This is a genomic window from Pseudomonas sp. FG1, assembly GCF_034313875.1.
Lineage (GTDB): Bacteria > Pseudomonadota > Gammaproteobacteria > Pseudomonadales > Pseudomonadaceae > Aquipseudomonas > Aquipseudomonas veronii.
The window spans coordinates 2461285-2576627 of the sequence record NZ_JAVIWP010000001.1; the positions used below are offsets into that span (position 1 = coordinate 2461285).

79 protein-coding genes and 3 pseudogenes (2 of these 82 only partly in view) are annotated in these 115343 nt (G+C 62.3%); 36 read left to right on the forward strand and 46 right to left on the reverse strand.

The window, feature by feature from the left end:
• Positions 1-947, forward strand: the 3' portion of a protein-coding gene (locus RGV59_RS11375; RefSeq protein WP_026139746.1) for an ABC transporter substrate-binding protein. The gene continues 226 nt to the left of window position 1, outside the view; only the last 947 of its 1173 coding nucleotides appear in the window; its start codon lies off the left edge, out of view; it ends in the stop codon at positions 945-947.
• Between the two features lie 62 nt (positions 948-1009).
• Here the strand turns inward: RGV59_RS11375 and RGV59_RS11380 are convergent, their stop codons facing one another.
• Entirely contained in the window at positions 1010-3421 is a 2412-nt protein-coding gene (locus RGV59_RS11380) for a glucose/quinate/shikimate family membrane-bound PQQ-dependent dehydrogenase (protein WP_126586209.1), read from the reverse strand.
• Positions 3422-4255: 834 nt separating this feature from the next.
• The gene (locus RGV59_RS11385) at positions 4256-6274 is read right to left on the reverse strand and encodes a TonB-dependent receptor (protein WP_046384575.1); all 2019 of its coding nucleotides are present in this window, start codon (positions 6272-6274) and stop codon (positions 4256-4258) included.
• A 210-nt stretch (positions 6275-6484) separates the two neighbouring features.
• On the opposite strand from RGV59_RS11385, the gene RGV59_RS11390 reads away from it, so the two are divergent.
• Both RGV59_RS11390 and RGV59_RS11395 read left to right on the forward strand, forming a co-directional pair.
• Positions 6485-6718: a VF530 family DNA-binding protein gene (locus RGV59_RS11390; RefSeq protein WP_010212838.1), complete on the forward strand. Its 234-nt coding sequence runs from the start codon at positions 6485-6487 to the stop codon at positions 6716-6718.
• A gap of 4 nt (positions 6719-6722) precedes the next feature.
• Positions 6723-7346 (forward strand): Pr6Pr family membrane protein, encoded by a 624-nt coding sequence (locus tag RGV59_RS11395; protein ID WP_079442924.1) that lies wholly within the window; start codon positions 6723-6725, stop codon positions 7344-7346.
• A gap of 1 nt (position 7347) precedes the next feature.
• Here RGV59_RS11395 and RGV59_RS11400 read toward each other — a convergent pair whose 3' ends face one another.
• Positions 7348-8115, reverse strand: a complete 768-nt coding sequence (locus RGV59_RS11400) for a siderophore-interacting protein (RefSeq protein ID WP_126586211.1) — start codon at positions 8113-8115, stop codon at positions 7348-7350.
• Positions 8112-8681, reverse strand: coding sequence for a PadR family transcriptional regulator (locus RGV59_RS11405; RefSeq protein ID WP_017844567.1), 570 nt, complete (start codon positions 8679-8681; stop codon positions 8112-8114). Before RGV59_RS11405 ends, RGV59_RS11400 begins: the two co-directional genes overlap by 4 nt.
• Before the next feature lie 157 nt (positions 8682-8838).
• On the opposite strand from RGV59_RS11405, the gene RGV59_RS11410 reads away from it, so the two are divergent.
• The 7 genes from RGV59_RS11410 (at position 8839) to RGV59_RS11440 (ending at position 20698) form a co-directional block, all read left to right on the forward strand.
• A complete protein-coding gene (locus RGV59_RS11410) occupies positions 8839-9405 on the forward strand; it encodes a hypothetical protein (protein WP_141122993.1) in 567 nt (188 codons plus the stop codon).
• Entirely contained in the window at positions 9390-14549 is a 5160-nt protein-coding gene (locus RGV59_RS11415) for a membrane-targeted effector domain-containing toxin (RefSeq protein ID WP_322246948.1), read from the forward strand. The genes RGV59_RS11410 and RGV59_RS11415 overlap by 16 nt, the downstream gene beginning before the upstream one ends.
• Before the next feature lie 441 nt (positions 14550-14990).
• The gene (locus RGV59_RS11420) at positions 14991-15482 is read left to right on the forward strand and encodes a CS1 type fimbrial major subunit (protein ID WP_017844569.1); all 492 of its coding nucleotides are present in this window, start codon (positions 14991-14993) and stop codon (positions 15480-15482) included.
• Between the two features lie 114 nt (positions 15483-15596).
• Entirely contained in the window at positions 15597-18116 is a 2520-nt protein-coding gene (locus RGV59_RS11425; RefSeq protein WP_126586153.1) for a TcfC E-set like domain-containing protein, read from the forward strand.
• Positions 18117-18234: 118 nt separating this feature from the next.
• The gene (locus RGV59_RS11430) at positions 18235-18975 is read left to right on the forward strand and encodes a molecular chaperone (protein ID WP_126586151.1); all 741 of its coding nucleotides are present in this window, start codon (positions 18235-18237) and stop codon (positions 18973-18975) included.
• The gene (locus RGV59_RS11435) at positions 18972-19442 is read left to right on the forward strand and encodes a CS1 type fimbrial major subunit (protein WP_126586149.1); all 471 of its coding nucleotides are present in this window, start codon (positions 18972-18974) and stop codon (positions 19440-19442) included. Before RGV59_RS11430 ends, RGV59_RS11435 begins: the two co-directional genes overlap by 4 nt.
• A 41-nt stretch (positions 19443-19483) precedes the next feature.
• The gene (locus RGV59_RS11440) at positions 19484-20698 is read left to right on the forward strand and encodes a hypothetical protein (RefSeq protein ID WP_017844574.1); all 1215 of its coding nucleotides are present in this window, start codon (positions 19484-19486) and stop codon (positions 20696-20698) included.
• 45 nt (positions 20699-20743) lie between these two features.
• Here the strand turns inward: RGV59_RS11440 and RGV59_RS11445 are convergent, their stop codons facing one another.
• The 3 genes from RGV59_RS11445 to RGV59_RS11455 all read right to left on the reverse strand — a co-directional run bounded on the left by RGV59_RS11445 (position 20744) and on the right by RGV59_RS11455 (position 34281).
• A complete protein-coding gene (locus RGV59_RS11445) occupies positions 20744-25822 on the reverse strand; it encodes an NEL-type E3 ubiquitin ligase domain-containing protein (protein WP_126586147.1) in 5079 nt (1692 codons plus the stop codon).
• A gap of 82 nt (positions 25823-25904) precedes the next feature.
• Positions 25905-29006 (reverse strand): transglycosylase domain-containing protein, encoded by a 3102-nt coding sequence (locus tag RGV59_RS11450; RefSeq protein ID WP_046485821.1) that lies wholly within the window; start codon positions 29004-29006, stop codon positions 25905-25907.
• 73 nt (positions 29007-29079) lie between these two features.
• Complete coding sequence (locus RGV59_RS11455; RefSeq protein ID WP_126586145.1) at positions 29080-34281, reverse strand: hypothetical protein; 5202 nt, start codon at positions 34279-34281, stop codon at positions 29080-29082.
• A 481-nt stretch (positions 34282-34762) separates the two neighbouring features.
• On the opposite strand from RGV59_RS11455, the gene RGV59_RS11460 reads away from it, so the two are divergent.
• Positions 34763-36181 (forward strand): amino acid permease, encoded by a 1419-nt coding sequence (locus tag RGV59_RS11460; protein ID WP_046485818.1) that lies wholly within the window; start codon positions 34763-34765, stop codon positions 36179-36181.
• 45 nt (positions 36182-36226) lie between these two features.
• Here RGV59_RS11460 and RGV59_RS11465 read toward each other — a convergent pair whose 3' ends face one another.
• From RGV59_RS11465 to RGV59_RS11485, 5 genes are all read right to left on the reverse strand, one after another.
• Positions 36227-39418, reverse strand: coding sequence for an NEL-type E3 ubiquitin ligase domain-containing protein (locus tag RGV59_RS11465; protein ID WP_322246949.1), 3192 nt, complete (start codon positions 39416-39418; stop codon positions 36227-36229).
• On the reverse strand, positions 39322-42747 hold the full coding sequence (locus tag RGV59_RS11470) for a DUF6543 domain-containing protein (RefSeq protein WP_322246950.1): 3426 nt from the start codon (positions 42745-42747) through the stop codon (positions 39322-39324). The genes RGV59_RS11465 and RGV59_RS11470 overlap by 97 nt, the downstream gene beginning before the upstream one ends.
• 62 nt (positions 42748-42809) lie before the next feature.
• A complete protein-coding gene (locus RGV59_RS11475; RefSeq protein WP_126586141.1) occupies positions 42810-43958 on the reverse strand; it encodes an OpgC family protein in 1149 nt (382 codons plus the stop codon).
• Between the two features lie 266 nt (positions 43959-44224).
• Entirely contained in the window at positions 44225-44509 is a 285-nt protein-coding gene (locus RGV59_RS11480; RefSeq protein WP_017844581.1) for a putative quinol monooxygenase, read from the reverse strand.
• A 12-nt stretch (positions 44510-44521) separates the two neighbouring features.
• Entirely contained in the window at positions 44522-46141 is a 1620-nt protein-coding gene (locus tag RGV59_RS11485; protein ID WP_017844582.1) for an FMN-binding glutamate synthase family protein, read from the reverse strand.
• Positions 46142-46444: 303 nt separating this feature from the next.
• Between RGV59_RS11485 and RGV59_RS11490 the strand changes: the two are divergent.
• Together RGV59_RS11490 and RGV59_RS11495 are read left to right on the forward strand one after the other, a co-directional pair.
• Positions 46445-46612: pseudogene (locus RGV59_RS11490) on the forward strand (type II toxin-antitoxin system RelE/ParE family toxin); the annotation flags it as partial.
• A 3-nt stretch (positions 46613-46615) separates the two neighbouring features.
• A pseudogene (locus tag RGV59_RS11495) lies at positions 46616-46684 on the forward strand (addiction module antidote protein, HigA family); the annotation flags it as partial.
• Positions 46685-46720: 36 nt separating this feature from the next.
• Here the strand turns inward: RGV59_RS11495 and RGV59_RS11500 are convergent.
• Genes RGV59_RS11500 through RGV59_RS11515 form a run of 4 tightly spaced genes read right to left on the reverse strand, consistent with a single transcriptional unit; the run spans position 46721 to position 52818 of the window.
• On the reverse strand, positions 46721-48112 hold the full coding sequence (locus RGV59_RS11500) for an ATP-binding protein (protein ID WP_046485811.1): 1392 nt from the start codon (positions 48110-48112) through the stop codon (positions 46721-46723).
• A complete protein-coding gene (locus RGV59_RS11505; RefSeq protein ID WP_126586139.1) occupies positions 48109-49923 on the reverse strand; it encodes a DAHL domain-containing protein in 1815 nt (604 codons plus the stop codon). Before RGV59_RS11505 ends, RGV59_RS11500 begins: the two co-directional genes overlap by 4 nt.
• A 10-nt stretch (positions 49924-49933) precedes the next feature.
• Complete coding sequence (locus tag RGV59_RS11510) at positions 49934-50920, reverse strand: cytochrome-c peroxidase (RefSeq protein WP_046485807.1); 987 nt, start codon at positions 50918-50920, stop codon at positions 49934-49936.
• A 23-nt stretch (positions 50921-50943) separates the two neighbouring features.
• A complete protein-coding gene (locus RGV59_RS11515) occupies positions 50944-52818 on the reverse strand; it encodes a putative bifunctional diguanylate cyclase/phosphodiesterase (RefSeq protein ID WP_126586137.1) in 1875 nt (624 codons plus the stop codon).
• 257 nt (positions 52819-53075) lie between these two features.
• Here RGV59_RS11515 and RGV59_RS11520 point away from each other — a divergent pair, with 257 nt between their 5' ends.
• Together RGV59_RS11520 and RGV59_RS11525 are read left to right on the forward strand one after the other, a co-directional pair.
• Positions 53076-54422 carry an HD domain-containing phosphohydrolase gene (locus RGV59_RS11520; protein ID WP_046384557.1) on the forward strand — a complete coding sequence of 449 codons (1347 nt, stop codon included), beginning with the start codon at positions 53076-53078 and terminating at the stop codon, positions 54420-54422.
• 48 nt (positions 54423-54470) lie between these two features.
• Entirely contained in the window at positions 54471-54884 is a 414-nt protein-coding gene (locus RGV59_RS11525; protein ID WP_017844589.1) for an NUDIX hydrolase, read from the forward strand.
• 31 nt (positions 54885-54915) lie between these two features.
• On the opposite strand, the gene metR is transcribed toward RGV59_RS11525, so the two are convergent.
• Positions 54916-55833: a transcriptional regulator MetR gene (gene metR, locus RGV59_RS11530; protein WP_017844590.1), complete on the reverse strand. Its 918-nt coding sequence runs from the start codon at positions 55831-55833 to the stop codon at positions 54916-54918.
• A 289-nt stretch (positions 55834-56122) separates the two neighbouring features.
• On the opposite strand from metR, the gene RGV59_RS11535 reads away from it, so the two are divergent.
• On the forward strand, positions 56123-61057 hold the full coding sequence (locus tag RGV59_RS11535; protein WP_260473886.1) for a dermonecrotic toxin domain-containing protein: 4935 nt from the start codon (positions 56123-56125) through the stop codon (positions 61055-61057).
• A gap of 36 nt (positions 61058-61093) precedes the next feature.
• Here RGV59_RS11535 and RGV59_RS11540 read toward each other — a convergent pair whose 3' ends face one another.
• A complete protein-coding gene (locus tag RGV59_RS11540) occupies positions 61094-66745 on the reverse strand; it encodes a dermonecrotic toxin domain-containing protein (RefSeq protein ID WP_126586135.1) in 5652 nt (1883 codons plus the stop codon).
• Between the two features lie 207 nt (positions 66746-66952).
• On the opposite strand from RGV59_RS11540, the gene RGV59_RS11545 reads away from it, so the two are divergent.
• From RGV59_RS11545 to RGV59_RS11565, 5 genes are all read left to right on the forward strand, one after another.
• The gene (locus RGV59_RS11545) at positions 66953-67972 is read left to right on the forward strand and encodes an alpha/beta fold hydrolase (RefSeq protein WP_046485800.1); all 1020 of its coding nucleotides are present in this window, start codon (positions 66953-66955) and stop codon (positions 67970-67972) included.
• 55 nt (positions 67973-68027) lie between these two features.
• Positions 68028-68681 (forward strand): DsbA family oxidoreductase, encoded by a 654-nt coding sequence (locus RGV59_RS11550; RefSeq protein WP_057004339.1) that lies wholly within the window; start codon positions 68028-68030, stop codon positions 68679-68681.
• 123 nt (positions 68682-68804) lie between these two features.
• Complete coding sequence (locus tag RGV59_RS11555; RefSeq protein WP_017844595.1) at positions 68805-69725, forward strand: arginase; 921 nt, start codon at positions 68805-68807, stop codon at positions 69723-69725.
• Complete coding sequence (locus tag RGV59_RS11560; protein WP_017844596.1) at positions 69722-70102, forward strand: transporter; 381 nt, start codon at positions 69722-69724, stop codon at positions 70100-70102. The genes RGV59_RS11555 and RGV59_RS11560 overlap by 4 nt, the downstream gene beginning before the upstream one ends.
• Positions 70099-70503, forward strand: coding sequence for an EamA family transporter (locus tag RGV59_RS11565; RefSeq protein WP_126586133.1), 405 nt, complete (start codon positions 70099-70101; stop codon positions 70501-70503). The genes RGV59_RS11560 and RGV59_RS11565 overlap by 4 nt, the downstream gene beginning before the upstream one ends.
• A 132-nt stretch (positions 70504-70635) precedes the next feature.
• On the opposite strand, the gene RGV59_RS11570 is transcribed toward RGV59_RS11565, so the two are convergent.
• Positions 70636-71406, reverse strand: a complete 771-nt coding sequence (locus tag RGV59_RS11570; protein WP_046485797.1) for a MipA/OmpV family protein — start codon at positions 71404-71406, stop codon at positions 70636-70638.
• A gap of 230 nt (positions 71407-71636) precedes the next feature.
• On the opposite strand from RGV59_RS11570, the gene RGV59_RS11575 reads away from it, so the two are divergent.
• The 6 genes from RGV59_RS11575 to RGV59_RS11600 all read left to right on the forward strand — a co-directional run bounded on the left by RGV59_RS11575 (position 71637) and on the right by RGV59_RS11600 (position 79004).
• A complete protein-coding gene (locus RGV59_RS11575) occupies positions 71637-72350 on the forward strand; it encodes an MtnX-like HAD-IB family phosphatase (protein WP_017844599.1) in 714 nt (237 codons plus the stop codon).
• Positions 72343-73737, forward strand: coding sequence for an aspartate aminotransferase family protein (locus RGV59_RS11580; protein WP_017844600.1), 1395 nt, complete (start codon positions 72343-72345; stop codon positions 73735-73737). The genes RGV59_RS11575 and RGV59_RS11580 overlap by 8 nt, the downstream gene beginning before the upstream one ends.
• Positions 73734-74645, forward strand: a complete 912-nt coding sequence (locus tag RGV59_RS11585) for an alpha/beta hydrolase (protein ID WP_126586131.1) — start codon at positions 73734-73736, stop codon at positions 74643-74645. Before RGV59_RS11580 ends, RGV59_RS11585 begins: the two co-directional genes overlap by 4 nt.
• 78 nt (positions 74646-74723) lie before the next feature.
• Positions 74724-75848, forward strand: a complete 1125-nt coding sequence (locus RGV59_RS11590; RefSeq protein WP_017844602.1) for a GNAT family N-acetyltransferase — start codon at positions 74724-74726, stop codon at positions 75846-75848.
• Positions 75848-77617: a HAMP domain-containing sensor histidine kinase gene (locus tag RGV59_RS11595; protein WP_126586129.1), complete on the forward strand. Its 1770-nt coding sequence runs from the start codon at positions 75848-75850 to the stop codon at positions 77615-77617. The genes RGV59_RS11590 and RGV59_RS11595 overlap by 1 nt, the downstream gene beginning before the upstream one ends.
• A complete protein-coding gene (locus RGV59_RS11600; protein WP_104903839.1) occupies positions 77607-79004 on the forward strand; it encodes a sigma-54-dependent transcriptional regulator in 1398 nt (465 codons plus the stop codon). The genes RGV59_RS11595 and RGV59_RS11600 overlap by 11 nt, the downstream gene beginning before the upstream one ends.
• Positions 79005-79134: 130 nt before the next feature.
• On the opposite strand, the gene RGV59_RS11605 is transcribed toward RGV59_RS11600, so the two are convergent.
• From RGV59_RS11605 to RGV59_RS11655, 11 genes are all read right to left on the reverse strand, one after another.
• Positions 79135-79464, reverse strand: coding sequence for a GlpM family protein (locus RGV59_RS11605; RefSeq protein ID WP_162231505.1), 330 nt, complete (start codon positions 79462-79464; stop codon positions 79135-79137).
• Positions 79465-79483: 19 nt separating this feature from the next.
• Entirely contained in the window at positions 79484-80824 is a 1341-nt protein-coding gene (locus RGV59_RS11610; RefSeq protein ID WP_017844606.1) for a sigma-54-dependent transcriptional regulator, read from the reverse strand.
• A complete protein-coding gene (locus RGV59_RS11615; RefSeq protein ID WP_017844607.1) occupies positions 80821-82722 on the reverse strand; it encodes a sensor histidine kinase in 1902 nt (633 codons plus the stop codon). The genes RGV59_RS11610 and RGV59_RS11615 overlap by 4 nt, the downstream gene beginning before the upstream one ends.
• Positions 82723-82881: 159 nt before the next feature.
• Entirely contained in the window at positions 82882-83616 is a 735-nt protein-coding gene (locus RGV59_RS11620; RefSeq protein WP_017844608.1) for an amino acid ABC transporter ATP-binding protein, read from the reverse strand.
• Complete coding sequence (locus RGV59_RS11625) at positions 83613-84284, reverse strand: ABC transporter permease subunit (RefSeq protein WP_017844609.1); 672 nt, start codon at positions 84282-84284, stop codon at positions 83613-83615. The genes RGV59_RS11620 and RGV59_RS11625 overlap by 4 nt, the downstream gene beginning before the upstream one ends.
• Positions 84284-85030 (reverse strand): amino acid ABC transporter permease, encoded by a 747-nt coding sequence (locus tag RGV59_RS11630; RefSeq protein ID WP_017844610.1) that lies wholly within the window; start codon positions 85028-85030, stop codon positions 84284-84286. Before RGV59_RS11630 ends, RGV59_RS11625 begins: the two co-directional genes overlap by 1 nt.
• Before the next feature lie 194 nt (positions 85031-85224).
• On the reverse strand, positions 85225-86151 hold the full coding sequence (locus RGV59_RS11635) for a glutamate/aspartate ABC transporter substrate-binding protein (protein WP_017844611.1): 927 nt from the start codon (positions 86149-86151) through the stop codon (positions 85225-85227).
• 315 nt (positions 86152-86466) lie between these two features.
• Positions 86467-88005, reverse strand: coding sequence for a glycerol-3-phosphate dehydrogenase (gene glpD / locus RGV59_RS11640; protein WP_126586127.1), 1539 nt, complete (start codon positions 88003-88005; stop codon positions 86467-86469).
• Between the two features lie 275 nt (positions 88006-88280).
• Positions 88281-89036 carry a DeoR/GlpR family transcriptional regulator gene (locus tag RGV59_RS11645; protein WP_017844613.1) on the reverse strand — a complete coding sequence of 252 codons (756 nt, stop codon included), beginning with the start codon at positions 89034-89036 and terminating at the stop codon, positions 88281-88283.
• Between the two features lie 95 nt (positions 89037-89131).
• On the reverse strand, positions 89132-90637 hold the full coding sequence (glpK, locus tag RGV59_RS11650; RefSeq protein WP_017844614.1) for a glycerol kinase GlpK: 1506 nt from the start codon (positions 90635-90637) through the stop codon (positions 89132-89134).
• A 79-nt stretch (positions 90638-90716) separates the two neighbouring features.
• Positions 90717-91571: an MIP/aquaporin family protein gene (locus RGV59_RS11655; protein ID WP_102617513.1), complete on the reverse strand. Its 855-nt coding sequence runs from the start codon at positions 91569-91571 to the stop codon at positions 90717-90719.
• A 327-nt stretch (positions 91572-91898) separates the two neighbouring features.
• On the opposite strand from RGV59_RS11655, the gene ybaK reads away from it, so the two are divergent.
• Positions 91899-92369, forward strand: a complete 471-nt coding sequence (gene ybaK / locus RGV59_RS11660; protein ID WP_017844616.1) for a Cys-tRNA(Pro) deacylase — start codon at positions 91899-91901, stop codon at positions 92367-92369.
• 24 nt (positions 92370-92393) lie between these two features.
• Here ybaK and RGV59_RS11665 read toward each other — a convergent pair whose 3' ends face one another.
• Together RGV59_RS11665 and argF are read right to left on the reverse strand one after the other, a co-directional pair.
• Positions 92394-93503 (reverse strand): ABC transporter ATP-binding protein, encoded by a 1110-nt coding sequence (locus RGV59_RS11665; protein ID WP_017844617.1) that lies wholly within the window; start codon positions 93501-93503, stop codon positions 92394-92396.
• A complete protein-coding gene (gene argF / locus RGV59_RS11670) occupies positions 93500-94420 on the reverse strand; it encodes an ornithine carbamoyltransferase (RefSeq protein ID WP_026139754.1) in 921 nt (306 codons plus the stop codon). Before argF ends, RGV59_RS11665 begins: the two co-directional genes overlap by 4 nt.
• A gap of 432 nt (positions 94421-94852) precedes the next feature.
• On the opposite strand from argF, the gene RGV59_RS11675 reads away from it, so the two are divergent.
• Complete coding sequence (locus RGV59_RS11675) at positions 94853-96961, forward strand: molybdopterin oxidoreductase family protein (protein WP_126586125.1); 2109 nt, start codon at positions 94853-94855, stop codon at positions 96959-96961.
• Between the two features lie 86 nt (positions 96962-97047).
• Positions 97048-97386: a Grx4 family monothiol glutaredoxin gene (grxD, locus tag RGV59_RS11680; protein ID WP_017844620.1), complete on the forward strand. Its 339-nt coding sequence runs from the start codon at positions 97048-97050 to the stop codon at positions 97384-97386.
• Positions 97387-97557: 171 nt separating this feature from the next.
• On the opposite strand, the gene bfr is transcribed toward grxD, so the two are convergent.
• Together bfr and RGV59_RS11695 are read right to left on the reverse strand one after the other, a co-directional pair.
• The gene (gene bfr / locus RGV59_RS11690; protein WP_017844621.1) at positions 97558-98028 is read right to left on the reverse strand and encodes a bacterioferritin; all 471 of its coding nucleotides are present in this window, start codon (positions 98026-98028) and stop codon (positions 97558-97560) included.
• A 201-nt stretch (positions 98029-98229) separates the two neighbouring features.
• A complete protein-coding gene (locus RGV59_RS11695) occupies positions 98230-98448 on the reverse strand; it encodes a bacterioferritin-associated ferredoxin (protein ID WP_026139755.1) in 219 nt (72 codons plus the stop codon).
• Between the two features lie 245 nt (positions 98449-98693).
• Here RGV59_RS11695 and RGV59_RS11700 point away from each other — a divergent pair, with 245 nt between their 5' ends.
• Both RGV59_RS11700 and RGV59_RS11705 read left to right on the forward strand, forming a co-directional pair.
• Entirely contained in the window at positions 98694-99296 is a 603-nt protein-coding gene (locus tag RGV59_RS11700; RefSeq protein WP_017844622.1) for a peroxiredoxin, read from the forward strand.
• 116 nt (positions 99297-99412) lie between these two features.
• Positions 99413-100438 carry an IS110 family transposase gene (locus RGV59_RS11705; protein ID WP_102618991.1) on the forward strand — a complete coding sequence of 342 codons (1026 nt, stop codon included), beginning with the start codon at positions 99413-99415 and terminating at the stop codon, positions 100436-100438.
• A gap of 279 nt (positions 100439-100717) precedes the next feature.
• On the opposite strand, the gene rnt is transcribed toward RGV59_RS11705, so the two are convergent.
• The gene (rnt, locus tag RGV59_RS11710) at positions 100718-101389 is read right to left on the reverse strand and encodes a ribonuclease T (RefSeq protein ID WP_017844623.1); all 672 of its coding nucleotides are present in this window, start codon (positions 101387-101389) and stop codon (positions 100718-100720) included.
• Positions 101386-102432, reverse strand: a complete 1047-nt coding sequence (gene pyrC / locus RGV59_RS11715) for a dihydroorotase (RefSeq protein ID WP_017844624.1) — start codon at positions 102430-102432, stop codon at positions 101386-101388. The genes rnt and pyrC overlap by 4 nt, the downstream gene beginning before the upstream one ends.
• A gap of 156 nt (positions 102433-102588) precedes the next feature.
• Between pyrC and RGV59_RS11720 the strand changes: the two genes are divergently transcribed.
• From RGV59_RS11720 to RGV59_RS11730, 3 genes are all read left to right on the forward strand, one after another.
• Entirely contained in the window at positions 102589-103497 is a 909-nt protein-coding gene (locus tag RGV59_RS11720) for a flagellar protein MotY (protein ID WP_017844625.1), read from the forward strand.
• 129 nt (positions 103498-103626) lie between these two features.
• Positions 103627-104844 (forward strand): argininosuccinate synthase, encoded by a 1218-nt coding sequence (locus RGV59_RS11725; RefSeq protein ID WP_017844626.1) that lies wholly within the window; start codon positions 103627-103629, stop codon positions 104842-104844.
• A gap of 613 nt (positions 104845-105457) precedes the next feature.
• Positions 105458-106090 (forward strand): response regulator transcription factor, encoded by a 633-nt coding sequence (locus RGV59_RS11730; RefSeq protein WP_017844627.1) that lies wholly within the window; start codon positions 105458-105460, stop codon positions 106088-106090.
• Positions 106091-106177: 87 nt separating this feature from the next.
• Here RGV59_RS11730 and RGV59_RS11735 read toward each other — a convergent pair whose 3' ends face one another.
• The 8 genes and pseudogenes from RGV59_RS11735 to metG form a co-directional block, all read right to left on the reverse strand.
• Positions 106178-106357: a PA3496 family putative envelope integrity protein gene (locus RGV59_RS11735; protein ID WP_017844628.1), complete on the reverse strand. Its 180-nt coding sequence runs from the start codon at positions 106355-106357 to the stop codon at positions 106178-106180.
• 107 nt (positions 106358-106464) lie between these two features.
• Complete coding sequence (gene nth / locus RGV59_RS11740) at positions 106465-107103, reverse strand: endonuclease III (RefSeq protein WP_017844629.1); 639 nt, start codon at positions 107101-107103, stop codon at positions 106465-106467.
• 25 nt (positions 107104-107128) lie between these two features.
• Positions 107129-107623, reverse strand: coding sequence for an Rnf-Nqr domain containing protein (locus RGV59_RS11745; protein ID WP_017844630.1), 495 nt, complete (start codon positions 107621-107623; stop codon positions 107129-107131).
• On the reverse strand, positions 107616-108200 hold the full coding sequence (locus tag RGV59_RS11750) for an RnfABCDGE type electron transport complex subunit G (RefSeq protein WP_126586123.1): 585 nt from the start codon (positions 108198-108200) through the stop codon (positions 107616-107618). Before RGV59_RS11750 ends, RGV59_RS11745 begins: the two co-directional genes overlap by 8 nt.
• Positions 108197-109156 (reverse strand): RnfABCDGE type electron transport complex subunit D, encoded by a 960-nt coding sequence (locus tag RGV59_RS11755; RefSeq protein WP_126586121.1) that lies wholly within the window; start codon positions 109154-109156, stop codon positions 108197-108199. Before RGV59_RS11755 ends, RGV59_RS11750 begins: the two co-directional genes overlap by 4 nt.
• Before the next feature lie 556 nt (positions 109157-109712).
• A pseudogene (rsxB, locus tag RGV59_RS31695) lies at positions 109713-110084 on the reverse strand (electron transport complex subunit RsxB); the annotation flags it as partial.
• Between the two features lie 17 nt (positions 110085-110101).
• Positions 110102-110674: an Rnf-Nqr domain containing protein gene (locus tag RGV59_RS11765; RefSeq protein ID WP_126586117.1), complete on the reverse strand. Its 573-nt coding sequence runs from the start codon at positions 110672-110674 to the stop codon at positions 110102-110104.
• Between the two features lie 103 nt (positions 110675-110777).
• On the reverse strand, positions 110778-112829 hold the full coding sequence (metG, locus tag RGV59_RS11770) for a methionine--tRNA ligase (protein WP_017844635.1): 2052 nt from the start codon (positions 112827-112829) through the stop codon (positions 110778-110780).
• A 171-nt stretch (positions 112830-113000) separates the two neighbouring features.
• Here metG and apbC point away from each other — a divergent pair, with 171 nt between their 5' ends.
• Positions 113001-114095 (forward strand): iron-sulfur cluster carrier protein ApbC, encoded by a 1095-nt coding sequence (apbC, locus tag RGV59_RS11775; protein WP_046384535.1) that lies wholly within the window; start codon positions 113001-113003, stop codon positions 114093-114095.
• 498 nt (positions 114096-114593) lie between these two features.
• On the opposite strand, the gene fdxA is transcribed toward apbC, so the two are convergent.
• Positions 114594-114917 (reverse strand): ferredoxin FdxA, encoded by a 324-nt coding sequence (fdxA, locus tag RGV59_RS11780; protein ID WP_003222178.1) that lies wholly within the window; start codon positions 114915-114917, stop codon positions 114594-114596.
• 142 nt (positions 114918-115059) lie between these two features.
• Positions 115060-115343, reverse strand: partial view of a DNA mismatch repair protein MutS gene (mutS, locus tag RGV59_RS11785; protein WP_026139756.1) — the end only. Its footprint extends 2308 nt past the window's final position; 284 of the gene's 2592 nt are visible here — the last part of the coding sequence; its start codon lies beyond the right edge, outside the window; it ends in the stop codon at positions 115060-115062.

Genomic DNA, 115343 nt, shown 5'->3' on the forward strand with positions numbered 1-115343 from the left:
GTATCGCCTTGTGGCATGAGATCAACGACCTGCCCAAGCGCGGTCGCCTGTCGCCCAGCGACCGCCTGGGCAGTGGCAGCGTGCCCAGCGAGCGGTTGTTTGTGCAGCACGATGGCAGCCTCGGCAGCACGGTCACCGAACGCATCAGCATGTTGCCGCTGACCCACAACGCCGACAGCTTCGCCTACCGCCCCGAGCGCCTGCCCGAGGCGTTCAGCCGCAGCAACGAAAGCTGGGGCTGGCTGCTCGACCCGCTGTTGCGCGCGCGCACCGCGCTGCAAAGTGACGCGGCCATCGGCGCGCTCGATGCCGCGTTGGCGGTGCAGGGCGCCGGGCTGGCGAGGTTCAGGGACATCGGCAACATGAGCATCGAAGAGATCGACGTGCTCGCCGATATCCTGGTGCGCAAGCAGAAGGAAGGGCACTTCGCGGCGTTCTGGTCCGACGATGAAGAAGCCGCGCAATTGATGCTCAGCCCGAACATCGATATCCAGAGCCTGTGGTCGCCGACCCTGATGCGCCTGCATCGCGCCGGGGTGAAGTACCGCCTGGCAGTGCCGCGTGAAGGCTATCGCGCCTGGTTCGGCGGCCTGTCGTTGTCGCGCCATGCCCAGGGCCCGGTGCTCGACGCGGCTTATGCGTACCTCAATTGGTGGTTGTCCGGCTGGCCGGGCGCGGTGATGGCACGCCAGGGTTACTACATCGGCAACCCGGCACGCAGCCGCGATCACTTGACCAGCGCCGAATGGGACTACTGGTACGCCGGCAAGCCCGCGCGCGAAGAGTTACCGGGCAGCGACGGCCTGCCGCTGATCGATATCGGCGAAGTGCGCGACGGCGGCTCCTATGAACAGCGCATGGGGCATATCGCGGTGTGGAACTCGGTGATGGATGAACACAACTACCTGGTGCGGCGCTGGGGGGATTTCATGCGCGCGCGAGGCTGATGCCAACCAAAAAAGGCGGCTACCTGTGAGGGTAGCCGCCTTTGTTTTGCTGCAGGGTTTGCTTAATCCGGCAGTTTGAACGCCATCACATAGTCACCCTGCTTGGTGCCCAGGGAGCCGTGACCGCCGGCCACGACCAGCACGTATTGCTTGCCGTCCTTGCCGGTGTAGGTCATCGGTGTGGTTTGCGCACCGGCTGGCAGGCGACCTTCCCACAGTTGCTTGCCGTTTTTCACGTCATAGGCACGCAGGTACTGGTCGAGGGTGCCGCTGAGGAAGGACACGCCACCGGCCGTGGTGAAAGTGCCGCCCAGGCTAGGCACGCCCATGGTCAGCGGGACCGGAACTGGCGAGCTGTCGCGCACGGTGCCGTTCTTGTGCATCCAGATGGTTTTGTGGGTGGTCAGGTCGACCGCCGCCACATAACCCCACGCCGGCGCCTGGCACGGCAGGCCCATCGGCGACAGCATCGCTTCGAGGATCACGCCGTAGGGCGCGCCTTTGTTCGGCTGCACGCCTTGGGTTTCGCTGATGCGCGGGCCTTGCTTGGCAATGTCGGCGGCCGGGATCAGTTTCGATTTGAACGCCATGTAGCTCGGGTTCACGAACGCGATCTGGCGCACCGGGTCGACGGAAATGCCACCCCAGTCGAACACGCCGAAGTTACCCGGATAAACGATGGAACCTTGCAGCGACGGCGGGGTGAACGCACCGTCGTAGCGCATGGATTTGAAATCGATGCGGCACAGCATCTGGTCGAACGGGGTCACGCCCCACATGTCGCGCTCTTTGAGCGGCGGTGGCATGAAGTTCAGATCAGACTTCGGTTGCGTCGGCGCGGTGTGATCGCCCGCGACTGCGCCTTGCGGCACGGCCACTTCGTGGATCGGCACCACCGGTTGGCCGGTGGCGCGGTCCAGCACGTAGATGCTGCCTTGTTTGGTCGACGCCATCACCGCTTGTTTCACGCCGGCTTCGGTCTTGATGTCGATCAGCGAAGGCTGGCCGCCCACGTCCATGTCCCACAGGTCATGGTGGGTGAACTGGAAGGTCCACTTCACGTGGCCGCTGTCGATGTCCAGGGCGGTCAGGCCGGCGCTGTATTTTTCCGAGTCTTCGGTACGGTCGCCGCCGTATTGGTCGGGCATCTGGTTGCCCATCGGCAGGTAGAGCATGCCGAGTTTTTCATCCACAGAGAACATGGACCACATGTTCGGCGAGTTGCGGGTGTAGGTCTTGCCTTCGGTCAACGGGGTGGTGTCGTCCGGGTTGCCGCTGTCCCAGTTCCACACCAGCTTGCCGGTGTGGACGTCGAACGCGCGGATCACGCCGCTGGGCTCGTCGGTGGAGACGTTATCGGTGACGTGACCGCCGATCACCACCAGGTTTTTGGTCACCGCCGGTGGCGAAGTGGAGTAGTAACCGCCTGGGGCGAAGCTGCCGATATTGGCACGCAGGTCGACCTGGCCTTTGTCGCCGAAGTCTTCGCACATCTTGCCGGTGTCGGCGTTCAGGGCGATCAGGCGGGTGTCGGCGGTCGGCACGAAGATGCGTTTCGGGCAGGCGTTCGGCGCGGCAGCCGGGCTGGCGCTGCCGGTCGGGCTCTGTTCGGAGGCGTAGGCGGCGTCATCGTGATACGACACGCCACGGCAGGTCATGTGCGCCCAACCCTTGAAGTTTGCGGCACCTTCGGTGCTGATCTTCGGGTCGAAACGCCAGATTTCCTTGCCGGTATCCGGGTCCAGGGCAATCACCTGGCTGTGCGGGGTACACACGTAGAGCATGCCGTTGACTTTCAGCGGGGTATTTTCCGCGGTGGTCTCGCCCGGGTCGTTCGGGCCTGGGATGTCGCCGGTGCGGTAGGTCCACGCTGGAACCAGTTTGTGGGCGTTTTCCGGGGTGATCTGCGCCAGGGGCGAGTAGCGATCGCCGTAGGCCGAACGGCCGTAGGAATTCCAGTCGCCATCGGCCTGGGTCGGCGCGGCGCTGGCCATGCCCGGTACTGCGTCGCGGTCCAGTTGGCCTTTGATTTCACCCGGGTGGGTGAATTGGCTGGCCACGGCGGCAGCGCCGGCCAGGACCACGGCCACGCTCAGCGCGCCGGTGCCCAGCGGTGCCGATTGGCCACGCAGCAACGGACGGCGAAACCATGGGAGCAGCATGACGATGCCCAGGGCGAACAGCAGTGCCAGGCGCGGTACCAACTGCCACCAGTCCAGGCCGACTTCCCACAGTGCCCACACGGTGCTGGCGAACAGTACCAGTGCGTATAGGCCCAGCGCGGCGCGGCGGGTGGCCAGCAGCAGAAGGCCGGTCAGGGTGATGCCGATGCCGGCCAGCAGGTAGTACAGCGACCCGCCGAGCAGGCTCAGCTTGATACCGCCGGCCAGTAAGGCCAGGCCCATGATCAGCAGCAAGACGCCTAGCAGCCTGGGCAGTAGGCGGCTTGGGCTTGAGGCACCATCAGTGCTCATAGTGTGTTTCTCCGTGACGTTGGAATTATGTGTCCCCGTGTGTCTTCACTGTAGATGACGATTTGGCACGGGCTTGGTTCAGCGTGAGTCGGTTTTTCCTGGGGATAGCGGGGGGTATCCACAGGGGGGTGATTTATTTTTAGGCGCGGCCGGGTGTGAGACAGCGCTGTCTTTGTGGCGAGGGGTGTTCGGTAGGTTGGGGTTGACCGAGAGTGAATCGTTTCAGGTTATTGCCGCCAAGGATAATGCGGTGGGGCGTTGAGAGAAAGTGAAAATCGCAAGATGCATTATTTCGGATTTGGTAACAGTGACAGAATGTCGCTGTGGGATGAGGGGGTGGGGTTGTTGTTAGGGGGCTGGTGGATGGCCTTGGGGGAGGGGGCATATCCGTTTCTTCGGTAACGGCGGCTATGGGTTCCGCCCTTACGGCGGGTCACTTTGGAAAAGCCCCAAAGTAACCAAAGGGCTCTTGCCCCACCACTCGGCACCTCGCCTAGGCTCGGTGTGCCCGAACGCAGGCTTGAATCCGTGGGCCGCCGTCATGGGCCATCCCTGGCCCAGGACGGCTAACCCGGCGTCCTGCCGGGTTACCCACGGATTCAAGCCTGCGTTCGGCCAGCGTGGTTTAACGGGGCGCCTCAGATCAAGATCAAGAGCCTCGCTTCGCATTGTGGAGTGCTTTGGATCAAAAGCGGATCAAGAGCCTCGCTTCGCATTGTGGAGTGCTTTGGATCAAAAGCGGATCAAGAGCCTCGCTTTGCATTGTGGGGTGCTTTGGATCAAAAGCAGGTCAAGAGCCTCGCTTCGCATTGTTGGGCGGTTCTTTTTGGGGCGTTAGAAGGTGGTGCGCAGGCCCACTTGTACGCTTCTGCCTGCTGCCGGGGCGATGTCGCGCAGGATCGAGCTGGCATAGCGCACGGTTTGGTTGGTCAGGTTTTCGCCATTGACGAATGCCAGCCACTGGCTGCCGCCGACGTTGAAGCGATAGCCGGCGCTGGCGCCCAGTGTGGTGTAGCCGTCGGTGCCGCTTTCGTTGGAGGGCACACGGCCTTGTCCGGCGGCGTGTTCGATGTCGATGCGCGCTTGCCAGCGGTCCAGTTCCCACAGCAAGCCGCTGTTCAGGCGCAGCGGTGCGATGCGCGGCAGGGCTTCGCCGGTGTCGAGGTTGGTGGCGCGGGTGTAGTCGCCCGACAGTTCCAGTGCGAACTTGCCGTAGGCGCCTTCGCCGAGCTTCCAGTGATCCTGGGCTTCAAAGCCGGCGAAACGGGCGCGCACTCCCGAGTATTCGTATTCGGGGATGCCGCCGGCGTCTTCTTCACCTTCGTCGTTCAATGTGCGACCTGTGCCCAGCAGGCCGATGTAGTTGGAGAAACGGCTGTAGAACACGCCGAAGCTGCCCTTGTGCGTGCCGTTGTCAAAGCGCAGTGCGAGGTCGCTGGATACGGCTTTTTCTTTCTTCAGGTTGGCGTTGCCCAACTCGTAGGTGCCGGTGGCGACGTGAGCGCCGTTGGCGTACAGCTCGTAGAAGGTCGGCGCGCGTTCGGTGTAGCCCAGGGTTGCGGCCAGCGACCAGATCGGCGTGAGGGTGTACACCGCGCCGGACGACAGGCTGCCGGCGGTGAAGTCGTTGGTCTTGTCGGCATTGGCGAAGCGCGCGTTGCCTTTGCTGTCCGGGTCGACGCTGGTGTGCTCCAGGCGCCCGCCGAGGCTGAGTTTCAGGCGCTCGGTGGCCTGCATTTCTTCGAGGATGAACAGCGCGCCGGCGTTGGTGTCGGTCTGCGGCACGAAGGCTTCTTCGCCGAGGGCCGAGAACTCGTTGCGGGTCACTTGTGCGCCGACCACGCCGTCGAACGGGCCGAGCGGCTGGTGGCGCGCTTCAACCCGGGCTTCATAGCCTTTGTTCTTGAAGATCGTGCCGGTTTCGCCGCCTTCGATTTCGCGGTGCTCGTAGTCGGTGTAGCCGGCGTCGAGTTTCACCGAGGTGAACGGGCCCTGCAGGTTGCGCACCTCGGAGGCAAACGCGTAGTGGTCCTGCTTCATGCGGATCCGCACAGCCTGTTCGGCGGGTGAGCCGTAGTTGCTGTCGTAGGTGCTGTAGGACAGCCCGGCATAACCGTCGTCCCAGGTGTAGGAACCGCCCAGCGCACCGCCGTCCTGGCGCCCGTCGCTGTTGCCCAGGCGGCCGTTTTTGCCGGGGCCGTCTTCGGCTTCCGGGGCGTGGCGGCTGCGGGCTTGGCCCGGGATTTTGAGGTCGTTGAATTCCCGTGCATTCGCGTCCAGGTGCAGGGCGAAGGTGCCGTTGCCGGCTTCGAGTTTGCCCGCGCTGCTGCGCGTGGTGTCGGCGCCGCCGTAGCGTAATTCGCCGGCGCCGTGGATGCCTTCGATGGCTTCGGTGGGGATGCGATTGTCGAAGGTGTTGACCACCCCGCCGATGGCGCTGCCGCCGTACAACAGGGCCGCCGGGCCGCGCACGATTTCGATGCGGTCGACGTTGACCGGGTCCAGCGGCACGGCGTGGTCGTAGGACAGCGACGACGCATCCAGCGCGCCCACACCGTTGCGCAGCAGGCGAATGCGGTCGCCATCCTGGCCGCGGATGATCGGTCGGCTGGCGCCCGGGCCGAAGTAGGACGACGACACGCCCGGTTGTTTGTTCAGGGTTTCGCCGAGGCTGCCTTTTTGCTGCAGGGTCAGCTCATCGCCTTCCAGCACGGTGGTCGGCGAAGCCAGTTGCGCGCTGCCCAGGGGGTTGGCGGTGATGACTTGGGGTTGCAGTTCCAGCGCATGGGCTTCGGAGCAGATCAGCAGGGCGGCGGCGAGGGGCGACAAGCGCCAGGCAGAGGAGAGGGACATCGGACATTCCTTGGCAAACGACAAAAAGAGAAGGCGGCAAACGGTAACGAACAGCTTACGGTTGATAATTATCGTTACAATATAACATCTCTTTTTATCCTGAAAAGGGCAACTTTTCCCCAGGGGCTATATTCAATGCGGTGCTTCCACCTGTTCGCCCCGTCGGCTAAGGTGCGCGGCTGTATTTCCTCTTTTTGCAAAAGGCCTGGCATGACCGCGACAAGCAACGACCCGCTTCACGGCGTGACTCTGCAACACGTCCTCACCACCCTGGTGGAACACTACGAATGGAGCGGTCTGGCCGAGCGCATCGATGTCCGCTGTTTCAAGAGCGACCCGAGCATCAAGTCGAGCCTGACGTTCCTGCGCAAAACCCCGTGGGCGCGGGAGAAAGTCGAAGGGCTGTACGTGAAACTGATGCGTACCAAACGCCCGTTGGACTGAGCCCATGAAACGCTGTGTGACGGCGGCGGCCCTGGCCGGTTGGGTGGGGTTGGCGATTCAGCAATACCTGATTTTCTATTCGCGCTGGTCGACGGGCGCCAGCCTGTTGGGCGGGCTGGTCAACTTCTTCAGCTTCTTCACCGTGTTGACCAACACCCTGGTGGTGGTGGTGCTGAGCTACGCCGTGGTTGATCGTGATTCAGCGGCGAAGCGGTTTTTCCTGGCGCCCAGGGTCAGCAGCGCGATTGCCGTCAGCATCGTGCTGGTGAGCCTGGCCTATAACCTGTTGCTGCGGCACCTGTGGCAGCCCGAAGGGTTCCAGTTCATCGCCGACGAATTGCTGCACGACGTGATGCCGCTGCTGTTTGTCGTCTACTGGTGGCGCTGTGTGCCCAAGGGCACGTTGCAGTGCAAACACATTGGCCTGTGGGTGTTGTACCCGTTGGTGTACTTCGCCTATGTGCTGCTGCGCGGGGATTTGCTCGGGCAATACCAGTACCCGTTTTTCGACGTCGGCACCCTCGGTTATCCACAGGTGTTCGTGAATGCCGGGGGGATCCTGGCGGGGTTCGTGCTGATTGCTCTGGCGGTGGTGGGGTTGGATAAAAGCATCAAACCCCACGGATGACTCACGCTTCCTCACTGCCCTCGGCGCGCCAGTAGCCGACGGCCTTGAGGAACGCTTCATCGACCTTGTGCGTATCCAGCAGCACCCGGCGCACCTGGCGCGACAGCTTGGTTTCCATCGCGACGAAGGTGTACAGCGCACCGCTCGGCAGCGTCAGTGCGCGCACGGTGTCGAGCAGGTCGGCCTGGCCGCGCACCACCCAAATCACTTCTACCTCGGCCGCGCTTTGCAGTGCTTGCCGTTCCGCCGCATCGGCGATTTCGATCACCGCCAGCACCGTGCGCCCGGCCGGCAGTTCTTCGAGGCGGCGGGCGATGGCGGGCAGGGCGGTTTCGTCGCCGATCAGCAGGTAGCTGTCGAAGATGTCCGGCACGATCATCGAGCCCCGTGGGCCGCCGATGTACAGGTGCTGGCCGACTTGAGCCTGCTCGGCCCAGGTGGAGGCGGGGCCGTCGCCGTGCAGCACGAAGTCGATGTCCAACTCGCCGAGGTTCAGGTCGAAACGCCGTGGCGTGTAGTCGCGCATGGCCGGCTGCGGGCCATCGCCCTTGATGCTGAAGGTCGGGCTTTGCAGCGCGGCTTGCTCGGCGGCGTTCTGCGGGAACATCAGCTTGATGTGATCGTCACTGCCCAGGCTGACAAACCCCGCCAGTTCGGGGCCGCCGAGGGTGATGCGGCGCATGCGCGGGGTGATATCGACCACCCGCAGCACGTCGAGGCGACGGCGTTTGATCTCGTGGCTGACGCGATGGATGACGGGCGTATTCATTGATTTTCCCCCTGGACAGCTTGAACGGCCGGGCCGTCGACGATGGCTTGTGCGGTGCTGTTGAGCAGCGTGGCGACCCGCGCGATTTCTTCGGCGCTCCAGCGTCCGTGGTGCAGTTGCAAGGCATGACGCAGGTTATGCACCGCCTCGTGGATTTCGGGCGGGCGATCATGGCCGCGCAGCGAGCGTTTGCTCACGTCGATACGCATTCGCACGCCTTCCAGTGCAATCGCCTGCTCACTTAAAGAAAGACGACCGGCGTCGGTGATGGTGTAGCGCTTTTTTCCGCCTTCGGCATCGCCGCTGATCAATTCGCTTTCTTCAAGGAAGGTCAGGGTCGGGTAGATCACACCGGGGCTGGGGCTGTAGGCGCCGTCGAACAGGCCTTCGATCTGGCGGATCAGGTCGTAGCCGTGGCACGGCTGCTCGGCGATCAGCGCCAGCAACAGCAACTTCAGGTCGCCGGGGGCGAACACGCGTGGGCCGCGACCGCCGCGTTCACGGCCGGGGCGTTTTTCGAAGCCGTCGCGGCCGTCGCCGTGGGAATGGGGATGATGCTCTCTCATTTTGGGTCTCTCCGTTTTGGTTAAGATATAACTTAAGATATATCTTTAGACTGTTCAAGATCAGTCGACCAACGGTCGCGGCCTACTTAACTACCACCGTCCCGCGTGATGCGCCCAGCATGCTGATGGCTCTTCCCATGTGCATGGAGCCAGTGCGATGAGCACATTGATTTCTCCCCCTTACTCGCCAACCTCCTTGGAAATACGCGGTTATCTGCATCAGATCGGTCACCAGTTGCTCGAAACCGACACCCCATTACTGTCCAAGCGGCCGCTCCCCGTCGAGTTACAACAGCTTGAAAAACTCAACCAGACGCTCACGGCGCACGCGCGCGCTCACTTCGACCGCTGTCGTGCGCTGTATGCCGATGTGGCGCAGGCCGACCTGCAAAGTGACGAGGGCAAGCAACGGCTGGCGACGCTCAAGCGCGACCTCACGGCGCACTTGCAGAAACTGGACGAAACCGGGGTGTTGGGCGGCCAAAGCCTGCGCACGTTCATGGCCAACGACGCCGGCCTAGTCGCGTTGGAACTCGAAGCCAGGCTCAACATCCAGGACTCTCTGCTGCATCGTGAAGAGGCCCGCCTGGTGCAGAACCTGGGGCTCGGGCCGAGCTTTCGACCGGGCATCTATGCGCTGACGTTCAGCTATCGAGCCCAGACGATCGAGTTCGCCGGGGCCTTTGTGTTGACCGAAAAAACACCCCCGTGGTCGCGCAGCTGACCCCGGCCGACGATGCCGGCTACGTCGTGCTGTTCACGCCGGCCCGCGGCTTCGAGTCGTTCAGCTCGCTGGCCGAGATGAACCGCCGACTGCGCGAGACGATGGCGGTCGGCGGCTGGCGCAAGGAGTTCATGCGCCTGCTGCCGCGCCGGTACTGGGGGCTGTCCGTCATGGGCGTCTGGCCGTTGCAGCTGGTCCCCATCAACAGCGAACCGCTGTGCGAACACACCTACGACGCCAGGCTGGCCAAACGCGCGCTGGATATCGATTGGGCCTTGAGCCTGGACGCCAACCCCGACCATAGCGCCCGGCAGCTGCTTGCCGAGCTGGACGACGCGATTCGCGCGGCCTTGCCCGACCTCAGCCCGCGCCTGGAATTGCGCGCCCAGCGCCTGCTCGACCGTTGCCTGGAGCACAGCGCCCCGGCCTGGTATCGCAACGCGCCGAGCCACCAGCGCGAGGCCCTGGCGCGGCAGCTGAGCGAGTACGACGAGGCCCGCCAAGCCCTGCTGAACCTGTTCGGCCATGCCGCCTCGCCGCAGGCCCTGGCGCGCTATCAGTTGCTCGAACAACTGGCCGCTGACCTGGAAATCACCGACCTGGACCCCGACCGCCTGCAAGTCCGCACGCGCCGCAGTGTGGCCAGGGTCGGCGCCTACGAGCAGAAACACAACCTGACCGCGCTGGCGCTGCGCGGCCTGCACACCGGCGACGAACTGCCCGGCTCGGCGTTTTTGCTCAATACCACCCTCACGTATGCCGACGCGCCACTGCCCGAGCGCTATCAAGACCTGACCCCGGCCTATCTGGTCAGCCTGCTCGACAGCCTCAAACCGCGTGCGGAGTTTGAGGCCGTGCGCCGCGAGTACTACGCCAAGCCGCAGATCCACGCCGCCATCGAACAGATGCTCGACCGCCGCATCAATGCCCTGGCCTACACGGCCACGCTGCAAAACCACATCACCGAGGCCGACTATCAACGCGTTACCCGCCTGCGTCGCGGCACCGACGCGCAACTGCACGCGAGCAGCGTTGCGCTCAATGGCTGTGTGCTCAAGGACTTCTGGCTGCTGCGCGAGCGCGACGAGCAGGGCGCGATCCAGCGCTTGCTGCTGTGTACCCCCGAAGCGCCGCAGGCCCAGCAGTTTCATGGGTTCGACACGGAAACCGGCTGCCAGGCGCATATCCTCGGCTGGTGCGCGGACGAAACCATGCGCGCTTATCTGCTGGGGCAAGTCGCCCTCAAGTCCCATGCGGGTCTGGAAACGTTCATGGCTGGCCTGGGCTTCATTCCGGCGCGCCAGGAATATCGCCACGTCACCTTCAGCCAGGCGGCCGACCACGCCGATTGCCTCAAGGCCCTGCGCGCCCAACTGCTGGAGGTGCAGACCGACGATTACCACTGGGGCACCCCGATGTGGTACCGGGCCGCCACCGAGGCCCAGCGTCGACAACTGACTCAACTGGCGGAAAACGCCGAAGGCGCGGCGAACACCTATGCGCAAAACCCGTTATCCGACGCCCGCTTCATCAGCTTCGAGCGCTTCCTGCATGCCCAGGCCAAGACGCAGCTCAACGCCCTGCTGGGGCGCCAGCGGCAAAACGATGTCGACCCCGATACGGTGTGGGTGCATTACCCCAAAGACTTCCCGGCGTTGACGCGCCCGGCGTCGGTGTCCTACACCCGCCTGTATCGCGATGGTTATGAGGATTCGCTGGGGTTTCTCGATGCCAGGTTCGACACCGTCGCCACCTTCATGGGCCCGGCCGGAGTCGACCTGAGCAAGCTCACGCCGCGCAACGTCGCGCTTTCGGTGCGTGGCGTATGGATCGGCCAGCGCTACGCCGATGAAGTCCAGGCCAAACTGCAAAACCCGGCCAGCCCCGGTTATGCCCTGCGCCGCGACGCAACGCTGGCGATCAACCAGTTGCAGTTGCACAGCGCGGCGCTCGAATCGCGCCTCAAAGGCCATATCGCCCAGGTCGATCTGGATTGGTTTGAACGCGCCATCAAGAGCCTGGACGACACCTCGGTCGAGACGCGCAGCACCTACAACGTGCATCGCCTGATGATCGACGGCGACTGGGTGATCGACACCTTGCTGTTCAGCCACGGCGCGAATCCGGTGTTGCTCTATACACCGCAGGCGCCGGACGGCGTGTTCTTGCGCGAAGCCCGGCTGTTCAACTACCTGCTGAAAAAAAACGACGGCATGCTCGATTACTTCAGCGCCCGCGTCGGTGTGCAGTCCCGGGTGCGCGTGCGGCGTTTTCTGCAAACCGCCCAGGCCGGCCTGCCCGCAGACCTCAACAGCACCGACCTGAGCCTGGCGCGCTACGACGCGATCGAGCGCGTGCCGCCCGTGCTCGACCTGCGTCACCTGCTGCACGACATGAAGCTGCAACGCAAGATCGATGACGTTGCCGCCACCACGGTCAATCGCAGCGACATGATCATGGGCCTGGTCTGGAGTTGCCTCGAACCGCTTATCGCCATTGCGACCGCACCGTTCCCGGTGTTGAGCCTGAGCCTGGGCCTGCTGCTGGCGCTCAAGGACGGCATGCTGGCCCTGCACGCCTACAACCAGGGCGACACCGATGCGGCGCTGCAACACTTCGTCGGCTACCTGAGCAACAGCCTCGGCGCGGTGTTCACCGACCTGCGCCCGGCACTCAAGTCCATCGGCCCGCTGCTCCGGCCGATGCGCCACCTCATGCGCCCAGCAGCGCCGCGCCAGGCCATGGCGTTGATCCAGCAACTGCAGCCGCCGAGCCCCGCGCTCGCCGGTATGCAGGCGGTGTGGTTCGAGGGCCGGCCGTTGTGGGCGGGCAAAACCCCCGATGCCCTGGGCCGCTATCTGCTGTTTCGCCAGGACCCGGTGAGCGGCAAACTCGTGTCGACCGCCCGCCTGGTCAACCAGAACGCCAAGGGCCGCTGGGTGCGCTCGGGCCTCACCGGCGGGGCGCCGAAACGCCCCGCGCCAAGCCCCCACGCGTTGCAGCGCTATGAAGTTCCGCCGGAGCTGGCCAAGGACTACGAAAGCGTTCTGAGCGTGGAGTTTCGCAACACCTCCAGCGTCGATGAGTTGTTGGGCGAGGGTACCCGCGACAGCCTGCTGACCTATGAAATGGCCCCGCTCCAGGCCCCTTATCTGCACGCCTACCTGCAGTTGCGCGGCGATGCCGACACGTTCTTCGCCCAGCTCAATCCCATCGTCCCCAGGGCCGATGTACTGGCCTTCGAAGCCAGCGCGAGCCATCGGCACATCCTGGAAAGCGCCTTCAAGGAAAACCCCGGCTTGGTGGTGGGCGCCGTGCCTGGCTCGCTCGCCGCCAAACAGCTGCTGATCGACAATATGCACACCCTCTACGAGCAGGGCGTGCGGCGCCTGTACATCGAGTACCTGCCGGCGGACCTGTTCCGGGGCAAACTGGACAAGTTCAACGCCGGCGGCAGCTACCGGCACATCAGCGAGTACCTGAAAAAAGTCGAGACAGCCCTGGGGATCGCCAACGACTCGCCGCATTCCTATCGCGCCCTGATCCTTGCGGCGCGCCGGCAAAACATCGCCGTCTGTGGGCTGGACGCGTCTACCGGCTACGAGGTGGACAAAGCCTTCAACCTGAAAAACGGTGCGCTGGTCAGCCCTCGGCCCAACGCCCAGCGAAACTTCTACTCCCACACGCTGATCGAGGCCGACCTCGGCGCAAAACCCGGCGAAGGGTGGGTCGCCCTGGTCGACAGCCGCCGTCTCAACACGCACACCCAGACCCCGGGCCTGGCCGACCTGCAAAAGACCCTGAGTGTGCGCGTCGAAGACGTCGCCCCCGGCCAACCGGTGGGCATCTGGAACGATACGCCCGGCGCGATCGTCGACGACCCGGCGGCCAAAGCCGACTTCAAGCTGACCCTGCAAACCGCCTACACGGCGCCCCCGGCATTCGTCACCGCGCCTGGCCGCGCAAACGCGTACAGCGAGTTCGACATCGACTCGCGGTTCGTCCCCGAGCTGCATGAAATGGGCAAAGGCGCGCATGCGTTCGACACCCGTTATGGGTCGCTCAACCCGAAAATCGCCGCTGCCGAAAGCGCCTTCCGCAAGACCCGCGAGCGCCTGAACACAGCGGCGCAGGCGTTCTTCAAAACCCCTGAACTGCCCCCCAGGCCGACGTTGCCGGACCTGCCGGCGAACACCACGCCCGCCGACTTTATCGCGCAAAGCTACCAACACGCTCGGGGGCTGATTGTCTGCGAGAGCCACGTCGAGCAATCGAGCAAGGCGCTGCTGATCGATCAGATGAAGGCGCTCAAGCAGCAAGGCGTCAAAACCCTGTACATGGAGCACCTGTTCACCGACCTGCACCAGGCCGACCTGGATACCTTCCAGCGCACGGGCGTATTGCCCCCAGCGCTCAAAGACCGCCTGTGGACCCTCGACCGGGGCCACATGCCCGAGTACCGCGGGCCGCACACCTACACCAGCGTCGTGGAAGTGGCGGGCAAACACGGCCTGCGCATCCGCGCATTGGATTGCGTATCGAGCTACCACACCAAGGGCATGAGCGCGCCGCAGACGTCGCGCATTGCGATGTTCAACTTCTTTGCCGGCGAGGTCATCCGTCTAGACCAGGCTGCCGAGGGCGCGCACAAGTGGGTGGCGCACATGGGCAATGCCCATGTGCATTCGGTCGAAGGGATTGCGGGGGTGGCCCAGACGCAAGGGGCGATCAGCCTGCGGCTCTCAGATGTACCGGCGGGCACGGCCAGCGAGCTGCGCTCAGGGCTGCAATGGACCGTCGCCTACGGATCGTCGTTGTACCCCAACCGGCTGACGGCGATCCGCAGCGACTTCACCCTGGCTGTCGGCGTCCCTGGCATGCGTCCTCCTCGCGCCTATGTTCCCGCCGATCGTTCACGCTTGATGCGACCGGGGCAGTTCATGGTCGAGCAGCTTTCACCCCATGAAGTGAATCTGGTGCATCACTCGCGCAGCGGCGAGATCCTTTCCACGCCGGTGCAGATCGACGATCAAGGCCGCTTCTTCATCGAGCGCTGGGCAGAACTGAAGGACGAGCGGTTCAGCGCGTTCGAACGGCTGCTCTCGGCCCTCGATCAGGTGGTGAAACTCACCCACGTCCAGTAAACCTGACCCCCCTTGCTGGCGCGGGCAGGGGGGGAAGTCCAGATCCTACGTCAATAACAGCGTCGTCAATCTAGGCGGTGGCCGTTGAAGGCGTAGAGTGATGCCCTCGTGTAGTTCCGATACTACAGATATGAAGTTGTGCGTTAAGTGTCTCCTGATAACTGTACTGCTTTTATTGAATTATCTGTATGTCATTAACGTCTTACAGTCGTTTTTTTAAAAATCGTATTTATTGCATTTCTTCCTCCAGCGTAATGGCCTATTGGCCTGCATGTTTCTCGGAGCTTGCCTGCTTACTTTTAAAGCGCATTGGTCGAATATTTCCCGGCGTTGAATGTTCAGCCAAACAATGAACATTGCGCCGCGCTGTTAGTTGGAAGTGAGTCTTGACTTGCTTTTTAGTTAACCGCCTTCCTTTAAATGACTACTAGGTATTCAAGCATGATCAAGAAGTTTGCTGTTCTGCTCCCGCTGGCTGTTGCGGTATTGGGTTCTTCGGCTGCCATGGCCGCCAACGATGCAAGCACCACGATCAACATCAAGGCCGACATCCCTACCAAGCAGTTCCACGCCCAGCCCCTGGACCCCAACTTCGGTCGCGACGAAATCATGACCTACAACACCGTGACCGGCGAACTGAGCACGCTGTCCTCGATGTTCACCCTGAAAAACACCGGTGGCTCGATCGACGCCTACCTGCAGGACGGCCCGGCGGCGCTCACCAACGGCACGGACTCGATCCCGCTGACCATCACCCTGGGCACCGTGGCCCTGACCGGTAGCCCGCAAGAAGTGGCCGCCGACGCAGAGTCCAACCCCGGCCTGCAAAAGCTGATGACCATCAAGGCCGCCAAACCGGCGGACACCCAGACCGGTCTCTACACCAGCGTCGCCACCGTGATCTTCGACAACGTGCCGCGCACCGCTTTCTAAGCACCCGGCACGCGATAAGGCCGCGCCTTATCGATCACACCCACCGCCCGCAGGTTGTGTTCGCCTGCGGTCGGTTTCCAGATGGTTTGCAGTTCGCCATAGAGTATTAAGTTCATGTTCCCGATGAAACCCATCGCGGCGGCGCTGGCCCTGCTTGCCTGTTCGGCTGCCTGGGCGACGGCTGATAACAGTTATACGCCACGCAGTTTACTGGCTCAGGCGAAAGGTTTGCCGAGCGAATTCGAAGAGCATTTTTTTGATGTGCCCCTGGCCGTGCGTATCGAACGCGACGAAGTCTTTCTGGGCGAGGCGATGGTGATACTTTCGCGCGATGACCGCCTCACGCTGCTGGACTTTACCGATATCAGCGACAGCCCGATACAACCCGCTGAACGCGATACCTGGAGCGACTACCTGCAACAAGGCGCGGCCCTGGGAAGTTGCACGCAAACCTGCCCGGAGAAGATGTTGGCGGTGCATTACAACCTGGAAAACTCGCTGGTCTCGATCCTCACGGAGAACGCCGAGCACGACACCGATCATCAACGTTATTACCACCAGCCCCAGGACGGCAGCACGGGCTTGATTGTCAGCAACCAGTTGAACCTCAACGGCGGCCAAGCGCAGGAACTCGGCGGACGTTTCGGGGTTGAAGCCAGCAGCAGCCTGGGGAACTGGAGCCATGCGCTCAACCTGCAACTGGCACGCCTCGGCGGGCCGGACACCCAGCTTTATCACGCACTGTATTCGCTGTACGCCCAGCGCGAATTCGAAGGCCAGTTCCTGCGCCTGGGCTATTTCACGCCCACCTCCGAGGGGCTCAATCGCCAGCCGCGCGCGTTCGGCGCCGCGCCGGATATCGCCGTGGGTGTGATGCTCGGCAGTTCCGACAGCCTGGCCATCAACAACCCCAAGCCCAGCGTGTACCCGATCTACGTCACCTCCAACCGCCAGGGCTCGGTGGAGATTTATCGCAACGGTCTGCTGATCAACACCCAGGCGGTGGCCGCCGGTTTGCAGAGCATCGATACGCGGCCGTTGCCCGGTGGCATTTATGAAGTGGAAGTGCGCCTGGTCGAGGACGGCCAGGTCACCGCCACCACCCAGGAGTTGGTGTACAAGCCCAACAACTGGCGCAACCATGACGAGCGCTGGCGCTACAACGTGTTCGCCGGCCGCGAAAGCACCTTGTTCAACAACTGGGAGCAACGCGACAAAGGCGACATGACCGCCGGCGCTTCGCTCAATTACCTGCTGCACCCGCGCGTGATCGTCGGCTTGTCCGGGCGCCAGGTGCAGGAGCGCATGCAATACGGCGCTTCCATCGACTGGACGCTGGCGACCCAGGCGAGCCTGTACGCCAACGTCTACCAGACCCAGGACCACGGCACCGGCATGGACGTGCAAGGCCTCTACAGTTATGGCGCCGGCAGCGTGATCGCCAGCCACAACCGCAGTTGGCTGGACACCCGCAACACCTACGACACGCTGCCCGACGGCACGCGGCTGCGCACCTGGCAAACCTTCGTCGGCCAGACCAGTACCTCGTCGCTGTCGATCAACCACCGCCTGATCAACCAGCATTCGCTCAATGCACGCCTGTCCCACAGCCAGGGCAACGTCGAGGGCGTCGGCCTGGACCTGGGTTGGAGCAAACACGACCGGTTGTTCGGCAGCGATGCCAATTGGCGCCTGTCGCTGTTCGACCGCCCCGCCAGCCGCAGCACCGGCGACCGGCGCAACCGTGGCGTCGACCTGACCCTCAACCTGGCCCTCGGTGGGCCGGGCGAGCAGTGGTCGGGCAGCATCGGCTCGCGCACCTCGCGCGACGGCAAACGTGACAACAATGGCTCGCTGACCTACCGCAAAGACCTCAGCGGCCATGTGCTGCAGAACGTCTCGGCCACCGTGCTGACCGACACCTATGGCGTCGGCCTGTCCGGCATGACCAGCTTCCACGGCGACATGCTCGCAGGCGATGCGTTTGCCCAGCGCTCCTCCTTCAACGGCAACCTCACCGGCGGCCTCAACCTGCACAGCACCTTCGCCGTCGGCGGCCAGAAGGTGGCCCTGACCAGCCAGTACCACGGCGACGGCGCGGGCATGATCGTCGATGTGGAAACCGACCTCGACGACATCACCCTGCGCGCCGACGACCTCAGCGGTGGCAGCACCGCGCTGCGGCCGGGGCGCAACTTCGTGCCGCTCACTGCCTACCGAACCGGCTCGGTGGCGTTCGACTTCGACGGCAACCACCCGCCGGCGGCGAACATCCAGCCGCCGCGCAGCGCCTACCACATCAACAAGGGCGGGGTGGACTACCGCAAGATCCGCGTGATGAAAACCGTCACCGTGCTCGGTCGCCTGCTCGACCCGCAGGGCCGCCCGCTCAAGGGCCATCACGTGATCAACCATGCCAGCCGTGGCGTCAGCGAGGTCGACGGGTTCTTCTCGATGGAAATGAACGCCGGCTCGCCCACCCTGGAAGTGCGCCGGGGCAACCAGTTGCTCTGTCAGTTCCGCCTCGACCCGAGCAAGGCCCGCAGTGAAAACGATGTGCTGATGATCGGCGACCTGCGTTGCACGCCGGATACCTTGGCCGATGGCGCATTCGAGCGCCCGACGTCGGGGTGATTCACACAGGGTGTAAGCCATGAACATCGATACGGATAGGCCTGTTCGGGCGCGGGTATTTGCGCTTCGCAAGTCGAGTGGGTTGGCTTCAGGCCAACCGTTAATGAGGTGTAAAGCAATGAAAGTATTAGCCGCAATCCTGGGCGTGTGGATGGTTTCCCTGGGGGTCCAGGCGGGCCCGAATATCAACGTCGGCGTGGTCTATGACTACCTGGACGGCAGCAAGAGCAGCTACCTCAAACGCATCTTCAACGGCGGCACCAGCACCGCGTTCGTCAAGGTCGAGATCCTCGAAATCGTCTACGACGCCAGCGGCGTGCCCCAGGAAATTCCCGTGCAATCCCAGGCTGACGCCCGCGCCCGCGATGGCCTGATGGCCAGCCCCGCGCGCCTGATCGTGCCGGCCAACGGCATGCAGGGCACGCGCTTGCTGTACATGGGCGAGCGCGCCAGCGAGCGTTACTTCCGGGTGCGCTACATCCCGGTGGTGCCGGAAAAAGAGGACGCGTTTGCCCTGTCCGAAGAAGAGCGTGAGGAATATCAAAAGACTCTGCAGGCCGGCGTCAGCGTGCTGGCCGGCTATGGCACGGTGTTTTTCGTGCGCCCCAAGGACACCCGCTACGACACCCGCATCAACGATGGCGCCACTCGCTATGAACTGCGCAACAACGGCAACAGCGTGATCGTGGTCGACGAGTTCAAGAACTGTGTGGCCGGCAAGCCGACCGATTGCCATCCGACCACCAAGAACCACGTGCTGCCGGGGCGTGCCTTTACCTTCGATAAACAAACCGGGCGCCACTACACCTTCAAGCTGGTGGAAGGCGACACGCAGAAGAATCAAGAGGTGAAAGGATGAGCCGCTGGGCCGTGTTGGCGCTGTTGAGCGCGCTCAGCTTCAGCGCCCTGGCCGCCCGCGAGGAGGCGGTGTTCCAGGTGTCGGTCAAAGTCCCCACCAGTGACTTCTATGTATTGCCGCTCAACCCCGGCTTTCTGGAGCGTGAGCAAACCCTGAGCTGGAACCCGGTGACTGAAACCCTGAGTGCGCTGCGCGAGCCTTTCGATGTGAAAAACGTGTTGGGCGCGGTGGACGCTTACCTCGCCTATGAGCCGGTGCTGTTCAACGGCCGCGACAACATTACGCTCACCGTCACCTTCAATCAGCAGGTGCTGGGGCTCGACGCCATGCGCGTGGTGCCGGAAGCCGAGGCCCGTGTCGGCAAACGGGTGCTGCTGGAAATTGCCGCGCAGAAGCCTGAGGACGGTTACCTCCCCGGCCAGTACTTCGGCAACGTGCAGATCATTTTCGATGCGTTGCGCCCATGAACCGGGGGCCACGCTTGAGTTTTTTCAGAACGAGTGAACCCATGCAAATCAAAAACAAGGTGTTGGGGCTGTGGTTGGCCGGGCTGCTGGTGGGGCTGCCCGCCGACGTAACGGCGGCCACCGTGGACATCCTGGCCTCGTTCCGGCCGGACCCCAGCCAGCCGGCGCGCAACGTGTTCAAAAACCACACGCCGCCGGGTAACAGCTATTGCACCTGGGCGCCGCAGTACTGCAACGAGACGCGCTACAGCATCGGTCTTCCGATCGATTTTCGGATGAGCGCGCCGATCGTGCCGGGTGGAGACGATCGCAATCATCTGTTGTTTCATGCGCCGACCGAACGCAGAAACATCACCGTCGTGCATGACGAAACGGGAGAGGCCGAAACCCTTCAGTTCCGGATCAGTGGCATTGGCATGGTGTTCCGGTGGCTGCGGCAGGACCCCACTGTGCGTTGGGAACACGATTATCCACCGCCACCGTGTCAATCCAGCGGGGTGAGTGTCGGCAACCAATGGCTTTTCGCGTTCACCTGGTTTTTGCCGGAAGGTGTCAGGGGGTGTGCGCAAAGAGCCGCCAGCCATATCCCCGCCGAGACATTTTGGTTCGATGGCCTCGGTTTCACCTACGAATTGGTCACGCCCGACCCCCTGGGGATGAGGGCCGGGACCTACCGCGGGCAGGTGACGTACAGCGTCGGGCCGCACAAGGACTTCGACCTGGGCAACGTGATGTTACCCAACGATGAGCAGATCACCCTCAATTTCATTCTTTCGGTCGATCACATCCTCAAGGTCGAGATCCCGCCGGGCGGTGAGCGCGTCGAGTTGCTGCCCCAGGGTGGCTGGCAAGGCTGGTTGAGCCAGGGGCGCAAACCGACGCGGCTGTTCAGGGACCAGACCTTCAACTTCTATTCCACCGCGCGCTTCAGGATCGGCATGGAATGCCAGTACGTCGAGGCGGCAGACAACACCTGCCGGATCCGTGACGCCAGGTCGGGGCGCTCGGTGCCGTTGCAGGTCGGCGTGACCATGCCCCACGGCATCGTCGACCCCGAAGGTCAGCCGGTCCAGCGCCGTCCACTGCGGCTGGACGGCAGCGGCACGCACCTGTTGCTGTCGACGATGTTCGTCGACCGCAAGCCTGGCACCCTGCATTTCGAAGTGGCGCGCGACGATGTGGAGACGATGTTGCAGCCCGGTGAGTCCGGCACCTATGAAGGGAACGTCACAGTGATCTGGGATTCGGAGGTGTGACCCGCAGGGGTTGCAGGCGCGGGCATGCGCGCGCCTGCAGTGCCCTCATGTGTCGGACAACGGCGCCCGGTTACGCTGTTGAGCGGCGTTTTTCAGGGCTGTGCGGGTCAGGTCGCGCATCCAGTCCTTCTCCTTGTAGCCCAGGTCGTTGAGCAGGCGGTTGTAGAGCGCGTCGCTGATCGGCGTGTCGCTGAGCACGAGGTTTTCGGCCGTGTCCAGTTCTTCCGCCAGGGCCTTGAGCTGCTCGGCGAGCCGGGCTTTTTGCTGCGGCTCCTGTTCTTCGCGCCATTGCGCCTGCAGGGTTTGCAGGTCGTCCAGGCGGTAGAACTTGTGCGTGTACTCGGTGAGATTCTGTTGATAGCGGTTGTCGTAGGTTTCCTGCAGGAAGGTCTCCCAATACGGCTCGAGCAGCATCTGGTTGACCAGGCCGTCGCCCTGGCCCATTTCCCTTACCGTGGTGTACGCCTGCTGGATGCGGTCCGGGCTGACATTGGCGGTGTCGCGGTAGAGCATGTGGTCCGACAGCCAGGGCAAATCCAGCCTGTTGGCCAGGGCGGTCTGGTAGGCCAGGTGGATATCCACTTCGTCCACCGCGCCGGCCTCGCCGTCCACCAGCTCGGAGCGCAGGCGCTGGCCTTCGCCACCGGCGTCGATGGGCCGCAGGCGCCGGGCGACGTCCGCCTGGGCCACCAGATTCAGGTGCTTGAGGCGCGCCGCGCCCTTGGCCAGGGTCACCAGTCGGCCTTCGAGTTCAGCCAGTGACGCGGAAAAGCGCCGGGCTTCGCTGGCCATGACCTCGATCCCCATCTCATTGAAAATCTGCGCGCCGCCGTCGCCGCACAAACCGGGGAAGCTCGACAGCTTGAACAAGCGCTCGCGCAGGGCGCTGTCGGCGTGGGTGGCGTTGATCAAGCGCCATACCCGTTGCGTCAGCTCCGCTTGGTTGCGGGCGTAGCGCTGCTGGTCCTGGGGGGTCTCGAAAAACTCGGGCGGCTCAAGCAGCTTGATGACTTCGAAAAAGCCCTGGGAGCCGTGTTCGTCTTCGACGGCGTCCCACAGCTGCTCGCGGACAAGCCGGGTGTTGGCGTCGACGCCTTCCAGCCAGGGATCGCTGCTGCCCTGGGGCTCATAGGTGCGATACGGGTCCAGCCCGGCCTCGTTGCGGTAGCGTTCGTACAGAGTGCGCTGATCGTCGTTCAGCGTGTTGCGGTCCAGGCGGGTGCGCGCCACGGTGCGCGCAGCCGTGGGTTCCGGCGTCAGGGTGGGCAGGGCGCGGATCGGGTTGCCGCTCAGGTTCAGGTCGAACGCATCGTTCCTGGGGTGGGCAAACAGGCCGCGGGGCCATTGGCCGATCTGTGTGTGGCTGAGGTCGAGGCGGCGCAGGTTGGGCATGCGCGTGATGTCCGGCGCGAGGCTGAGCGGGTTGTGGCTGAGGATCAGGACTTGCAGGCGGCGCAGGTTGCGCAGGCGCGTCACGTCTTCGGGGAACAGGGCCATGCGGTTGCTCGCGAGGTTGAGGTTGCGCAGCAAACGCATCGCGCCAAGCTCGACCGGCAGGCTGGTCAGGTGGTTGTCGCTCAGGTCCAGGGAGTGCAGCGCCGGGAAGTGCTTGAGCAAGCCGCAATGGGTTTGCCCGACGCTGCTCTGGCTCAGGTCCAGGAACGTCACATGTTCAAAGTTGACGGTCAGCGCGGGCAGCGATTCGGGTAGCGGCATGCCGTTCAGGTCCACGCGCGCGCCGTGTTGGGTGCGGCCCCAATCGTCGGTGTATTCGGCGTAGCGGTCGGCCCAGGTCTGTTCGAGGAGCAGCGCCAGGCGTTTGCGGCTGGCCAGTTGTTGACGCTCCTGGACGCTGCCTTTGGGGTGATGGGTGGGCGATTGTTTCCAGGTCTGCAATTGGCTGTGCAGGGTTTGTTTCTCCAGGGTCAGGTCGTTCAGAGTGGTGCCCAGTTGGTCGGTGGGGATCGCCTCGATAAAGCGGCTCAGCCGTTGCTCGCTGAGGCTCGGAAACAAGCGTTGCAAGACCTCCCTGGCAAACGTCGCCGGGTGATCGGCAGGCGCGGCGCGGCAGCGGCTGAGCAGCGGGCCGCCGAGCAACTGTTGGGTGTGCCGCTCCATCACCCGGTGAGTCGCCGGCTCAGCAAGGAGCGTGCGGCGCTCGGCCAAGGGTTCCAGGGCGGTCATCAGCCAGCGCCGCAGGTCTGCACCTTCGCCGGGGCGGTAACCCAGCCCGCTGTGCGACGCGGCGGGCAGGCTCGACAACACGGCTTCGTACAGATTGGCCGGGCGGTGCAACGGTTGGCCGGCACCGTCATAGACCGCATAACCGAGGCTGTTGTGGACCAACACCCGGCGAGTGGTGGCAGTGTCCGGGCCGGCCTGGCTGCGCAGGGGGCCGGTGACGGCGCCGTTGCGGATTTCAAGGTGCAGGTCGCTGAGCACGTCGGCGTGCAATTGCAGGGTCTTGAGCACCAGGGTTTCCGTGGCCGGGCTGGGCGACGCCGGTGGATAGAAGCCTTCGTAGGCGCGTGCCGCCTCGGCGGCCACGTGCAGCTCGTCGGCCAGGTTGCGCAGACGCAACGGCCCGCGCCGGTGCGCGGCCAGGGCCTGGCGTTCGGCGGGGCGGGCGGTGTCGAGCAGGCGGCGGGCCAGGCTCAGGTCGAGGTCGGGATGGTCGTGGCGCAGGCTGATAATGCTGGGGTCGTCGCTCTCTTCACGGGCGCGGTAGACCGCCGGGGCGATGTCGCGGCTCTGGCTCAATACGTAGTCGGCCAGTTGCTCGCGCAACGCGTGTACCCGCTGCGACTTCGGCACCTCGGCGCCCAGCAGGCGGGTGATTGCCGCTTCATCGAGAAAGCCCAGCACCCGTTCCGGCAAGTGCCCGGACAGCACTTCGCCGAGGCTGATGCGCAAGGTGTCGGCGGCGCTGGCTTGCGCAGCGCCATAGCGGTGCGAGCTGCCGCTCAGGTCGGGCTTGAGGAACACTTGCAGTGCTTTGTTCCGGGGCCAACCGTCGAGTTCGGTGACCATCTGCTCGAACCAGTCCGAACTCGGGTCGGCGCTCAAAGCCTGCCCGGCGCGGATTTTTTCGCTGGCCACCTGGATGGCGTCGGCCGCTTCGAGCCGTTTGAGGCCGGCATCGAGCAACGGCGGCAGTGTTTCGTTGTACTCGTACATGCGGCGTAGGGCGCCGTCTTCGGTGGCGCTGGCGACTCTTAGCTGTTCCAGCTGCGTGTCACTGAACGGTTGCACCCGATGCCCGAGACGTCGCAGCAACTGCGCACGCTCCCAGGTGCGCGGGCGTTCGCCCTCGTGGGTCGCCGCGCCGTCGCCATTCAATTGCAGGCGCGGGCGGTAGGCGTCCGGACGTTCGGGGTGGACCACGCGGTGCGCGTCGCTGAGCGGGTCGTATTGCACCTCCAGGTGATGGTCGCCCAGGGCCAGCAGGGTTTTGCCGTCATGCTGATGCAGGCCCGCGGGCGACGGTATCGAATCGGCGGGGATCGGGGTTTTCCGGGCGAACGCGCTGATGTCCGGGTTCCACAAGCGCCGGCTGCCGTCGGCCCGCTGCACCGGGACCAGGCCTTCGATGAAGGGCGAGAGCTTGAGCCGCACCAGCTGACCGATGTGGCCGCCCGCGGCAAACAGGGCGAACTGGATCACGCTGTCGGCCACCCCCGCCACATGTTCCCAGGCTTCGGTGCGCCGGCCTTCGCTCCAGTCGACGACGCCTTCGCACACCTCGTCCATGATCTGGTAGGCGCTGTAGACCAGCATCAGTTCGCCGAGCACCGGCACGAAGGGCGTCAGCACCAGCAACGCGGCATTGAGGAGGTCGGCGAGCATCTGCTCCAGGTTGTCCCACCAGGCCCAGCGGGCGTGGCGTTCGACGTCGGTGCTGGACACGGCGATAGTCCGCGCATCGTTGACGATTTTGTTCAGTTGCACGCGATACAGGTAACTCCACAGGGTGTCCGCGTGGGGTGTCGGCGGGCGCTGGCGATAATCGTCCAGCCAGCGTTGCACGCTGAAGTGCAGGTTGGGGTCGCTGATCGGCGTGTCTTTCCAGCTCGGCCCGCTGTCGGTGCGGGCTTTTTGGTGCCATTGGATGTGGCTGAGGCGCGCATTGAGCCCGGCAAAAAAAGCCCCGCGCTCGGCATGGGGCACGAACTGGCTGAAGAACACCTGGTAGCGCGCCTTGTCGCGCAACTGACGGGTCAGTTCGGCCATGAACGCCTGGGGCGACGGGTATGCCTTGAGCGGGTGTTCGGGGTCGTCGGCGACATAGGCGATCACCCGAGGGCCTGGCGCGGCGATAAACAGCACGATGCCCACCAGCGCGACGTTCATCACGCTGAGGGTGTAGGCCTGGAGCGGGCTCGGCCGGTCGTTCAGCAGGTCAAGCATCGAACCGTGCGTATCGGGCATGAGGTCGCCCTTGGCCAGGGCCAGGTGGGCGGCGCTGTTCAACGCGGCTTTGTGGCGTGCGACCACTTCGTCGTGAACCGTGCGGGCCAGCGGCGGGTTGTTGAAGCCGAGCGCCTGGCTGAGCTTGAGTTGATACTGCGCGCCGAGATCCAGCTGGCGGCAAATAGCTTTGAACCCCTGCGCCGTGAGGCGGGCGCCGCTGGTGCGGTGGGTGATCGACAGCACATCGCGCTGGCCGCGTGCATCGCTCGGGCCGAGGAAGGCGAAGTCGAGAAAGTCGTCACTGGCGGCGAAGTTGCCCAGCGCCGCATCGAGCAATGACACGGTCTTGCTGGTCTGTGCGCCGCTGATGTTGATCTTCCACCAGGCCAGGTTGGCTTCGACATAGAGGCGCAGGTAGGTGTTGCGCACATCCACCGTGCCATAGTCGCGCAGGGCGTGTTTGAGCAGCGGTTCGGCGAAGGCGTACACATCGTTCAACCCGGCGAGCCGTTGGTCCAGGCGGTTTTGTCGCTGCCAGTGCTCGGCAATCGCGGCCTTGAGCGGGGCCGGTGCGCTCAGGCTGTTGAGGCGCGCGGTTTTCAATGCGCCGAGGCGTGCGGGCGTGGCCTGGGTGAGCCAGGCCGGCAGGGCGTCGCGGATGTGCGCGTAGTGGGCGCCGTTGAAGGTGCTGTCGAGTGACGGTAGAGCGGGCATGGATCAAGTCCTGTAAAGGGTGATCCATGAGTGTGTGTGGCGGCGTCGCGCCGCGGTGGCAGATAGGTAGTGCAGCCGGGCGTCAGGGTTGGCGGGCCAGGCACAGCGTCGGGTCGCCTGGTTGCAGCAGCGGGTTGAGCATCGGCGCCATGCCCTTGAGCACCTGCACCGGCAAGGCCGAGGTGAAGGTGAAGTGCTGCGCCGACGCCCCCGGCACAAACGCGGTGAGGGTGCCGAAGTGATGCGCGCCGATGTAGAACACGAAGGTCGCCGTGCGGTTGATCGATTTCGAACTGAGCATGCGCCCGCCGGGCCCCATGGCCTCGATGCGGTTATCGCCGGTGCCGGTTTTGCCGCCCATCGCCAGCGCCGTGCCGTCCGCCAGTTTGAAGCTGCCGGCCACTCGCTTGGCGGTGCCGGCGTCGACCACTTGCGACAGCGCGCCGCGCAACGCCGTGGCGACTTCGCTGGGCAGCACCCGTTTGCCGCGGTTCGGGTCGTTGACCACGCGGGTTTCATAGGGCGTGCCGCTGGCGAATTGCAGGCTGTCGATACGCAGCACCGGCAAGCGCACACCGTCGTTGAGGATGATGCCCATCAGTTCCGCAAGGGCGGCGGGGCGGTCGCCGGAACTGCCGATGGCGGTGGCCAGCGACGGCACCAGATGGTCGAACGGGTAGCCCACGGCCTGCCAGCGCTGATGGATGTCGAGGAACGCTTCGATCTCCAGCATGGTGCGGATCCGGCTGTCACGCGCACTCTGGTGACGGCTCTTGAACAGCCAGCTATAGACCTCCTGGCGTTCGAATTCACTGGCTTTGACGATCTCGTCGAAGCTCGCCTCTGGGTGGTTGAGCAGGTAGCCCAGCAGCCACAGGTCCAGCGGATGCACCTTGGCGATATAGCCCTGGTCCGGCAGGTCGTAGGCGCCGGGGCCGTAACTCTGGTAGAGCCGTTCGAGGCGCTCGTCGCTGAGCGTGTCGGGGGTTTTGAGGTTTTTCAGGTGCGAGCGCACGAAGGTGTTGAAACTCGCCTGGCTGGCCTGGGGCAGCAAATAGCGGTGGACGGCGGCCAGGCGGATCGCGGTGGGGTGCAGGCTGTCCATGAAGGTGTCGAGCCGGGCCTGGGTGTCTTTGTGGCGGTATTTTTTCCAGAACTTGAGCAGGAACGCGGTGCCTTCGTGGTCGGCGAACTTGGCCAGGTATTCCTGGCGGCGCGGGTCGTTGTCGTCCTTGAGCAGCCGTGCGCTGTTGTCTTCGCCCGAATAGGTGGTGTAGCGCACCAGGTCGCGCATCAGGCGAATGAACGGCAGGTTGATCGACTCGCGCAGGGCATCGCGCAAGGTCGGGTTGCGGCCGTTGTCTTCGTTGCGAAAGTTATGGAAGCGGTGCAGGCCGCCGCCGGTGAAAAACGCCTCGCCGGGGCTGGCCGAGTAGGTGCGGTCGAGGGCGGCGTCGAGCATTTTCGCCAGGTCGCGGTCGCTGTGCTGGATCAGGTAATTCAGCGCCCAGCGCGAGAGCACATCCTGCTCGGGCAGCTCGACGCTTTTCAGCTCGGCGGGCGTGCGCGCCTGGTAGCGTGCATGCAGCTCGGTGACGATCTGCAGGTAGGTGGTCAGCACCCGCAGCTTGGCGGTGGAGCCCAGTTCGAGTTTGCTGCCTTCGTTGATATCGAACGGCTGGTCGGTGTTGTCGGTCTGCACCCGCACGCGTGCGCCGTCGGGCGTCAGTTCGTAGAGGGTGAAGCTGTAGCGCACCTGCGGTGTGCTTTGCGGCGTCAGCAGGCGCGGGCCGAGCAGGCCCATCTGCGCGGCGAACGCCGGGTCGGCCAGGTGCTTGAGGTAGTCGGTGGCCTGGGTTTGCAGCGCGTAATGCAAGGTGCTGGTGGCCGACAGGTCGAGGCGGTCGAGGTCATACAGCGAGCGGTTGAGCAGGCTGGCGAGACGGCTGCGGGCGACGTTGATGGCTTTGTTGGTTTCTACCGGCTGGAGGGTCGGTTGCTGCTGCCAGTCGCGGTAGGTCACGTGGCTGGCGAGGGCGGCGGCGGACAAGGTGGCGGGGATCACCTGGTTCTGCGCGAGCAGGCGGATATGGCTGTCGGTCAATTGCGCCAGCTCTTCGCGGCCTTTGGTCAGGTAGTGCGAGGGCCGGCGTTGGGCAATCATCAGCGACAGCACCTGGCGCAGGGCCAGGCCGCGTCTGGCCAGGCTCGCCGGGTCTTGCGCGCTGTCGCTCAGCGCCTGGTTGACCTGATTGAAGTCGGCGCCGTACCACACCCGCAGGCCTTCGGCCAGGCCATGCACTTCGCCGTGGCCCGGCACGGCGGACAACGGCACGCTGTTGAGGTAGTCGCGCACGATATTGCGCCGGCTGCCCGAGGTGTCCGGCCCGGCCTGGTAGGCCCGCACGCTGGCGGACATCATCTGGCGGATTTTCTCGCCGCCGGACAAGGTCAAGCCGTCGGGCGAATGGCGATATTTCTCGAGCTGCGTGGCCAGGGTGCTGCCGCCGGCGGTCTGCCCCGGCAGATGCACGAGTTTGGCCACTTGCGACCAGGCCGCCTTGGCAAAGCGCGGCCAGTCCACCGCCGGGTTGGCCAGCGGTTGCGTGGGGTCCAGCAGGTCGCGGTCCTCAATGAACAGCAGGCTCTGCACCACCAACGGCGGAACCTCGGCAAAGCTGGCGTAGAGCTGTTGCGGGTAGGTGAAGGCATACAGCGGCGCGGCGCGGCAATCGGTGATGCTCAGGCCGGCCTGGACTTTTTCCGCGTAGGGCACGAACAGCCCGTGCTCGGCATAGCCCAGCAAGGCCGGGGAGAAGCGTGTCTGGGCCTGGATCAGGTAATTGCGCTTGAGCAGGCGCGGTAGGAATTCATTCAGCGCGCTGTAGCCCAGGCGCCGGTCGAACGGGCCGTCGCCGGGGTACACGATGGCATCGCTGGCGCCGGGCTCCAGGCGATAACTGAGGGTGGCGGCCAACGGGCTCAGGTAGCGGGCCTGCAGGCGCGAGGTGTGCATTTCCACGCTGGCGGCCCAGCCCAATGCCAGCAGCGCGAGCAACAGCACCAGCCACACCAGGCGCCACCACCCGGATCGCCGGCGGGCGCTGTGTGGCAATGGCAGTTGATCCGGGCTGTCGGTTGGCAGCGCAGCCTGTTTCGAATCGGTTTGCCATAAAGCACCCATAGTCGATTCATCCATTTACGCAGATTGATCGGACTTGGGTGAAGCTTAGTCGTTGGTGACGAAATGTGTCGGCTCACGGCTGCGGGCGTTTCACGCCGTTGCGCAGCAGCGCCAGCCAGTTGCGGTCGTTGGCCTGGCCCCAGCGGTAGGTGCCGCGATCGTTGAAAAACACCGAAATGTCTTCCAGGTACCACATGTGCATTTTGACGTTGAGTTGACGCACATAGTCGCTTGCCGGGCAGACGATGGCTGCCCAGGGGTCGCATATCCACAGGCCGACCCAGCCCGCTTCGCTGAAGTCCAGGGTCGAGCCCAGCGTCGCCGGCGGGTTCCCCACCACCACAAACGCGTGGGCGGGCGGGCTGGTGCCCCAGACGCGCGCGGCGCCGCCGTTGAACCTGATCAGTTCGCTCGCCACGTGGCCCATCTGGTCGCAATTGCCTGCGCCGGTCTTGAGGATCACTTCGGTGTAGTTAGGCTGGCCCGCCCGGCTGTACTGCCACATCACCAGCGGTTCGGCGATGGCCAGCCGTTCCAGCTCGTCGACCCCCGTGCCCACGATGTTGGCCGAGCCGATCCCGGTGCTTTTGACCAGCGCCACGGTGCTGGCCTGGGCCTTGCTGGCCAGGTACTGATTGAGGGTCTGGCCAGGCTGGGCGAGGTAGGGCGGCCAGGTGTCGAGTTTCAAGGGTGTGACGGCCACGCTCATGCCCAGGCGCTGCCCCTGATCGCTGGCGTTGAGCAACAACTCGCGCTGCTTGATAACCCGCAGGCCGCGTGACTGCTCGAGCAGGCGCTTGAGTTTGGCTGCACCGAAGCCGCGCCTGGCCAGTTGTTGGCTCAGTACCTCCAGGGTGGGCAGTGTGACCAACGGGCGGTTATGCACAAACCCGGCGGAGCTCAAGTAGTCGAGCTTGCGCTGGCTGAATGCGCGGATCAGCTGTTCGGGTTCACCGCCGAGGTTGAAGTCCAGGCGGTTGAACAGCATCGCCGGAGCGGGGGCGATGGCGATGCCTTCGTAAAAGACCCCGGCGTCGGCCTCCACGATAATCCGCGTGCCTCCCGCCGGGGTCAGTTCGATCGCCATGGCGCGCAGGGTTCGGCTGTCATCGGTGCCCACTGTCAGCCCGGTCAGCTCGACCACGCGCGTGTCGCGGTTGAGTTGATTGTCCAACTGATTGTTGGGCAGGCCGAATTGCGCTTCGTTGGCGATGAGCCGACCGGTGAGCTGGGGCTTGTAGGTCAGCGGCGCGGTCCTGGCCACTGGCGTCAGTTCAAAGCTGGTGCCTTGGGGCATCGCTTCGTACAGCCGGCGGTTGTGGACCAGCTTGCGCGGGTCAGGGCCGACGGCGGGGGCGGGGATCAGGCGCAGGTGCTCGATGGCCTGGGCGCGGCGTTGCTGGATCGAGGCGTTGAATGCGGTGAGTTTTTTGGTAAAGCAGATCAGTGGGATCGGGCTGCGTTTGCTGCGCGCCGCACCGCACAGGCTGTCGAAGCCTTCGGCGGCCTTGAAGTAGGCGGGCGAGGCCAGGTCGTCCAGGTGGGTCGGCGCCTGGTGCTCCAGGCGGAGCAGGTTGTCGCCGTCGAGCAGGTCGGTGGCGTCGCGACGCGCAATCAGCAGCGGCTGGGTGGCGAACAGCCGTTCGCTGACCAGCACCTGCTGCCCGCGGGCGTTTTGCATCGGCGCCACGCCAAGGGCGCTGTCCAGACGAAAAGTGTGGCTCGGCGGCCCATAGGGTTTGCCGGTGAACGGGTGGCACGGGTACCAGTGTTTTTTGTGCAGCAGCGCATTGATCCGCAGCAGGTCGCTGCCGCGCAGCAGCGTGCCGCTGCCGAGGTTGGCGCCAGCGAGCAGCCTGGGGTAGTCGAGCAGGAACCGGTCGGCGGTGCGACGTTGAACCTGTTCGATGGCCGTGTGGAGGATTTTCCGCGCACCGCCGCTCAGCCGGATCACCCCGCTGCGAGCCAGCCTGAACAGGCCCGGAAGGCCGTCCAGCGGGTTCAGCGCGGTGTTGAGGAAGGCGCCGCTCAAGCGGGCCAATTGCAGCAGTTTGATCGGCAACGGCGCGGTTTTTTTCAACACCGCCAGGGAGGCCGTGAGAAAGCGCTGGGTGGGGAAAAGCAGCGCCAACAGGTCGATAAAGCAGGCGTAGCCGCCGTCGATGACACGGCGGGTGTCGCCGGAAGCGAGGTCCTCGGCGCAGGACCAGAACGGCACGAGGGCTTTGAGGCGTGTCCACAACCGATCCCAGCGTTGTTGCATCTGCTCGCGCTGCGTGGTCCCCCGGGCTTGCAGGTGCAAGGCGTCGACTTCGAGGAAGAAGTGCTCGCGCACGATGGCTTGGGCAATGGCGCGGTTGAGCGTCGAACCATAGGTCAGCGCCGCCGCCGTCGGCGGCTGGGCGGCGGGCGGGCTGAATGACCACAGCGTCTGCACAATGACCTTGGCGCGCACCCCCGGCCGTGGCGGGCGCCCGTTGGCATAGGCGTCCCAGTCCAGCGGCAGTTCATCGCCCATCAGCAGTTGGGTGACCGGGCGGGTGGCGTGGGGAGTGCCGGTGGCCACCGACATCAGCGTGCCGCCCTCGCGGAATGCCAGCGGTGCGCCGCGGCGTTTGTCGACGCGGTTCAACAGCGGGAACAGCTCGTATTCCTGCACCGCGCTGGGCGATGTACCGCGCAGGATCACGCCCATTCGGGCGCTGCGCGCCAACGCTTCCTCCGGGCTCAGCAGGGCGAGGTCTTTGCCGGGTTCTTTTTTCAGCACCAACAGCTGCAAGTCGGCCTGTTGCAGGTGGTGTCGGTCGGCCAGCGGCAGTTGCGCCAGCAGGTCTTCGATCAGGCTGCTGTAGGCCTGCTTCAGGCGTTCGATGTAGGCCGCGAACGCGCTGTCGAAGCGTTGATGGATGTTGCCCAGGCGCCCGAACGATGGGCGCAGTTGTGCCAGGTCCAGTTGGGGCTCGATGGACTGCCAGCGGCTGTCGCCCAGTTGGCCATCCATGTGCAACTCCACCAGGCTGTGCAGGCTGTAGTTCCGGCGCTCGTGATGGTGCATCGGGAAGCGCAGGCTGCCGCTGGCGAGCGGCGGGACGGGGCGCCACAGGCAGGCTTTGTCCAGCAGCGTCTGGTTGGGGAATAGGTTTTTCAGGTCGGCCAGGGCAATGCTGCGGCGGGTCGGTGGCGCGTCGGCAAAGGTGATCAGGGCTGCCTTCAAGGCGTGCAGGCGTTGGCTGAGGCGCAGCTTCAGCGCGTCGATTTCATGCGCGAGGTAGGCGGTGTTGTCGCGTTCGGGCAGTTCGCCCACGGTGATGGCCCAGTCGAGCAGGGTGCGGGTGGCGAGGTATTCGCGCCACTGTTGTTGCTGGCCGGTCGTGGCGGGCATGGATGCCAGGGCGAGCATGTCGTGGTAGCTCAGCTGGCGCGGTGAGCCGGGCGCCATGGCCTGCGCGATCAAGACCCCTTGCTTGAAACTCATCCAGGCGATCGAGCTGCGAAAGCGCATCGTCGCGGGCAGCCCGCGCACCAGAAACTCCGGCGCGGCGCCGGCCAGCAACAGGTGGGCGGCGAGGGGCGCAGCGCGGGTGGAGACCTTGCAGGTTCGCACCAAATGCAGCTCCAGGTCTTGGCGCACTTCGCCGTGGGGCTTGCCCGCGTGGGCGCTCAGCTCGAAACCGGCGATGGGAGCGCCTGCTTCGCCGGCTCCAGGGTCGAGGTCGAGGATCAGAGCGCTCAACACCAACAGGTCGAGGCTGGTCTGGCTGGCGGCTTCGTCCGGGTGCTGGCCGTACCAGTGCAGCGCCGTCACCAGTTGTTGGCCCAACTGCCGCGCCGGTCCGCGCCGCAGCAGTTGTTTGAGCAAGTGGTCGGCCTGGGCGCGGATCGCGTCAGCACTCAGGTCGCCCAGCAGTGTGCCGCACAAGCGGTCAAGCAGGCGTGGGTGGCCTTCGGGCAGGCCGTGATTGGCGGTGGCGAGAACGCTGTGGCGCTGTTCGCTGAGCAGTCGCACCGGCGAGTGGGGCGTGGCGCTCAACAGCCCATGATAGTCGTCGAACTCGGGGCGGCGGGGCAGGTTCATCTCCAGGGTTTGCAGGGTGTCCTGGGCTTCGTCGACGCTGGTCGGTGGGGCAAGATCATGCTGTTGCAGCAGTTGCTGGAGGGTGAAGGGGCCGCAGATGGGGTGCGGGACAACGGCGGGATGGTGCGGCGCGCCGGAGTCCGGTGCGGGGTGCAACGTCACGCTGGCCGTGTCGATCACGTGGTCGTTGGGCGGGGCTTGGATCAGGCCTTTCAAGCACTCGGCCATGACGTCGCGGTCATGGTCCTGGGCCAGCCACTGCTGGTGCTGCATCAGGGCGAGATCGGCGTTGGCCAGGTCGCTGACCGGCAGCGTGGTCAACGCCGTCGACTGGCGTAGCGTGTCGATCAGCACGCGGGCTTCGGCGGGTGTGTCGGGCACCGGCAGATCATGGCAATTGAGCAGTTGGGCGAGGCTGAACTGGCCGCTCTGGTGGACAAAGCTCCCCAACTGCTCGGCGACTTCGACCAGTTGTTCAAGCTGGCCGTCCAGGGGCAGCGCCAGCAGTTGTTCGATGCCGATATCCACCAGCCCGCCCCAGGCTTTTTTGCCGCTGAGCCGGCGTGTGGCGGGATCGAACATATACGTGCCGGGTTGCAGGCCGTCGACCGCTTCCAGCGCCAGGAACGACGGGTTGCGGGTGATGGCGTCGAGTAACGCGGCGCCGGTTTGCTGGGCGGTGGCCCAGAACGAACCGGAGTCGAGTTTGAAATAGCTCCTGTAGCAGGAAAACAGGCTGAAATCGTCGTCGTCGAGCAGGGCTTGCAGTTGGTCGGCGATCTGCTGCCGGTCTTGATTCAACCGCTTCAACCCGTCATCCAGCCCCGCCTTGGGCTCGGCGAAACTGTTCGATTGATCGAGTGCCTGGGAGATCACCCTGCGCTCGCCGCGATGCTCGGGGTAGGGATAGCCATAGAAATTCAGCACCGATTGCGCCGGCAGTTCGAGCGGCGCGGTTTCGAGCGGCACGTCCAGGCCGGCCAGCTCCACCGGCAGGCGCGTGGCCCAGGCCCGCAGGTGTGGGCGGCTGAGTGCCCGGCGGTACACCTGCAGCCAGCAGCCCAGGGTGGAGTGCTCGGGCACGATCACTGTGGTGGAGTCGCCGTTTGTCAGGTGATTGAACAACGCGCTGATCAATTGGCCATCGGCGGCCAGGCGTCGTGCCCGGCCTTGCTGGAGTACGTCGAGGGTGGTCGGCATGGGGAGATCCTTTCGCTGGGATTGCCGTCCTGGCAATCGAAGCACCCCATGGTGAAGGGGCGGCCCGGCGGCGGGTATGGCGATGCTTCCCGTTCGGCCGTGGCCGGCTTCCGCGTTGTCCGCCCGATGGGCTGAAAGTATTGAAACAGAGCCTTCGGCTGGGTATATACGGCCTAGGTAGGGGCATGACGCTGCACCAAAGCTGTGCAATACTCGGCGCGCGTCAAACGGAGAAAATCCTTACGCTATCCAGGTAATGCCCCTCCACAAAAGCCGCTTTTACCGCGAGTTCTCGCTGAATCTTGCCGTTTATTAAGTGAAAAACCCTGGGTTGAGCTTTTTATACTGCACCCCCGCTGAACTGGCCCTGGCCAGACGGGTTGGCCCATGAGGCGAACCCGGTGTGAGGCGTCCTGGCGGACCTGCTGCGACGTCGAGTACTCGGTGGCTTAATCCAATAACAAGACGAGGTTGTACCCCTATGCCAGTTGGCAACCACCTGCCTCATGGCGAGACCGCTCAGGGCGGCCCGCTGAAACGTGAACTGGGCGAACGGCATATTCGCCTGATGGCCCTCGGCGCCTGCATCGGTGTCGGCCTGTTCCTTGGCTCGGCCAAGGCCATTGAAATGGCCGGCCCGGCGATCATGCTCTCTTACATCATTGGCGGCCTGGCGATCCTGGTGATCATGCGCGCGCTTGGCGAAATGGCGGTCCACAACCCCGTCGCCGGCTCGTTCAGTCGCTATGCCCAGGATTACCTCGGCCCGTTGGCGGGCTTTCTCACCGGTTGGAACTACTGGTTCCTGTGGCTGGTGACCTGCGTCGCGGAAATCACCGCCGTGGCCGTGTACATGGGCGTCTGGTTCCCCGATGTGCCGCGCTGGATCTGGGCCCTGGCAGCCTTGATCAGCATGGGCACGATCAACCTGATCGCGGTGAAGGCGTTCGGTGAGTTCGAGTTCTGGTTCGCCCTGATCAAGATCGTCACCATCATCGCCATGGTGATCGGTGGCGTCGGCATTATCGCGTTCGGCTTCGGCAATGACGGCGTGGCGTTGGGGATTTCCAACCTGTGGGCCCACGGCGGCTTCATGCCCAACGGTGTGCAGGGGGTGTTGATGTCCCTGCAAATGGTGATGTTCGCCTACCTGGGCGTGGAAATGATCGGCCTCACCGCCGGTGAAGCGAAGAACCCGCAGAAGACCATCCCGAATGCCATCGGCTCGGTGTTCTGGCGCATTCTGTTGTTCTACGTCGGCGCGTTGTTCGTGATTCTGTCGATCTACCCGTGGAATGAAATCGGCACCCAGGGCAGCCCGTTCGTGATGACCTTCGAGCGTCTGGGCATCAAGACCGCCGCCGGCATCATCAACTTCGTGGTGATCACCGCTGCCTTGTCGTCCTGCAACGGCGGCATCTTCAGCACCGGGCGCATGCTCTACAGCCTGGCGCAGAACGGCCAGGCCCCCGCGACCTTCGGCACCACCTCGCGCAACGGCGTACCGCGCAATGCGTTGCTGCTGTCGATCGCTGCTTTGCTGCTGGGCGTGCTGCTCAACTACCTGGTGCCGGAGAAAGTCTTCGTCTGGGTCACCTCGATTGCCACCTTCGGCGCGATCTGGACCTGGGTGATGATCCTGTTGGCGCAGCTCAAGTTCCGTAAGAGCCTGAGCCCGGCGGAACAGGCGGGCCTCAAGTACCGCATGTGGCTGTACCCGATCAGTTCCTACCTGGCCCTGGCGTTCCTGGTGCTGGTGGTGGGCCTGATGGCGTACTTCCCGGACACCCGCGTCGCGCTGTATGTCGGCCCGGTATTCCTGGTGCTGCTGACGGTGCTGTTCTACACGTTCAAATTGCAACCGACCCAGGTTGCCCAAGGCGTCGCGCGCTCGGCGTAACGCTTGTTCAAGGCGGCCTGTGGCGCACAGGCCGCCTTGATGCGCTCAATCGCGCGGCAACGCGTGAAGGGCGGCGTCCGTCAACTGGCCGATGAGGCGGTTGCGCTCGGCGGTCTGCGTGTCGATCAGCGCTTGCAGGCGGTCGAGGTGTTCATCGGAGTGTTTGTCCGGCAGCTCCTTTTGCAAGAGCCCGATCTTGTAGCGGGTCACTTCCTTGATCGTTAAGAAGGGCGCGGGAAAGCGTCGTTCCAGGTAGTCGAGCCAGAAGTCGCAGGTTTTGTACGCGTTCGCCAGCCCAGGGGAATCCTTCAACCCGCGCAGCATTTGACGCGCCTGTTGGACATCGTTGTCGACCACGCCGTACCCCTCCACTGAATACAACATTTGGTCCGCCTGGACCGGCAGGTTGAATTCCTCGCGCAACATCACCCGATAGAACAGGGTGATTTCGGCGGGGTCCGGCGAACGCCCTTGCGCGGTCAAGCGGCTGATGTGATCGTCGGCGAACTGGTCGAGCTGCTCCAGGTAATACACTTGTTTGGCCAGGCCGAGCAGTTCGCGGTCGATGCGGTTTTCGTCGTATCGAGCGAGGGTCTGATGCACTCGGTGCATGAGCTCCATGTTGTTGAACAGCAGTATGGCGCCGTCGCCACAGGTGCCCGCCGCATGGGTGTTGAGGAACACTTTTTCGCGCAGCTCGGTGGAGTTGCTCAGGCCATCGAGCAGGTTCCAGACCCGGAATGTCAGTTTTTTACGTGCATTTCCAGCGACGGTGTACTCCAGAGACTTGGTCAAGTCCGCCAACACTCTGAAGACATCATCGGGACGGGCGCCTTCATGGCTTGACAGACCGTTCCACAGTTCTCTGGCGCTGTCGTGTTTAAAGGGTTTCAGGTGGACCAGCCAAGGCAAAATGCCGCGTTCGGCGGGCGGCGTGTGGGCGATGCCGGGGAGGGAGCCCCCTACGGCCATGCCAATGTCGACGTGGTATTGCCTAACGCGCTGCAAGGTTTGGGGCGACAGCGGATTGTCATGCAGGAACGTCGAACGATTTCGGATGATGGCTCTGGGGTGGGTAAACACGCGCTCGGGAATGCTGGAAATCTGGTTTTCCTGCAAGTACAGGGTGTTCAGATTCGCGTGATCTGCGGCGCCGATCGGCCATTGTTGGGTATGGGTTGCTCTTAAATCCAAGGTCGAGAGTTGGCTCATTCGCGTGACGTCGAGCGTGATCCCCAGGGGGTTGTAACCCAGGTTGAGGTTTTCCAGGTTGACCATGGCGGCGAGGCGTGCGGCGGACTCCTCGGTTAAAACCAGCGCATTGCCTTCCAGGTTCAGGCGGGTGAGTTGCGTCATCTGGGTGATGGCGCTCGGTAGCTCGCTCAACTGGCAGTCGATTTGCAGGGCCCGTAAGCCTGGGAAGAGCGCGAGGAATGCATGGCCCGAGGCGGGGAAGCTGTCCCCGGCGATACTCAGGTGCTCGATGTGCTCGAAGCCCCTGAACCCGTTGATAAAGGCCGCCGTGGGCAGATCGATGGTGTCCAATTGCAGTGTTAATGACTCCGCATGAAACAACCCATCGATGTAGACCTGTGGCGGCTCATCCCGTCGCCAGGCCCTGCGCAGTGTGTTGGCGATATGGCGACGACGGCCCAGATGGAGGCCCAGTGGGTCGGTTTCGTCGTTGTCGGTGTCACGGGGGGTGTCGCTCCAGCGGGTCAGTTCAATGTCCAGGAAGCTGTATTCGGCCTGGCGTCGGTCAAGCTCGATCAGGGCGGCCGGCTCATCCAGGTTGAGCCAGCGGATGAAGGTGCGGGCGGTGTCATTGTCGAACCGGGGGTAGAGTTCCTGGACCCTGTTCACCAGGTCCGGCGCGCGATTACCGCCGAATGGCCACAGCCAGTTCCAGACGGGGTACACCAGAAATGAGCGATCCAGGCCCATCGGCGGTTGCAGCCAGGGTTGCAGGTGCGGCAGGTCCAGCAGGCTTTTTATCGCCACGCGCTGGGACAGCGCCAGCTTGGCGATCTGCTCCTGGAGTGGCGCGAGGTCGTCTTCATGTGTGATTCCCAGCGTGCTCCGTTCGGTGTCGGTCAACGTCTGGATGATGGCTGACAGCAGGTTGCTGCCGCTGCCGGCGGGCGCGGCGAGAGGCGCTCCTTGTGAGTCGTAGGCGTGGTAGACCTGGTGTTGCTTGACCAGCACTTTTTGGCGCGTCCCGGCCGGGTTGCCGGCGGCTTCGATGCTGGAGCCGCTGAAGTGTCGGTCGCGGACTTCGATGCGCAGGTCGCTGGGCCAGCCGGGCACGGTGTTGAGCAGGTGCAGGATGATCCGGTCGCTGTCCGGGTTGATCAGGTTGTCCAGGTACAAGCCCTCGAAGGCGCGGTTCAGACGCACCTCGTGGGCGGTCAGTCGGGCTGTTTCGCCGAGGCGCAGGCTCACCTTGCCGTGCTCGTGCAGTTGCTTGAGTTCGCGGGGCGTTGCGTGGCCGAGGATGCTGTCGACGGTGTTGTTGGGTAAGTCGGCATGTGCGGCCTTGAAGCGTTCGCGCGCGACGTTGGGGCTGCGGTGCTCGCTCTCTTGGTAGAGCGAATTGAACAGATGGTTGGTTTCTTTCTCGGCGAACTCGACGATTTTTTTCACCAGTTTGAACAAGCGCTCTTCAGCGGAGCTGGGCAATTCGCCCAACAAGGCATTGATCAGCGTGTCGTAGCCGGTGAGTTGGTTCAGCAGGCGGGCGTCCCTGTAGTCCTGCTCGGTCACGAGGATTGTTTCAGCGTTCGGGCCCGCACTGGCCGGGTATTGATAGCGCACCTCGTTCCCGGGGCCGACGATCTGCAGTCTGTGGTTGTCCGGCCATCCCGGCAACGCGGAGATCACCAGCAATTGCAGGGCCGGCTCGGCTTCCTGGGTGTTGGGGTTCACCCGCAGTGCGTTGATGAAGTGTTGAATCTGTTGCTCGATCTTGAAGCGTTTGCAGGTGTCGGCCAACAACGGCGGCACCGGGTGGGTGGCACGGTGTACCTGGCGCAGCACGTGGTCCGGGGTGTCGGTCAGGGCGAGGATTTGACTGGCCCGTTCCTGCGTAAACGCGTAGTCCTCGTGCCCCAGGCGGTGGAATAGCTGGTGGGTGTCCCAGGTCATCGGGTTCTCGCTGGCCAGGCGCCAGGTGCCCTGGCCGTTGTGCTCCAGGAGCGGGGTGTCGACACCGATTTTTTCGGGTGCTTGAGTCGCCATTTGAACAGCGTTTTATCGAAGACGATGCGGAACAGGCTGCCGAACAGCGGCAGGTATTCGTTGCCCTCAATCATGAAGACCCCGTCGGTCCTGGGTTTGAGGCCAGGTGACAGCATTAGGTTGTGTTGGTAGGGCACCAGCGAGCCATTGACCAGGCTGACGTGACCTTGGGGGTTGCGTCGGGCGCTCATGTTGTCCCCCAGGGTTTTGCGCAGGCCCTTGGCGTCGGTGACACTGCTCATGCCCAGTTGTTGACGTTCGTGGGGGTGGAGCACCGAGGCGATGGCCAGGTAGAAGCTGTCTTGGGCGGGTGAGACGGGGATTTCACTGTCGTTGCGGATGTCATAGGCCTGGTAGCGACCGCCGGGGTGCAAGCGCAGGTTGACGGTGAGGTCGTCCGCACCGCTGGGCACGAAGGTCTCGCCCTGGCTGACATCCGTGACCACGAAGGGACGCTTGAGGGTGTCGCGGATCAGCGCGCCGGCAAATTCCCGGGCCCAGAGGTCGGTGTCGGCATTGAAGTCGCGGGGGTTGTACAGGCTGTCGATCACCGCGTCGATGCGCAACGCGGTACGTTGGCGATCGAGTGTTTCAACGAACGCTACCGGCAAGGTGCCACTGCTCAGAAACGCCTCTTGCTGGCGTGCTGTCAGCGGGTGCTCGGCGAGTAATCGCGCAAGGTTGGCGGCGGTCAGGGGCGGATTCAGGTCGCGCAGTTTTTTCAACAAGGGCGTGACGGTAATCAAGGCCGGTGACACCTTGACCGGCAGAAACCGTCTTGCCGCCGGTGCGGCGGCGAGTTCCGCTTTTTCGTAGCCCCAGTAATCGAACAGCGCCGAAAACAGCGCGTGGCGCTCGAGGCTTGCCAATGCGCCAACCTGTTGGCGTACGCTGCTGACGCGCGCGTCCTCGGAGGCGTTGGGTTGGTCCTCTTTACCCAGGACCGAGTCGCGTGGTTGCTGGCGGATGATCAGTTGAAGCAGGTGCTCGTTGCCCTCGGGGCCGCTGCCCGCGTCGTTGAGGTCTGTGTAGCTGCCATCCTCGCGGCGCTTGAGGTTGATGGCATGGGGGCGCGGGGGTGGTTGCTCGGTTTTGCCGTAGGTCTCGATCCGCGTGCCTTGTGCATCATGGATATGCAGCAGGGTGTCGGTCGGCCAGCCGTTGAGTTGGGTCAGCAGGCAGAAGACCGTGCTGTCGGCATGCGCCGGCAGTTGGCCGGGTTGGGGGAACCGCTCGATGATTTGCTGGATGAGCTGATCGACCTGCAGTCGCCGGGCGCCTTCGATCAGGTTCAACGGTGCCGGCTGGGCGCGCCACACGCGATCCAGCGTATCGCGAGTGGTGGCGGTGCTGCGTAGCATGTGTTCAAGGTCGGCCGACGGGATCGTCGACGCCCCGTTGGGCAGCATGCGTTGCAGCAACTCCGGGTTGGACAGGAGATGGGCATTGTGCAGATCGAAGGTCCAGGCCTGGAGCTCTGGGGCGAATATGATCGCTGGGGTGTAGCCGTCTTTACCGCGTGTGAGTACATAGCGTTTGTGCGCGTCGTCGAATTTGACTTCGATCAGCACGTCCATCTCGCCCTGGCGCAGTTTGGCGTAGAGGTGACCCTCGACCGTGTAAATGCCCAGTGCGTTGGGGGTGATACCGTTGACCAGGCGCTGGTTGTCGTGGGCATACGGTTGGGCGTCGGCTTTCCAGAGCCCATGGCTGCCGTCGGCGCGCGTGATTTTGTACGGGTTGCCGAGTTTTTCCAGGTACGCGTGCATGCGTTGGCGATGGGCCCTTCCGGCGGTTGAGATCAGCTTGCCGCTGACGGCCAGGTCGGTGACATCGGCCAGCGCCGAGGCAAATCCGCTGGCTTCGCCCTTGGCCAGCTCATTCACGCCCTGGGCGGCGCTGTAGGTCAGGCTGCCCATGACCGCGAGTTGCATGACCCGGTTCATGCCGGTGACGCCGCCGGGCAATGGCGTAAGCAGCATCTGCAGCACTTCACCGGCAATCGCCGCCGCCGCATCTTTGAGGGCTTGCCAGTCTTTTTCCGAGCGGGTTTGCGCCAGTGTGTCGAGGTCTGACTGAAAGCGCTGGATCTGGCGATAGGCACACGCCTGCACCAGGGTGATTGCGCGCCCGGATTTGATGTCGGTGTTGAAGCGGATGTTGTCCAGGGTCTTTGTTGAGAAGGCCAGGTGAAAACCGTCGTACACATAAGCGCCTAACCAACTGAACCCCTTCAGATGCGGCGCTTTGTTGATCAGTGATCTGAACACCGACAGCCCGATCAAGGGCAATTGCCGGGAGAACCAGCCCAGGTCTTTTTTCGCGTGGCTGTCAGTGAGTTGTGTGCGAAACGCGTACTCGGCGGCCTGGGTATCGTCGTGGTATTGCAACGCCCCGCCGGGACGGAAAGGGAAGTAGGACAACACGCCCAGGCTGGCCACGCGAATCAGCATTAAGGGCACGGGGATGCAACTGTCCCAGGGGACGAAGGGCACCGAGATCAGGGGGGTGATACCGGAGCTCAGGTTCAGCGTGTCGAACGGCAATTGCGCACCAGTGCCTTCGATGGCGGCGTTGAGTCGCGTGTAGATCTCCAGGGTGACGCCGGTAGTGGCACGGTTGCGGTAGGCTTCGATTGCGTCGAACAGCAGGCTGGCCTTGGCCGACGCCTCGAACAATGGGCGCAACGGCCCGCCCGGCGCCATGGCGGTACGGGCTTTGTCGCGCAGTTGAGCGCCCAGGTCCAGCGTGCGGGCGGCTTCGATGAAGGCCAGTGCGCCCAGGCTTCTGTCGTTGTCCGGCCCCACGATATAGCTGGCTTCCACCAGGCTGAAACCCGAGTCCCCGTGAATGGAGTGGGTGAAACCGTAGTTGAGACAGGCCGCTTCCCACAGCGACATGTGCTTGAGATGCTCAATGTAATGGAAGTCGTAATGGGCCCGACGATAGCGCGCGGCGGGCAAGGGCACGGTATTGAGCGGAAGGAGCGGCTGCGGCGGGTCCCAGGGGAAGCCCTGCTCCCGTTTCTCCTTGTAGCGGGTGAACAGGGTGTATTGCTCGGGATCGCGCCCGCCGATTTTTTCCCGCAGTTGCGCAAGGCCTTGAGTCTTGAAGTCGCGGGTCAGCGCTTGCTGGGCGTGTTCCAGAGCGGTCAAGGCGCTCAATGCTTCGCGTTGCAACCTGACGTAGCGGGCTTTTTCCTGTGGGTTCAAGCTGCTCATGGCTTGAATCACGTTGTTCTGAATCTGCTCAAGGGCTTGTTGCCTTGACCAGGAACTGCTGGACTGCAAGTTGCCTGATAACCCGTTGAGTCGTTGATAAGTTGACATCAGCCATACCCTTTCACGATAAGTGGAAGGGCATGGAAGCACCGTCGCGAAAACGGCCGGGGCTATCTATTTAATGATGACGTGGGCAGTGAGCGACGTGCTTGCAACCTGCTGTCCAGGCGTTTGTTGAATTCCAGCCAGGTCGCCAGAGCGCCCATCAACACCACGCCTGCCAACGCGCTGAATAGCTGCATGGCCAACGCGTCGCCGGCCAGGGCGTTGAGCATGTCCGCCAGCGGTGCGAGCAGCACGCCGAGACAGAACACCTCCAGGGAATAGCGGCCCATGCGGCAAGTCTGTTGCGCCAGCCAATGGCGGGTCCAGCCGGCATGGGGCAAGAGCTTGGCGGTGACATAAGCCAGCGCCAGGAAATGCACCAGGCGCACCGGCGACAGGTCGGTCTTGCTGATGGGGTACAGCCGTTCGCTGAGCCACGCGGGCATCAGCGCGTCATGCACCTCGGGCCAGCGCCAGGCCAGCGTGATGATCGCGGCCAGCAGCGAGTAGCCCGCCGCTGCCACAAACAGCGGCTGACGCAGCAGCGCGCGGCGCTCTGCCGGGCGTGGCCGGCGGGCATGAATCGCCGCCGCGCCGCCGAGCACAAACAGCAACTGCCAGGTGACGGGGTTGAAGTACCACACGCCATCGGCAATCGCCCGCAGGTTCCAGCCCATCCACGGCGCCAGCAGGTACACGCTCAACGACACGCCCACCACCGCCCAGGTCTGGCGCAGCAGCAACGGCAGCACCAGCGGCAGCCCGCCGAGCAGCACGATGTACAGCGGCAGCGGGTCCATCAGGTTGGGCTTGAAGCGCAACAGCAATTCATCGGTGAGCGCCTGCTGCGGGTGGGTGACGAAGTGCGTCAGGCCCATCTCTTCGACCAGGTCGCGGGTTTCCACATGGCTGTTGGCGAAGAACACGATGCCCATCAGCATCGCCAGCAAAAAGATATGCACCACATACAGCACCCAGGCGCGCCGCAGGATTTTCAGCGAGGCGATCCAATAGCCGTCGCGTTGCAGGACTTTGCCGTAGGCCAATACGGCGGCGTAACCGGCGAGGAACACAAACACCTCCGCCGCATCGCTGAAACCGATGTTGCGCAGGGTGATCTGGCCGAGGGGGTTGTGGGGGACGTGATCCCAGAAAATGAAGATCAACGCCAGGCCCCGAAAAAAATCGATGCGCGGGTCGCGTCCGTTCAGCATGGCAGCGGGCTCTTGTACGAAAGGTTTAGTAATGACTGGCGCGCGCGGCTGTTGTCTTACGCCGCACGTCGAGGGGGCGCAGGTTGGCGGTATTTGTAAGCGATTGCAAAGGCTGGGTATTACTGAATGTCTCAATGGCGGCACGGGGGCAACATGGGCCATCGCCAGAAAAATCTGGCGATGGTCGCGAAGTCCCGCAACGGCATGTGAACCTGCTGGTTTCAATAGTGCCGTCGGTGGTCCGCTTCAGCGTGGTAAAGGCTGGGTCAGAATGCGTCCATCAGCAGCACCCTGCAGGGCTTGGCTTGGTGCTCGTTGATCTGTGGCACCAGCCGGGTGAAGTGTTCGGTCTGGCAATGGGTATCGAGTGCCGCCTGATCGGGCCATTGCTCGACAAAGATAAAGTGCCCCGGGTCTTTCTGATCGACAAACAGATCGTAGGCGATGCACAGCGGTTCCTGGCGGGTTTTTTCCACCAGTTCGGCGTACCACGGGCGCACCGTGTCCAGGTGTTCGGGCTTGATGAAATCTTCCGCGATGACTTTCAACATATCCTGGCTCCCCTACGCCGCAACGACTTCCTGCGGCTCAAAACTATCCGCCCGCGCCATCTGCCACATGCGCGAATAAAACTCGCCGTTCACTTCCCCGGTCAGCAATTCCCCTGGCTTGAGGAACACATGCAGCTGAGAGAACAGCTTGATTTCGGTCGCCGACATGCGTCGCACCAAATGCTTGGCCGACAGTTGCGACGGGTGTTCCAGGCCCGCTGCCGCGAGCATTTCGGCCAGGGCCTTGAGGGTGTTGCTGTGGAAGTTGAACACGCGCTGGGCCTTGTCCGGCACGACCAGGGCGCGTTGGCGCAGTGGGTCCTGGGTGGCGACGCCGGTCGGGCATTTGTTGGTGTGACAGCTTTGCGACTGGATGCAGCCGATGGCGAACATGAAGCCGCGCGCCGAGTTGGCCCAGTCGGCGCCGATGGCCAGCACGCTGGCGATGTCGAAGGCGCTGACGATCTTGCCGCTGGCGCCGAGTTTGATCTTGTCGCGCAGGTTCAAGCCCACCAGGGTGTTGTGGACGAACAGCAGGCCGTCGCGCAGCGGCACGCCGATGTGGTCGGTGAACTCCACGGGCGCGGCGCCAGTGCCGCCCTCCTTGCCGTCGACCACGATAAAGTCGGGGAGGATGCCGGTTTCGAGCATGGCCTTGGCGATGCCCATGAATTCCCACGGATGACCGAGGCAGAACTTGAAGCCCACCGGCTTGCCGCCAGACAACTCACGCAATTGGGCGATGAAATGCATCAACTCGATAGGCGTGGAAAACGCGCTGTGGCGCGACGGCGAGACGCAATCTTCGCCCATCAGGATGCCGCGTGTCTCGGCGATTTCCTGGGTGACTTTGTGCTTGGGCAGAATCCCGCCATGGCCAGGCTTGGCGCCCTGGCTCATCTTGATTTCAATCATGCGTACTTGCGGGTTCTGGGCCTGCACCGCGAAGCGTTCCGGGTCGAAATGGCCGTCGCGGGTGCGGCAGCCGAAGTAGCCGCTGCCCAGTTCCCAGGTCAGGTCGCCGCCGTTTTCGCGGTGATAGGGGCTGATGCTGCCTTCGCCGGTGTCGTGGGCGAAGTTACCCAGCTTGGCGCCCTGGTTGAGCGCGCGGATCGCGTTGGCGCTCAGAGAGCCGAAGCTCATGGCCGAGATATTGAATACCGAGGCCGAGTACGGCCGCTTGCATTGCGGGCCGCCGACCATCACGCGAAACGAGCTCGGGTCAGTCAACGGCGCGGGGCGCATGGAGTGGCTGATGAACTCGAAGCCCGACTGGTACACGTCGATCAGGGTGCCGAAGGGTTTGTCGGCGGTTTGGTTCTTGGCGCGCGAGTAGACCAATGAGCGTTGCGCCCGGGAAAAGGGCAGGGCGTCGCTGTCGGACTCCAGCAGGTACTGGCGGATCTCCGGGCGAATGCCCTCGACCAGGTAACGGATATTGCCCAGGATCGGGTAGTTGCGGCGTATCGCGTGGGGGCTTTGCAGCAGGTCGAAGAGGCCGAGCAGGCTGAGGGCGCCGGTGACCAGGGTAATGGGCCATAACCATTCATGTTCGACAAAGGGCAGGCTGGCGAGGGTGAACATCACGCATACGGCAAACACCGCGTAGCGGCTTAGCAAGGACAGGCTCATACGGTTACCTTGGGATCGGACTCTTCTGGTCGGTGCGGCATTCTGCGCCAGTAAGGAAACCCTGAACAACCTGTAGGTGCATTCGCTTGGGTCGCATAGACACGGCGGACTGGCCCGATATAGACAGTTGGCGTGAGGCGTTCCGGCCTTACCTCTAAGGCCGTTCCAGTGTCTGGAACGGCTTTTTTTGACGGCGGCACTGACCGCTCGTCGCCCTCCCTCAGCGCCTATTCAACTGTCGGTTGAATATATCGACAACCCATGTAGAACTGGTCATTAACGAATAACGTTAAGCATTAAGCGATGATCAGAAGCTTTAAATGCGCCGAAACCCCAAAACTGTTTGAAACCGGTCGAACCCGACGTTGCTCCGCTGTCGTTTCCGTGGTGGAACGACAGCTGAGCATGCTGGATGCGGCGGTTGAACTCGCTGATTTGCGCTCACCGCCCGGGAATAGGCTGGAACCGCTGGGCCTGACCGCAGCCGCTCTCGCAAGGGCGCTGCATGTTTCCGCCCCTACGGTGAATGACATTGTATTGCGTTGATCCAACCGTTGCGTGATGCTTTTTCGAACGGGCCTACACCGCTGTTTGGCGAATGGGCAGCACCACCCGGAACGTGGTGCCTTTGCCCAGTTCGCTGCTGACGGAGATTTCGCCATGGTGTTTCTTGACGATGCCGTAGGAGAGTGACAGCCCCAACCCCGTGCCTTCGCCCACCGGCTTGGTGGTGAAGAACGGATCGAAGATTTTCAGCTGGGCGTCCGGGGCAATCCCGCAGCCGTTGTCCGCGATTTCCAGCCAGATGTTCTCGCCGTCCACGCCGTCGCTGATGGTTATGGTGCCGCGCTCCGGCCCGATGGCTTGCGCTGCGTTGATCACCAGGTTCATCACCACTTGGTTGAGCTGCGAGGCCAGGCATTCGATTTCCGGCAAGGGCGCATAGTGCTTGATGACGTCGGCTTTGTACTTGAGCTCGCTGGCGACGATGTTCAGGGTCGAATCGATGCCTTGTTGCAGGTTGGCCCACTGCCAGGTCTGGTCGGTGTCCACTCGGGAAAAGTCTTTCAAGTCCTTGACGATCTGCGCCACACGGCCAATGCCCTCCTTGGATTCGTGAATCAGCGTCGGAATATCTTCCCTGAGAAAGTCCAGGTCCAGGCGTTGGCGCAGGGCTTGGAGCTGATCATCGCCGATCGCGGCTTCGGCCTGGCGGTAGGCATCGAGCATCTGCTGCAGCTGTTTGAAATAGCCTTCGAGGGTGCCGAGGTTGGAGGAAATGAACCCTACCGGGTTGTTGATCTCGTGCGCCACGCCCGCGGCGAGTTGCCCCAGGGACGCCAGTTTTTCCGATTGCACCAACTGGCTTTCGAGCTGTTTGCGCTCGTCGATCTCCAGTTGCAGGGCCTGGCTGGTCTGGGTCAGCGCTTGGGTACGCTGTTCCACCAACAGCTCCAGCTGGCTGGTTTGCAAGGATGCGCGGCGGGCCATGTCCCATTTGGCGGTCAGGGTGTTGGCCATTTGCTGGACTTCGATATTGTCGAACGGTTTTTTCAGGATCAGCAGCCGGTCATGGGCACGCAGGCGAAACAGCAGCTCTTCCCAGGAATAATCCGAGTACGCCGTACACACCACCACCTGCAGGTTCGGGTCGACCTTCCACAGTTCTTCGATGGTTTGCGCGCCGTCCCAGCCCTGGGGCATACGCATGTCGACGAAGGCCAGGGCGTAGGGCAGTTGCGCCGCCATGGCCGCCTCGAGCAGTTGTAAACCTTCCTGCCCACCGTAGGCGGAGTCCAGCTCGAACAGCGGGCTTTGCGGCTGTTTGTCGCTGGTGCCGAACAGCGCGGCTTCCATCGCGTCCAGGGCCTGGTTCTGTTCCAGGGGCGGCTTGAGGATCTTGCGGAAATCTTCGTGAATCGAGGGCGTGTCGTCGATCAGCAGAATGCGCCGGTTCGGTGGTTGGTTCATGCGGGGCCTGCAGCATCGTTGAGGGGGATTTGCAAGGTGAACAGCGCGCCTTTGCCCGGACCATCGCTATAGCCGGTAAGCCGGCCATTCATTTCAATCGCCGCCAAGGCGCAGCTGTGCAGACCGAAGCCATGGCCTTCCTTGCGAGTGGTGAAGCCGTGGGTGAAGATCCGCGTCATGTTTTCGGCGGGGATGCCTTCACCTTCGTCTTTGACGCTGATTTGCAGGATGTTGTCCTCTATCGTCTGGATCGACAACGTAATCTGCCGAGGCCGGTCGGTCAGGTTGGACATGGCGTACTTGGCGTTGCTGATCAGGTTGACCATGATCAGCAGCAGCCGGTGTTTGTCGGCCATGATCTGCGGTACGTCGGCGTATTCCTTGACCACCGTCACATGATGGCGATTCAGCGCGCCGGAATTCATGCGCAGCGCGTCGTCCATCAGGGCGCTGACCTGCAAGGGCTCCAGCACGCTGGAAACGCCGGCGTAGGATTGCTGGGTGGAGACGATGTCCTTGATGTGGTCGACGCTTTTGCTCAATTGCGCCAGCTCGTCGGTCAGGCCCTGTTGCTCGACGGCGATGGCCTCCACCAATTGGTTGAGATAGCCCGGCAGCAGTTTGCCTTTTTCGTCTTCGCGCAGGTAAGTGCCCAGGTCATCGGGGTGTTCGTTGATCAACTGCATGGCCTTGCCCAACCCCAGTGCTTTGCTGGTGCGCAGCTTACGGGCGACCAGGTCGGCGGAGATGTTCACGCTGTTGAGCACGTTGCCCACGTTGTGCAGCACATTGGTTGCGATTTCCGCCATGCCGGCCTGGCGGGCGCTGTCGAGCAGTTCGCTTTGCGCATCCCTGAGCTGGCGCGTGCGTTTTTCCACGCGCTGTTCCAGGCTGGCATTGGCGGTGTGCAGGGCGCGGTTGACGCGGTTGATCACGGTGAAACTGCGCAACAGCCTGATGGCCAGGTACAGCAGCAATGCCACCAGCAGGGTGGAGAACACCAGCAAGTAGTTGTGATACTTCTGGTCGATCAGGTCGGCGGCCTGCTGATCCTGGTTGAGGTGGGTGGTCAGCTCGTCCAGGCGTTCGGCCACGGGAACCGCGGCGATGCGTTCCAACAAGGTGTTGACCAGCGGCTGTTCGCGCAGGATCAGCGCGACGTGGTTGCTGAGAATCTCCACCGGCAGGTGGAAGTCGGCCGGCAAGCGTTCTTTGTTCACCGCCAGCAGGTTCAGGCCCAACAGAATCTCAGCCGCGCGGTCGGCACTGGCAACCTGGGCGAATTCCATGCTGCTGAGCAGCAGGTCATAGGTGTCGGTGGCCACGCTTTGCAGTGGCAGCCGCTGTTCGTCGTCGAGTCGTGTGAACGCGGCCTGGATATCGTTTTCAGCGGTCGGCAGGAACGCCAGGGAGTTGCGCAGTACGGCGTTATGGGACTTGAACTGGTCGACCAGCCGCGCTTTGTCCTGGATCGCCGCCTGACCGGCCTCCAGGCTGGCTTGCCAGCCGGGCAGGTCGTTGGGCGCGTGATACGACTCGTGCTGGCGCAGTTCCTCCCAGATTCTTGTGATCTGCGTCAGCGGCGTCACCAGGGGGTCGTAGTTGTGGCTCAGGGCGATTCTGGCCTTGAGCACCTCACTGTCCCACTGCGCGTTGAGCTGCTGCATCTGGCGGATCAGGTCGCGGGATTCGGTGTAACGGCTGGTCTGGTCAGTACTTGATTTGATGTACAGGAACACCAGTATCGATGCCAGCAGCAGGGTCGCGGTGCCCAGTAGTAGTTGGATGACGTAGTGGCGGGAGAGTCTCATGACCGTCTGCTCATAAAGGTTTGCCCGCCCATTGGCCGGTCAGGGTCTTGAGAAACTTGATGATCTGGTCCTTGTCTTCCGCCGAGGGCACGCGCCCCAGCTGGAATCTGAACATCACATCCACGGCTTCTTCCAGGGTCTTGGCCGAGGCGTTGTGAAAATACGGCGCGGTGACGGCGACATTGCGCAGGCTGGGCACCTTGAACACGTTACGGTCTTCTTCGTCGTGGGTCACCAGATAGCGGCCCAGGTCGGTCTCGGCGGGCGGGCGGCCCTTGAAATAATCATCCATCACGCCGAACTTCTGGAACATGTTGCCGCCGATATTCATGCCTTGATGGCAGGCGATGCAGCCATATTCCTTGAAGCGTTGGTAGCCGTATTTTTCTTCGATCGTGAGGATCTCGGTATTGCCCAGCAAGTACTGGTCGAAGCGGGAGTTGGGCGTGAGCAATGTGCGTTCATACGTCGCCAGGGCATTTTGCACGTTGGCCGCCGTCACGCCGTCGGGGTACACCTGACTGAAGGCGGCCTGGTACTGCGGCATGGCGGTGAGGTTGTCGACCACGGTTTTCCAGTCGCTGCCCATTTCCACCGGGCTGATGACCACTTGTTCGATCTGGGCCTCGAGGGTATCCACCCGACCGTCCCAGAACTGCTTGAAATTCAGGCTGGCGTTGAACACCGTGGGTGTGTTGAGTTTGACCGGCTTGCCATCAAAGCCCAAGGAAAACGGCTTATCGTCGCCCCCGCCCGTTGCCAGTTGGTGGCAACTGGCACAGGACAGGCTGTCATTGACCGACAGGCGTTTCTCGTTGAACAACTGGCGACCCAGCTCAACTGTTGCCACATCCAGCAGCGGCACCGGCGGCAGTGGTTTGAGCGGCTCATCCAGTGGTGCGGCCGCCGCGGGCAGGGCGGCGCCAACCCCGAGGGCGACGGCAAGGCCGAGTGCCCAGGGTGACGGGCGAGGAGAGCGGGTGAGGGGACGGATCAAGCGTTCGTTCCTTGGATAGACAGTCACTGGGGGGGCATCAGGCTGCGTTGCCCGGCTTGCATCAATTGGGCGAATTCAGCGGCCGCCACGGCTTTGCTGAACAGGAAACCCTGGCCCTCCTCACAACGGTGGGCTCTGAGGAACTCCAATTGCTCAAGGGTTTCGACGCCTTCGGCAATGATGTTCAAGTCCAGGCTCTTGCCCAGGCTGATGATGGCACTGATCAGTTGTGCATCCTGGCTGTTTTCGCCCAGGCCGCGCACGAAGGATTGATCGATCTTCAACACATCGATGGGAAACCGGCGCAAGTAACTGAGGCTGGAATAGCCGGTGCCGAAATCGTCGATCGACAGCCGCACGCCCAAGGCTTTGATGTCTTGCAGGGTGACGAGCGTGTCCTCGACGTTTTGCATCAGTACGCTCTCGGTGATCTCCAGTTCAAGCAAACTGGGCGTCAGGCCGGTGCGTTGCAGAATGGCCGCCAGGTTGGCGACAAAATTGCGCTGGCGAAAATCAATCGCCGAAATATTCACCGAGATACACAGTGCAGGCAGGCCGGCGGCGCGCCAGGCTTGTGCTTGCTCGCAGGCTTGGCGCAACACCCATTGGCTCAAGGGCACGATCAGGCCGCTGTCTTCGGCCACGGGAATGAAGGCTGACGGGTAGATCCAGCCGTGATCGGGCTGGTGCCAGCGAATCAGGGCTTCGGCGCCGACGATCCGCCCGCTGCTCAAATCCAGTTTCGGTTGGTAGTGCAAAATGAACTCATCGCGCTGCAAGCCCTGCCGGATCGCGCTTTCCAGGCTCTGCTGGGCCTGGGCGCGCAGGTTCATCTCGTTGACGAAGAAACTGAAGTCGTTGGGGCCATGGGCTTTGCTGGTGTGCATGGCGGTTTCGGCGTTCTTGATCAGCTCCACCGCGCTGAAACTGTCGTTGGGGTAAATGCTGATGCCCAGGCTTGCGGTGACACTCAAGTCATGCCCGGCCACATAGTGTGTCGTGCTGATGGCGCCGAGCAGTTTTTCGGCAATGTACTGGGTTTGCTGGGGATGCTTGATGTCGTTGAGGATCAGCACAAACTGGTCGGAGCCGTAGCGAAACACCGAATCCGACGCGCGCACCGTGACCACCAGGCTTTGGCTGACCTGCTTGAGCATTTCATCGCCGACCGGATAGCCCAGGGCATTGTTGATGCGCTTGAAGCGGTCCAGGCCGATAAACATCACGGCCAACTGGGTGTCATGGCGCCTGCAGACGGCAATGGCCTGCGTCAGCCGGTCGCCCAGCAGGGTGCTGTTGGGCAGTTCGGTCAGGGCGTCGTATTGCAGCAGGTGTGAGACCTTCAGCAGTTCCTGCACGCGTTCTTCGACCGTGCGCTCCAACCCCATCAGTTTGAGCGCGGCATCCTGGGCCAGCTGCCATTTCCAGGTCAGCGCGCTGGCCATCTGGCGGATTTCCAGGTTGTCGAACGGCTTTTTCAGGATCAGCAACTGGTCGCTGTATTGGATGCGCGCTTCGATGGCTTCGAAGGAATAGTCCGAGTAGGCCGTACACAGGGCGATCTGCAGGTTCGGGTCGACGTTCCACAGTTGTTCGATGGTTTCCAGGCCGTCCCAGCCCGGCGGCATACGCATATCGATGAACACCAGGGCGTAGGGCGCGTTGTCGGCCAGGGCCTGGTTGACCAGGGCGAGGGCTTCCTGGCCCTGATAGGCGGAGTCCAGCACAAAAGTCTGGCGCACGGTGGGGGCGGTGCCGAACAGGGTTTCTTCGATGCTGTCCAGAGACTGGCCGCCTGTGGTATCGGCGCACAGGATCTTGCGGAAATCCTCGTGGATGGAGGCCGCGTCATCGACGATCAGCACCCGTCGATTGGCCCTTCCTGAGCACGGATTCATGGCTGACACCGGGACGCAGGCAACTGAAGATTCTTACGCATCGGGCTTCCTTACCTTGAATGCTTCAATAAACGGGGAACAGTCATGGCTTCATGCTACTAGCATAGTCGGGTCCCTTGAATAAGTACGCCAGTTGGCGTCAAATCACCCTCAGTTACCCCAGCCTGCATCTAGCGCTCATTGCTTATGCAAGTACAGTGATCGATCACGCCGGGGCGCAATGAAGCAACCGAGTGCCATCGCCAGGAGGTGTCGCCATGGATGAACAAACTGCTACGACGTCCCCTTACAGACCTACTATTTTGCTGGTCGACGATGAAGAATCGATCCTCAACAGCCTGCGCCGTCTGCTGCGGGGCCAGCCTTATGATGTGCTGCTGGCCAGCAGTGGTGCCCAGGCCCTGGAAATCATGGCTGCCGAGCCCGTCGACCTGCTCATGACCGACGCGCGCATGCCCGCGATGGACGGGGCGATGCTGCTGGCCGAGACCCACCGCCTGTACCCGGCCACCACGCGCATCCTGCTGACTGGCTATGCCGACATGACCATGATGATCAAGGCGATCAACGAAGGTCAGATCCACCGCTATATCAGCAAACCCTGGAACGACGAGGAAATGCTCCTGACGTTGCGCCAGTCCCTCGAACACCAGCATTCCGAACGCGAGCGCGTGCGTCTTGAGCAGTTGACCCGCGATCAGAACGAGCAGTTGAAGGCCCTCAACGCCACCCTGGAAAAGCGCGTCGAAGCGCGCACCAGCGAGCTGCAGCAAACCGCCGACATGCTCGACCTGGCCTACGACGAGCTCAAGCGCAGCTATGTGACCGGCACCGAAGTGTTTTCGCTGCTGGCCAACCTGCGCCTGCCCAAGCAGAAGCAGACCAACCGCCAGTTGATCGAGCTGATCCGCGTGTACTGCAAAGCCCAGGCGCTGGACGAAGCCAGCGCCCGTGACCTGACCATGGCCGCCGCGCTCTACAACATCGGCAAATTGAGCTGGAGCGACGGCATGATGGCCGTCCCGTCGGAACTGCTGCACAGCAACGACCGCGAACGCTATCGCGCATACCCGGCGCAGAGCGAGTCGTTGCTGATGACGCTCGAGCCGATGAAGGACGCCGCACGGCTGATCCGCCATCACCAGGAGCGGTGGGACGGCACCGGGTTTCCCGATCACCTCAAGGGTGAAACGATTCCCGTAGGCGCGCGCTTGCTCAAACTGGCGGTGGACTTCATCGAACTGCAGAAGGGCCTGATCCTGGAACGGCAGATGAACAGCGATGAAGCACTGCTGTACATCCGCAAGTACGCGGGGCGGCTCTATGATCCGGACATGGTCGAAGACTTCGTCCTGGCCTGCGCCGCGTTCCTCAACGACGTGACCCTGGGCGACCCGAGTGTCAAAGTGCTGAGCACCCGCGAACTGGCCGACGGCATGATCCTGGCGCGCAACCTCAACGCCGATAACGGCATGTTGCTGCTCAATGCCGGCAAAGTGCTCAACTTGCCGCTGGTGGACAAGCTGATCGCGTTTGAAGCCATGGAGGGCGCCAAGTACAGCGTGTTTATCCGCGAACCGGAAGAGCCCCATCTTTTGAGCTGAGGCGATTCATGGGATCATTGTGTCTTTGCATTCAAGGTGATTTTGTCCATGCCAACCACTATCCGTATCGCCGCCGCGCTCCTGATCGGCGGCGACGGCCAGACGTTGCTGGTGCGCAAGCGCGGCACCCAGGCATTCATGCAACCGGGCGGCAAGATCGATGCCGGCGAACAACCGGTCGAAGCGCTGGCCCGTGAGCTGCACGAAGAGCTGAACTTGCGCATCGAGCCGAGCCAGGCGGTCTACCTCGGCCGTTTCTCGGCCCCGGCCGCCAACGAGCCAGGTTTTACGGTGCAAGCCGAACTGTTCCAGGTACGGATCGACGTGCCGGTGACCCCGGCCGCCGAAATCGAAGAAGTGCGCTGGATCGACCCGGCCGGAGACGGCGGCCTGCACCTGGCGCCCTTGACGCGTGAGCTGATCCTGCCGTTTTATCGCAAATCGCTGACCACCACCGCCTGATTGGCGGGTTCCAAGGACTGAGCCGTGCCCCTCAACGCACGGCGCTGACCCCATCCAGTGTGGAAAACGACGTGTCCTTGGCCGTCAGCAGGAAGTCGCGCATGTACGGCGCGTCCAGCATGTCTGCACGAATCCCCGCATACAGCGTCGCAAACAGGCCTTTCTCACCCAGGCGCTTGGCCTTGACGTAACCGCGCGAGCTGTATTCATGCAGCGCCCAATGCGGCATGCCGCAAACGCCACGACCGCTGGCGACCAGTTGCATCATCATCACCGTCAGCTCCGAGGTGCGTACCTGGGCCGGTTCGACATCGGCGGGTTCGAGGAAGCGGGTGAAAATATCCAGGCGGTCGCGTTCCACCGGGTAGGTGATCAGGGTTTCGCTGAGCAGGTCTTGCGGCACGATGTACGACTTGTTCGCCAGGGGGTGCTGGTTGGCCACGGCCAGCATGGCTTCGTAGGTGAACAGCGGCACATACGTGATGCCCGGCAGCTCCAGCGGGTCGGAAGTGACCACCAGATCCAGGTCGCCACGGGCCAGGGCCGGCAGCGGGGCGAAGGCGAAACCGGACGCCAGGTCCAGCTCGACCTCGGGCCAGGCATCGCGGAACTGGTCGATGGTCGGCATCAGCCACTGGAAGCAGCTGTGGCATTCGATAGCCATGTGCAGGCGCCCGGCGGTGCCACCGGCCAGGCGCGCAATGTCGCGCTCGGCGCCGCGCAGCAGGGGCAGGGTGGCGTCCGCCAGTTGCAGCAGGCGCAGGCCGGCGCTGGTGAAACGCACCGGTTTGGTCTTGCGCACGAACAACGGCATGCCCAACCGCTCTTCCAGTTCTTTGAACTGGTGGGACAGGGCGGATTGGGTCAAGTGCAGGCGTTCGGCGGCTTCGACCAGGCTGTCGGCCTCGCGCAAGGCGTGCAGGGTTTTCAGGTGGCGGATTTCCAGCACCGTGGCCTCCATGAGCAATATTGATGAGCAATTCGAATAGGGTGAGTTTGTCTCATGTTGCGCGGGCTGTCGACCTGCCGGCCGGCGCACGAGGTTCATATCCCGCCATACATTGCGAAACGGCGCTGGCCCGGAGCCCCGGCGGGTCCCGCGTGTGTCGACATAGTCAATTACGCATTTCTTGTTTCACCGTAGGGATGAGTGGGTATTTTTGCCGCGACATTCGTCCCGAAGAGCGCTCCATGCGTCGTTGGGACGACACCGTATTGCCCCGCCAAGGATGTGCCCCATGACCGCTAGCGCCGCTGCAATGCCCTTCATCTCTCGTCTGTACCCCGCTGTACCACCGGCCAATCCAACCCCTTCGCCCCCTGCACCCGCGCCCACCTCCCTGAGCCGTGCCGGCGCCATCGCCGAGGTGCAACCCCGGCCCCGCGCCAGCCACCTCGCCGCCCACGCCGTCAGCAGCCAGTTCGCGACGCGGCCCGACGTGCGCTCGGTTGTCAGGGACATGCTCGGCGAGGCGATCAACAGCCTGTATCCAGCGCTGGAATTCGACGTGGCGCGGACCTCGGTGGCAGAACCGATCGCGGAAAACCCGGTTCAATACCGCTTGACCCCGCTGCTGGATGTCGCGCTCAACCACCTGGCCGCCGGGGCCGATATCGATTTCACCGACAAGTATTCATGGCCGCAGAAACTGGTCAAACAGGGAACCGGCACCACCCTCAGAGTCCCCGACGCTTCAGGCAACCGGCGCGAAGACATCGACATGTCGGCCATTGAGCTGGCGATCCGCAGCCTTCGGCCCAGCCTCAAAGACGCGTTTGCGCGAGCCTTGACCCGTTACTGGGGACAAAATGCTGGCGGGGCGGACAACCGCTGGTTGTGGCTCAGCGGCATGCTCAGCGACAACCTGCGCAGTGCGGCGCTGAAACAGCCCGGCCTTACCGATGCGCAACGCGCCACCCTTGACCAGGTGGTCACCTGGCCCGAGCGTGCGCAACGCGTGAGTGCCAACGGCGACGACGCCGCCCGGGTCTTCGTGCTCGACACCAGCGTCCGCTACGGTGGCGGTGCCTCCACCCAGCTCAGCCCGGATCTTTTGCTCACCCGTCAGATCGGCGCCAGCACCCAGGTTCTGCATGCCGCGGCCAACGGCCAGATCACCCCTTACGACTCGCTGGAAGCCTTCGGCAAGGCCTGGGGCGAGACGCTGGAAAACGACTTCGTCTTCGACCACTTGACCTGGAAACGCCAGGAGCCGGACGCGAATATCTTCGATGCGCAAGCGGGCATCATTCTGAATAACCAGTTGCAGGCGATAGACAGCATCGAACTCCCGCCAGCCGGCAGCCTCCAGGTTCTGGAGCAGCGCTTCAGCGTGCTCAGCGATCCGAGCCCGTGGTTTGTCGGCGCCTATGCCGCAGATTCCGCGGAACTGGCACGGCTGCAGGAAAAACTGCCGCAGTGGATGCGCAACGCCGACCCGGCCGATCGCCTTGCCTACCATCGCTACGCCCTCGAACTGGCCAGCGATGTCCAACGCAACCAGGGGCGTAACTTTTTTTCGGACATCCCCGATATTCGCACCTATACCCAGCAACAGCTGCAAGCGCAGTTGCAGAACACCGGGCTGCTCGCGGACCACCTCGACGTTACCTTCAAAGTACCGGTCGGCACGTTGGGCAGCGGCTACATCGAGCGCGTCACGATGAGCCTGACCGACATGGCCTTGCGCAATCTGGCCGGGCTGCCCAAGGGCGAAATCGAAGTGCGCCACTTCGGTCAACCGATCAGCGACCCGGCAATGCCGCAGCGCTTGAAAGACATCGTCAGCCAGGTGGACATCGGCAAACACTATCCTGCGTTGCTACAAACCCACCTGCTGGGTGACAGCGATGAGTCACGTCGGCGCAGCGCCTTGTTCGCCCAACAAGTCCCGCGCCAACTGGCGATGCAGGCGCTGGAACTCAAGCTCAAGGGCGAAGCGGGCATCACCGCGCACGGTTACCGGTATGTGGAGGCGCTGCTGACGCCCGGCGCTGGAGCGAAACAGGTCGACGGGCAAGACATCGTCGTGCGGCCCCTGGCGTTTATCCGCAAGCCCGGCGCGACACCCGATGTAGTCCAGAACATGTTCGTCATCGAGCCAGCGAATGCGGCTGTCGGCCCGCACCTTCTCTACCGGCCGATGTTGTCCCCGGTATTGCAGGAATTTGCCACGCGCCAAGCGCTGCTGGAGGCGGTGCAACAGCCCGGCCCCTTGCAGCAAAGCGTGCTGGCCTGGTTGCCCGACGACAGGACGCGCGCGGTGTACGGCAACGGCGGCTTCAAGATTCCCAACATTGCCCGCTACAGCGTCTTCAACGAGTTCGACGCGCCCGCCCAACCGGCACCGACGACACTCGCCGTGGACGGCTATGACGCCGCCAGCACATTACGCCAGGACCTGGAGCAAGGGCGCCTGATGCAGCACCTGTACCAGAGCAACACCCACAGCCTGGTGAACCTGGCCCAGGGGCAATCGGTATCGGACGCGCAGAGCCGCTGGGCTTCCTTCAAGGAACTGGGCGGGTTGTTGTTCAACACCCTGTTACCCGTGTTGCGTGGGCCTGGGGCGATGGCGGGGTGGTTGTTGCAGTTGGCCGGCAGCGAGGACGATATCCGCAGACTGTCCAACCCCGCCGCCCAGGGCGACAGCACGGCCAGCGTGGTGGACCTGTTGCTCAATATGGGCATGGTCTTGACCCATTCCGCGCCCGCCGACACTGCGCAGCCGCCGCTGACGCTCGACGCTCTCAAAGCCATCGCGCCCAACGATGGCCCGCTGCGCCGCGCCCCGGGCCAGGCGCCGGGCGCCCATCGCGCGAGCATCCGCCAAGGCAGTGTGGAGCCTTCTGCCGGCGTCATCGGCGGTCATGCGAGCATGCTGGATTTTGCGTTCTCCAGCCCGCGCCGCCTGAGCCCCGGCCAGCTCGCGCAGATCGAGTCATTCCGGGTAGCCGCGCCGGGCGATGTCGGTGCGGCGATTGCCGAGGGGCCAAAACAGGGCTTGTACCTGAGCCAGGGCGGGCTGTACGCCAACATCGACAAGCAGTGGTTCCGGGTGGCCAACGACCTCGACGGCGTGTTCATCATCGACGCGAACAACCGCGCGCGTACCGGCCCGCCGATCAGGCGTGACGCACAGGGGCGCTGGAGTTTCGACAGTCGCCCCCGGCTGCGCGGTGGCATGCCGCGCAAGAACGGCGTCGCCGAGCGGGTCAAACAAAACAGGCAGGCACAACAGGCGCGAGGGGAAGCGTTCAGTCAGGCCGTCGAGGCCGCACTTGTATTGGATGGACCGAGGGCAGACTCGCGTAATCAAGTGATTGCGAGCATTACCGACTACTACAACGGCCGTAAAAAACTGCGCACGCTGTGGGGGCTGTCTACCACCGGGGAGCATCAACAGCGCTTTATCGCGCCTTACCTGGCGCAGTTGGAACTCACGAAGCACCTCAGGCAGACCATCGACCAGCAACTCGTGCAACTCAAGCAACGCACTGAGGTACACAGTGCGGCGGCTCAGACCGCCATTGACCATCTGGTGCCGAAAAAACTCGGCGCAGTGGATGATCTTTCCGAAGAAAAACAGGCGCGCTCCAATCTCTATGAGACGGTGCTCGACAACTACCGTGAAATCGAACAGTTCTACACCACGCTGGCCGAAGACAGCAATCAACACGTCCCCAGCGGACGCTCGATGGCGGAGGTGGTGAGCGAGGCAAGGACCGGCTCCAAAAGCACGTATATCGAGCTGATGGACAACTTCGCCAGGGTTTACCGCGACTTGGAAAGCGTGCGGGAAGCCGCCCTGGCCTCCGCCGCCGTGCTGGAGAAATGGACGGACGATTCGTCGTTCGGCAAAACCAAGGCCGCGCACTTCCTCAAGCAGCAAGAGCGACAGCCACCTGCGATTACGGCCCTGCGCATGAAGCTGACCAGCCTGACCAACCTCAAAGAACTGAGCCTCGATCGCTATGCGCGAACGACCGACCCAGTGGAGTCGTTTTACCTGCAGCGCTTGAGTTCAACCAACCTGATCCCCGTCTACAACGCTCACCTGGACCTGCGGCAGTACACCGGTTACAGCTTGAGCGAACGCAAGGCGACGCTGGAAACCGTCATCGGCACCTACCAGCGCGTGCTCAGCGATAGCCTGGCGATACAGGACACGAATCCCGGCCTTCAGCGAGCCGAGTATCAGCAGCTGTTTGCCGAACGCCTGCGCGATGTGATCAACGATGCCCAAACCGACCTGGCCGAAGTGATGCGCGAGGAACAAGCGCTGGTGCCTGCCGCTGTCGTGCGTATCGATCAACGGCAAAAACCGGCGGGCCAGCGCACGTTCAAGACCCGCGACAAGGAAACCCTGATCGGCACCGCGCGCCCCCAGGCGGCAGGCTCCGGCGCGATCATCGATGTGCTGGACCCGCAATCCGGCCGGTCGGTCGCCAGTTACAGCGAACACGCGAGCGAGGGCGAGTGGGTAAAGATCGTTCCCGCGCAACCCGCACGGCCCGCGTCATCGCCCAAGTCGCTGTCAACGCTCAAGTCCGACGCCAGGAAACTGCTCGAAGAAAGCGCCGGCATTGAACGCACGATCGCGTTCCAGAAACGCAAACTCAACGACCCGCAACGCCGGGAGGGCATCAACCCGCTGGACTGGAATGACATGCTGCAAGCCCAGGCCGAGCGGCTTCAGGCGACCGCCTTGCTGGCCGAAACCCGTCACGGCAGCAATCCCGAAACCGAACAATGGGTCAAACAGTGGCGCACGGCGGCGGACGAACTGCTTGCCAAGGCCCGCCAACATTGCGCCGATGGCTACAAGGTCCTACCCCCCAAACCGGAAAACATCGACTACCTGTGGAAGCACGGGTTCGTCGACATCAACCTGGTCCAGCGAGACATCGCGACCAAAAGCGGCGATGTCTTCACCGAGTACGCCGTGCGTGAAAAAGGCAAGGTCGACGTCTTGTGGTATGCCCATTTCCACTACCCGGCCAAAGGTTCGCCGCGCAATCTCTACACGGCGGCGCACCTGAAGATCCCGTCGCAGCGCACCAAGACCCAGAAAGACCTGGTGGCCGAGGCGGGCAATAACCGCGTGGTGGAACAGATCGTCAGGGCGCGGATCGGCCCGCCGCTGGATGAAAAACTGTTTCTGACGCTGTGACCGAAGCGCTCCGCTGACAGCCGCAGGCCGGCGCGGTTATTGGGCAACCCACAGCGGCCGGATATGCGGCAATGCAGCGGACTGCCTGCCGATGTCCGAGAACGGCAGCGACGGGTCGTCGGCATGGGTCAAGTAACGATGCTCCGGCAGTTTCAGGTGGGCCTTTTCGAACTCGTCGAAGATCGCGGTGCGGCGGTTGTAATGAAAGTGCGCGTACCACAACGGGCGCGGCGGGGTGGCGGTCAGGTCCCAGACTTCATATTCCTGCATGAAGTCGCGATGCCCGTTGGCACGCCTCGCCAGTTCGCTCATCGACGCGGTTCGACGCACCTCGACCACGTGATGCCTGACCAGGTCATCGAGCATGCCGTCGGTGGGTTTGCGGCTGGCCAACGATTGTCGGGTGCGCAAGGCGCGGCCGGCGGCGGTCAGTTCGCTGGCGGTCGTGCGCAATGGCTGGAGGCTCGGCTCCTCGGGGTCAAGGCGCGCGATGCGGTTTGCGCGCAAGGTGAGTTCGGCGGCTTCGCTGACCAGCATGTGTTCAAGGTCCACCGGCAACATGCCCTGGCGAGCATAGGCGTCGACTTTGGCCTGGTACGCCGGCACGGCGCGCAGGCGGTTCTGGGCTTCGCTCACCATCACCGACTTCACGTTCGCCTCCGCCGGGAACTCCACGGGCGGCGCCGGTTGGCGCTGGGCCCGACCGTCCGGGCGTTGCTCCCAGGTCTCGGTGTGGCCGCTGAGGTTGTCGATGGTGTAGCGCGTGGTGTTGGTGCGAGGGTCGGTGCTTTTTATGCCAATCAGCAGCCGGTTGTCTTCGCTTTCAAACACCGTCCCTTGGGGGGCATCGGGCTGCGGGCGCCGCAGGCGAGGTGTTGTGCCGATACGGTGGCGGGCCAGCTGAATCATGCGCTCGAGGTTGTTCAGCAAGGCGTCCAGGTTATCCAGGTCAAAATGTTGCGGGTAGCCTGCGCTCAAGGTTTTAACGCTGAGGCTGAACCGCGCGTAGGCATCGATACATTCGTTGAGGATCCGCGTGCGCTGGCTGACGGTGGTGGGCGTCTTGGTCAGTGCGAAATGCGTGTTCAGGGCCAGGTGAGCGTCGAGATAGACGCGATTGACCTCACTTTGCAAATACAACCAGGAAGGATCGCTGACGTGATCGTAGCGGTTGAACGTATCGATGCTGTGGACGGTGCGCAGGTGCGTGCGAAACCCTTCATCGTAGAGCTCGTTCCAGCGCGCCGCGTCATCGCGAGCCTCGCCCACCAGCGTGCGCGTATTTTGCAGGTCCGCGTCGATCTGTTGCGCGGTCCTGCGCGTGCTTCTGCCTTGGAGGCGCAGATCGGCCTCCAGCGCTGCCAGGTTGATCTGGCTGCTCCATTCGTTCATGACCAGGAAGATGCGGTCGATCCGGTCGAGTTCCTGCACGATTTTCTGGCTGAGACCTTTGCGGGTTTGCAGAAACTGCAGAATGGCGGCGGGGCGTGCGGGCGGCACCTGGATATCAGCGAATTGCCCGGTCAATTCCTGCAGCGCGGCCGCGGCGACTTTCAGGCGCTCCACGGCTCTGCTGGTGACAATCAAGGCAGCGCGGCTTTGCAAGCCTTGGAGGGCCAGGTGCTCTCTGTTGGGGGGGAAGGCGATCACGTCCTGAATGGCGTTGGCCTGCTGAATCGCCAGCTCGATGTCCTGGGTGTAGGCCTGATCAAGGGTTGGCTGCAATGTCTTGCGGGTGACGAAGTCGCTTTGGTTGGACAGGTGTTGCAGGTTGCTGGTCGCGGCCAGTTGAGCGTCGAGCCGGCTGCTCAGCGTATTGAGCGCATTGCTGAGCGCCAGTTGGCGGCGCAGGACATGATCGGTCCACCAGATCGGCAGCCGTTGTCGAATCGCCATCGGCCAGAGCGGCTCGAGGGTGTCGGCCAGGTGCCCGAGCACGCCGCCGCCGCCCGCCAGGCCCGCCGGTTGCGCGGTGCCGTAGACGCCGAAGTGGGTGTCCCATCGGCCGGCGTCATCCAGGGCAATCGGTTGTTTGTAGGTTTTCAGCGCGTTGCCGCTCAAGCGCCAATGGCCGTTCTGCAGTTCGACCTGATAGACGTTGCCCTGCCGCACGATGAAGTGGCCGTCGGCATGGCGGTAGATGTTGCGGTAAATACCGTGGCTCGCCGGGGTCAGATGGGCCAGGGCGATCTCCTTGTCGTACTCATACCCGCTGAAGCGCTCGGCGATGCGGCGCGCCTTGCGGCTCATGGGCGGTTGCAGGTAGCGGCCGCCCTTGAAGGCATTGCGCAACTGGCGCCCAAGCGTGCGCGTGCGCGCTGCATTGGGCGTAATCAGCACCCCACCGGCCACATCCACGCCGGCGTCGATCATTGATTGCAGGACCTGGGTGATGTCGTGCATGCCTTGGGCATGATCGCCGCGTCGAAATGCATCTACCGCGTCATTGGCGCTGACCCAGCCGTCGTAAAGGCCGATCACCGTACCCACCACGGGGACCACGCCGAGCGCCATCTTGATATAGCTGAAGGCCTGCACGCCTTTGATGGCATAGCGTTCTAGGTACAGGTCGCTGTTGGAACGGGAACTGGCGCGGTGAGCCTCCTTGACGCGGCCCATTTGCGCGTTGAGCAAATGGCCGGCCAGCGACGTGGTGACGGGCCAGGGGCGGCCGACGCCGATCAGCGCGTCGAAATGCCGGAGCACCGCTTGATTGATCCGGCTGACGTGGTTGGCCACGTTGCCCAGCAAGGCGCGGCCGGCCAGGTAATTGACCATCGTGCTGCTCAGGCACAGGCGGTACAGCGCCAGCCGCGCGGCTTCAAGGTTGGCGTAGCTGCGCAGGTAGTGGCCGTCCGGGCTCTCGGGCAGATAGAGCAGGGTGAGCCCGGAGTTTTTCTGACGGATGAAGGTGACGCCGGACAACGTGCTTGAACCGTCCTGGGTGTCTGGCCCGCCGACACTGAGGTGGGCGGGGAGCAACTCAATGTCATTGCCATCGGCGCGCCAGGCTTCGGCCGTGCTGGCATTCACGGCGATGTTGAAGGTGTTCAGTTCGGTGGCCGTGATGTGCTTTTGCAGGAACGCCAGGCGCCCCTGGAGCGTAAGCATCAGGCGCTGAGGTTCGAGCAGGCATTCGAGGCGATAGTCACGGCTGAAGTCCGTTTCGCGATCCGAGCCTTGGTAAGCCTCGACGATCAGGTCTTCATACGCTTGGGCCAGGTCCAGTTCCGGCACCAGCTTGCGCAGGTAGTTGGCGCTGAGCCCGGCGGTGAGTGCCTGGCCTTCCGTGGCGTCCTGGCTGCTGACCTCGACCTTCATGAACGTCAAGCGCTCGGCGATCGGCGTATCGATGTTGCTCAGCGCCAGCTCATCCAGGCTCATTTTGACCCGGGTGGCGCTGGGGACCTGCACCGTCTTGGTCGGAGTGCCGGGCGCGCCGGGGGCTCCGACGAAATGCTGTTGATGCGTGACCGATTCGGGAACGTCGAGCTGAACGCTGAACGGTTGTTTGAGCGAGAAGTCCCGGGACAGCCTTGCGTGCAGGCGTTTTGTGCAAAAACTGCTGATCAGCGGCAGCTTCAGGTTCAATACCTCATCGGCGCGTTGCAACGCCACGATGTAGCGCTCCAGCAGGGCCTTGAGTTCGGCCCTGTCGGCCGCTGAAACCTGGCCGAGCCAGACCGGCAGTTGCGCCGCCAGTGCGCCGCTCTGCTGCTGCTCCAGAAGCTGCGCATAGGCCAGTTCGCGCGCGGTGTTGGTCGATACGCCCAGTTCCTGGATCGCTTGCACGCGCATGGGTTGCAGCTCCCGGGCTTGGCGCTCGGTGTCGTCCGGGGCGCGGCGAAGCATCGCTTCGATCTGGGCGACCCAGTCGTCGAGTTGCACGGTGAGGCTGTACTCGAACGGGGTCTGATTGAGCAGGGCCAGTTCCAGCGACGACGCGTCCGAGGGCGTTACGCCGAGCCACTGTTCAAGCGCCTGGCGCGAAGCGAAGTGCTGCAGGCCGCCCTGGCTGCCCGGCCAGTACAACAACAGGTCCTGAGGCGTTGACGCATCGAGCAGCGCCGCTTCCAGGGTGATCAGCAGCACGCCGTCCAGTTCTTTGCGCTGGGTGTTGATTGCGTCGTTGCTGCGCTCGCGGATCGACAGCGTCAAGGTCGCCACCGACACTTTGAGTTCGGGGTCTGGCGCGTTGAGCGGGTCAAGCGCGGCCAGGAGCATGGCGTACCCGGCCGGGCTGATCTGGTTGAGTTGGCGCTGCAGGCTGGCTTCGGCAAGCAGCCCGTTCAGCCGTGCCTGGAGCAAGCGGTGATAGTCGGGGTTGGCCTGTTGGGACAGCTCCAATAGCTGGTTCTGGGGTTGATTCCACAGCGCGCTGGCCGCTTCGTGGGCTTGCTGTTGCGCCTCGTGCAAGCGGTTGAGTTGGCTGCGCAACGTGGCCTGTTGCTCATCGCTCGGCGGCGGCAATATGGCAGGCGCCTGCACCGTACCGAAGAGCGGCTGTTGTTGCCGCGACAGCGCGTGACGGCGCTGGGCCAGGGGCAGGTCGGCGGTCAGTCCGGCGAAGACTATGGGCGCGCTGTCGAGGGGCGCGTCGTCCTCAGCGGGAGCGAGCGCGGATGCCGGCGGCAAGGCGAAAACCCCCTGGCTGCGCTGTTGCCGGTCAACCTGATCGGCTGCTTCCAGCGCTCTGTGTCCATGTTCGGCGAGGTCCCGGCCGTGGGGGTATTTCAAGCTGGCCTGCTTTTCTTTGAGGCGATGTTCCAACAGGTGCGTTACGCCGGCCTGCAAGGGCTCGTCGACCTCGCGGTAGTCGATCAGGTTGTCTCGCGTGATGGCCGTCACGCCGGGGAACAGCGTGGGGTGATCGAGCAACCACTGCTCCATGCCGACGCGGCTGTTGAACAGGTTCAGCGCCGGTTCTTCAGAGGGCAGGTACAACAGCTGGAGGACGACCTCGGCATCCAGGGTAATGACCAGCGCACCGGGTATCTCGGCATCGGCCAACCCGGTGCGTTTGAGCAGCAGTTGCTCGGCGTAGATCTTCTGACCGTCGAGCTGCAACGCGCCGCTTGGCGGGTCGAGGACCGTGAGCAACGGTTTCAATTGATCGGCCGTGATCGCCCCCGAGGCGCAGGCCAACTGCGCGGCGGCTTGGAGATGGTTGCTGTACTGCGCAACCGCGTGATCGCGACGCGAGACCGCAGTGCCAGGCGCGCGCGTGAACCACCAGTAGCGGACCCACGCGGTTCGCAGGGCCTGTTCCACGTTGAGCTGGGTAAAGGGTTTAACCAGCTCGAACGGCTGCGCTGCGTACTGGGTTTTGCCTTCCGGCAGGCCGACCACCCGGCAATGCTGGTAAAGCGCGGCGTAGGCGGGAAATTGATGAACGAAGGCACTGGCCTGGGTCAGTGTGATGGAGCGCGCCGGTCTTTCATCGGAGGCGGCAAAGTGCAACTGCACGCTGTCGCCGTCCAGGTCCAGTTGCTCGTTGATGAACGCGTTGAGCGAGGCGTGGACACTGGGCGCATCGGTGCTGAGCCGGAGCATCTGTTCGCGGCTGGCGTGCCAGCGGGCCGTGGCTTCCAGCAGCAGGCTTTCGTTCACGGGGCGAACCTGCGCGTGGGAAAACGGCGGAAAATCGCGCACGGCAAGGGGGGGGAGCGGGTTGGATGTATCGGTCATGTGACGGCACTCGAAAAATAGGGGCAGAACGGTGCTTTACCGGTCGGAGCCCTATTTAAAGGTGGAGAACGAGGCGCGCAGGGATAGATAGTTAGTGAGCCGACCGTTGAGCGACATTCATTAAACTGTCACGCAACTGTGGCAGCGCGCTTGAACAAACTTCATCAGACTCGCGCTCTACTGGGGTTCTGTGTTTCGGTGTTTTTCATGCGCGTGTTGCTGTTACTGGCCGCTCTACTGTTCGGCCTGCCGTCTTTTGCGGCGTCTCGATGTGATGTCAATGTCCCGACCCAAACGGTCGATCTGGCTCAGGTGAGCATCGCCTACCAGAGCATCGGCCGTGCGTCCGATCCGGCCTTGTTGCTGGTGATGGGCCTGGGCGGGCAACTGATCCACTGGCCTGACGAGGTTGTCGTCGCCCTGTGCCAGCAAGGTTTCCGGGTGATCCGCTACGACAATCGCGATGTCGGCCTGTCCACCTGGCGCCAGGCTCCGGCCAGCGCCAACCTGACGTTTGAAGTGTTGCGCTACAAACTCGGCCTGCCCGTGGCGGCGCCATACACGCTGACCGACATGGCCGATGACGCCCTGGGCTTGATGGATGCGTTGCAGGTCCAGCAATTCCATGTCCTTGGGGCGAGCATGGGCGGCATGATTGCCCAGCACCTGGCCGCGATGGCACCGCAGCGGGTGGAAAGCCTGACGCTGATCATGACCAGCTCCGGCGCCGAAGGCCTGCCGGCGCCGAACGCGGCGCTGGTGCAATTGTTGTCGCGGCGCAGCGCACCCAATCGCGCAGTGGCCCTGGAGCAACAGGCCGATTTGCTGGCCGCGCTGGGCAGCCCGTATGTCAAGGATGACCGCCAGGTGTTGCTGCATCAGGCGGCGTTGTCCTACGACCGTGCGTTCAACCCCGAGGGCGTGAAACGCCAGATCATGGCGATCCTCGCCGAACCGAGCCGCGTGCCGTTGCTCAACCAATTGCGCGTGCCGACCCTGGTGGTGCATGGCACCGCCGACCCGTTGTTGCCGGTGATGCACGGCGTACACCTGGCCGCGCATATCCAGGGGAGCCAGTTGAAGCTGATCCCGGGCCTGGCCCATCGTTTCCAGGAAGCGTTCAAGGCGCCGTTGCTGGCGGCGGTGCTGCCGTACCTGCAAGCCCATCGTGAAGACGCCGTCCATTGGGCGCAGATCGAGCCGCCGGTCTCGGCGAAGGTGTTGTGACATTGGTGTATCGTGCAGCTTTTGCGGCGCATTAATGCCAGCGAGGTTGCCTACCATGAGTACTGCCCTGAAAATCGATTTCGTCAGCGATGTGTCCTGCCCCTGGTGCGTCATCGGCCTGCGCGGCCTGACCGAAGCCCTCGACCAACTCGGCAGCGAGGTGCAGGCCGAGATCCACTTCCAGCCGTTCGAACTGAACCCTGGCATGCCCGCCGAGGGCCAGAACATCGTCGAGCACATCACCGAGAAATACGGCTCCAGCGCCGAAGAGTCCCAGGCCACCCGTGCGCGCATCCGCGACATGGGCGCCGAGTTGGGCTTTGCGTTCCGCACCGATGGCCAGAGCCGCATCTACAACACCTTCGATGCCCATCGTCTGCTGCATTGGGCCGGGTTGGAGGGCTTGCAGTACAACCTCAAGGAAGCGCTGTTCAAAGCCTATTTCAGCGATGGCCAGGACCCGTCCGATCACGCGACGCTGGTGCGTATCGCCGAGAGCGTCGGCCTGGACCCGCAACGCGCCGCGGCGATTCTCGCCAGCGATGAATACGTCGCCGAGGTGCGCGAGCAGGAACAACTGTGGGTGTCCCGTGGCGTGACGTCGGTGCCGACCATCGTGTTCAACGGGCAGTACGCGGTCAGCGGTGGCCAGTCGGTCGAAACGTTTGTCGGGGCGATTCGCCAGATCATCCGCGAATCCCGATCCTGACGCTGGTCCCATGTGGGAGGGGCTCATTGTCCTCAAGAGAGTCCCTGGCCCGTCCCTTGCATTGACCCCCTAAAGCCCATCCGCAATCCGGTTGGGCGCTGCCATTGGGGGTGAAACATTACCTTGAATATTCTTGACCTCGACCACAGCCTTACGGGCCAGGCGCCGATTGCCCGGCGTTTGGCCAGTGGTCATGCCACCCGTCTCGACTTGCTGGACCTGGGCCCGAAACTGCGCCTGTGGTCCACCGAAAAAACCTGGAAGCGCTTCACCGAACGCCTGGCGGCACGGCCCCGGCCCACGGACGCGCGGCCGGAAATCCTGTTTGTCGGCTCCGGCGATTATCACCACCTGACGCCGGCATTTCTGGCCGACCTGAAAGAACCCATCAGCCTGATCCACTTCGACAACCACCCCGACTGGGTCCGCTTTGCACCCAAGCGCCACTGCGGCTCGTGGGTCAACCGCGCGCTGAAGATGCCGGCGATCAAGCGCATCGTCACCCTCGGCCCGTGCAGCGATGACCTGCATAACCCGCAGCTGCGCGGCGGCAACCTCGGCGCCCTCACGCGCGGGCAATTGCAGCTGTTCCCATGGCAGCACCCGCCGTCGAAAGTCTGGGGGCGGGTCGGCGATGGCGCCGGCCACCAGCAGCAGGAAAACTACCTGTACTGGCGCAACCTGGCGGAGCTGGACTGGGCCGCATTCCTTGAGCAAATGATCAGCAGCCTGCCCACCGAAGCCATCTGGATCACCATCGACAAAGACGTGCTGGCCAGCGAAGACGCGGCCACCAACTGGGACCAGGGCGGCATGCGCCTGAGCCATCTGCTCCAGGCCCTGCGGGCCCTGGCGGCGCGCAAACGGATCATCGGCATCGACGTGTGCGGCGAGTTCGCCAAGCCCGTGTTCAGTAACGCCTTCAAGCGTTGGGAGGCCAAGTCCGACCAGCCGCCGGCCGAGCGCTGGAGCGCCGAGGACCTGCAGCGCAATGCCGCGACCAACGAAGCCCTGATCAACCTGTTTGAGGAGCTGTTCCCGTGACTTTGACCGTGGTGTTGCTGGTGGCCTTTTCCATCGTGCTCGATGTGGTCGGCCAGTTGTTTTTCAAGATGGGCCTGGACCGTTTGCCGGAGTTGGAGGGCGGCTTTCGCCTGAACGCGTTCTGGGGCCAGGTGTTCAATGCGCCGTTGTTGTGGGCGGGGCTCGGGGCCTACGCCATCGAGTTTTTCGTCTGGCTTGAAGCCTTGTCCCGCGCGCCGTTGAGCCTGTTGTTTCCGGCGGCGGCGCTGGCTTACTGCGGGGTGGTGCTGGCGGGCAAGCTGGTGCTGGGGGAAACCGTCAGCCGCCGGCGCTGGATGGGCACGCTGGTGATTACTTTCGGCGTGATGTTAGTCGCGATTGCAGGGGGTCAGGCATGAGTACGCAAAATATCGATCAGGGCTGGTTGCACGAACGCCTTGGCACCGTGGTGCTGTGGGCGTTGCTGATTTGCACCGAGAGCGCCGGGCAGCTGTTTACCAAGGTCGCCGGGGACCAACTGGGGCAGATGGATTTCAACTGGCAGTGGTTGTCCGAAGTGGCGCGCAACCCGGGGATTCTGGCGGCGATCACCAGTTACATCGGCGCGTTTTTCGTGTGGATGCTGATCCTGCGGCGCAGCAGCCTGTCGCTGGCGTTTCCGCTGAGTTCGCTGGTGTTTGTGGTGGTGTTGCTCGGTTCGTGGCTGGGGCTGGGGGAACATATCAGCCTGCTGCACTGGGTGGGCGTTGGGGTGATTATCGTCGGGATCGCGTTGTTGGCCGAAGGCGAGGAAAACTGAAAGTATCGCGATGAAATACATGGCTCCATGTGGGAGGGGCTTGCCCCCGATAGCGCAGGGTCAGCCAATACATACGGGACTGATCTACCGCTATCGGGGGCAAGCCCCCTCCCACATTTTTATCGATGTGCATCAGTCGAACTTGTAGCTGATCGCCGTCTGCACCTGGCTCTGGTTCACTTCGCCGGCCTGCTTGACGATGCTGCTGTTCGCCGCCGAACCCACCAGGCGGACCCAGCTGGCACTGGTCAACAGCGACCATTTCGTCGCCAGGGGAAACTCGAAGCTCTGGGTGAACGTCACGTTCTGGAAGCCGCCGCTGGCGTTGTAGGGGCGGAAACCCGAGGCGGCGGCTTCGCTATCGCTTACGCCGAAAAACGTGTTGGTCTGGCGTCGGTCGGCAAAATGCGCCATCAGGTCGCTGCTGCCGATGATCCCGCCGACCAGCGGATAGCCCAGCTCGCCGCCGACCTTGCCGAGCACGCCGCCCTGACCCTGGGCGCCGCCCACGGCGCGACCCAGTTGGGCGTAGACGCGCCAGAAGTCGGCCGGCGCGTATTCCACGAACCCACCGACTTCGGCCATGCTCGACACTTCGCGCAACCCCGACAACGCGCCGTTGGACGTGCGGCGCGACAGGTAGTTGATGTACGGGCCGGCGCTGAAACCGTTGGTGTTCAGGGCGCTCCAGGACAGGCCGTCATCGGTGCTCAGGCTGACGTCGCCCCAGTCCAGGTCGAGGTATGGAACGGCCGCGGTTTCATAGCGGGTGCCGGTGGGTTCCTTGGGCTGGTAGCTGATACCCGCGCCTGCTTCACCGGTGATGCCTTCGGCCTGCGCGGCTTGTGAAACGCTCCACAGCCCCAGTAACCCGGCGAATACAGCGGAGGTGATCCTGAACATGGTCACTGTTCCTTGATTGAATATGCGCGCATGAACGCGCAAAGCGCAGCCTTGGCGCAAGCACTCATCTTGTTTGTAGCAAGCTACAAAAATTGTAGCTCCTTCGACACAAAACCGTCTGATATCCGCGCAAACCCCCCAGCGCCATTGGGTGCTGGCCAGTTGGCACAGTCCCTGCTCTACACCTTCTGCAAGCGCACAGAGCGCGCTCCTCCTCAAGGTAAACGCAGATGATCCACTGGCATATCGTGTGTGACTTCGACGGGACCATTACCCCCACCGATGTCATCGACAACGTCCTCCAACGCTTCGCCGGCCCCGAGTGGGAAACCATCGAGCAGGAATGGTTGGATGGGCATATCGGTTCACGCGAATGCCTGAGCCGCCAACTCGCGCTGATCAAGGCCACTCCAAGTGAGCTGCTGGCGTATTTCGACAGCGTCGAGATCGACCCGGACTTCCCCGATTTCGTCGATCACGTCATCGGCCTGGGGGCCTCCATCGAAGTGGTCAGCGACGGCATTGAGCAAGGCATCGCGCGGATCCTGTCGCGCAACTACGTGAGCTTGCTGCCGATCCTCGCCAACCGCCTGCGCCAGGTCGACCAGAACAGCTGGCGCATCGACTTCCCGTATGCCAGCGATGCCTGCCGCGCCGCTTCCGGCAACTGCAAGTGCAAATCCACCCCGCGCAACAAGCGCGTGCTGGTGATCGGTGACGGCAAGTCCGACATGTGCGTGGCCTCCACCGCCGACTTCGTTTTCGCCAAGGGCAGCCTTGCCCGGTACTGCGAGGCCAACAACATTCCCCATGCGCGCTTCGACACCTTCGCCGAAGTGAGCGCATTGCTGGCCAAGCTGCCACAGGGCATCGCCGCCAACGCCACGACCTTTGCCCCTACTGACCTCTCTATTGAAAATCAGGAACTCTTCCACCATGTCTGATATCCGCATCGCGAGCGCCGAAGACCAGATTCTTCTGGATAAAGAAGCCAAATACTGCTCTTACGGCGACACCGTTCACTACATCGAGCCACCGCGCATTTTCAGCCGTTGCGAAGGCTCCTACGTGTGGGACACCGAAGATCAGGCCTACCTCGACCTGCAAATGTGGTACTCGGCGGTCAACTTCGGCTATGCCAACCCGCGCTTGAACAATGCGCTGAAACAGCAGATCGACACCCTGCCGCAAATCGCCAGCCAGTACCTGCACAAAGGCAAGATCGAGCTGTCGGAAATGATCGCGGTCGACGCCAAGAAGAAGTTCGGCCTCGACGGTCGCGTCCACTTCAACGTCGGCGGTTCGCAGTCCATCGAAGACTCCCTGAAAGTGGTGCGTAACGCTACCAACGGCAAGAGCCTGATGTTCGCCTTCGAAGGCGGCTACCACGGCCGCACCCTCGGCGCGTCGTCGATCACCTCCAGCTACCGCTACCGTCGTCGCTACGGCCACTTCGGCGAGCGTGCGCAGTTCATCCCGTTCCCGTACCACTTCCGCGGCCCTAAAGGCATGACCAAGGAAGAATACGGCAGCCACTGCGTGCAGCAATTCGCCCGCCTGTTCGAGACCGAATACAACGGCGTGTGGGACCCGAAAGTCGGCCAGAGTGAATACGCCGCGTTCTACGTCGAGCCGATCCAGGGCACCGGCGGCTACGTGATCCCGCCGATGAACTTCTACCGCGAGCTCAAGCAGGTGCTGGACCAGCACGGCATCCTGATGGTGTCCGACGAAATCCAGATGGGCTTCTACCGCACCGGCAAGTTGTGGTCGATCGAACACTTCGACGTACAACCCGACGTGATCGTGTTCGGCAAGGCGCTGACCAACGGCCTCAACCCGCTGGGCGGCATCTGGGCCCGTGAAGAACTGATCAACCCGAAGATCTTCCCGCCAGGTTCGACCCACTCCACCTTCGCCTCCAACCCGTTGGGCACGGCGGTAGGCCTGGAAATGTTCAAGATGACCAACGAAGTCGACTACGGCGCGATGGTCATGGCCAAGGGCAAGTTCTTCCTGGAAGGCTTGCAGGACCTGCAGAAACGCTTCCCGATCATCGGCGACGTCGACGGCCTGGGCCTGGCCCTGCGCTGCGAAATCTGCGGCCCGGATGGTTTCACGCCGGACAAGGCGACCCTGGACTACATGGTCGAAGAAGGCATGAAAGGCGACATGGTGGTGGACGGACGCAAACTCGGCCTGATCCTCGACGTGGGCGGCTACTACAAGAACGTGATCACCCTGGCACCGTCCCTGGAAATCAGCTACCCGGAAATCGAACTGGGCCTGAAGCTGCTCGAGCAACTGCTGGTGCGAGCGACTAAACGGTGAGCAACGTCGGGATCGACCTCGGTGAGGGTGATGCCGGCTTCGTTCTCGGTGAAGGGCCGGTCGGCATCCTGTTGATCCACGGCCTGACAGGCACGCCGACGGAACTGCGCCAGGTCGCCAAGGGCCTGGCCAAGGTGGGTAATTGCACGGTGTACGTGCCCACCCTGGCCGGGCACTGCGGCGACAACAGCGACCTGCAGGCCACCGGCTGGTTGGACTGGTACGAAGGGTTGCGCCGAACCTTCGCCCAGGTCCGCCAGCGCCATGAACAGGTGTTTGTCGGCGGTCTGTCGATGGGCGCGGTGATGTCGATGTACCTGGCCTCGGAGCATCCGGGCCAGGTCGCCGGGCTGCTGATGTATTCGACCACCTTGAAGTACGACGGCTGGAGCATCAACAAGCTGGCGTTCCTTACGCCGTTGCTGATGAAAATTCCGTTCGGCGTGCATATCTGTCGCTTTGAAGAGAAGCCGCCCTACGGCATCAAGAACGAACGCCTGCGGGCGATCGTCGAGCGGCAGATGAAGGAAGGGGAGAGCAGCGAGGCTGGCCTGCTGACCATGGAGGGCATCACGGTGCGCGAGTTGCACCGGATGAACGCCGTGGTCAAGAAGCGCATGCCTCAGGTCAAGGTGCCGGCCCTGGTGCTGCATTCGATCGAGGATGACATCACCAGCCGCTGGAACGCCGATTACGTGGAACGTCACCTCGGCGGGCCGGTGACCAAGATCCTGCTGGACAACTGCTACCACATGATCACCGTCGACCTGCAATACCGCCGGGTGATCGAGTTGAGTGCGGAGTTTGTCGAGATGCACACCGCTTCCGTGGACGCCGGTGCATTGTGGCGAGGGCGCTTGCCCGCGTCAGGCAGCGAAGCGAGCCTGGAACCTGCCACCTCGTTCTAGTTGTAAGGACCGCGTGTCATTGAGGGGGCTGCTGCGCAGTCCAGCGGGAGTACGCTCCCTCGCTACAAAGGATTCGATGTGATAACCACCCAAGCCTTCCCGACCATCCGGGCCATCCGGCGCAGTGCCTGGAACGACTGTTTTCCCGGCGCGCTGGAGGACTGGGACTACTACGTTGCCGTGGAAAACGCCGCGATCGACGATTTTCAATGGCGCTACCTGGCGGTATTTGAAGACGGCGCGCTGGTGGCCGTGGCGGCCGCGTTCATCACCCATTACCGCCTCGATACCACGGTGTCGGGCGTCGGCAAGCGCTTGACCTCGCGGCTGGAGCGGCTGTGGCCGGGTGTTTTGCAAGTGGGGCTGTACGCCATCGGTTCGCCGGTGGCCGAGCGTTGTGACGCTGGGTTTGCCAGTGGCGTGCCTGAGGTTCGGCGCGCGCTGTTACTCAAGCACCTGCTGCTGGCGGCACGCCAGGACGCCGATGAGTTCGGCATCGGCCTGGTGGCGGTCAAGGATGCCCCGACGCAGGACCCGCACTGGGCCGACAGTTGCCGCGCGGCTGGCTTTCAAAGCATGCCGAGCTTGCCCACGGGCTTATTGCCGCTGCCTTACGGCTCGGTGGACGCTTACCTGGGCTCGCTGGGCAAATCCACGCGCAAGGACTTGCGGCGCAAACTGCGCGCGCCAGGCCCAAGGGTGGAGTGGCGGCGCAACATCGACGATGTGCTGCCCGAGGTCATGCGCCTGTACGAAGCCACGCTGACCCGTGCCGAGCTGCAGTTCGAACGCTTGCCCGCGAGTTATTTCACCGGCGTGCTCGAACGCCTTGAACAACGCGCGGTCTGTGTTCTTTACTGGGTCGACGAGCACTTGGTGGCGTTCAACCTGATGCTGGTGGACGAGCATCGGCTGGTCGACAAGTTCTTCGGGCACGACGTGGAGTTTACCCGTGACTACAACCTCTACTTCCGTAGTTGGTTGACCAATGTCGACTACTGTATCCAACACAATATTGCGTTGTATGAGTGTGGCCAGGCCGGATATGCCAGTAAGCTGCGGCTGGGGTGCGAGTTCCAGGGCAACAGCCTGTTCTTCCGCCACCGTAACCGGCTGGTCAACGGCCTGCTCAGACTCGTGAAAATGTTTCTTCGACCGGATCGTTCCGACCCTGCCATGGCTGCTGCGATAAGCGAAACCTGATGATCACCAAGACCCGCCAGAAAGCCCGCCCCTTTGCCATTTCGCGCTGGAGCGTCCAGCGCAAGTTGGTGCTGGCGTTCTGGCTGGTCAGTGTGATTCCGACCATGATCGCGGCCGAGCTGGCCGCCACCACGCTGTCGCAGATTTTCGACAGCAACGTGCGGATCTGGCTGCAGGAATCGACCAAGATCGTCAAGGACGAGATCGGCGACATCCTGCATGACAACGCGCGCATGGCGAAATTGTTCCTGCGCTACGCCAGCCCGCCCTCCAGCCGGGAGGCGGCCAAGCACGACAGGCTCGCCGCCGATATCGCCGAAGCCACGGACATCGACGTGGTGGCCCTGATTCGCAGCAGTGACCACCGGGTGGTGTTCAGCACCGCGCCCAATGACATCGTCAAGCAGATCAACCTGACCAGCAACGCCGCATTGCAGACCGTGCAAGTGGCGGGGGTGAATACCGGCATCGTGGTCTCGACTTTCGAGACCAGCCAGGACGGCGTTGACTACGTGCTGCTGGTGGCCACCTACCTGGACAGCAGTTTCCTCACCAGCGTAGCCGACGTACATTCCCTCGACCTGCGCCTGTACCTGGCCAACCCCGGCGGTTTCTCGGAAATTTTCTCGACCCAGCGCTTCATGGATCACCCCTCGCACATCCCGAAAGGCGTCGAAGCCGAGATGCGCAGCAGCAAGCAACCCAGCGAACAGTTCACCAACAAATACAGCGGTTTGTACTGGCCGATCTTCAACGATGCCGGCGAGCTGCAAGGCGTGATCTTCAGCGGCCTGCTGCGCCATACCAGCCTGGTCGGGCTGGTGAACCAGAGCAACCTGTTCGTGCTGATTTTCCTGCTCAGCTCGGCACTGTCCCTGGCGGCGGGGCTGCTGGTGTCGCGGCGCTTGACCCAACCGTTGCGCGATCTGTCCCAGGGCGTGAGCGCCGTGATCTCGGGCAATTATGCCCACCGTGTGGTGGTCAGCGGCGGCGATGAGCTGGCGCAATTGAGCAGCACCTTCAACCATATGACCGAACGGCTGGGGGAGTTGCATCACCTCGAAGCCCAACTGCGCCGGCGCGACCGCCTGCATGCCCTGGGTGAAGTCGCCATGGGCCTGGCCCACGAAATCCGTAACCCGCTGGGGATCATCAAGACTGCCACCCAACTGCTGCACCGTCGCACCGACTTGCCGGAAGCCGACAAGCGCCACCTGGAATATGTGATCAGCGAAGTCAGCCGGATCAACGACCTGATCACCGAGTTTCTCGATTTCGCCAAACCCAACGCGCCGCTGCGCGTATTGCAACCGGCGCGCGCGCTGGTGGAGGAGATCCTCGGCTTCTGCAGCCCGGAACTGGCCAGCCACAAAATCGACGCCCACATCGACGACCAGGCGCCCGGCGCGACCATCTATGCCGACGCCAAGCAGCTCAAACAGGCCTGCCTCAACCTGATTCTCAACGCTATCGATGCAATGCCCGAAGGTGGCCGCCTGACCCTGGGCATTCGTTCGATGGGCGACAACACGGTCATCAGCGTCGCCGACACCGGCCAGGGTATCCCGGCGGATATGATCGAGCGCATCTTCACCCCGTTCGTCACCACCAAGGCCTCCGGCACCGGCCTGGGCCTGGCCAAAGTCTATTCGATCATGGAAAGTCACGACGGCAGCATCGAATGCATCAGCGAGAATGATGCCGGCGCTACGTTCAGCCTGTACATTCCGGCAACCGGCGAAGACGACGAGGACAGTCATGACGCATAACATATTGGTGGTCGACGACGAGCCCAAGCTCTGTGACCTGTTGTCGTCGGCCCTCAGCCAGAATGGCATCCAGGTGTTCACGGCGGGTAACGGCCTGCACGCGCTCAAAGTGCTGGAGCAGGAAGACATCGACCTGGTGATCAGCGACTGGCGCATGCCGGGCATGGACGGTCCGGCGCTGCTGGCCGAGATCAAGGCGCGCTATTCCCAGGTGCCGGTGATCGTGATGACCGCCTACAGCACGGTGAAAAACGCCGTACAGTCGATGCGCAACGGTGCGTATGACTACATTGCCAAGCCGTTCGATATCGACGAGCTGGACATCACCGTGGCCAAGGCCCTGCAGTTTCGCGACATCATGCGCGACAACGCCCGCATGCGCGCCGAGCTGGACGAGCAGGCGCAGTTCGACAGCCTGGTGGGCGACAGCCCGGCGTTTCGCAAGGTGTTGCAGGCAGTGGATTCGGTGCGCGACAGCAGCGCAACGATCCTGCTGACCGGCGAAAGCGGCACCGGCAAGGAAATGGTCGCCCGCGCCATCCACAAGCACGGCAGCCGGGCCGACAAGCCGTTCGTCGCGGTCAATTGCGCGGCGATTCCCGAAGGGCTGCTGGAAAGCGAAATGTTCGGCCATCGCAAGGGCGCCTTCACCGGTGCCGTGGCCGACCGGGTCGGGCGTTTTATGCAGGCCGACAAAGGCACGCTGTTTCTCGATGAAGTGGGCGACATGCCGCTGGCGCTGCAGGCCAAGATTCTGCGCGCCTTGCAGGAGCGGGTGATCGAGCCGGTGGGCGACCCCCGCGAGCGCAAGGTGGACGTGCGCGTGATCGCCGCCACCAACAAGAACCTGTTGGAGGCGGTGGCCAACAAGGAGTTTCGCGAGGACTTGTATTACCGCCTCAACGTGTTCCCGATCCCGCTGCCGCCCTTGCGCGAGCGCGTGGAAGACATCGCGCCCCTGGCCCGGCACTTCGCCCAGACCTTGAGCGTCACCGCGGGTAAACGCATCACCGGTTTCAGCCCTGAGGCCTTGCAGGCCATGACGGCGTATCACTGGCCGGGCAATATCCGCGAGCTGCAGAACTGCGTGGAACGCGCGACTATCGTGGCGTCATCGCCGGTGATTGAAGATATCGACTTGCCGGGTTATCTGTTCGCGTCCAAGCCCCGCGAGGGCGGCGTGACGGCGATCCTCAGCGACGGGCCGGGCATTCCCCAGGACCTGGATGCGGCGCTGGCGGAGGTGGAGAAAGCCTACATCCAGGCGGCATTGCACGAGAGCAATGGCGTACAGGCGGCGGCAGCGGCGAAGATCGGGATTTCCGAGCGCAGCTTCTGGTATCGCCTGAAGAAGCTGGGGATTCAGGTCGACAAAATAGTCCGCTGAGTTGCCTGGCACAGCACTGTTCTAAATGTGGGAGGGGGCTTGCCCCCGATAGCAGTGGGTCAGACAGCCTATGTGTCTCTGATCCACCGCCATCGGGGGCAAGCCCCTCCCACATTTGGATTGTGGTGTGTCAGGTCTGCAGGCGTACCCAGACGCTGACCAGAACAGTCGCTGCCATCAACCACGCTAGCGCTGCTACGGCTAAAGAGGCTTCCAGGCGCAGGCGATCGACCAGCACGTAGAGCGTCGCCAAATACACAAAGTACGGAATGATCGACCACATCCCGAACAGGATGGTGGTCTTCAAATCGTCCACCGAACGGCCTTTGCCGACGATGTAATGGGCGATCAGCGCAAAGGTCGGGAACAGCGGCACCAACCCGGCGATGTAGTAATTCCGGGTCTTGGCCAACGCGGCCAGTATCAGCACCACCGCCGCGCCCAGGGCGGCCTTCAATATCAGATCCACGCGCGGTTCCTCAGTGGCTCAAACCGTATTTCTTGACCTTGTCGAACAGGGTGGTCTTGGCCATTCCCAGTTCCTGGCTGGCCTGGGTCAGGTTGCCGCCGCTGCGTTGCAGGGCGTCGTTGAGCAGGTTGCGTTCGAAGGCTTCCACCGCTTCGGTGAAGGCCAGGCCCTGGCTGCCGCTGCTGGCGCCGCTTTTCTTGAAGGCGGGCAGGCCCAGGGCGAAGCGCTCGGCGACGTTGCGCAGTTCACGCACGTTGCCCGGCCAGTCGTGGCTCATCAGGTTGGACAGGGTCTGGTTGTCGAGGTCCGGCACGCTGCGGTCGAAGCGCAGGGATGATTGCTGCAGGAAGTGTTCGAACAGTTGCAGGATGTCTTCGCGGCGTTCGCGCAAAGGCGGCAGTTCCAGGGTCACGACGTTGAGGCGGTAGTACAGGTCGCTACGGAACTGGCTGGCGCGGCTCAATTCGTCGAGGTCGGACTTGGTGGCGGCGATCACCCGGCAATCCACCGCCACGCTCTGGTTCGAACCCAGGCGTTCGAGGGTGCGTTCCTGCAACACGCGCAGCAGCTTGATCTGCAGGTTGATCGGCATGCTTTCCACTTCATCGAGAAACAGCGTGCCTTCGTGGGCGTGCTCGATCTTGCCGATCCGACGTTTGCCGGCGCCGGTAAAGGCGTTGGCTTCGTGGCCGAAAATCTCGCTTTCGAACAGGTTCTCCGGCAGGCCGCCGCAGTTCAGCGCGACGAATGGGTGGGCGTGGCGTCGGCTGAAATCATGCAGGCACCGCGCGACCAGTTCCTTGCCGGTGCCGGTCTCGCCTTCAATCAGCACGTTGGCCGAGGTATCCGCGACGTTGGCGATCAATTCGCGCAGGTTCTGCATTGCCGGCGAGCGGCCGATGATGCGTCCTTCCAGGGAGTCGCGCTCGGCCAACTGGCGGCGCAGGGCCCAGACTTCCCGTGCCAGCCCGCGCTGTTCCAGGGCGCGGCGCGCGACGTCGACCAGGCGCTCGGGAGAGAAGGGTTTTTCCATGAAGTCATAGGCGCCGTTGCGCATGGCGCCGACCGCCATGGAAATATCGCCGTGCCCGGTAATCAATACCACCGGCAGGCTTTTATCCAGGGCCTTGAGGCGGGTGAGCAGTTCCAGGCCGTCGATACCCGGCAGGCGGATATCGCTGATGACGATGCCGGCAAAGTTCTCGCCGATGCGCTTGAGCGCCTCTTCGGCACTGCCCACGCCGACGCTGGGGATGTCTTCCAGTGCCAGGGCTTGCTGGCAGCCGAGCAGCACGTGGGGGTCGTCTTCGACGATCAGGACGGTGAGGTCAGGGTTTTTTTCTACGTTCATGACGACTCGGCTGTTTGAGCGCCCACCAGCGGCAGGCTCAGGACAAAGGCAGTACCACCACCGACGGGATGCTCCACGGCGAGGTTGCCGCCGGTGGCCGCGGCCAGGCTGGCGGACAACGTAAGGCCAAGGCCCAGGCCTTGCTCGCCGGGTTTGGTGGTGAAGAACGGTTCGAACAGATGCTTGCGCGCCTCGGGGTCGATGCCATGGCCGTTGTCGCGCACCTGCAGGCGGTATTTGCCGTCGGCTTCATGGCCTTCCAGCCACAGCTCCGGCGCCGGTTGTGCTTGCATGGCATCGAGGGCGTTGCCGATCAGGTTGACCAGGATCTGCTCCAGGCGCGTCTGGTCTATCTGCAATTGGGCCGGGGCAAAGTCGCGGTGCAGCGTCAGCGGCAGGCTGTCGAGGCGTGCGCCGAGCACTTGGAACGCGGCATCCACGGCCTTGCCCAGGTTGGCTTCGCCCTGGTCGTCGCCGCGCCGCGCGAAGGAGCGCAGGCTGGCGGTGATGCGGCCCATGCGGTCGATCAATTCGTTGATGGTCTTGAGGTTGGCGCTGGCGGTATCCAGCGCGCCGCGTTCGAGGAAGCGCACGGTATTGCCGGACAACGTGCGCAACGCGGCGAGGGGCTGGTTCAATTCGTGGGCGATGCTGGTGGACATCTGGCCGATGGCCGCCAGCTTGCCCGCCTGCACCAGCTCATCCTGGGCGCGGCGCAGGGTTTCCTCGGCCTGGCGGCGTTCGCGAATCTGCCCCTTGAGGCGCTCGTTGCTCGCGCGCAGGTCGGCGGTGCGTTCGGCAATCCGGCGTTCCAGCTGGCTGTTGGCTTCCTGCAAGGCTTCCCGGGCGGCGAGGCGGGTGGCGATGACTTTGCGTCGTTCGTTCCAGGCAATCAGCAGGAGCGCCACCAGGCCAAAGGCGACGGCCACCAGGATGCCCTGGTTGATCGCTGCACGGCGCAGATCGTTGAGCGGGGTGAGCAGGGTGAAATTCCACGGCGTGTCGCTCAGCGGCCGGGTCTGGGCCAGGTAGCTGACTTCGTGTTCGTCGGCTACTACTTCGCTGTTGGCCGGAAAGGTCAGTTTTTCTGTGCCTTCGTTGAGGCGCTCGCGGGCCAGGGGCTCCAGCTCGTTCAGCGTCGCCCAGTAATATTGCAGGCTGTGCGCCAGGCGGTCCTTGGTCTCATCGCTCAGGGGGCGCACGGCCTTGAGGCGGCGGGCCGGGTCGCTGGAGAGGATGATGATGCCATTCTCGTCGCTGACAAACGCTTCGAGACGCGCGCGTTTCCAGCGTTCCTCCAGCGCTTCGAGGCGGACCTTGACCACGGCGACGCCGATGATCTTGCCGTGCTCTTCCAGGCCATGGGCCAGGTAGTAGCCGGGTTCGCCATTGGTGCTGCCGATGCCATAGAAACGCCCGGGCTGGCCGCGCACGGCGTTCTGGAAATAGGCGCGGAAGGACAGGTCTTCACCCTGGTAGCTGTCGGCATCGCGCCAGTTGCTGGTGGCCAGTACGCGGCCGGTGGTGTCCATCACATAGATGGCCCGACTGCGGCTGCGCCGGTTCAGACCTTCGAGGTAGTCGTTGACGGTCTTGCGGGTGTCCTGGTTCGGCTCGGCCAGCAGCGTGGACACGCTGGATTCCAGTTCCAGGAGGCTGGGCAGGTACGTGTATTTGCTCAGTTCGCTTTCGACGGTGCGGGCATGCAGCTCCAGCTGGCGTTCGCCGGTATCGCTGAGGGTGCGGATGCCATAGTACTCACTGATCCAGAAGCCGATATAACCCAGGCCGATCATCAGGGCGATGATCAACGGCGGCAGGAACAGTTGGCGGATCAGACGAGGCTTCACGGCAAGTGATGGCGGCGCGGCGCGATAGAGGTTGGGGTCGCATTTCATCACAGATGCCTTGGGTCAGCTACCGCTCACCCCTTCCTGTAGGAGCGAGCTTGCTCGCGAAAAAACCAAGGGCACCGCGTTCATCCAGGATGTGCGCGTCATCGTTGCCGTTTTTCGCGAGCAAGCTCGCTTCTACAGGAGGAGCAAGCTGTGGCTTTTTTAGTGCTGCAGGATTTTCTCGAGGAAGTGCTGCGCGCGTTCGGAGCGGGCGCTGATGTCGCCGAAGAACTCTTCTTTCGGGCAGTCTTCGATGATCTTGCCGGCGTCCATGAAGATCACGCGGTCGGCCACTTTGCGGGCGAAGCCCATTTCGTGGGTCACGCACATCATGGTCATGCCTTCCTGGGCCAGTTGCACCATCACGTCCAGCACTTCGTTGACCATTTCCGGGTCGAGGGCCGAGGTCGGTTCGTCGAACAGCATGACGATCGGGTCCATGGCGAGGGCGCGGGCAATCGCCACACGTTGCTGCTGGCCACCGGAAAGCTGGCCAGGGTGCTTGTGGGCGTGCGCCGACAGCCCGACGCGATCAAGCAGTTGCAGGCCCTTCTTGGTGGCTTCTTCCTTGCTGCGGCCGAGCACCTTGATCTGCGCGATGGTCAGGTTTTCGGTGATGGTCAGGTGCGGGAACAGCTCGAAGTGCTGGAACACCATGCCGACGCGCGAGCGCAGTTTCGGCAGGTTGGTCTTCGGGTCGGCGATGGACGTGCCGTCGACGATCACGTCGCCTTTCTGGAACGGTTCCAGCGCGTTGACGCACTTGATCAGGGTGGATTTACCCGAGCCGGACGGCCCGCACACCACGATCACTTCGCCTTTTTTAACCTCGGTGCTGCAATCGGTCAGCACCTGGAAGTCGCCATACCACTTGTTGACGTTTTTGATAGAGATCATACGGCAAACCTTTTTTGCAGACGCTTGACCAGCAGCGAGGCGGAAAAGCTGATGATGAAGTAGACGACACCGGCGAAGATCAGGAACTCATTGGAGCGGCCGATGATGTCGCCGTTGGAGCGGGCGGAGTTGAGGAAATCCACCAGGCCCACGGTGTAGACCAGCGAGGTGTCCTGGAACAGGATGATGCTCTGTTGCAGCAGCAACGGGGTCATCTTGCGGAACGCCTGGGGCAGGATGATCAGGCGCATGGTCTGACCGTAAGTCATGCCCATGGCCTGCGCGGCCGCCATCTGGCCCTTGGGGATCGATTGCACGCCGGCCCGCACGATTTCACAGAAGTACGCGGCCTCGAACATCATGAAGGCCACGACGCAGGAGGCGAATGCACCGATCGGCGTGTCTTCGCCGGTGATCCAGCGCAGCACGAAGGGCACCGCCAGGTAGAACCAGGTGATGACCAGCAGCAACGGGATCGAGCGGAAATAGTTCACGTAGGCGCCGGCCAGGCGTGACAGCAACTTGCTGGACGACAGGCGCATCAACGCCAGGATCGTGCCGAGGACAATACCGCCGACCACGCCCATGACCATCAACTGCAAGGTCATGACCATGCCGTTCCACAGGCCGGGGATGGCGGGGATGATGCCGCTGAAATCGAATTCCATTATTTACCCCCCACGGAGATCAGGCCGGGCACTGCGACTTTCTTCTCGACCAGGCGCATCAGCAACATCAGGCTCATGTTCAGGGTGAAGTAGATCAGCGTGGCCAGGGTGAAGGCTTCAAACAGGTTGGCCGAGAATTCGGCGGTCTGCTTGGTTTGCGCCAGCAATTCCATCAGGCCGATCAAGGACGCCACGGAGGAGTTCTTGAACACGTTGAGGAATTCCGAGGTGAGCGGCGGAATGATGATCCGGTAAGCCTGCGGCAGCAGCACGTTCCAGTAGATCTGCGGCAGCTTGAAACCCATGGCGCGGGCGGCGGCTTCCTGGCCACGCGGCAGCGCCTGGATGCCGGTGCGTACCTGCTCGCAGACACGGGCGGCGGTGAACAGGCCCAGGCACACCACAACGCTCAGGTAGGCCGAGGTGGTCGGGTTCAGGTCTTGCTTGTACCAGTCCTGCAGGTTTTGCGGCAGCAGGTCGGGTATCAGGAAGTACCAGATGAACAGCTGCACCAGCAGCGGCACGTTGCGAAACAGTTCCACGTAGCAGGTGGCGATGCCCGATACGATACGGTTTGGCACGGTACGCATGACCCCCAGCATGGAGCCCAGCAGCAAGGCGATGATCCATGCCACGACGGCGATGGCAATGGTCCAGCCCAGGCCGGCGATGTACCAGTCGAGATAAGTCTCGCTGCCAACGCCAGTGGACTTGAAGAACACGCCCCAGTCCCAGTTGTAATTCATTAGGGTCTCCCCTCGAGATCGATCGATGTACAAGCACCCGCTTGGGGAAAATCCGTTCCCGCCTGACGGTGAACGCCAGGCACACACGATCGGCTCGAAAACCGCCCGGTCGAGTGTTCCAAAATATAGCCAGCAGGTAGTAACAGACGCCTGAGGGAGGAGTGGCTCCCTCAGGAGATAAGGTTAGCCAGAAATCAGATTTTTACGTCAGGCGCAGGCTTATCGCTCGGATTGGCGATCAGTTCCTTGACCTTGTCGCTCATCGGGAAGTTCAGGTTCAGGCCTTTTGGTGGGATCGGGCTTTCGAACCACTTGCTATAAATCTTGTTGATTTCACCGGATTTGTAGAGCGCGACGATGGCGTCATCCACGGCTTTCTTGAACGCAGGATCTTCTTTGCGAACCATGCAGGCGTAGGCTTCGAAGGACTGCGGAGTACCAGTGATAACCCAGTCATTCGGCTTCTTGGCCTTGGCTTCTTCACCGGCCAGCAGGGCGTCGTCCATCATGAAGGCAACGGCGCGGCCGCTTTCCAGCATCTGGAAGGACTCGCCGTGGTCTTTGGCGGAGATGACGTTCATGCCCATCTGCTTGTCGGCGTTCATCGCCTTGATGATGCGCTCGGACGTGGTGCCGGCGGTGGTCACGACGTTTTTGCCTTTGAGGTCGGCGAAGTCGCTATAGGACGGCTTGCCATCCTTGTCTTTCTTGACCAGCAGGCGGGTGCCGATTTCGAAGATATTGGTGGTGAACGCCACTTGCTGGGCGCGCTCGGCGTTGTTGGTGGTGGAACCGCACTCGATGTCCACGGTGCCGTTCTGCACCAGCGGGATACGGGTCTGGGAAGTGACCAAGTTGTACTTGGCCTGCAGTTGGGGCTTGTTCAGGTCTTTTTTCAGGGCTTCGACGATAGCCAGCTGAATGTCGTGGGAGTAGCCCACCGGTTTACCCGAACCATCCGCGATGTAGGAAAACGGAATGGAGCTGTCGCGGTGCCCAAGGGTGATGGTGCCCGAGTCGTTGATTTTTTTCAGCGTGCCGGTGAGTTCGGCGGCGAAAACTGGAGTGCTGATCAGAGCGGCAGCGATAGCTGCGCCCAAAATATGGGGAACGATGCGCATCAATACTTCCTCGACATTTGTTTTTTTTATGAAGCCGGTTAAGCGGCTCTCTTATACAGCGAATGCCCGTGACGGCTCCTGAGGCATCTCAGGCAATCGTCCTGAAGTGTAGAGCATGAGTCGTGCCAGTCCACGAGTAAAAGGTTAACTATATGATTTATATAGGAATTAACTTTTTATGAGCGAGAATTTATAACGGCCAGGTCCGGCAAACCGAATCGCGCAGGGGAATGCTGTTCGGAAAACCGAATGGTTGAACCGATATGAAAAAGCCCCTGGGCCTTGCGGCGCAGGGGCTTTTGTACGAGCAGTCTGTCAGGCCGCCTGGATCTTGCTGCGGTTATGCTCAACCTTGGACAGATAACGCCGCACATTGGCCTGTTCTTCCGGGGTGGTGAACAGGCCAAGCTTGGTACGGCGCCACAGCACGTCCTCGGGTTGGGTCGCCCATTCTTCGGCGCACAGGTAGTCGACTTCGCGGGTATACAGGCCGCCACCGAGGTGGTCGCCGAGGTCGGCCAGCGATTGCACGCCTTCGAGCAGGCGCCAGGTGCGGCTGCCGTAGGTGGTGGACCAGCGCCGTGCGATCTCGCTTGGCACCCAGTCGAACTGGGTACGGATGGCCGCAGCGAGGGCTTCCGGCGTGCTCATGTCTTCGCCGCCCGGCAGGCTGGCGGTGGCGGTCCAGCTTGGGCGCATCTGTGTGAAATAGGGCGCCAGGTGAGCCATCGCCGACTCGGCGAGTTTGCGGTAGGTGGTCAGTTTGCCGCCGAACACCGACAGGATCGGCGCCTCGCCAGCGCCGCCGGAGAGCGACAGGGTGTAGTCGCGGGTGATGGCCGACGGGTTGTCCGACTCATCGTTGCACAGCGGGCGCACGCCGGAGTAGGTGTGGACGATGTCGTCGCGGCTCAGTTGCTTCTTGACGTGAGCGTTGACCACCTTGAGCATGTAGTCGGTTTCACCTTCGGTGATCGCCACTTTCGCCGGATCGCCGGTGTATTCGCGGTCGGTGGTGCCGATGATAGTCAGGTGGTCCAGGTATGGAATCGTGAACACGATGCGCTGGTCTTCGTTCTGCAGGATGTGCGCGTGGGCGCCTTCGTACAGTTTCGGCACGATCAGGTGGCTGCCCTGGATCAGACGGATGCCGTAGGGCGAATCCAGCTTCAAGTCTTCCTTGATGAATTTGGCGACCCACGGCCCGGCGGCATTCACCAGCGCCTTGGCGCGGATCGAGAACAGGCTGCCGTCGGTGCGTTCCATGTTCATTTCCCACAGGCCCTTGCTGCGGTACGCGCTGACGCAACGGGTTTGGGTGTGGATGTGTGCGCCTTTTTCACGCGCGGCCATGGCGTTGAGCACCACCAGGCGGGCGTCATCGACCCAGCAGTCGGAATATTCGAAGCCTTTGGTGATTTCGCTTTTCAGCGGGCTGTCGGGGCCGAACTTGAGACTTTTCGAACCGGCGAGCTTTTCGCGCTTGCCCAAGTGGTCATACAGGAACAGGCCGGCGCGGATCATCCACGCCGGACGCAGGTGCGGGCGGTGCGGCAACACAAAGCGCATCTGCTTGACGATGTGCGGGGCTTTGGCCAGCAGGACTTCGCGTTCGGCCAGGGCTTCGCGCACCAGGCGGAATTCGTAATGTTCGAGGTAACGCAGGCCGCCGTGGATCAGCTTGCTGCTGGCGGAGGACGTGTGGCTGGCCAGGTCGTCCTTTTCGCAAAGGAATACCGACAACCCGCGCCCGGCTGCGTCTGCTGCAATGCCGACGCCATTGATCCCGCCACCGATTACGGCAACGTCATAGACTTCGGCAAGCGGTGGAGCAGGCAAGGTGGAAGGGTTCATCGGCTGGCCTCGCGATCTTTTCGTATTGGAAATCGAACATTAATGTTCATTTCCGAAAATGGTAGCTGATAAACGCGCCCACAGCCACCCGACTTCGATTGAAAAAACTCATCGAAGGGCGAGAAAAGGAAAATTTGTGAACATGTGCCTGGGGAAGGCTCAAGGAAATGGGGCTGGATCAATCGCTATCGGGGGCAAGCCCCCTCCCACATTTGAATGGGTTCACACATCAAAGTGTGGGAGGGGGCTTGCCCCCGATAGCATCAGTGCAGACGCTAGACGACTTCCAGCCGAACCTTATGCTGGTTCAACAACTGCACCAGCGCTGGCACCGGCTGCTGGTCAGTCACCAGGCAGTCCACCAGGCTGATCGGGCCCAAGCGAATCATGGCATTGCGCCCGAATTTGCTCGAGTCAGCCGCCAGGATCACCTTGCGTGCATTGGCGATGATCGCCTGGGAAACCCGCACTTCCTGGTAGTCGAAGTCGAGCAGGCTGCCGTCTTCATCGATACCGCTGATGCCGACCAGGGCGAAATCGACCTTGAACTGGTTGATAAAGTCGACGCTGGCCTGGCCCACCACGCCGCCGTCACGTCGCACACTCCCGCCAGTCAGCAGTACGTCGAAGTCGTCCTTGGCGCTGAGCATGGTGGCGACGTTGAGGTTGTTGGTGATGATTTTCAGGTGATTGTGGTTGAGCAACGCACGGGCGATGGATTCGGTGGTGGTGCCGATGTTGATGAACAGCGAGGCATGGTCGGGGATTTGTGCGGCGATCGCTTCGCCGATGCGCTGTTTCTCGTCGCGCATCTGGTCGGCCCGCATGGCGTATGCGGTGTTTTCGACGCTGGAATCATAGGCTGCGCCGCCGTGGTAGCGGCGCAACAGGTTGGCGTCCGCGAGCTGGTTGATATCGCGGCGGATGGTTTGCGGGGTGACAACGAACAACTGCGCCATTTCCTCGATACTGACGTAGCCGCGTTCGCGGACCAGTTCGAGGATTTGTTGCTGGCGGGGAGGCAGATTCATTGGGCGTCCTTTGGGCTGCCATACAAAAGTGGCCCATGATGACGCAGGAATCTGCTCCCTGCCAGTTACAACCCTAAGTGGTTCCGGTGAAGGGCTTATTCAGCGCCTTCGTGCGGTTCCCAATCACGGGTGCGGCTCACCGCTTTTTGCCAGCCGGCGTAGAGTTTCTCCTTGGCCGCTTCTTCGAGCTGGGGTTCGAATTCGCGCTCGATCACCGCTTTGCCGCGCAATTCCTCCAGGCTGCCCCAGAAGCCGCAGGCCAGGCCCGCCAGGTAGGCGGCGCCGAGTGCTGTGGTTTCGCGCATTTGCGGGCGTTCGACCTGGGTGCCGAGGATATCGGCCTGGAACTGCATCAGGAAGTTGTTGGCCACCGCGCCGCCGTCCACGCGCAGGGATTTAAGGCGTTCGCCGGAGTCCTGCTGCATCGCGTCCAATACGTCGCGCGTCTGGTAGGCAATCGACTCCAGAGCTGCACGAATAATGTGATCCACGCGCACGCCACGGGTCAGGCCGAACAACGCGCCACGGGCATACGGGTCCCAATACGGCGCGCCCAGGCCGGTGAACGCGGGCACCAGGTACACGCCGTTGCTGTCCTTGACCTTGCCGGCGAAGTATTCGGTGTCGTGGGCGTCGTTGATGATTTTCAGCTCGTCGCGCAGCCACTGTACGGTGGAGCCACCGTTGAACACGGCGCCTTCCAGGGCGTAGGCCACTTCGCCACGCGGGCCGCAGGCGATGGTGGTGAGCATGCCGTGCTTGGATTTCACCGCTTTGTCGCCGGTGTTCATCAGCAGGAAGCAACCGGTGCCATAGGTGTTCTTGGCTTGGCCCGGTTCCACGCACATCTGGCCGAACAGCGCGGCCTGCTGGTCACCGGCGATGCCGCCGATGGCAATGCCACTCTTGGTGCGGCCGTAGATTTCCGACGACGATTTCACTTCCGGCAGCATTTCCCGCGGCACATCGAGGATGTCCAGCATCTTCGCGTCCCACTCCAGGGTGTGGATGTTGAAGAGCATGGTGCGCGAGGCGTTGGTGTAGTCGGTGACGTGGGTCTTGCCGCCGGTGAATTTCCAGATCAGCCAGCTGTCGATGGTGCCGAACAGCAGCTCGCCGTTGCGCGCACGTTCGCGGCTGCCTTCGACGTTATCGAGAATCCACTTGAGCTTGGTGCCGGAGAAGTACGGGTCGGTGACCAGGCCGGTGGTATCGCTGATGTATTGCTCGTGGCCATCACGCTTGAGCTGCTGGCAGATCTCGGTGCTGCGGCGGCACTGCCAAACGATAGCGTTGTAGATCGGGCGGCCGGTGACTTTGTCCCAGACCACGGTGGTTTCGCGCTGGTTGGTGATGCCGATGGCGGCGACCTGGTCATGGTGCAGGCCGGCCTGGGCCAGGGCTTCGACCATTACCGCGCTCTGGGTCGCGAAGATTTCCATCGGGTCATGTTCGACCCAGCCCGCTTGCGGGTAATGCTGGGCGAATTCACGCTGGGCGGTGCAGACCACGTTGGCGTCACGATCGAAGATGATCGCCCGGGAACTGGTGGTGCCCTGATCGAGGGCAATGATGTAGTTCTTATTCTGAATGTCGGTCATGTCGATTGCCTTGGACGAGAAATAAGGAAGTGGGTAAACCGCCTGGGCCACGAAGGGGCAGGGTGGACCAGGCTGGCTATCAGGAAATACGGGTGTTGCCGTTGACGGCGCTGTCTTCGGTTTCGGCGACAGCGGGCGCGGCGCTTGGCAGGTGACGGGCAATCAGCCCGCGATACGCTGCAGCCCCCAGGCATGCACCGACAATCGGTGCGAAAATCGGCACCAGGAAGTAGGGAATATCACGCCCGCCAGTAAAGGCTATTTCACCCCAACCGGCGAAAAAGGTCATCAGCTTGGGCCCGAAATCCCGTGCCGGGTTCATCGCAAAGCCGGTCAGCGGGCCCATCGCGCTGCCAATCACCGCGATCAGCAAGCCGATCAGCAGCGGGGCCAACGGGCCGCGTGGCAGGCCGTTGTTATCGTCGGTCAGGGCCATGATCACGCCCATCAGGATCGCGGTGATGACCATTTCCACCAGGAAGGCCTGGGCCGTGCTCAGCAGTGCATGGGGATAAGTCGAGAATACCGAGGCCAATTCCAGGCTGGCCTGGGTGCCGCGCACCAGATGGTGGGTTTGTTCGTAATCGAAAAACAGGTTGCTGTAGAGCGTGTACACCAGGGCCGCGGAGCAGAAGGCGCCGGCGACTTGGGCGAGGATATAGAAGGGCAGTTTGCGCTTGTCGAAATCGGCAAAGAGACACAGGGCGATGCTGACCGCCGGGTTCAGATGTGCCCCGGAGATGCCCGCGCTCAGGTAGATCGCCATGCTCACGCCGATCCCCCAGATGATACTGATTTCCCATAAGCCAAAGCTGGCACCCGCGACCTTGAGCGCAGCGACACAACCGGTACCGAAGAAGATCAGAAGCGCAGTCCCCAGGAATTCGGCCATGCATTGGCTCGAAAGTGAAGGCTGTTGAAGTGCAGTTGTCATGGAAAACCTCAATTTGTTGTTCTTGTCTGGCGTCTGGCCTCAACGGGCCTTGCGCGATTTTCACCGTGTCGAGGATCCCCATCCCGGGCACGGTTTACTGCTGGAATGCTGCGGATGTATTCCTACAGTATTCGGAAACGAAAAAATATAGACAAGAATGACTGCTGTCAAAGGTCGAAAGTGAACTATCAGTCATTTTCGAACTATAGGTTTGATGAATAATCACGCTCGCCACAGTAAGTATTGCCATGAGTGAGGGGCGTACTAGAGCGTTTTGTGTGGGCTTGGCCTAGAATTGGCCATCCGTTTGCCACGCCTGGAGCGTCCATGACCCCTGCATTGGATTTGTTGAAAAAAGTTCGCGCCGAACATCGCATTCACAGTTATGAACACGATCCCAAAGCTGCATCGTATGGCCTGGAGGCCGCGGAAAAGTTGGGTCTGGACCCGGCGCAGGTGTTCAAGACCTTGCTGGCGAGCAGCGAGAAGGGTGAATTATTGGTGGCGGTGGTGCCGGTCGTCGGAAGTCTGGACTTGAAAGCCCTGGCGCACGCCGCCGGGGTGAAAAAAGTCGAGATGGCCGACCCGGCGGCGGCGCAGCGTTCCACTGGCTATCTGCTGGGTGGGATCAGCCCGCTGGGACAGAAAAAGCGTTTGCGCACCTTTATTGATATTACCGCGCAGCCGTTCCCGACGATTTTTGTCAGCGCCGGGAGACGGGGGCTGGAAGTGGAGTTGTCCGCAGCGGTTCTGGCCGAGCATACCCAGGCCACGTTCGCGCCGATCGGCCGGGCCTGAGCTCGAAGGCTGGAGCGGGGTTCTTCAGTTGGCCGGGCTGTAGCGCCGCACACCCGAATCGGTGTGCGGAATCTGCGCCGCCGTGCTGCCGGAAGCCCGGAACAGCACCAGGTGTTCGACGGCGACGCGGATCCCCACGTCTGCACCGACCTGATGGTCGGCGTGGCTGGGGAAGATCGACTCCAACTGGGCACCCGTCGGCAGTTGCAGGCGGTACAAGGTCGAGGCGCCGAGGAACGTCTTGCCGACGATCCGCGCTTTCAACGCGCTGTCCGGTGCGTAGACGATGTCGTCCGGGCGCAGCAATACATCCACGGCGCCACCTGACGGCCAGCTATACGCGCGGTTGCCGCGCAGGTCGCCGAGCTCGGTGCTGACCGATTCCGGCGTACACAATTGGCCACGGATGAAATAGCCCTGGCCGACAAAGCTTGCGACGTAGGGTGTGAGCGGTTCGTGATAGAGGTTGTAGGGCGTATCCCACTGCTCCAGGCGACCTTCCTTGAACACGCCGACGTGGTCACTCACGGCAAATGCTTCTTCCTGGTCATGGGTCACCAGGATCGCACTGGTGCCACGTGCCTTGAGAATCTCGCGCACCTCATGGCTGAGCTTGCGTCGCAGCTCGCCATCGAGGTTGGAGAAGGGTTCGTCGAGCAGCAACAATTGCGGCTCCGGCGCCAAGGCACGGGCGAGGGCCACGCGTTGTTGCTGACCACCGGACAGCTCGTGGGGAAAACGCTTGCCCAGGTTCTTCAGGTTGACCAGCTCCAGCAATTCGGCGACCACGCGGTCTTTCTGCGGGTGCTTGCGAATGCCAAAGGCGATGTTGTCGGCCACGCTCAGGTGGGGAAATAGCGCGTAGTCCTGGAACACCATGCCGATGCGACGTTTCTCCGGCGCCAGGGTGAACCCTGCACTGGAGATGACTTCGCCGGCCAGGCTGATTTCGCCTTCGTGTACCGGTTCGAACCCTGCGATCGCACGCAGGGTGGTGGTCTTGCCGCACCCCGAGGAGCCGAGCAGGCAACCGATGTCGCCGGCGTTGAGGTGCAGGTTGAGGTTCTGTACCACCCGCTGATCTTGATAGCCGCATGCCAGATTGCGCAGGTTCAGCAGTAATGGCTTGCTCATGCGTGGTGGTACGCTGGTTCGACCAGAAATTCGAGCAGGGCCTTTTGTGCATGCAGACGGTTTTCTGCCTGGTCCCAGGCGACCGAACGTGGGTCGTCGAGCAGATCGAGGCTGATTTCTTCGCCACGGTGGGCAGGCAGGCAGTGCATGAACAGCACGTCCGGCGCGGCCAGGTCGAGCAGGGCGCGGGTGACCTGGAACGGTGCAAACAGCTTCAGGCGCTTGGCGGTTTCGTCTTCCTGGCCCATGGAGGTCCAGACATCGGTGCTTACCAGGTGCGCGCCGACCACCGCGTCTTTTGGATCACGCAGGATCTGCACGCGACCATCGGCTTTGGCCAGGAATTCGGCGGACGGTTCGAAGCCTTCCGGGCAGGCGATGCGCAGGTGGAAGTCGAACTGGATCGCCGCTTCTATATAACTGTTGCACATGTTGTTGCCGTCGCCGATCCAGGCCACGGTCTTGCCCTGGATCGAGCCACGGTGCTCGAGGAAGGTTTGCATGTCGGCCAGCAACTGGCACGGGTGCAGGTCATCGGACAGGCCGTTGATTACAGGTACCCGGGAGTTCGCGGAAAATTCGGTCAGGGTGCTGTGGGCAAAGGTCCGGATCATCACCGCATCGAGCATGCGCGACATGACAATCGCGCAATCGCTGATTGGCTCGCCACGGCCCAGTTGGGTGTCGCGCGGCGACAGGAAGATGGCCTGGCCACCCAACTGGATCATGCCGGCCTCGAAGGACAAGCGGGTGCGGGTCGACGATTTCTCGAAAATCATCCCGAGTACGCGGTTTTTCAAAGGCTCGAACAGTACGCCGCGGTTACGCAGGTCTTTAAGCTCAATGCCTCGACGGATCACGCTGACCAGCTCTTCGGGCGTGCAATCCATCAGGGAGAGAAAGTGCCTTGCGCTCATCATTAACTACCTTTTGCAACAGACCGCAGATACTCAAAGCCTTGTTTATTGTGAAAACGGGCGAGACCTGCGGCGAAAGCCGCACGGGGCGACGAAATAGGGGAAGGCGCGATCTTATAATTAAATGTCGCGTCTTACCAATAGGGCTACGGTGTTTAGGGGTGTTCAGACAGGCGCGAGAGCGCTTTTGAAGACGATTTCCTGACAGCAGCAGGTCATTTGTACACTGGCCCTGCGACCTTTTGCAATCCGCGAGGGCGGGGCCAGGCCAGGCTGCGTCGGTTTCAGGGGCACTTCGGCAGGTTTTGAAACATTTTCTCACGCTTGCCCATGGCCTGGCCTGATGCCCTTCGATTCACGCGACGAACGTTGCTGGTGCCCGCCGCAGTCGCGGCCCATAGTCAGGCCAAAGCCTTGATAAAGAGACTGGCCATGACCAAGACTCTCCACCACCGTGCCTGCCATCTGTGCGAAGCCATCTGTGGCCTGACCCTGGAAACCACCCAAGCCGAAGACGGCAGCCTGGCGATCACGTCGATCAAGGGCGACCCACTGGACACCTTCAGTCGCGGGCATATCTGCCCCAAGGCAGTGGCGCTGCAGGATATCCAGAATGACCCGGACCGCCTGCACCAACCCATGTTGCGGGTGGGTAGCGAATGGCAACCGATTGCGTGGGAAGACGCCTTCGCGCTGGTGGCCGAAAAACTGGCGGGCATCCAGGCTCGCTACGGACAGAATTCAGTGGCGGTGTACCAGGGCAATCCCAGCGTGCATAACTACGGGCTGATGACCCACAGCAATTACTTCCTTGGCCTGCTCAAAACACGCAACCGGTTTTCCGCGACGTCGGTCGACCAGTTGCCTCATCACCTCAGCAGCCACCTGATGTACGGCCATGGCCTGTTGTTGCCGATTCCGGATATCGACCACACCGACTTCATGCTGATCCTCGGCGGCAACCCGCTGGCGTCCAACGGCAGCATCATGACCGTGCCCGACGTGGAGAAGCGCCTCAAGGCCATCCAGGCCCGGGGCGGCAAAGTGGTGGTGGTCGACCCGCGGCGCAGCGAGACGGCGGCGATTGCCGATCAGCACCTGTTTGTACGGCCCGGTGGCGACGCCGCGTTGCTGTTCGGACTGCTCAACACGTTGTTTGCCGAAAACCTGACCCGTGCCAGTCACTTGCCAGTCGACGGCCTGGACGACGTGCGCCGCGCAATCGCCGGGTTTACCGCTGAGGCCATGAGCCGCCAGTGCGCGCTGCCTGCCGAGCAGATCCGCCAGTTGGCGCGGGATTTTGCCGCGGCGGACAGGGCCGTGTGTTACGGGCGCATGGGCGTTTCGACCCAGGCATTCGGCACGCTGTGCCATTGGCTGGTGCAATTGATCAATCTGGTCACCGGTAACCTGGATCGTCCAGGCGGCGCCTTGTGTACCACGCCAGCGGTGGACCTGGTGGCCTCCACCTCCGGCGGGCATTTCAATCGTTGGCAGAGCCGTGTGTCGGGGCGTCCGGAGTACGGTGGCGAGTTGCCGGTGTCGGCGTTGGCGGAAGAAATGCTCACCGAAGGTGAAGGACAGATCCGCGCCCTGGTCACCGTGGCCGGCAATCCGGTGCTATCGACGCCGAATGGTCGCCAGTTGGAGCAGGCCCTGGATGGGCTGGAATTCATGGTCAGCGTCGATCTCTACATCAACGAGACGACGCGTTATGCCGACCTGATCCTGCCGTCCACCTCGGCGCTGGAAAACGATCACTACGACACCACCTTCAATATGTTCGCGGTGCGCAATGTCAGCCGTTTCAATCGTGCGATCCTGCCCAAGCCTGACGGCGCGCTGCACGACTGGGAGATCTTCGTCGGCCTGGCCAAGGCGTTTGCCGCGCACACCGGGGTTGCGCTCAAGCCGACCCTGCCACCGGCGCAGATGATCGACTTCGGCCTGCGCGCCGGCGTGTATGGCGATGCTTCCAGCCACCAATTGTCGGTGGCAATGCTCGCCGAACACCCCCACGGCGTGGACCTGGGCCCCCTGACGCCCAACCTCGCCGCGCGCCTGAAAACTGCGAATGGCCGGGTACAGGCCGCGCCGGCCGTGATTCTGGCGGACCTCGCGCGCTTCACGGCGCAACCGCTGCCACCGGCCGACGAATTGCTGTTGATCGGCCGCCGCCATGTGCGCAGCAACAATTCCTGGATGCATAACTATCACCGCCTGGTGAAGGGCAAGCCCCGGCACCAACTGCTCATGCATCCGGAGGATCTGGCCCGCCGCCAATTGAGCGACGGGCAGCGGGTGAAGGTCAGTTCGCGCATCGGCATGATCGAGGTCGAGGTCGCGGCCAGCCTGGACATGATGCCAGGCGTGGTCAGCCTGCCGCATGGTTGGGGCCACGGGCGTCCGGGCGTGCAGATGACGATCGCCAGCCGTCAGCCGGGTGCCAGCGCGAACGACCTGACCGACGAGCGGCAGTTGGATGAGTTATCGGGCAATGCCGCGCTGAACGGCGTGCCGGTCCACGTAGCTGCGGCATAAGGTCTCCGAGCACCACGCTGGGATTTTGCGTTACAATGCGCCACCGTGCCGACCTGTGAGTCGCAAAGTTCCAGCCGAGGTGTTCCATGGATATCATCGAAACGATCAAAGAGCAGATTGCCAACAACACCATTCTGCTTTACATGAAGGGCTCTCCCAATGCCCCGCAGTGCGGCTTCTCCGCGAAAGCGTCCCAAGCCATCATGAAATGTGGCGAGAAATTCGCTTATGTGGATATCCTTCAAAACCCGGAAATTCGCGCGAACCTGCCGAAGTACGCTAACTGGCCGACTTTCCCGCAACTGTGGGTAGCCGGTGAGCTGGTCGGCGGCAGCGACATCATCAGTGAAATGTTCGAGAACGGTGAGTTGCAGACGTTGGTCAAAGACGCAGCGGTAAAAGCGGCAGCCCAGACTGAAGCTTGATTGGCCTGCAACAAAAAGCCCCGCTTCTCATACGAGAGCGGGGCTTTTTTGTACTTCATCTGTAGGAGCGAGCTTGCTCGCGAAGAACGTCAACGATAACGCGGGCCCCCTGATGGAATGCGGGGCCCTTGAGTTTTTCGCGAGCAAACTCGCGCCTACCGTGAATAAGGGTTATTCACCCATCTGCGATTGCAGGTAGTTCTCCAGGCTGACCTTGTCGATCAGGCCCAGTTGGGTTTCCAGCCAGTCGATATGTTCTTCCTGGTCTTCCAGGATATCTTCCAGCAGTTCGCGGCTGCCGAAGTCCTTGGTCACTTCGCAGTGAGCGATGGCGGCCTTGAGCTCGCTGTGGCTCTTGCGTTCGAAGCCCAGGTCGCTGCTGATCATTTCGTGGGTGTGCTCGCCGATGTTCAGCTTGCCCAGGTCCTGTACGTTCGGCAGGCCTTCCAGGAACAGGATGCGCTTGATCAGGGCATCGGCGTCCTTCATGGCTTTGATCGATTCCTTGTACTCACGCTTGCCCAGCTTTTCCAGGCCCCAATCGTCATACATGCGCGCATGCAGAAAGTACTGATTGATCGCGACCAGTTCATTGCCAAGGATTTTGTTGAGTTGCTGGATGACTGAGATGTCGCCTTTCATGATTGGGGTCCTGCCCTTTATTCGCGGTATATAAGCAGGAGTCTGCGTGGCGAGCCCCTGAGTGTCAAACCTAAGTTATTGAATAATAAATGAAAATTAATCTGAATAAGAATGTTTATGTTCCGCGTCTTGGCCCTAACTAATTGAATTGCGGGCATAAAAAAGCCGGACACTAAGTCCGGCTCTTTAAAATACGTTGATTCAGGCGTGTGTAAATTCTGCTGAATAGGGCAGCGCGACCTGAGCTGTTTGCAGCTGCGTCAGGGTTTCCCGTACCACTTGCTTGGCGAGGCAAGCACATTTGCCACATTGGCTGGCAACGCCGGTCGTTTCACGCACTTCCTTGTAGCTGCAGCAACCTTCGTAGATTGCTTCGCGGATTTGTCCGTCGGTGACGCCAGTGCAGAGGCAGACATACATAAGGGAGAACCATCGCGGGTTTAAGGCTTAAGTGCGATGGATCTTAATGTTAACGAGAATGATTGTCAAAGTAGTTTTGCCGTGCTGGGCCGCGACTTTGCCTGTGCGCTGACGAACGGTTTTTTCAGTGTATGATGGTCGGTCTTCACGAAGCGTGACTGCGTCACAGGCTTGTCGCTTATGCGCGGCAGACTCAAGGCCGGTCCTTTTACTTCAATCGTCACCCCTGCATCAGGAGATATCCAATGAGCGTACTCGTCGGCAAACAAGCCCCGGATTTCGACGTACCTGCCGTTCTCGGCACTGGCGAAATCGTTGACAGCTTCAAGCTGTCTGAAGCCATCAAAGGCAAATACGGCCTGGTGTTCTTCTACCCGCTGGACTTCACTTTCGTCTGCCCTTCGGAGCTGATCGCTCTGGACCACCGCATGGACGATTTCAAGGCGCGTAACGTTGAAGTGGTCGCGGTTTCCATCGACTCCCATTTCACCCACAACGCCTGGCGCAACACTGCCATCAACGATGGCGGCATCGGCAAAGTCAAATACACCATGGCTGCCGACATGAAGCACGACATCGCCAAGGCCTACGACGTTGAGTCCGAAGGCGGCGTGGCGTTCCGTGGCGCGTTCCTGATCGATGACAAGGGCGTTGTGCGCTCGCAGATCATCAACGACCTGCCGCTGGGCCGTAACATGGAAGAGCTGATCCGTCTGGTCGACGCGCTGCAATTCCACGAAGAGCACGGCGAAGTCTGCCCTGCCAACTGGAAAAAAGGCGACAAAGGCATGAACGCTTCGCCAGAAGGCGTTGCAGCCTACCTGACCGAGAACGCCGGCAAGCTGTAAGCCACGTTTGCGGTAAAAAAAACCGGCCTGAGAAGGCCGGTTAATGAGATGGTCACCCCCAACACCCTGTGAGGGCTACGCTTTCACGGGGTGTTTTGTTTTCGGAGGCCATCATCATGAGCGAGTCAGCACTGATCGGTATCGATCTCGGCAAACATACTTTCCACCTGCACGGCCAGGATAAGTCGGGCCGCGAGGTGTTTCGCAGAAAATGCTCACGAGCGCAGATGATGCAGTTTTTCGGCAATGTGCCGAGCTGTGTCGTGGTGATGGAGGCCTGTGCAGGGTCGCATTTTGTCGCTCGCCAACTGATGGCGATGGGACACACGGCCAAGCTGATTTCCCCGCAGTTCGTTAAGCCCTTCGTCAAGGGCAACAAAAATGACTTCGTCGACGCTGAGGCGATCTGTGAAGCCGCTTCCCGCCCATCCATGCGCTTCGTTACGCCTAAAACCGAATCCCAGCAAACCCTGTCTGTGCTGCATCGGATGCGCGAATCGTTGGTGCATGACCGCACCAAAACGGCTAATCAGATGCACGGTTTTCTGTTGGAGTTTGGAATCAGCCTGCCCAAGGGATTGGCCATCATGAAGCGTTTGGCGAGCGTTGTGGCCGAGCACGACTTACCCGTTCGTCTGACGGTCTTATTGCAGCGCCTGCACGATCACTTCGTCTATCTGGATGAGCAAATCAAAGCGCTGGATAAAGAACTGGCGGGCCAACTGGCCAACGATGATCTGGGCAGTCGTTTGCTGAGCATGCCGTGTGTCGGCCCGATCACCGCCAGCCTGCTGGCTGTGGAGATGGGCGATGGTAAACAGTACCGATGCGGTCTCGACTTTGCCGCCTCCGTTGGCTTAGTGCCCAGGCAGTACAGCACGGGCGGCAAGGCCAATCTGCTGGGGATCAGCAAGCGGGGTGACAAGCATCTGCGACAACTGTTGGTGCAGTGTTCCAGGGTCTATATGCAGAGGCTGGATCACCAGAAAGGCGCTCTGGCTGACTGGGTTAAAACCTTGCTCAGTCGACGACATTCAAATGTCGTGGCCTGTGCCCTGGCTAACAAACTGGCGCGTATCGCTTGGGCGATAGCCGCTCGCCATACGCAATATGAAGCAGGGCCAGACGCTTTGAACGCCTGACCCTGCAGTTGTTGCAGTACCACGATTCACCCTTCAGGTTTTGCGATAGCTGAACAACAGATGATGTGAACGGCACACCGGCCTGGCGAAGATCCTGACATAAAAATCGGCTTCAGAAGCCGACCGGTTTTTAAGGATCGTCAGGCGCGACTCTCATCGTGGCGCTGGGGCATGCCCCAAACAGACGCCGGATAGATTTAAGCAAGCCAACCACACCACCCGTTAATCAGTATTGCAAAAATGGGGGTGACCATAGATTTTTATGTGTGGGATTCCACTTCAGTCGTTGAAGTCTTCCCAGCCGCCCATCTGTTTCCAACGGTTGACGATGCCGCAGAACAGCTCGGCGGTCTTTTCGGTGTCATAGCGCGCCGAGTGGGCTTCGCGACCGTCAAAGTCGATACCGGCGGCCTGGCAGGCTTTGGCCAATACGGTCTGGCCATAAGCCAGGCCGGCGAGCGTAGCGGTGTCGAAGCTGGAGAACGGGTGGAACGGGTTGCGCTTCATGTCCAGCCGCGCCACGGCGGCATTCAGGAAGCCCAGGTCGAAGCTGCTGTTGTGCCCCACCAGGATCGCGCGTTTGCAGCCATTGGCCTTCAACGCCTTGCGCACGCCACGGAAGATATCGGTCAGCGCAGCTTCTTCACTCACCGCCATGCGCAGTGGGTGATCGAGCTTGATCCCGGTGAATTCCAGGGCCGCGGCTTCGATATTGGCGCCTTCGAACGGCTCGACGCGGAAGAAGTGGGTGTGTTCCGCGAACACAAAACCCTGTTCGTCCATGCCGATGGTGGTCGCGGCGATTTCCAGCAGCGCGTCGGTGGCGCAGTTGAAGCCACCGGTTTCTACGTCGATGACGACCGGCAGATAGCCGCGAAACCGCTCGGCCATCGGGTGACGGGAACCGCCACCGCTGTGCTCGTGTTCGTCATCGTAATGGTCTTCACTCACTTGCTTTCCTCCAGCAGGCGCCAGCGCAGTGTTTCACCGGCGCGCAGCGGGATAACAGTCAGCTCGCCAAACGGCAGGCTGACGGGGGCAGTCCAGTCTTCACGGACCAGGGTGATGCGGTCGGTATTCGCCGGCAGCCCGTAGAAACGCGGGCCGTTGAGGCTGGCGAAGCCTTCGAGTTTGTCCAGGGCGTTGCGTTGGTCGAACGCTTCGGCGTACAGCTCGATCGCCGCATAGGCGGTGTAGCAACCGGCACAACCGCAGGCCGCTTCCTTGGCATGCTGGGCGTGGGGCGCCGAGTCGGTGCCGAGGAAGAACTTCGGGTTGCCGCTGGTCGCAGCGTCCAGCAGGGCCACCTGATGGGTGTTGCGCTTGAGAATCGGCAGGCAATAGAAGTGCGGCCGAATCCCGCCCACCAGCATGTGGTTGCGGTTGTAGAGCAGGTGATGGGCGGTGATGGTCGCGCCAACGTTGGCCGAGGCCTCGGTGACGAACTGCACCGCATCGGCCGTGGTGATGTGTTCGAACACCACCTTGAGGGTCGGAAACAGCTCGACCACCCGGCGCATATGCTCGTCGATGAAGATCTTCTCGCGATCGAACACGTCGACATCGCCGCGGGTGACTTCACCGTGGATCAACAGCGGCATGCCGACTTCGGCCATCGCTTCGATCGCCGGCAGGATCTTGTCGATGCTGGTCACGCCGGAGTCGGAGTTGGTGGTCGCGCCCGCCGGATACAGCTTGGCGGCGTGTACGAAACCGCTGGCCTTGGCCTCGCGGATTTCGTCGGGCTGGGTGCGGTCGGTCAGGTAGAGCACCATCAGCGGTTCGAAGCGGCTGCCGGCCGGCCGTACAGCGAGGATGCGCTGGCGATAGGCGTCGGCCTGCGCGGCATTACGCACCGGAGGTACCAGGTTAGGCATGATGATGGCGCGGCCAAACGTGCGCGCAACATCGGCCACGGTGTGGGGCAACGCAGCACCATCGCGAAGATGAATATGCCAGTCGTCGGGACGCAGCAGGGTCAGGCGGTCGGACATTGGGGATTCCAGGCGGGTCAATCTGGTGGGAATGCTACCGGAAAAGACTCTTGCAGGCACTCGCTATCAAGTTTTGCAGGATGCATCCGATAGCCTTTGGTATGCCTTAACGATGTATGACGCTTTGAAGTGTTGTAGAAACCAGTGGAGCCTCCCGTGCGCCAGCATTATCTAGCCCTGCTCAGTGTGTTCGCCAGCCTGCCTGCGATGGCCCTCACGTTCCAGACACGTCTGGAGAATATTGAGTGGAAGGTGGAGGGCGACAAATTCGAGTGCCGCTTGACCCAGCCGATCACCGATTTCGGCTCGGGTGAGTTCGTGCGCCGGGCCGGCGAGCAGGCGACATTCCGTCTGAAAGCCTTTAACGGCTTGCTCGGCGCAGGATCGGCGACCCTGCTGGCGGCGGCTGCGCCATGGCAACCGGGCCGTGGCGATATCAACCTCGGCGCCGTGCGTGCCGGCAGTGGCGAGGTCTTGTTCAACAGTTCCCAGGCCCAGGCCGGGCGCCTGTTCAATGGCCTGCTCGAGGGGCGCAGCCCGACCGTGCGGCATTACGGGCGTGAAGGCGGCTATTCGGAAATTCGTCTGTTGCCGGTGAAATTCAACAAAGCCTACAACGACTATCAACTGTGTACCGCCAAGCTGCTGCCGATGAATTACGATCAGGTCAAGCAGACCGAAGTCGGCTTCCCCGGTGGCGGTATCGAGCTGGACGCAGCGGCCAAGCGCAAGCTGGCGGTGATCGTCGAATTCATGAAGGCCGATCCGACGGTCAACCATATCGAATTGAACGGTCACTCCGACAACAGCGGCAATCGCCTGACCAATCGCGATGTCTCGCGCCGTCGCGCATTGGCGGTGATGGATTACTTCAAGGCCAACGGCGTGCCGGAATCGCAGATCACCATGCGTTTCCACGGCGAAAGCTACCCCTTGGCGCCCAATACCAACGCCGCCAACCGCGCGCGCAATCGGCGCGTCAATATCCAGCTCGAACGCGTGGCCGCCCCCGAGAAACCGGCGGCGCAAGCCAAGGGCCCGAGCAACCCCGCCGCTACGTCATAAGGTGCGACCATTGGTCGCCCGCTCGACATAATCTGTCGCTTTATCTTCATTTGCTGTCGCGCCCCTGTAATTTCGCGGTTTTGATCGGTAGAATCGTTGCCTTTCCGTAAAACCCCGTGGAGTGATGGCATGGCCGACGTAAACAAGGTCGTTCTCGCGTATTCCGGCGGCCTGGACACTTCGGTGATCCTCAAGTGGCTGCAGGATACTTATAACTGTGAAGTGGTGACCTTCACCGCTGACCTGGGTCAGGGCGAAGAGGTCGAACCTGCACGCGCCAAGGCGCAAGCCATGGGCGTCAAAGAGATCTACATTGACGACCTGCGCGAAGAGTTCGTCCGCGATTTCGTTTTCCCGATGTTTCGCGCCAACACCGTCTACGAAGGCGAGTACCTGCTGGGTACCTCCATCGCACGTCCGCTGATCGCCAAGCGCCTGATCGAAATCGCCAACGAAACCGGCGCTGACGCCATTTCCCATGGCGCCACCGGCAAAGGCAACGACCAGGTGCGTTTCGAACTGGGCGCCTATGCCCTCAAGCCGGGCGTGAAAGTGATTGCCCCTTGGCGTGAATGGGACTTGCTGTCCCGTGAAAAGCTGATGGATTACGCTGAAAAGCATGGCATCCCGATCGAGCGTCACGGCAAGAAGAAGTCCCCGTACTCAATGGACGCCAACCTGCTGCACATCTCCTATGAAGGCGGCGTGCTGGAAGACACCTGGACCGAGCACGAAGAAGACATGTGGCGTTGGACCGTCTCCCCGGAGAACGCTCCTGACAAGCCGCAGTACCTGGAACTGACCTACCGCAACGGCGACATCGTCGCGCTGGACGGCGTCGAGATGACCCCGGCCACCGTACTGGCGACCCTGAACCGTATCGGCGGCGAACACGGTATCGGCCGTCTCGACATCGTCGAGAACCGTTACGTGGGCATGAAGTCCCGTGGCTGCTACGAAACCCCAGGCGGCACCATCATGCTGCGCGCCCACCGCGCGATCGAGTCGATCACCCTGGACCGCGAAGTGGCTCACCTCAAAGACGAGTTGATGCCCAAGTACGCCAGCCTGATCTACACCGGCTACTGGTGGAGCCCTGAGCGTCTGATGCTGCAACAGATGATCGACGCTTCCCAGGCTCACGTGAACGGCGTTGTGCGCCTGAAGCTGTACAAGGGCAACGTGATCGTCACCGGTCGCAAGTCCGATGAGTCGCTGTTCGACGCCAACATCGCCACCTTCGAAGAAGATGGCGGCGCCTACAACCAGGCGGACGCAGCAGGCTTCATCAAGTTGAATGCACTGCGCATGCGTATTGCGGCCAACAAGGGTCGCAAGTTGTTCTGAGTGTTCCCGTCGAAATGAAAAGTGGCCCCTTGTTCAGGGGCCATTTTTTTTTGCCTGTAAAAAAGGCGCGGCGATCCTGATGTTTAAAGTTGTTTAGGTTTGTTTAAAGTCTATCGAGGTTCGTCGTTTCAGAAAGTTTGATGCCTGGCCCGCCGAGGAATGAATTATTTACACCTGAGTAGGAACTATGTCTTACAGAAAATTCACTCACAAAAGTGCGGCGTAGATGTAAGTCGCGGAAAGTTCTGTAGGAAATTTATGGTGTAAATAAATATGTTGAATGGAACTGAAATCATCAGGCTTTTTTTACCTGTCGGCCCATGCGGTCGCGACATGCAAGGGGCATTTCCTGAAACGGGTGTGCGCTGCGTTTACGGTTGCCCCCCTATTCACCGGATATTTCTCTCAAAATATGTGCGAGCCCGGAAAGGTCTGAAAGGCTCCATAAAACTCGAAACATCTGAGTTGGTGTTTTTTTGTAGGTTAATTCCTATCTCGTTGTGGGTTGGGTCTCTGCTTGCTGTTGCTTGGGGTGGAACGCTATGCCAACTAGGAAACGACTAGGCTATTGTGCTTGCTCTGAATAATTCGAACAGCGAAATTGGACTTTCTCATGAATAAAGTGCTGATCGTGGATGATCATCCCGTCATTCGTCTTGCTGTGCGCATGCTAATGGAGCGTCATGGTTATGAGGTCGTTGCCGAGACCGATAACGGTGTCGATGCGTTGCAACTTGCACGGGAACATATGCCGGACATTGTCATACTGGATATTGGAATTCCCAAACTCGATGGCCTGGAAGTTATCTGCCGGCTGTCGTCCACCAAACAGGCCACACCGTTCAAGGTGCTGGTCCTGACTTCCCAGGCGCCGGGTCATTTCTCCATGCGCTGCATGCAGGCGGGGGCGGCCGGGTACGTGTGCAAGCAGCAGGACCTGACGGAATTGCTGAGTGCCATCAAGGCGGTGCTGTCCGGCTACAGCTACTTTCCCAACCAGGCGCTGAATTCGGTGCGTTCCACCATGGGCAATGCCAGCGAGGCCGACATGGTCGAGCGCCTTTCGGGACGCGAGATGATGGTGTTGCAGCAACTGGCGCGCGGCAAAACCAACAAGGAGATCGCTGACGGCATGTTCCTCAGCAACAAAACCGTCAGCACCTATAAGACACGCTTGCTGCTCAAGCTCAATGCCCGCTCACTGGTCGATCTGATCGAGTTGGCTCAACGCAATGGCCTGGTCTAGAGGAGGGCGCCACCCCATGGCTGGATAGCCAGGTGAATCGGCAGAAAAAAGCCTCCGTGAGGGAGGCTTCCGGCCGTTCTCGGCTGATCAGAGGTCGAAATCGTAATCGGCCAGCTGTTTTTGCAAGCGTCGCTCTTCCAGAAGGTTGTCGATGGTGCGGCGTTTGCTTAGATTGGTCTTGGCCACCTCTACAGGTGCTTCCTGCCCATCGTCATCCGACTCGACAAGGTCATCGTCCACTTCCAGTTGTTCTTTGCCAGTGCTCATAACGTTAACTCCGGGCTAAGACTGCCGTTGGCGCTCCTTATAACGATATTCCATGAGCGGGTAAAAAAGATTTTTTCAATCGATAGATCGAAAAAACCTCTGATCCCTCAATCGTCCGACGTCTTGTCCTTGTATTCGCACAGGTCTTCGATGCGACAGCTGCCGCAGCGCGGCTTGCGGGCCTGGCAAACGTAGCGCCCGTGAAGGATCAGCCAGTGGTGCGAATCGAGCAGATACGGCTTGGGGACAAACTTCATCAGTTGTTTTTCCACTTCCACCACATTCTTGCCGCGGGCAATGCCGGTGCGGTTGCTCACCCGGAAAATGTGGGTGTCCACGGCCATGGTCAGTTGCCGGAACGCCGTATTGAGCACAACGTTTGCCGTTTTGCGGCCCACGCCTGGCAAAGCCTCCAGCGCTTCGCGGGTTTGCGGCACTTCACCGCCATGCCGCTCCAGCAGCAGGCGGCAGGTCTCGATGACATTTTTCGCCTTGCTGTTGTACAAGCCGATGGTCTTGATGTATTCGGACAAACCTTCCACGCCCAAGGCATGGATCGCTGCCGGCGTGTTCGCCACGGGATACAGTTTGGCCGTGGCCTTGTTAACGCCGACGTCTGTGGATTGGGCCGAGAGAATCACCGCAATCAGCAACTCAAACGGCGTGGAGTAGGCCAGTTCGGTTTTGGGTTCCGGATTGTCTTCGTGGAGCCTGCGGAAAATTTCCAGGCGTTTTGCGGCGTTCATGGGGCAGGCGATTCCTTGCTGGCGGTCAGCGTGATTGTGAAAAATGGGCCCAGGCTTGCAACCCAGCGAGCAATAACCCGAGCAGGATAAACCCGGCCGGCATCAATGTGGTGGCGGCACTGGCGCGTAACAACCCCATGACGAGCATGAGCGCGGCGAACAGGCCGACCAACCGTAGCTGCGCCTTGCGCTGGCCCGCCTCAAAGAAACCATGGTGTTCCAGGACAACGCATTGCACGCTGATCAGCGCGAGGTAGATGCCCAACTGCTGATACAGCGGCAGCGCAAATGCCTGCAACAGTAGCTGCACACAACTGACCAGTGTCGCGGCGACCATCAAGCTGGCACCCAGCCGCAGGGACGCGCTCAGGCGCGAGCGCACCGCGCGCATGACCAGGCCGTAGAGCGTCACGGTCAGCGCCGACAACGCCAGGAAACTCAGGGCTTTGGGCAGGGTGTCAGTCACCCCGAGCAACGGTGCCAGCAGCGCTGCATTGGCCAGGCCAACGGCTCTAGTCATGGGCGTCGGGCTCCAGCAGGGATGAGCGGTGCTCGTCGAAATAGCGCAAAGCGTCATGGGTGGCGCTGATCACCGCTCGAGAGGTGAGGGTGGCACCGGCTATTTGATCGACGGTCGAGTCTTGCATGTCCGTGCGCGAACGCCCCTTGAATGAAGCCAGCCAAGGGTTGCCGGGCTGGCTGATAAGCCCGCCCAGGCTTGGGGTTTCCGATTGCGCCAGGGTCTTGATGCCCAGCAGCTTGCCGTCGCGGTCAATGGCGATCAGCAGTTCGATCGGGCCGGCATAGCCGCTGGTGCTCAACCGCAGCAGCACCGCGCTGGGTTGGCCCGACAGGCTGACCCGATAGCCACCCAGCAGTTGGCTCTCCTCCAGCGGCTGTGCAGCGATCGGCAGCGGTTGCTCCAGCGGCTGATTGTCATAACGGTCGGCGGGTAGCAGGTCGAGCAACGCCTGGCGCTGCAGGGCCAGGGCCTGGCGCGCGGCGTGATCGGCGGTCAGGTGCTGAAGGGTCAGGATCAGCGTGCCGCCGCCGATAGCGATCAGCAACGCCAGCAGTACGCCTCTGCGCGACTTCATAGGCTGACCGCCGGCTGTTTCGCGGCCACCAGGCGTTCCAGCGCCGGCACGGCCAGGTTCATCAGCAGCACCGCAAAGGCTACACCGTCCGGGTAACCGCCCCACGTGCGAATCAGATACGTCAGCAGGCCCACGCCCACCCCGAACAGCAGCCGGGCCCTGGGGCTTTTTGGGCCGGAGACCGGCTCGGTGACGATAAAAAATGCGCCGAGAAGCGTGGCGCCCGTCAGCAGATGAAACAGCGGCGAGCCGTGGGAGTCGGAGCCCGAGCCATTCCAGCACAGCAGGCTGATCACAAACAGGCTACCCAACATGCCCAAGGGCGCGTGCCAACTGAATACCCGCTGGCGCAACAACCACAGCCCGCCGGCCAGAAACGCCAGGTTCACCCACTCGCTGCCCTTGCCGCCGACATGCCCGAATGCCGGGTTGCGCGCGAACAGTTCATCAATGGTCAGGCTTTTGTTCAGTCGCAGGGCGTCCAGTGCCGTGGCCTGGGCCCAGGCATCGGGCGCGTCGCGGTGCAGGCCGAATACCTGTTGTGCGCCGGCCAGCAGGTCCATGCCGTGGGTGGTCGGCCAGTGCGTCATGAGTTGCGGAAAGGCCACCAGCATCGACGCATACCCGACCATCGCCGGGTTGAAGGGGTTGCGCTGGCCGCCGTACAGGTGCTTGCCCAGCAGCAGCCCACTGGCCACGGCCGCCACGCACAGCCACCAGGGGCAATAGGGCGGCAGTGCCAGGGCGAGCAGGGTCGCGCTGACCAGGCTGCTCAGATCGCCGCCACGCGGCCCCCGCAGGCGTTGCACGCCCGCATCGACCAGCAGTGCGCAGCCCGTCGCCAGCAACAGATTGATCAACACGCCCCAACCGAACAGCCAGAACATCGCCAGCCCACCCGGCAGTGTCGCCAGCAACACCCGTTGCAGGGCCTGTTGAGGCTCAAGCGTGGCCATGGGCATCCACCTGGCGCTGTGCTGCGTCGAGATTGGCGTGTGCCTCGGCCAGTTGCTGTGGGTCGGCGTTCCGATCCTGGGCTTTCTTCAATTCGGCGCGCCGCATTGCCAGTTGGATTTTGGCGCGCTTGAGATCGGCGGTGTTGGCGGGGGCCGGCGTTGCAGGCGCGGGGTTCACCTCCAGAGCGGCCAATGCCTGCTCCGCGGCTTCGAACTGTTGTTGCAGCACGATCAGTTGCGACTGCTGTTCAAAGGTGGGCGGATGCCCGAATGCCTTCAAGGATTTATGCAACTGTGCACGGCTCATCGCCACGTTGATCTTGGCTTTCTTGATCGCGGCGTCCTGGGCTGCCTGCGCCGCATCGATCGGCACGGCGGCCAACGGCGCGGCCCGCTTGGCGCGGGCCAGGCGTTCGGCCTGCTTGTGTTCTTCTTCCCGTTGCAGGCGCGCGTTGCGTTGCTCAAAGCGTCGCCGTGCGCGGTCTCGCTTCAAGCCGCGCGCGCGGCGCTCGCGGTCGTTGGTCGCCAGGCCGCCGACAATCGGCAGTACCGCCACTAGCGGGCGCATCTCGATGCAATCGACCGGGCAGGGCGCGACGCATAGGTCGCAACCGGTGCATTCGTCGATGATCACGGTGTGCATCCATTTGGCCGCGCCGACAATCGCATCCACCGGGCAGGCCTGGATACATTTGGTACAGCCGATGCATTCGGCCTCACGGATGTAGGCAATCTGTGGTGGCGCTTCGCCGCGGCTGGTGTCCAGTGCCAGTACCGGCACGTTCAGCAACTGCGCGAGCGCGCCGATCGTTTCCTGCCCGCCGGGCGGGCATTTATTGATGGCTTCGCCTTGAGCGATCCCTTCGGCGTAGGGCTTGCAGCCCGGGTGCCCGCACTTGCCGCATTGGGTTTGCGGGAGCAGCGCGTCGATACGTTGAATCAGGCTCATGCTTTGATCATTGCGTTGAAACCCAGAAAAGCCACCGCCATCAGCCCGGCGCTGATCAGTTCGACCGGCAGGCCACGGAAGGGCAGCGGGATGTCGTTGTCGGCGATGCGCTGGCGCAAGTCGCTGAACAGGCTCAGCACCAGCCAGAAGCCGAGCCCAGCGCCCACGCTCAGTGCCGCCATGTGCGCCAGCCCCTCATCGTCTTCAATGCCCAGCAACACCACGCCCAGTACCCCGGCGTTGCCCAGCAGCAGCGGCCATAACCCTTCCGTCGGCAGCGTAGGGCGCAGGCGCATGAGCGCGCCGAGCACGGGGCGGATCAGCAGCGCGGTCAGCGGTAAAAACACCCACAGTCGCAGGGCAGTCAACCCCAACGGTTGCAGCGCGTAGTGATCCAGCAAATAGGCGAGCACGCCGCTCACTGCCATCAACACGGTGGTGGCAATCCCCAATGCATGCACCCGCGAGCGTGAATGCGCGGCCAATATCGGGTCGACGGCCAACGGCATCTGCAACACGAGGTTGTTGATCAGGGCGGCGCTGACAAGGGTGAGGAGCATATCGGTCATGGGCATGCCGGTTAAGCGAACAGGGCCTGATTATCCGGCAAGCGAGAAGGGGGTACTAGCTGAAAAGCCCTGTCGCCGCGACGACAGGGCTGTTTTGCAGGGCTTACTTGATGCGTTGACCCGGCTTGGCGCCGCTGTCAGGGCTCAGCAGGTAGATTTCTTCGCCGCCGGGGCCGGCCGCCATCACCATGCCTTCGGAAATACCGAACTTCATTTTCCGCGGCTTGAGGTTGGCGATCATCATGGTCAGGCGACCATTGAGCTTGGACGGGTCCGGATAAGCGCTCTTGATCCCGGAGAACACGTTGCGTTGCTCGTCGCCGATATCGAGGGTCAGGCGCAGCAGCTTGTCGGCACCTTCCACGGCTTCGGCCTTGAGAATCAGCGCAACCCGCAGGTCAACGGCGGCAAAGGCGTCGAACTCGATCTCCGGGGACAGCGGGTCCTTGACCAGTTCACCGTTGCCGGCCGGGTTCGATTCGCCGGTGTCGGTCGGGCTGGCGACCAGGTCTTCTTTCGACGCGTCGCTCATGGCCTGGACTTTTACCGGGTCGATACGGGTCATCAATGGTTTGAACTCGTTCAATTGATGGTTGCTGAGCAAGCTGGCGTGGTCGTTCCAGGTCAGCGGCGCGACGTTGAGGAACGCCTCGGCATCCGCGGCCAGCAACGGCAGCACCGGCTTGAGGAAGATGACCAACTGGCGGAACAGGTTGACGCCGGTGGCGCAGATGGCCTGGACTTCCGCCTGCTTGCCTTCCTGCTTGTTCAGCGACCACGGTGCCTTGTCGGCGATCCACGCGTTGGCGCGGTCGGCCAGGCCCATGATTTCGCGCATGGCGCGGGCAAAGTCGCGGGCTTCATAGGCATCGGCGATGCTTGGCGCGGCGGCCAGGAACGCGTCGGTCAGTTCCGGCGCGGCATTCTCGGCCACCAGCACACCGGCGTTGCCCTTGTGGATGAAACCGGCGCAACGGCTGGCGATGTTGACGACTTTGCCGACGAGGTCCGAGTTGACCTTCTGTACGAAGTCTTCCAGGTTCAGGTCAAGATCGTCGACGCCACGGCCCAGCTTGGACGCATAGTAGTAGCGCAGGTATTCCGGCGACAGGTGATCCAGGTAGGTGCGCGCCTTGATAAAGGTGCCACGGGACTTGGACATCTTCTGGCCGTTGACGGTCAGGTAGCCGTGTACGTTGATGCCGGTCGGCTTGCGGTAGCCCGCACCTTCGAGCATCGCCGGCCAGAACAGGGCGTGGAAGTTGACGATGTCCTTGCCGATGAAATGGTACAGCTCGGCGGTGGAGTCCTTGCCCCAGAACGCATCGAAGTCCAGCTCCGGCGTGCGCTTGCACAGGTTCTTGAAGCTGGCCATGTAGCCGATCGGGGCGTCCAGCCACACGTAGAAATACTTGCCCGGCTCGCCCGGGATCTCAAAGCCGAAGTACGGCGCATCGCGGGAAATGTCCCACTGTTGCAGCCCGGCATCCAGCCATTCGGCGATCTTGTTGGCGACGGCGTCCTGCAGGGTGCCGCTGCGCGTCCAGGTTTGCAGCATCTGCTGGAAATCCGGGAGCTTGAAGAAGAAGTGCTGGGAATCCTTGAGCACCGGGGTGGCGCCGGAGATCGCTGACTTGGGGTTCTTCAGGTCTGTGGGGGCGTAGGTGGCACCGCATTTTTCGCAGTTGTCGCCGTACTGGTCCTCGGTGCCGCATTTCGGGCAGGTGCCCTTGATGAAGCGGTCGGCCAGGAACATTTTCTTTTCCGGGTCGAAATACTGCGTGATCGAGCGCGTGGCAATGTGCCCGGCGTCCTTCAACCGCAGGTAGATCTGGCTCGACAGCTCGCGGTTTTCGTCGGCGTGGGTCGAATGGAAGTTGTCGAAGTCGACCAGGAACTCGGCAAAGTCGGCGCTGTGTTCAGCCTGCACATTGGCGATCAGTTGTTCCGGGGTGATGCCTTCCTTTTCGGCGCGCAACATGATGGCCGAACCGTGGGCGTCGTCCGCGCAGACATAGATGCATTGATTGCCGCGATGCTTCTGGAAGCGCACCCACATGTCGGTCTGGATGTACTCAAGCATATGGCCAAGATGGATTGAACCATTGGCATAGGGCAGGGCGCTGGTGACGAGGATCTTGCGTGGCTCGGACATGGGGCTCGGCTACTCGATGAAACGGAGGTCGGCCACTATAAAGCGCCGGCAAATATATTTCACCCCGTGGCGCTGTTTCAGCATCTTCCCAACCTGCGAAAGCATGCCGTTAAGCCGCTGGAACGGTTAGGATAGCCGCCTGTTTCAGTCAGTCTTTTTCGGGAGTAGCCCATGAGCGCCGTTAATCGCGCAGCGGTGGAAGCCGTTCTTCGCCAGTACACCGACCCCTATTTGAACCAGGATCCGGTCAGTGCCGGTTGTGTCCGCGCCATCGAGATCCAGGGCGACCAGGTGTCGGTCCGGATGGAGCTGGGCTATGCCGCCGGTCTGTTCAAGAGCGGCTGGGCGCAGATGCTGCAAATGGCCATCGAAGGCCTCGACGGCGTGCGTTCCGCCAAGGTCGACATTCAGTGCGTGATCGCGCCGCACAAGGCCCAGGCGCAGATCCCCGGCCTGGCCAATGTGAAGAATGTGGTGGCCGTGGCCTCCGGCAAGGGCGGCGTGGGTAAATCCACCACGGCGGCCAACCTGGCGCTGGCGCTGGCGCGCGAAGGCGCCCGCGTGGGGATTCTCGACGCGGATATCTACGGCCCGAGCCAGGGCGTGATGTTCGGCATTGCCGAGGGCACCCGCCCGAAAATCAAGGACCAGAAGTGGTTCGTGCCCATCGAGTCGCTGGGTGTGGAAGTGATGTCCATGGCGTTCCTGACCGACGACAACACGCCGATGGTGTGGCGCGGGCCGATGGTTTCCGGCGCCTTGCTGCAACTGGTGACCCAGACCGCCTGGGGCGATTTGGACTACCTGGTGATCGACATGCCGCCAGGCACCGGCGACATCCAGCTGACCCTGGCGCAAAAAGTCCCGGTGGCCGGTGCGGTGATCGTGACCACGCCGCAGGACCTGGCGTTGCTGGACGCGAAGAAAGGCGTGGAAATGTTCCGCAAGGTCAACATCCCGGTGCTGGGCGTCGTGGAAAACATGGCGGTTCACATCTGCTCCAACTGTGGCCATGCCGAGCACCTGTTCGGTGAGGGGGGCGGCGAGAAGTTGGCGACCCAGTACGGCGTCGAACTGCTGGCCTCGCTGCCGCTGGCGATGGTGATTCGCGAACAGGCCGATGGTGGCAAACCGACAGTGGCGGCCGAGCCTGATGGCCAGATCGCCATGGTTTATCAGGAACTGGCGCGTCACGTGGGCGCGCGGATTGTCCTGCAAGAAGCGGCTTCACCGGCCATGCCGACGATTACAGTCAGCGACGACTGAGTCATTCGCAGGAAACAAGCCCCGCTATTGTCGGGGCTTTTTCTTGTCCGCCGAACGGCCAGGTATCGCTTGCCAGGCTCTTACGCAGTTGCTCGTGTAAGCATTTGCTTACTCTCGCGTAAGTGTTTGGTTTTTTTTGCGCTTCCGGACGTCTCAAATTGTCTGGTCATATTTCTAATTAATTGAAATATAACAATTATTTATTGGCTCGCGAGAGCGAAAGCTCGGCAGGCGACGGGTTAGGTTGCGTTGTACTTCCCTGGGAACTGGTTACTATCAGTCCTGTGTCCACGGATTGACACAGCCATCAAGGAACGATGGTTTGAAGGAACGTCGCAGGATGCGATTCATCAGGATGATGAAAAAGGAATACAGGGACTAGGGAAAAAATGTGGGCGGGTCATACCGCCCCTTTTTTCGCCTGCAGAAAAGTGAAATGCCTGCCCCTGAACGCAAAAAAGGCCCGCAAGGGGCCTTTTTTGTTGGGCTGCGGCGCTGTCAGCGCTCGAGATCCTTGATCTTGCCTTTTACGCCATCCCACTCTTCCGCATCCGGCAGCGACTCTTTCTTCTCCGTGATGTTCGGCCAGATTTCCGCCAGTTCGACGTTCAACTGGATAAATTCCTGCATATCTTCCGGGACCTCGTCCTCGGAGAAAATAGCGACGGCCGGGCATTCAGGTTCACACAGGGCGCAGTCAATGCACTCATCCGGGTGGATCACCAGGAAATTCGGGCCTTCGTAGAAGCAGTCCACCGGACAGACTTCTACGCAGTCGGTGTATTTGCACTTGATGCAGTTGTCGGTGACGACGAAGGTCATTTCTAATTTTCTCCTCAGGCGGCGGCAGCGAAACCCCTTATGGTGGGGCCCGCGAGGTTTGAGAGCGATAATCTGCGAGCCAGGCTAAAAGCCCGCAGCATCCCAAACCGCGCGAGATAATATCAGCTTGCAAGCGTCTGCGTTAGATCTGTGTCTTCAGTGTATAGAGCATTTCCAGCGCTTTTCGCGGTGTCAAGTCGTCCAGGTCAAGTTTTGCCAATTCATCCAGCACCGGATGGGGCAGGCTGGCGAACATATCGCTCTGGTGTGGCGCGTTGGATTTGCTGTTGCTCTTCTTCGGGCTGGCGACCACGGTGTCGTGGGGCAGGGCGGTGGCTTCCAGGCGGCTGAGGTGCTCGCGGGCGCGGGTGATCACGTCGTTCGGCACACCGGCCAACTGCGCCACGGCCAGGCCGTAACTCTGGC

Excerpts from the sequence above, each read along its gene's own strand:
- RGV59_RS11380 (WP_126586209.1), bottom strand. The coding sequence starts at position 3,421 with ATGAGCACTGATGGTGCCTCAAGCCCAAGCCGCCTACTGCCCAGGCTG.
- RGV59_RS11385 (WP_046384575.1), bottom strand. The coding sequence starts at position 6,274 with ATGTCCCTCTCCTCTGCCTGGCGCTTGTCGCCCCTCGCCGCCGCCCTG.
- RGV59_RS11390 (WP_010212838.1), top strand. The coding sequence starts at position 6,485 with ATGACCGCGACAAGCAACGACCCGCTTCACGGCGTGACTCTGCAACAC.
- RGV59_RS11395 (WP_079442924.1), top strand. The coding sequence starts at position 6,723 with ATGAAACGCTGTGTGACGGCGGCGGCCCTGGCCGGTTGGGTGGGGTTG.
- RGV59_RS11400 (WP_126586211.1), bottom strand. The coding sequence starts at position 8,115 with ATGAATACGCCCGTCATCCATCGCGTCAGCCACGAGATCAAACGCCGT.
- RGV59_RS11405 (WP_017844567.1), bottom strand. The coding sequence starts at position 8,681 with ATGAGAGAGCATCATCCCCATTCCCACGGCGACGGCCGCGACGGCTTC.
- RGV59_RS11410 (WP_141122993.1), top strand. The coding sequence starts at position 8,839 with ATGAGCACATTGATTTCTCCCCCTTACTCGCCAACCTCCTTGGAAATA.
- RGV59_RS11420 (WP_017844569.1), top strand. The coding sequence starts at position 14,991 with ATGATCAAGAAGTTTGCTGTTCTGCTCCCGCTGGCTGTTGCGGTATTG.
- RGV59_RS11425 (WP_126586153.1), top strand. The coding sequence starts at position 15,597 with ATGTTCCCGATGAAACCCATCGCGGCGGCGCTGGCCCTGCTTGCCTGT.
- RGV59_RS11430 (WP_126586151.1), top strand. The coding sequence starts at position 18,235 with ATGAAAGTATTAGCCGCAATCCTGGGCGTGTGGATGGTTTCCCTGGGG.
- RGV59_RS11435 (WP_126586149.1), top strand. The coding sequence starts at position 18,972 with ATGAGCCGCTGGGCCGTGTTGGCGCTGTTGAGCGCGCTCAGCTTCAGC.
- RGV59_RS11440 (WP_017844574.1), top strand. The coding sequence starts at position 19,484 with ATGCAAATCAAAAACAAGGTGTTGGGGCTGTGGTTGGCCGGGCTGCTG.
- RGV59_RS11445 (WP_126586147.1), bottom strand. The coding sequence starts at position 25,822 with ATGCCCGCTCTACCGTCACTCGACAGCACCTTCAACGGCGCCCACTAC.
- RGV59_RS11450 (WP_046485821.1), bottom strand. The coding sequence starts at position 29,006 with ATGGGTGCTTTATGGCAAACCGATTCGAAACAGGCTGCGCTGCCAACC.
- RGV59_RS11455 (WP_126586145.1), bottom strand. The coding sequence starts at position 34,281 with ATGCCGACCACCCTCGACGTACTCCAGCAAGGCCGGGCACGACGCCTG.
- RGV59_RS11460 (WP_046485818.1), top strand. The coding sequence starts at position 34,763 with ATGCCAGTTGGCAACCACCTGCCTCATGGCGAGACCGCTCAGGGCGGC.
- RGV59_RS11465 (WP_322246949.1), bottom strand. The coding sequence starts at position 39,418 with ATGGCGACTCAAGCACCCGAAAAAATCGGTGTCGACACCCCGCTCCTG.
- RGV59_RS11470 (WP_322246950.1), bottom strand. The coding sequence starts at position 42,747 with ATGTCAACTTATCAACGACTCAACGGGTTATCAGGCAACTTGCAGTCC.
- RGV59_RS11475 (WP_126586141.1), bottom strand. The coding sequence starts at position 43,958 with ATGCTGAACGGACGCGACCCGCGCATCGATTTTTTTCGGGGCCTGGCG.
- RGV59_RS11480 (WP_017844581.1), bottom strand. The coding sequence starts at position 44,509 with ATGTTGAAAGTCATCGCGGAAGATTTCATCAAGCCCGAACACCTGGAC.
- RGV59_RS11485 (WP_017844582.1), bottom strand. The coding sequence starts at position 46,141 with ATGAGCCTGTCCTTGCTAAGCCGCTACGCGGTGTTTGCCGTATGCGTG.
- RGV59_RS11500 (WP_046485811.1), bottom strand. The coding sequence starts at position 48,112 with ATGAACCAACCACCGAACCGGCGCATTCTGCTGATCGACGACACGCCC.
- RGV59_RS11505 (WP_126586139.1), bottom strand. The coding sequence starts at position 49,923 with ATGAGACTCTCCCGCCACTACGTCATCCAACTACTACTGGGCACCGCG.
- RGV59_RS11515 (WP_126586137.1), bottom strand. The coding sequence starts at position 52,818 with ATGAATCCGTGCTCAGGAAGGGCCAATCGACGGGTGCTGATCGTCGAT.
- RGV59_RS11520 (WP_046384557.1), top strand. The coding sequence starts at position 53,076 with ATGGATGAACAAACTGCTACGACGTCCCCTTACAGACCTACTATTTTG.
- RGV59_RS11525 (WP_017844589.1), top strand. The coding sequence starts at position 54,471 with ATGCCAACCACTATCCGTATCGCCGCCGCGCTCCTGATCGGCGGCGAC.
- RGV59_RS11535 (WP_260473886.1), top strand. The coding sequence starts at position 56,123 with ATGACCGCTAGCGCCGCTGCAATGCCCTTCATCTCTCGTCTGTACCCC.
- RGV59_RS11540 (WP_126586135.1), bottom strand. The coding sequence starts at position 66,745 with ATGACCGATACATCCAACCCGCTCCCCCCCCTTGCCGTGCGCGATTTT.
- RGV59_RS11545 (WP_046485800.1), top strand. The coding sequence starts at position 66,953 with ATGCGCGTGTTGCTGTTACTGGCCGCTCTACTGTTCGGCCTGCCGTCT.
- RGV59_RS11550 (WP_057004339.1), top strand. The coding sequence starts at position 68,028 with ATGAGTACTGCCCTGAAAATCGATTTCGTCAGCGATGTGTCCTGCCCC.
- RGV59_RS11565 (WP_126586133.1), top strand. The coding sequence starts at position 70,099 with ATGAGTACGCAAAATATCGATCAGGGCTGGTTGCACGAACGCCTTGGC.
- RGV59_RS11570 (WP_046485797.1), bottom strand. The coding sequence starts at position 71,406 with ATGTTCAGGATCACCTCCGCTGTATTCGCCGGGTTACTGGGGCTGTGG.
- RGV59_RS11575 (WP_017844599.1), top strand. The coding sequence starts at position 71,637 with ATGATCCACTGGCATATCGTGTGTGACTTCGACGGGACCATTACCCCC.
- RGV59_RS11580 (WP_017844600.1), top strand. The coding sequence starts at position 72,343 with ATGTCTGATATCCGCATCGCGAGCGCCGAAGACCAGATTCTTCTGGAT.
- RGV59_RS11595 (WP_126586129.1), top strand. The coding sequence starts at position 75,848 with ATGATCACCAAGACCCGCCAGAAAGCCCGCCCCTTTGCCATTTCGCGC.
- RGV59_RS11600 (WP_104903839.1), top strand. The coding sequence starts at position 77,607 with ATGACGCATAACATATTGGTGGTCGACGACGAGCCCAAGCTCTGTGAC.
- RGV59_RS11610 (WP_017844606.1), bottom strand. The coding sequence starts at position 80,824 with ATGAACGTAGAAAAAAACCCTGACCTCACCGTCCTGATCGTCGAAGAC.
- RGV59_RS11615 (WP_017844607.1), bottom strand. The coding sequence starts at position 82,722 with ATGAAATGCGACCCCAACCTCTATCGCGCCGCGCCGCCATCACTTGCC.
- RGV59_RS11620 (WP_017844608.1), bottom strand. The coding sequence starts at position 83,616 with ATGATCTCTATCAAAAACGTCAACAAGTGGTATGGCGACTTCCAGGTG.
- RGV59_RS11625 (WP_017844609.1), bottom strand. The coding sequence starts at position 84,284 with ATGGAATTCGATTTCAGCGGCATCATCCCCGCCATCCCCGGCCTGTGG.
- RGV59_RS11630 (WP_017844610.1), bottom strand. The coding sequence starts at position 85,030 with ATGAATTACAACTGGGACTGGGGCGTGTTCTTCAAGTCCACTGGCGTT.
- RGV59_RS11635 (WP_017844611.1), bottom strand. The coding sequence starts at position 86,151 with ATGCGCATCGTTCCCCATATTTTGGGCGCAGCTATCGCTGCCGCTCTG.
- glpD (WP_126586127.1), bottom strand. The coding sequence starts at position 88,005 with ATGAACCCTTCCACCTTGCCTGCTCCACCGCTTGCCGAAGTCTATGAC.
- RGV59_RS11645 (WP_017844613.1), bottom strand. The coding sequence starts at position 89,036 with ATGAATCTGCCTCCCCGCCAGCAACAAATCCTCGAACTGGTCCGCGAA.
- glpK (WP_017844614.1), bottom strand. The coding sequence starts at position 90,637 with ATGACCGACATTCAGAATAAGAACTACATCATTGCCCTCGATCAGGGC.
- RGV59_RS11655 (WP_102617513.1), bottom strand. The coding sequence starts at position 91,571 with ATGACAACTGCACTTCAACAGCCTTCACTTTCGAGCCAATGCATGGCC.
- ybaK (WP_017844616.1), top strand. The coding sequence starts at position 91,899 with ATGACCCCTGCATTGGATTTGTTGAAAAAAGTTCGCGCCGAACATCGC.
- RGV59_RS11665 (WP_017844617.1), bottom strand. The coding sequence starts at position 93,503 with ATGAGCAAGCCATTACTGCTGAACCTGCGCAATCTGGCATGCGGCTAT.
- argF (WP_026139754.1), bottom strand. The coding sequence starts at position 94,420 with ATGAGCGCAAGGCACTTTCTCTCCCTGATGGATTGCACGCCCGAAGAG.
- RGV59_RS11675 (WP_126586125.1), top strand. The coding sequence starts at position 94,853 with ATGACCAAGACTCTCCACCACCGTGCCTGCCATCTGTGCGAAGCCATC.
- grxD (WP_017844620.1), top strand. The coding sequence starts at position 97,048 with ATGGATATCATCGAAACGATCAAAGAGCAGATTGCCAACAACACCATT.
- bfr (WP_017844621.1), bottom strand. The coding sequence starts at position 98,028 with ATGAAAGGCGACATCTCAGTCATCCAGCAACTCAACAAAATCCTTGGC.
- RGV59_RS11695 (WP_026139755.1), bottom strand. The coding sequence starts at position 98,448 with ATGTATGTCTGCCTCTGCACTGGCGTCACCGACGGACAAATCCGCGAA.
- RGV59_RS11700 (WP_017844622.1), top strand. The coding sequence starts at position 98,694 with ATGAGCGTACTCGTCGGCAAACAAGCCCCGGATTTCGACGTACCTGCC.
- RGV59_RS11705 (WP_102618991.1), top strand. The coding sequence starts at position 99,413 with ATGAGCGAGTCAGCACTGATCGGTATCGATCTCGGCAAACATACTTTC.
- pyrC (WP_017844624.1), bottom strand. The coding sequence starts at position 102,432 with ATGTCCGACCGCCTGACCCTGCTGCGTCCCGACGACTGGCATATTCAT.
- RGV59_RS11725 (WP_017844626.1), top strand. The coding sequence starts at position 103,627 with ATGGCCGACGTAAACAAGGTCGTTCTCGCGTATTCCGGCGGCCTGGAC.
- RGV59_RS11730 (WP_017844627.1), top strand. The coding sequence starts at position 105,458 with ATGAATAAAGTGCTGATCGTGGATGATCATCCCGTCATTCGTCTTGCT.
- RGV59_RS11735 (WP_017844628.1), bottom strand. The coding sequence starts at position 106,357 with ATGAGCACTGGCAAAGAACAACTGGAAGTGGACGATGACCTTGTCGAG.
- nth (WP_017844629.1), bottom strand. The coding sequence starts at position 107,103 with ATGAACGCCGCAAAACGCCTGGAAATTTTCCGCAGGCTCCACGAAGAC.
- RGV59_RS11745 (WP_017844630.1), bottom strand. The coding sequence starts at position 107,623 with ATGACTAGAGCCGTTGGCCTGGCCAATGCAGCGCTGCTGGCACCGTTG.
- RGV59_RS11750 (WP_126586123.1), bottom strand. The coding sequence starts at position 108,200 with ATGAAGTCGCGCAGAGGCGTACTGCTGGCGTTGCTGATCGCTATCGGC.
- RGV59_RS11755 (WP_126586121.1), bottom strand. The coding sequence starts at position 109,156 with ATGGCCACGCTTGAGCCTCAACAGGCCCTGCAACGGGTGTTGCTGGCG.
- RGV59_RS11765 (WP_126586117.1), bottom strand. The coding sequence starts at position 110,674 with ATGACCGATATGCTCCTCACCCTTGTCAGCGCCGCCCTGATCAACAAC.
- metG (WP_017844635.1), bottom strand. The coding sequence starts at position 112,829 with ATGTCCGAGCCACGCAAGATCCTCGTCACCAGCGCCCTGCCCTATGCC.
- apbC (WP_046384535.1), top strand. The coding sequence starts at position 113,001 with ATGAGCGCCGTTAATCGCGCAGCGGTGGAAGCCGTTCTTCGCCAGTAC.
- fdxA (WP_003222178.1), bottom strand. The coding sequence starts at position 114,917 with ATGACCTTCGTCGTCACCGACAACTGCATCAAGTGCAAATACACCGAC.